General features: G+C 69.4%; 109 protein-coding genes, 1 tRNA gene and 1 pseudogene. 63 read left to right on the forward strand and 48 right to left on the reverse strand.

Translation table 11 applies throughout. The features are described 5' to 3' along the window. A pseudogene (locus MFF58_RS17495) lies at nt 1-117 on the forward strand (sugar transferase); the annotation flags it as partial. A gap of 989 nt (nt 118-1106) precedes the next feature. Here the strand turns inward: MFF58_RS17495 and MFF58_RS17500 are convergent. The 7 genes from MFF58_RS17500 to MFF58_RS17530 all read right to left on the reverse strand — a co-directional run bounded on the left by MFF58_RS17500 (nt 1107) and on the right by MFF58_RS17530 (nt 4032). After that, nucleotides 1107-1352, reverse strand: coding sequence for a hypothetical protein (locus MFF58_RS17500; protein ID WP_238290059.1), 246 nt, complete (start codon nt 1350-1352; stop codon nt 1107-1109). A gap of 5 nt (nt 1353-1357) precedes the next feature. After that, nucleotides 1358-1561, reverse strand: a complete 204-nt coding sequence (locus MFF58_RS17505; protein WP_238290061.1) for a hypothetical protein — start codon at nt 1559-1561, stop codon at nt 1358-1360. 4 nt (nt 1562-1565) lie between these two features. Further along, entirely contained in the window at nt 1566-1769 is a 204-nt protein-coding gene (locus MFF58_RS17510) for a hypothetical protein (protein WP_238290062.1), read from the reverse strand. After that, a complete protein-coding gene (locus MFF58_RS17515; protein WP_238290063.1) occupies nt 1766-1942 on the reverse strand; it encodes a hypothetical protein in 177 nt (58 codons plus the stop codon). Before MFF58_RS17515 ends, MFF58_RS17510 begins: the two co-directional genes overlap by 4 nt. 140 nt (nt 1943-2082) lie before the next feature. Further along, nucleotides 2083-2158: transfer RNA gene (locus MFF58_RS17520), tRNA-Thr, on the reverse strand. 109 nt (nt 2159-2267) lie between these two features. Beyond that, nucleotides 2268-3413 (reverse strand): 3-dehydroquinate synthase, encoded by a 1146-nt coding sequence (gene aroB / locus MFF58_RS17525; RefSeq protein WP_238290064.1) that lies wholly within the window; start codon nt 3411-3413, stop codon nt 2268-2270. 19 nt (nt 3414-3432) lie between these two features. Continuing rightward, a complete protein-coding gene (locus MFF58_RS17530; protein ID WP_238290065.1) occupies nt 3433-4032 on the reverse strand; it encodes a shikimate kinase in 600 nt (199 codons plus the stop codon). Nucleotides 4033-4281: 249 nt separating this feature from the next. Here MFF58_RS17530 and MFF58_RS17535 point away from each other — a divergent pair, with 249 nt between their 5' ends. The 3 genes from MFF58_RS17535 to MFF58_RS17545 all read left to right on the forward strand — a co-directional run bounded on the left by MFF58_RS17535 (nt 4282) and on the right by MFF58_RS17545 (nt 6034). Continuing rightward, nucleotides 4282-4434 carry a histidine kinase gene (locus tag MFF58_RS17535; RefSeq protein WP_238290066.1) on the forward strand — a complete coding sequence of 51 codons (153 nt, stop codon included), beginning with the start codon at nt 4282-4284 and terminating at the stop codon, nt 4432-4434. Then, nucleotides 4431-5375 carry a site-specific tyrosine recombinase XerD gene (locus tag MFF58_RS17540; RefSeq protein WP_279602884.1) on the forward strand — a complete coding sequence of 315 codons (945 nt, stop codon included), beginning with the start codon at nt 4431-4433 and terminating at the stop codon, nt 5373-5375. The genes MFF58_RS17535 and MFF58_RS17540 overlap by 4 nt, the downstream gene beginning before the upstream one ends. A gap of 131 nt (nt 5376-5506) precedes the next feature. Then, nucleotides 5507-6034, forward strand: a complete 528-nt coding sequence (locus tag MFF58_RS17545) for a MarR family winged helix-turn-helix transcriptional regulator (protein WP_238290174.1) — start codon at nt 5507-5509, stop codon at nt 6032-6034. 49 nt (nt 6035-6083) lie between these two features. Here the strand turns inward: MFF58_RS17545 and MFF58_RS17550 are convergent, their stop codons facing one another. Then, complete coding sequence (locus MFF58_RS17550) at nt 6084-6449, reverse strand: c-type cytochrome (protein ID WP_210028234.1); 366 nt, start codon at nt 6447-6449, stop codon at nt 6084-6086. 327 nt (nt 6450-6776) lie between these two features. On the opposite strand from MFF58_RS17550, the gene MFF58_RS17555 reads away from it, so the two are divergent. From MFF58_RS17555 to xseA, 7 genes are all read left to right on the forward strand, one after another. Then, the gene (locus MFF58_RS17555; RefSeq protein ID WP_238290067.1) at nt 6777-7004 is read left to right on the forward strand and encodes a hypothetical protein; all 228 of its coding nucleotides are present in this window, start codon (nt 6777-6779) and stop codon (nt 7002-7004) included. A gap of 126 nt (nt 7005-7130) precedes the next feature. Beyond that, on the forward strand, nt 7131-7436 hold the full coding sequence (locus MFF58_RS17560) for a hypothetical protein (protein WP_238290175.1): 306 nt from the start codon (nt 7131-7133) through the stop codon (nt 7434-7436). A 125-nt stretch (nt 7437-7561) separates the two neighbouring features. Beyond that, a complete protein-coding gene (locus tag MFF58_RS17565; protein WP_238290069.1) occupies nt 7562-7819 on the forward strand; it encodes a DUF6894 family protein in 258 nt (85 codons plus the stop codon). A 65-nt stretch (nt 7820-7884) separates the two neighbouring features. After that, entirely contained in the window at nt 7885-8088 is a 204-nt protein-coding gene (locus MFF58_RS17570) for an Rmf/CrpP family protein (RefSeq protein ID WP_238290070.1), read from the forward strand. Then, nucleotides 8088-9407, forward strand: coding sequence for an MFS transporter (locus MFF58_RS17575; protein ID WP_308445453.1), 1320 nt, complete (start codon nt 8088-8090; stop codon nt 9405-9407). The genes MFF58_RS17570 and MFF58_RS17575 overlap by 1 nt, the downstream gene beginning before the upstream one ends. Before the next feature lie 170 nt (nt 9408-9577). After that, the gene (locus tag MFF58_RS17580) at nt 9578-11050 is read left to right on the forward strand and encodes an MDR family MFS transporter (RefSeq protein ID WP_238290072.1); all 1473 of its coding nucleotides are present in this window, start codon (nt 9578-9580) and stop codon (nt 11048-11050) included. Between the two features lie 56 nt (nt 11051-11106). After that, nucleotides 11107-12783, forward strand: coding sequence for an exodeoxyribonuclease VII large subunit (xseA, locus tag MFF58_RS17585; RefSeq protein ID WP_238290073.1), 1677 nt, complete (start codon nt 11107-11109; stop codon nt 12781-12783). 172 nt (nt 12784-12955) lie between these two features. Here the strand turns inward: xseA and MFF58_RS17590 are convergent, their stop codons facing one another. After that, nucleotides 12956-13708 (reverse strand): GNAT family N-acetyltransferase, encoded by a 753-nt coding sequence (locus MFF58_RS17590; RefSeq protein WP_238290074.1) that lies wholly within the window; start codon nt 13706-13708, stop codon nt 12956-12958. Nucleotides 13709-13833: 125 nt separating this feature from the next. Between MFF58_RS17590 and MFF58_RS17595 the strand changes: the two genes are divergently transcribed. Then, nucleotides 13834-15258 (forward strand): alpha/beta hydrolase, encoded by a 1425-nt coding sequence (locus tag MFF58_RS17595; protein WP_238290075.1) that lies wholly within the window; start codon nt 13834-13836, stop codon nt 15256-15258. Further along, nucleotides 15255-16802, forward strand: coding sequence for a GMC family oxidoreductase (locus MFF58_RS17600; protein ID WP_238290077.1), 1548 nt, complete (start codon nt 15255-15257; stop codon nt 16800-16802). Before MFF58_RS17595 ends, MFF58_RS17600 begins: the two co-directional genes overlap by 4 nt. A gap of 5 nt (nt 16803-16807) precedes the next feature. Here the strand turns inward: MFF58_RS17600 and MFF58_RS17605 are convergent, their stop codons facing one another. Next, a complete protein-coding gene (locus MFF58_RS17605) occupies nt 16808-17524 on the reverse strand; it encodes a GNAT family N-acetyltransferase (protein ID WP_238290078.1) in 717 nt (238 codons plus the stop codon). Beyond that, complete coding sequence (locus MFF58_RS17610) at nt 17521-18147, reverse strand: FMN-binding negative transcriptional regulator (RefSeq protein ID WP_238290079.1); 627 nt, start codon at nt 18145-18147, stop codon at nt 17521-17523. The genes MFF58_RS17605 and MFF58_RS17610 overlap by 4 nt, the downstream gene beginning before the upstream one ends. Nucleotides 18148-18247: 100 nt before the next feature. On the opposite strand from MFF58_RS17610, the gene pdxR reads away from it, so the two are divergent. Then, nucleotides 18248-19729 carry a MocR-like pyridoxine biosynthesis transcription factor PdxR gene (gene pdxR, locus MFF58_RS17615; RefSeq protein WP_238290080.1) on the forward strand — a complete coding sequence of 494 codons (1482 nt, stop codon included), beginning with the start codon at nt 18248-18250 and terminating at the stop codon, nt 19727-19729. 23 nt (nt 19730-19752) lie between these two features. On the opposite strand, the gene MFF58_RS17620 is transcribed toward pdxR, so the two are convergent. The 10 genes from MFF58_RS17620 to MFF58_RS17665 form a co-directional block, all read right to left on the reverse strand. Then, nucleotides 19753-20115 (reverse strand): hypothetical protein, encoded by a 363-nt coding sequence (locus MFF58_RS17620; RefSeq protein ID WP_238290081.1) that lies wholly within the window; start codon nt 20113-20115, stop codon nt 19753-19755. A 283-nt stretch (nt 20116-20398) separates the two neighbouring features. Then, nucleotides 20399-21643, reverse strand: a complete 1245-nt coding sequence (locus MFF58_RS17625; RefSeq protein WP_238290082.1) for a hypothetical protein — start codon at nt 21641-21643, stop codon at nt 20399-20401. A gap of 87 nt (nt 21644-21730) precedes the next feature. Beyond that, nucleotides 21731-22756, reverse strand: coding sequence for an ABC transporter ATP-binding protein (locus MFF58_RS17630; protein ID WP_238290083.1), 1026 nt, complete (start codon nt 22754-22756; stop codon nt 21731-21733). A gap of 8 nt (nt 22757-22764) precedes the next feature. Beyond that, entirely contained in the window at nt 22765-23820 is a 1056-nt protein-coding gene (locus MFF58_RS17635) for an ABC transporter ATP-binding protein (protein ID WP_238290084.1), read from the reverse strand. A gap of 13 nt (nt 23821-23833) precedes the next feature. Further along, the gene (locus tag MFF58_RS17640; RefSeq protein ID WP_238290085.1) at nt 23834-24763 is read right to left on the reverse strand and encodes an ABC transporter permease; all 930 of its coding nucleotides are present in this window, start codon (nt 24761-24763) and stop codon (nt 23834-23836) included. 14 nt (nt 24764-24777) lie between these two features. Continuing rightward, nucleotides 24778-25731 (reverse strand): ABC transporter permease, encoded by a 954-nt coding sequence (locus MFF58_RS17645; protein WP_238290087.1) that lies wholly within the window; start codon nt 25729-25731, stop codon nt 24778-24780. Between the two features lie 78 nt (nt 25732-25809). After that, nucleotides 25810-27432 (reverse strand): ABC transporter substrate-binding protein, encoded by a 1623-nt coding sequence (locus MFF58_RS17650; RefSeq protein ID WP_238290088.1) that lies wholly within the window; start codon nt 27430-27432, stop codon nt 25810-25812. Nucleotides 27433-27555: 123 nt separating this feature from the next. Further along, a complete protein-coding gene (hpxZ, locus tag MFF58_RS17655; RefSeq protein ID WP_238290089.1) occupies nt 27556-27939 on the reverse strand; it encodes an oxalurate catabolism protein HpxZ in 384 nt (127 codons plus the stop codon). Then, entirely contained in the window at nt 27936-29336 is a 1401-nt protein-coding gene (locus MFF58_RS17660; protein WP_238290090.1) for an AtzE family amidohydrolase, read from the reverse strand. Before MFF58_RS17660 ends, hpxZ begins: the two co-directional genes overlap by 4 nt. Beyond that, nucleotides 29333-29527, reverse strand: a complete 195-nt coding sequence (locus MFF58_RS17665; protein WP_238290091.1) for an AtzG-like protein — start codon at nt 29525-29527, stop codon at nt 29333-29335. Before MFF58_RS17665 ends, MFF58_RS17660 begins: the two co-directional genes overlap by 4 nt. 849 nt (nt 29528-30376) lie before the next feature. On the opposite strand from MFF58_RS17665, the gene MFF58_RS17670 reads away from it, so the two are divergent. Both MFF58_RS17670 and MFF58_RS17675 read left to right on the forward strand, forming a co-directional pair. Continuing rightward, entirely contained in the window at nt 30377-30754 is a 378-nt protein-coding gene (locus MFF58_RS17670) for a DUF6481 family protein (RefSeq protein ID WP_238290092.1), read from the forward strand. A gap of 539 nt (nt 30755-31293) precedes the next feature. Continuing rightward, nucleotides 31294-31593 (forward strand): hypothetical protein, encoded by a 300-nt coding sequence (locus MFF58_RS17675; RefSeq protein ID WP_238290093.1) that lies wholly within the window; start codon nt 31294-31296, stop codon nt 31591-31593. 16 nt (nt 31594-31609) lie between these two features. Here the strand turns inward: MFF58_RS17675 and MFF58_RS17680 are convergent, their stop codons facing one another. The 4 genes from MFF58_RS17680 to MFF58_RS17695 all read right to left on the reverse strand — a co-directional run bounded on the left by MFF58_RS17680 (nt 31610) and on the right by MFF58_RS17695 (nt 34018). After that, the gene (locus tag MFF58_RS17680; protein WP_238290094.1) at nt 31610-31816 is read right to left on the reverse strand and encodes a hypothetical protein; all 207 of its coding nucleotides are present in this window, start codon (nt 31814-31816) and stop codon (nt 31610-31612) included. A gap of 190 nt (nt 31817-32006) precedes the next feature. Next, complete coding sequence (locus MFF58_RS17685; RefSeq protein ID WP_238290095.1) at nt 32007-32672, reverse strand: HAD family hydrolase; 666 nt, start codon at nt 32670-32672, stop codon at nt 32007-32009. 156 nt (nt 32673-32828) lie between these two features. Continuing rightward, complete coding sequence (locus MFF58_RS17690) at nt 32829-33230, reverse strand: DUF2934 domain-containing protein (RefSeq protein ID WP_238290097.1); 402 nt, start codon at nt 33228-33230, stop codon at nt 32829-32831. Nucleotides 33231-33451: 221 nt separating this feature from the next. Then, a complete protein-coding gene (locus tag MFF58_RS17695; protein ID WP_238290098.1) occupies nt 33452-34018 on the reverse strand; it encodes an atp-dependent helicase in 567 nt (188 codons plus the stop codon). A 68-nt stretch (nt 34019-34086) separates the two neighbouring features. On the opposite strand from MFF58_RS17695, the gene MFF58_RS17700 reads away from it, so the two are divergent. From MFF58_RS17700 to MFF58_RS17755, 12 genes are all read left to right on the forward strand, one after another. Beyond that, nucleotides 34087-34653, forward strand: coding sequence for a NifU family protein (locus tag MFF58_RS17700; RefSeq protein ID WP_238290099.1), 567 nt, complete (start codon nt 34087-34089; stop codon nt 34651-34653). Between the two features lie 431 nt (nt 34654-35084). Next, on the forward strand, nt 35085-36776 hold the full coding sequence (locus tag MFF58_RS17705; RefSeq protein ID WP_238290176.1) for a methyl-accepting chemotaxis protein: 1692 nt from the start codon (nt 35085-35087) through the stop codon (nt 36774-36776). A gap of 182 nt (nt 36777-36958) precedes the next feature. After that, nucleotides 36959-37633: a tRNA (adenosine(37)-N6)-threonylcarbamoyltransferase complex dimerization subunit type 1 TsaB gene (gene tsaB, locus MFF58_RS17710; protein ID WP_238290100.1), complete on the forward strand. Its 675-nt coding sequence runs from the start codon at nt 36959-36961 to the stop codon at nt 37631-37633. Continuing rightward, complete coding sequence (locus MFF58_RS17715) at nt 37630-38145, forward strand: GNAT family N-acetyltransferase (RefSeq protein WP_238290101.1); 516 nt, start codon at nt 37630-37632, stop codon at nt 38143-38145. Before tsaB ends, MFF58_RS17715 begins: the two co-directional genes overlap by 4 nt. A gap of 4 nt (nt 38146-38149) precedes the next feature. Next, on the forward strand, nt 38150-39019 hold the full coding sequence (locus tag MFF58_RS17720) for a lysophospholipid acyltransferase family protein (protein ID WP_238290102.1): 870 nt from the start codon (nt 38150-38152) through the stop codon (nt 39017-39019). A gap of 328 nt (nt 39020-39347) precedes the next feature. Continuing rightward, entirely contained in the window at nt 39348-41084 is a 1737-nt protein-coding gene (locus MFF58_RS17725) for an L-lactate permease (protein WP_238290103.1), read from the forward strand. Between the two features lie 168 nt (nt 41085-41252). Continuing rightward, nucleotides 41253-42590 carry a tRNA (N6-isopentenyl adenosine(37)-C2)-methylthiotransferase MiaB gene (gene miaB / locus MFF58_RS17730; RefSeq protein ID WP_238290104.1) on the forward strand — a complete coding sequence of 446 codons (1338 nt, stop codon included), beginning with the start codon at nt 41253-41255 and terminating at the stop codon, nt 42588-42590. A 3-nt stretch (nt 42591-42593) separates the two neighbouring features. After that, nucleotides 42594-43718, forward strand: coding sequence for a PhoH family protein (locus tag MFF58_RS17735; protein ID WP_373323353.1), 1125 nt, complete (start codon nt 42594-42596; stop codon nt 43716-43718). Continuing rightward, complete coding sequence (gene ybeY, locus MFF58_RS17740; RefSeq protein ID WP_238290107.1) at nt 43715-44200, forward strand: rRNA maturation RNase YbeY; 486 nt, start codon at nt 43715-43717, stop codon at nt 44198-44200. The genes MFF58_RS17735 and ybeY overlap by 4 nt, the downstream gene beginning before the upstream one ends. A 36-nt stretch (nt 44201-44236) precedes the next feature. Then, nucleotides 44237-45370 (forward strand): hemolysin family protein, encoded by a 1134-nt coding sequence (locus tag MFF58_RS17745; RefSeq protein WP_238290108.1) that lies wholly within the window; start codon nt 44237-44239, stop codon nt 45368-45370. 64 nt (nt 45371-45434) lie between these two features. Further along, nucleotides 45435-47072 (forward strand): apolipoprotein N-acyltransferase, encoded by a 1638-nt coding sequence (gene lnt / locus MFF58_RS17750; protein ID WP_373323355.1) that lies wholly within the window; start codon nt 45435-45437, stop codon nt 47070-47072. Beyond that, a complete protein-coding gene (locus MFF58_RS17755) occupies nt 47069-48289 on the forward strand; it encodes an MFS transporter (RefSeq protein ID WP_238290110.1) in 1221 nt (406 codons plus the stop codon). Before lnt ends, MFF58_RS17755 begins: the two co-directional genes overlap by 4 nt. Before the next feature lie 879 nt (nt 48290-49168). Here MFF58_RS17755 and MFF58_RS17760 read toward each other — a convergent pair. Further along, entirely contained in the window at nt 49169-50758 is a 1590-nt protein-coding gene (locus tag MFF58_RS17760; RefSeq protein WP_238290111.1) for a catalase, read from the reverse strand. 131 nt (nt 50759-50889) lie between these two features. On the opposite strand from MFF58_RS17760, the gene MFF58_RS17765 reads away from it, so the two are divergent. The 4 genes from MFF58_RS17765 (at nt 50890) to ilvA (ending at nt 55049) form a co-directional block, all read left to right on the forward strand. Beyond that, a complete protein-coding gene (locus MFF58_RS17765) occupies nt 50890-51828 on the forward strand; it encodes a LysR substrate-binding domain-containing protein (protein WP_238290112.1) in 939 nt (312 codons plus the stop codon). Nucleotides 51829-52028: 200 nt separating this feature from the next. Then, nucleotides 52029-53087: an AbrB family transcriptional regulator gene (locus tag MFF58_RS17770; protein WP_238290113.1), complete on the forward strand. Its 1059-nt coding sequence runs from the start codon at nt 52029-52031 to the stop codon at nt 53085-53087. After that, the gene (locus MFF58_RS17775) at nt 53084-53431 is read left to right on the forward strand and encodes a diacylglycerol kinase (RefSeq protein ID WP_238290115.1); all 348 of its coding nucleotides are present in this window, start codon (nt 53084-53086) and stop codon (nt 53429-53431) included. The genes MFF58_RS17770 and MFF58_RS17775 overlap by 4 nt, the downstream gene beginning before the upstream one ends. Before the next feature lies 1 nt (nt 53432). Beyond that, a complete protein-coding gene (ilvA, locus tag MFF58_RS17780; RefSeq protein ID WP_279602793.1) occupies nt 53433-55049 on the forward strand; it encodes a threonine ammonia-lyase, biosynthetic in 1617 nt (538 codons plus the stop codon). Nucleotides 55050-55179: 130 nt separating this feature from the next. Here the strand turns inward: ilvA and MFF58_RS17785 are convergent, their stop codons facing one another. From MFF58_RS17785 to MFF58_RS17795, 3 genes are all read right to left on the reverse strand, one after another. Further along, nucleotides 55180-55833, reverse strand: coding sequence for an MgtC/SapB family protein (locus MFF58_RS17785; protein ID WP_238290117.1), 654 nt, complete (start codon nt 55831-55833; stop codon nt 55180-55182). A gap of 77 nt (nt 55834-55910) precedes the next feature. Next, nucleotides 55911-56849 (reverse strand): EcsC family protein, encoded by a 939-nt coding sequence (locus tag MFF58_RS17790; RefSeq protein ID WP_238290118.1) that lies wholly within the window; start codon nt 56847-56849, stop codon nt 55911-55913. A gap of 43 nt (nt 56850-56892) precedes the next feature. Next, a complete protein-coding gene (locus MFF58_RS17795; protein WP_238290119.1) occupies nt 56893-58272 on the reverse strand; it encodes an AmpG family muropeptide MFS transporter in 1380 nt (459 codons plus the stop codon). A 238-nt stretch (nt 58273-58510) separates the two neighbouring features. Here MFF58_RS17795 and MFF58_RS17800 point away from each other — a divergent pair, with 238 nt between their 5' ends. Next, nucleotides 58511-59554 (forward strand): PAS domain-containing protein, encoded by a 1044-nt coding sequence (locus MFF58_RS17800; protein ID WP_238290178.1) that lies wholly within the window; start codon nt 58511-58513, stop codon nt 59552-59554. A gap of 68 nt (nt 59555-59622) precedes the next feature. Further along, nucleotides 59623-60060, forward strand: a complete 438-nt coding sequence (locus tag MFF58_RS17805; RefSeq protein WP_238290120.1) for a response regulator — start codon at nt 59623-59625, stop codon at nt 60058-60060. A 28-nt stretch (nt 60061-60088) separates the two neighbouring features. Here the strand turns inward: MFF58_RS17805 and mutS are convergent, their stop codons facing one another. The 5 genes from mutS to MFF58_RS17830 all read right to left on the reverse strand — a co-directional run bounded on the left by mutS (nt 60089) and on the right by MFF58_RS17830 (nt 66470). Further along, nucleotides 60089-62800: a DNA mismatch repair protein MutS gene (gene mutS / locus MFF58_RS17810; protein ID WP_238290121.1), complete on the reverse strand. Its 2712-nt coding sequence runs from the start codon at nt 62798-62800 to the stop codon at nt 60089-60091. Between the two features lie 116 nt (nt 62801-62916). Beyond that, a complete protein-coding gene (locus MFF58_RS17815) occupies nt 62917-63213 on the reverse strand; it encodes a hypothetical protein (protein ID WP_238290122.1) in 297 nt (98 codons plus the stop codon). 346 nt (nt 63214-63559) lie between these two features. Further along, nucleotides 63560-64417 (reverse strand): alpha/beta fold hydrolase, encoded by an 858-nt coding sequence (locus MFF58_RS17820; RefSeq protein ID WP_238290123.1) that lies wholly within the window; start codon nt 64415-64417, stop codon nt 63560-63562. A gap of 35 nt (nt 64418-64452) precedes the next feature. Next, nucleotides 64453-64638, reverse strand: coding sequence for a hypothetical protein (locus MFF58_RS17825; protein WP_238290125.1), 186 nt, complete (start codon nt 64636-64638; stop codon nt 64453-64455). Between the two features lie 98 nt (nt 64639-64736). Next, entirely contained in the window at nt 64737-66470 is a 1734-nt protein-coding gene (locus MFF58_RS17830) for a patatin-like phospholipase family protein (protein ID WP_238290127.1), read from the reverse strand. A gap of 208 nt (nt 66471-66678) precedes the next feature. Here MFF58_RS17830 and MFF58_RS17835 point away from each other — a divergent pair, with 208 nt between their 5' ends. From MFF58_RS17835 to mmsB, 4 genes are all read left to right on the forward strand, one after another. Continuing rightward, a complete protein-coding gene (locus MFF58_RS17835) occupies nt 66679-67428 on the forward strand; it encodes an SDR family oxidoreductase (RefSeq protein ID WP_238290129.1) in 750 nt (249 codons plus the stop codon). A gap of 716 nt (nt 67429-68144) precedes the next feature. After that, on the forward strand, nt 68145-69218 hold the full coding sequence (gene chvE, locus MFF58_RS17840; protein ID WP_238290130.1) for a multiple monosaccharide ABC transporter substrate-binding protein: 1074 nt from the start codon (nt 68145-68147) through the stop codon (nt 69216-69218). A 91-nt stretch (nt 69219-69309) separates the two neighbouring features. Further along, a complete protein-coding gene (mmsA, locus tag MFF58_RS17845; RefSeq protein ID WP_238290131.1) occupies nt 69310-70845 on the forward strand; it encodes a multiple monosaccharide ABC transporter ATP-binding protein in 1536 nt (511 codons plus the stop codon). After that, on the forward strand, nt 70842-72071 hold the full coding sequence (mmsB, locus tag MFF58_RS17850; RefSeq protein WP_238290132.1) for a multiple monosaccharide ABC transporter permease: 1230 nt from the start codon (nt 70842-70844) through the stop codon (nt 72069-72071). Before mmsA ends, mmsB begins: the two co-directional genes overlap by 4 nt. A 264-nt stretch (nt 72072-72335) precedes the next feature. Here mmsB and MFF58_RS17855 read toward each other — a convergent pair whose 3' ends face one another. Then, on the reverse strand, nt 72336-73307 hold the full coding sequence (locus MFF58_RS17855; protein ID WP_238290133.1) for a polyprenyl synthetase family protein: 972 nt from the start codon (nt 73305-73307) through the stop codon (nt 72336-72338). 68 nt (nt 73308-73375) lie between these two features. Between MFF58_RS17855 and mtgA the strand changes: the two genes are divergently transcribed. Beyond that, nucleotides 73376-74113, forward strand: coding sequence for a monofunctional biosynthetic peptidoglycan transglycosylase (gene mtgA / locus MFF58_RS17860; RefSeq protein WP_373323354.1), 738 nt, complete (start codon nt 73376-73378; stop codon nt 74111-74113). A 292-nt stretch (nt 74114-74405) separates the two neighbouring features. Further along, a complete protein-coding gene (locus MFF58_RS17865; RefSeq protein WP_238290134.1) occupies nt 74406-75050 on the forward strand; it encodes a hypothetical protein in 645 nt (214 codons plus the stop codon). Nucleotides 75051-75233: 183 nt separating this feature from the next. On the opposite strand, the gene MFF58_RS17870 is transcribed toward MFF58_RS17865, so the two are convergent. After that, nucleotides 75234-76472 carry an argininosuccinate synthase gene (locus MFF58_RS17870; RefSeq protein ID WP_238290135.1) on the reverse strand — a complete coding sequence of 413 codons (1239 nt, stop codon included), beginning with the start codon at nt 76470-76472 and terminating at the stop codon, nt 75234-75236. A gap of 201 nt (nt 76473-76673) precedes the next feature. Here MFF58_RS17870 and MFF58_RS17875 point away from each other — a divergent pair, with 201 nt between their 5' ends. From MFF58_RS17875 to MFF58_RS17905, 7 genes are all read left to right on the forward strand, one after another. Beyond that, a complete protein-coding gene (locus MFF58_RS17875; RefSeq protein WP_238290136.1) occupies nt 76674-77300 on the forward strand; it encodes a 2-hydroxychromene-2-carboxylate isomerase in 627 nt (208 codons plus the stop codon). Nucleotides 77301-77419: 119 nt separating this feature from the next. Further along, on the forward strand, nt 77420-78109 hold the full coding sequence (locus tag MFF58_RS17880) for a DsbA family protein (RefSeq protein WP_238290137.1): 690 nt from the start codon (nt 77420-77422) through the stop codon (nt 78107-78109). Nucleotides 78110-78325: 216 nt separating this feature from the next. Then, nucleotides 78326-78898 (forward strand): F0F1 ATP synthase subunit delta, encoded by a 573-nt coding sequence (locus tag MFF58_RS17885; protein ID WP_238290138.1) that lies wholly within the window; start codon nt 78326-78328, stop codon nt 78896-78898. A gap of 54 nt (nt 78899-78952) precedes the next feature. Then, the gene (gene atpA, locus MFF58_RS17890; protein WP_238290139.1) at nt 78953-80485 is read left to right on the forward strand and encodes a F0F1 ATP synthase subunit alpha; all 1533 of its coding nucleotides are present in this window, start codon (nt 78953-78955) and stop codon (nt 80483-80485) included. Between the two features lie 168 nt (nt 80486-80653). Then, on the forward strand, nt 80654-81544 hold the full coding sequence (locus MFF58_RS17895) for a F0F1 ATP synthase subunit gamma (RefSeq protein WP_238290140.1): 891 nt from the start codon (nt 80654-80656) through the stop codon (nt 81542-81544). 42 nt (nt 81545-81586) lie between these two features. Next, nucleotides 81587-83044, forward strand: coding sequence for a F0F1 ATP synthase subunit beta (atpD, locus tag MFF58_RS17900; RefSeq protein WP_238290141.1), 1458 nt, complete (start codon nt 81587-81589; stop codon nt 83042-83044). A 140-nt stretch (nt 83045-83184) separates the two neighbouring features. After that, complete coding sequence (locus MFF58_RS17905) at nt 83185-83586, forward strand: F0F1 ATP synthase subunit epsilon (RefSeq protein WP_238290142.1); 402 nt, start codon at nt 83185-83187, stop codon at nt 83584-83586. A 1-nt stretch (nt 83587) separates the two neighbouring features. On the opposite strand, the gene MFF58_RS17910 is transcribed toward MFF58_RS17905, so the two are convergent. The 7 genes from MFF58_RS17910 to hrpB form a co-directional block, all read right to left on the reverse strand. Further along, entirely contained in the window at nt 83588-84796 is a 1209-nt protein-coding gene (locus MFF58_RS17910; protein WP_238290143.1) for a CCA tRNA nucleotidyltransferase, read from the reverse strand. 23 nt (nt 84797-84819) lie between these two features. Beyond that, entirely contained in the window at nt 84820-85077 is a 258-nt protein-coding gene (locus MFF58_RS17915) for a DUF6111 family protein (protein ID WP_238290145.1), read from the reverse strand. A 13-nt stretch (nt 85078-85090) separates the two neighbouring features. Beyond that, a complete protein-coding gene (locus MFF58_RS17920) occupies nt 85091-85762 on the reverse strand; it encodes a CoA pyrophosphatase (protein ID WP_238290146.1) in 672 nt (223 codons plus the stop codon). Continuing rightward, nucleotides 85755-86342 carry a DUF1285 domain-containing protein gene (locus tag MFF58_RS17925; protein ID WP_238290147.1) on the reverse strand — a complete coding sequence of 196 codons (588 nt, stop codon included), beginning with the start codon at nt 86340-86342 and terminating at the stop codon, nt 85755-85757. Before MFF58_RS17925 ends, MFF58_RS17920 begins: the two co-directional genes overlap by 8 nt. A 76-nt stretch (nt 86343-86418) precedes the next feature. Continuing rightward, complete coding sequence (locus MFF58_RS17930; protein ID WP_238290148.1) at nt 86419-87612, reverse strand: SMP-30/gluconolactonase/LRE family protein; 1194 nt, start codon at nt 87610-87612, stop codon at nt 86419-86421. Between the two features lie 105 nt (nt 87613-87717). Further along, complete coding sequence (locus tag MFF58_RS17935; RefSeq protein ID WP_238290149.1) at nt 87718-88143, reverse strand: PaaI family thioesterase; 426 nt, start codon at nt 88141-88143, stop codon at nt 87718-87720. A 46-nt stretch (nt 88144-88189) separates the two neighbouring features. Beyond that, on the reverse strand, nt 88190-90643 hold the full coding sequence (hrpB, locus tag MFF58_RS17940; RefSeq protein WP_238290150.1) for an ATP-dependent helicase HrpB: 2454 nt from the start codon (nt 90641-90643) through the stop codon (nt 88190-88192). A gap of 163 nt (nt 90644-90806) precedes the next feature. Here hrpB and MFF58_RS17945 point away from each other — a divergent pair, with 163 nt between their 5' ends. The 3 genes from MFF58_RS17945 to MFF58_RS17955 all read left to right on the forward strand — a co-directional run bounded on the left by MFF58_RS17945 (nt 90807) and on the right by MFF58_RS17955 (nt 92300). Continuing rightward, on the forward strand, nt 90807-91436 hold the full coding sequence (locus MFF58_RS17945; RefSeq protein ID WP_238290151.1) for a carboxymuconolactone decarboxylase family protein: 630 nt from the start codon (nt 90807-90809) through the stop codon (nt 91434-91436). Between the two features lie 150 nt (nt 91437-91586). Further along, a complete protein-coding gene (locus tag MFF58_RS17950) occupies nt 91587-91820 on the forward strand; it encodes a hypothetical protein (RefSeq protein ID WP_238290152.1) in 234 nt (77 codons plus the stop codon). Between the two features lie 108 nt (nt 91821-91928). Then, nucleotides 91929-92300 carry a hypothetical protein gene (locus MFF58_RS17955; protein ID WP_238290154.1) on the forward strand — a complete coding sequence of 124 codons (372 nt, stop codon included), beginning with the start codon at nt 91929-91931 and terminating at the stop codon, nt 92298-92300. Nucleotides 92301-92602: 302 nt separating this feature from the next. Here MFF58_RS17955 and MFF58_RS17960 read toward each other — a convergent pair whose 3' ends face one another. Beyond that, nucleotides 92603-92851, reverse strand: coding sequence for a flagellar protein (locus tag MFF58_RS17960; RefSeq protein ID WP_238290155.1), 249 nt, complete (start codon nt 92849-92851; stop codon nt 92603-92605). Between the two features lie 348 nt (nt 92852-93199). Between MFF58_RS17960 and MFF58_RS17965 the strand changes: the two genes are divergently transcribed. The 6 genes from MFF58_RS17965 (at nt 93200) to MFF58_RS17990 (ending at nt 97535) form a co-directional block, all read left to right on the forward strand. Continuing rightward, nucleotides 93200-94438, forward strand: coding sequence for a tyrosine-type recombinase/integrase (locus tag MFF58_RS17965; RefSeq protein WP_238290156.1), 1239 nt, complete (start codon nt 93200-93202; stop codon nt 94436-94438). Continuing rightward, nucleotides 94435-95055 (forward strand): hypothetical protein, encoded by a 621-nt coding sequence (locus MFF58_RS17970; protein WP_238290157.1) that lies wholly within the window; start codon nt 94435-94437, stop codon nt 95053-95055. The genes MFF58_RS17965 and MFF58_RS17970 overlap by 4 nt, the downstream gene beginning before the upstream one ends. Before the next feature lie 86 nt (nt 95056-95141). Next, nucleotides 95142-95357, forward strand: coding sequence for a helix-turn-helix transcriptional regulator (locus MFF58_RS17975; RefSeq protein ID WP_238290158.1), 216 nt, complete (start codon nt 95142-95144; stop codon nt 95355-95357). A gap of 210 nt (nt 95358-95567) precedes the next feature. Continuing rightward, nucleotides 95568-95945 carry a hypothetical protein gene (locus MFF58_RS17980; RefSeq protein WP_238290159.1) on the forward strand — a complete coding sequence of 126 codons (378 nt, stop codon included), beginning with the start codon at nt 95568-95570 and terminating at the stop codon, nt 95943-95945. Next, the gene (locus tag MFF58_RS17985; RefSeq protein WP_238287095.1) at nt 95942-96220 is read left to right on the forward strand and encodes a hypothetical protein; all 279 of its coding nucleotides are present in this window, start codon (nt 95942-95944) and stop codon (nt 96218-96220) included. The genes MFF58_RS17980 and MFF58_RS17985 overlap by 4 nt, the downstream gene beginning before the upstream one ends. Nucleotides 96221-96275: 55 nt before the next feature. Then, complete coding sequence (locus MFF58_RS17990) at nt 96276-97535, forward strand: ATP-binding protein (RefSeq protein ID WP_238290160.1); 1260 nt, start codon at nt 96276-96278, stop codon at nt 97533-97535. Nucleotides 97536-97701: 166 nt separating this feature from the next. Here the strand turns inward: MFF58_RS17990 and MFF58_RS17995 are convergent, their stop codons facing one another. Beyond that, nucleotides 97702-98070, reverse strand: a complete 369-nt coding sequence (locus MFF58_RS17995; protein WP_238290161.1) for a hypothetical protein — start codon at nt 98068-98070, stop codon at nt 97702-97704. An 86-nt stretch (nt 98071-98156) separates the two neighbouring features. On the opposite strand from MFF58_RS17995, the gene MFF58_RS18000 reads away from it, so the two are divergent. Further along, nucleotides 98157-98480, forward strand: coding sequence for a hypothetical protein (locus MFF58_RS18000; protein ID WP_238290162.1), 324 nt, complete (start codon nt 98157-98159; stop codon nt 98478-98480). Between the two features lie 244 nt (nt 98481-98724). On the opposite strand, the gene MFF58_RS18005 is transcribed toward MFF58_RS18000, so the two are convergent. Further along, nucleotides 98725-98967 (reverse strand): DUF6522 family protein, encoded by a 243-nt coding sequence (locus MFF58_RS18005; protein WP_238290163.1) that lies wholly within the window; start codon nt 98965-98967, stop codon nt 98725-98727. Between MFF58_RS18005 and MFF58_RS18010 the strand changes: the two genes are divergently transcribed. Beyond that, entirely contained in the window at nt 98966-99337 is a 372-nt protein-coding gene (locus MFF58_RS18010; RefSeq protein ID WP_238290164.1) for a hypothetical protein, read from the forward strand. The genes MFF58_RS18005 and MFF58_RS18010 overlap by 2 nt on opposite strands. 5 nt (nt 99338-99342) lie before the next feature. Here MFF58_RS18010 and MFF58_RS18015 read toward each other — a convergent pair whose 3' ends face one another. Beyond that, nucleotides 99343-99594, reverse strand: a complete 252-nt coding sequence (locus MFF58_RS18015; protein WP_238290165.1) for a PilZ domain-containing protein — start codon at nt 99592-99594, stop codon at nt 99343-99345. A 115-nt stretch (nt 99595-99709) separates the two neighbouring features. Beyond that, a complete protein-coding gene (locus MFF58_RS32780; RefSeq protein ID WP_238290166.1) occupies nt 99710-100366 on the reverse strand; it encodes a hypothetical protein in 657 nt (218 codons plus the stop codon). Here MFF58_RS32780 and MFF58_RS18025 point away from each other — a divergent pair. The 5 genes from MFF58_RS18025 to MFF58_RS32595 form a co-directional block, all read left to right on the forward strand. After that, nucleotides 100347-101069 carry a hypothetical protein gene (locus MFF58_RS18025; protein WP_238290168.1) on the forward strand — a complete coding sequence of 241 codons (723 nt, stop codon included), beginning with the start codon at nt 100347-100349 and terminating at the stop codon, nt 101067-101069. The genes MFF58_RS32780 and MFF58_RS18025 overlap by 20 nt on opposite strands. 10 nt (nt 101070-101079) lie before the next feature. After that, entirely contained in the window at nt 101080-101352 is a 273-nt protein-coding gene (locus MFF58_RS18030) for a hypothetical protein (RefSeq protein WP_238290169.1), read from the forward strand. A gap of 129 nt (nt 101353-101481) precedes the next feature. After that, complete coding sequence (locus MFF58_RS18035; protein WP_238290170.1) at nt 101482-101673, forward strand: hypothetical protein; 192 nt, start codon at nt 101482-101484, stop codon at nt 101671-101673. Between the two features lie 332 nt (nt 101674-102005). Next, nucleotides 102006-102584, forward strand: a complete 579-nt coding sequence (locus tag MFF58_RS18040; RefSeq protein WP_238290171.1) for a hypothetical protein — start codon at nt 102006-102008, stop codon at nt 102582-102584. Between the two features lie 651 nt (nt 102585-103235). Next, a partial coding sequence (locus tag MFF58_RS32595) for a DUF6894 family protein (protein WP_444543585.1) occupies nt 103236-103409 on the forward strand: 174 nt, incomplete at its 3' end.

A 103409-nucleotide genomic window follows, 5' to 3' on the forward strand; every position in this document is an offset into this window, starting at 1 on the left:
TACGCCGAGCGCGTCGCCCTCGACCTCGACTACGCCACCCGCTGGAGCCTGCGCCGGGATCTCGCCATCCTCCTGCGCACAATCCCCGCCGTCCTCGCCCAGCGCGGAAGCAAGTAGCTGTGTCAGCGCCCATGATGGATCGAGCCATGCAGGACGACATCCCGCTCTGGTACGACTACGTAGAGCCTGACGAAGCGCCAAGCCGGAGCATGCTGGCCTTGGCCTACCTCTTTAGCGCGACAGTCAGCAGCGTCCGGGGGGCAAGTCAGATGTACTGGCTACCTGATCAGCTCTGGTGCCGAGTGGTTGACGCCTTGGCGAGATATCGGGCCACTGGAACTCGGCGATCCTGAACCCCGCAGATGCGCATTAGACAGCGGTGTTGCCGCCTCCATCCCGCACGGTAGGCGCAGCATCGCAAAGCCGCCAGAACTCGACAAAGCCGGCAGCGTAGGCAGCGAGAAGAACGGCGGTCCAGTGCATCATCAAGCTCCTTAACACAGGTTGTTAGCCGTTCTGGCGCCGACATCTTGATATTCGCTGACAGATGAAGACGGCATTAGCGTATCGACACGCGCCCGGGCGCTGGCCAGCTCGAGCGCATGCCCGCGCAGCACGGCCAGACCTACGACCCGTAAAAGGAGCCGGCGCCCGAGGCGGCCGGTTTCGCCCGGAGGAGCGACCTTACCCCGAGCGGTTGGACCGAGCCTTCGACGGACTGTCGGCGGCAATCAGGAGTCCTGCGCCGATCCTCGCGGCGTGACTCCTCGCGATCTACGCGACCCGACCACCGATCGATGCCGCCACATGGGCGATCGCCACAGCACTCCTCGCCGTTGCCGCTGCTCCTGTATACGGCTTCGCCCGTACAGTCGGCGCGATCCTGGGCGGCATCTACGGCACGATGCGCGACGGGTCCGAGTTCGTCTTGAACTAACGCGCGCTCCGGCACGACCAGCCCCTGCGAGGAACCTGGGTCGCGCTGTTGAACGCCAGCAGTCTCGCCCCTGGTTGTGGAAATCTGAGGCTTGGTACTTATCCCTGAACGTCTGCGAAGGGTCGAAAGTCGAGCCTTGCAATGAATATCTGGCGACAGATTTCGACCGTTAGTCCGCCCGCACCTCGTTCGCCCCGACCTCAGCCAGAAGTTCGCGCCCGGCCCGCGTCAGGAACCACGCCGATCGGGTCCGACCCGGCCCGCGCGCCTGGCGCGACTCGACCAGCCCCATCTCGACCAGCATCGGCATGGCTGATGGGTGGGCCTGCATTCGGAGCCCACCGGGGTTCGCCGCGACGGCGCGCAGGGCCTTCACCGCGCGGCCGCGAATCGGTGCGTGCGGTTCGGTAGGCATGACAGCTAGAGCCCGCCGACCAGCATCAGCAGGGCCGTCGTGATCGCCAGCAGGGTGCCGAACAGGCCGACCGTCCTAGCGGCACGCCGGTCGACCGCCTTGTGCTCCCATGCGGCAGCGATCAGGCTGCACGCCGTGAATCCCGTGATCGGCCCGGCCACCCACATGGCAGCGAACAGGATCCAGCCGGCGGGCGTCAGCGGCGTCATGGCGCTACACCGTCGCCATGATCATTCGGTGGCGCGCCTCGATCAAATGCTCGTCGCTGTCATGGCCCGGCATGTCGGCAAGGACTTGCTCGACAACCTGCCGCGTTGCTGTTTCGCTCAGGCCCAACCCGCGTGCGAACCCATCGAGGCGGCGCATCATGAGTTGGATTGAGGCGCGCCGATGCGTAATTTCCGGCTCGGTGCTCATCCCCTCACCGGATGCGCCAGCAGGATCGCGGTGCGAACCATGTTCCGCTTCCAGGCGGCCTTGTCGGTCTTCAGCGCCTCGGCCGCGCGCTCGTTCGTGCGGATCGTCTCGACGAGGTCGAGGGTCCACCCCTTCGCGAGCGGATAAGCCTCGGTCGTGAGGTTGGCCAGCACCGCGTCGACCGCGGCATCGATCTCCTGATCGGAGATCGCGGCGACCTTGCGCAGCTCGGAGACAGTGGGGTTGGTGGCCGTGCTGCTTACTATGTGCTTACCGGTCCTGTATTCCGGTAAGCAAGAGTAGAGCTAAGTGGTGGTGCCGCAAGAGGGATTCGAACCCCCGACCCCCTCATTACGAATGAGGTGCTCTACCAGCTGAGCTATTGCGGCCCGAACCCTGACACGGGCCCTGAACGGTGCGGGACTGGCCGCGCCGGACATGGCAGGCTCTTAGCGGCCCGACCCGCTTTAGGCAAGGCCGGGGCGCGACCCGGCGGTGTCAGGCGTCCCGGTCCGATGCCAGCTCGTCGCGCAGGAACGCCGCGACCTCCGCCCGGTCGACGCCCGGCGCGATGAAGCTCTGGCCGATGCCGCGGGCGAGGATGAAGGTCAGCGCCCCGTCGCGGACCTTCTTGTCCTGCGCCATGGCGTCGAGGATCGCATCGGCGTCGCCGCAGCCGCCCGGCACCGCCTGCAGGCGGGTGGGCAGGCCGGCCAGCGCGAGGTGGTTCGCGACGCGACCCGCGTCCTGCCCGGCGCAGAGGCCGAGCCGTGCCGAGAACCGGAAGGCGAGTGCCATGCCGATCGCCACTCCCTCGCCGTGCACCAGCCGGGCCGCATCGTAGCCCGTCAGGCGTTCTAGGGCGTGGCCGAACGTGTGGCCGAGGTTCAGGAGGGCCCGCTCGCCGTCCTCCCGCTCGTCCCGCGTCACGACCGCAGCCTTCGCCCGGCAGCACGCGGCCACCGCCGCGTCCCGCTCCGGGCCGCCGGAGAAGATCCCCCGCCAATGCGCCTCGCACCAGTCGAAGAAGCCGGGATCGGCGATCAGACCGTACTTGGCGACCTCGGCGTAGCCGGCGCGCATCTCGCGCTCTGAGAGGGTGTCGACGGCCGCGGTGTCCGCCAGGACCAGACGTGGCTGGTGGAAGGCGCCGATCAGGTTCTTGCCGAGCGGCGCATTAATGCCGGTCTTGCCGCCCACCGACGAATCGACCTGCGCGAGGAGGCTGGTCGGCACCTGGACGAAGCGCACGCCCCGCCGGAGCGTCGCGGCCGCGAAGCCGGCCAGATCCCCCACGACGCCGCCGCCGAGGGCCACGACGAGGTCGCCCCGCTCGACCTTCAGGGCCAGCAGGCCGTCGCAGACCTGGGCGTAGCCCGCGTAGGATTTCGAACCTTCCCCCGGGGCGACCGTCACGATGCCCGAGTTCAGGCCGGAGCGTCCGAGGCTGTCCTGCAGGCGCCCGGCATAGAGGGCGCCGACGTTCTCGTCGGTGACGATGGCGGCCCGGCGCGCACCGAGCGCCGCCATGTGCGGACCGGCGGCGTCGATCAGGCCGCGGCCGATCATGATGTCGTAGGCGCGGCCGCCGTCGAGGGGCACGTGGACCGTCAGGGGATCCGGGTGTGTCAGGGGCTCGGTCACGATCAGGCTCGCTGCGATCTTACTGGGCGGCCACGGGGACGGGCGGTTGGCCGTTGAGATGGGCGTCCAGCGCCTCCAGCACGTCCTGGACGACGCGGTCGTGGGAGACCTCCCGGGAGATCACCATCACGTCCGCCGCCGCGTAGACCGGATGGCGAACCGCCATCAGGTCGCGCATCGTCGCCTCGGGATCGTCGGTCTGGAGAAGCGGCCGGTTCCCGCGCTTGCGCACCCGCCGCATCAGCACGTCGAGATCGGCCTTCAGCCAGACCGATACTGCTGATTCCGCGATGCGAACCCGCGTGGACTCGCGCAGGTAGGCGCCGCCGCCGGTCGCCAGCACCAGGGGACCTGCGCGGAGAAGGCGCGAGATCACGCGTGCCTCGCCATCCCGGAAGCTCGGTTCGCCGTAGATCGCGAAGATGTCGGGGATGGTCAGGCCGGCCGCCGCCTCGATCTCGAGGTCGGCGTCCTTGAAGATCAGTCCGAGCCGGCTCGCGAGGCGGCGTCCGACGGTGCTCTTGCCGGCACCCATGAGGCCGACGAGCACGATCGAGCGCAAGCCAAGCGCCCGGCGCAACCGCGCCTCGATCGGTTCACCCGCCTCCTCCTCGCTCATCGACCGCTGCACCGCATCCCTGTGGCGTCCCCGCCGCCTCGCCATTCCCGCGCAGTTCGGGGCCGGCTCTCATCCTGCGGCAGGCTCTTAGCGCGATTCAAGCGGTCAGCGAAACGCATCGCTGTGTCGTTGTGGGCCTTGTCAGCGCCTCGATCACATGATGGAACCCGGGCACCCGCGGCATCCCGGAGCGAGCGCTGCGCGCTCCGACCGTCGCGCCTGCGCCCGTCCGCCAGAGGTTCGACCGACGTGCCGACCCTGTTCCGTTTCTTCGCTACCCTCGCGATCCTGGCGGGCCTCGTCTTCGCCGCGATGTTCGCGCTGGCCAACTTCGTCCAGCCCACACCACGGGAGATGAGCGTGACCATCCCAGCCTCGAAGCTTCAGCCGGGCGCTCGTTGAACGCGCCCGTGGGCGGCGGCGGCGACCTCCGATCACCGCGACCCGAGGTCGCCGATTATCTCGACATGCTGGCCGCCGAGCGCGGCGCCGGAATCAACACGGTGGCCGCCTACCGGCGCGACCTCGACGACTACCTCGGCTTCCTCGCCCGGGCGGGGATCGACCTCGCGGAGGTGGATGCCGGGACGCTCCGGGCTTTCCTGGTCGACCTCGAAACGCGCGGGCTGAAGGCGTCGTCGGCGGCACGGCGGCTGTCCTGCGTGCGCGGTTTCCACAAGTTCCTGTACGCCGAGGGCGCCGCCGAGGCTGATCCCAGCGTCGCCGTCTCGGGTCCCCGGAAGGGGCGGTCCCTGCCCAAGGTCCTGTCCATCGCGGAGGTCGACCGTCTCCTGACGGTCGTGCAGGCGGCGGCGTCCGCCAGCGAGAGTCCCAGTGCGGGCCGCCGGGCGCGGCGGATGGTGTGCCTGCTCGAGCTGCTCTACGCGACCGGCCTGCGCGTCTCCGAACTGGTCGCCCTGCCGCGGGCCGCGGGCGCGACCCGCGAGCGCTACCTGTTCATCAAGGGAAAAGGGGGACGCGAGCGCCTCGTGCCCCTGACGGAGGCGGCCCGCACGGCGATGGCGGCCCATCTCGCGGCAGTCCCGGAGGACACCGCGTGGCTGTTCCCCGCCGACAGCGACAGCGGCCATCTCACCCGGCAGGCCTTCGCCCGCGATCTCAAGCCGGTCGCGCTGCAGGCGGGCTTGCGCCAGGACCGCGTCAGCCCGCACGTGCTGCGGCACGCCTTCGCCAGCCACCTCCTGCAGAACGGGGCCGATCTCCGCATCGTCCAGGAACTGCTCGGACACGCCGACATCTCGACGACCCAGATCTACACCCACGTTCTGGATGAGCGCCTGAAGGCGATGGTCCGCGATCTGCATCCGCTCATGGACGGTTGAGCGCGGATGCGCGACGATCTCGCCCGTATGCACACGAGCGCGCCAATTGTGCAGGTCCCGCGAACTGCCTAAGAGTGGCCTTCCGCCATACCGGTATACGAGACCGCGTTTACCAGAGAGAGACCGTTCCTATGTCGAGCCCGACTGCTTCGCAGCGCGGCGCTGAGCCGAACACGGCGGGGCAGGCCACCGTCGAACGGCCGTCGCGGGAGGAAATCCGAGAGGGGCAACGCCTCGACAATCAGCTCTGTTTCGCGGTCTATGCCGCGGCTCACGCGTTCGGCCGCGCTTATCGCAATCTACTCGGCCAGTACGAGCTGACATATCCACAGTATCTTGTCCTGCTCGTGCTGTGGGAGCAGGACGGCCTGTCGGTCAAGGAGATCGGAAACCGGCTGTTCCTCGATTCCGGGACGCTGACGCCGCTACTCAAACGCCTCGAAGCGTCGGGCCGGGTACGGCGCGCGCGCGACAGGGTCGACGAGCGACAGGTCAGCATCTTCCTGACGGCGGCCGGCGAGACGCTGCGCGACGTCCTCGCCTGTATCCCGAACGATGCCGGCGGCCTGACCGGGCTGGACCTCGAAGGCCGCAAGCATCTTCTCGACGATCTCGTCAATCTCAGGCGCGGCCTCCAGGCCGGCCTCGTCGCCGAGTAAAGAAGGGGCGGCCCGAAGGCCGCCCCGGAAACCGTCGACGTCGCCGCCCTTACGACTGCGTCTTCAGGTAGGCGATGACGTCGTTGATCTTCTTGTCGTCGGGATAGCCCTGGAAGATCATCTTGGTGCCCGGCACCTTCGCCTTCGGGTTCTTCAGCCACTCGTGGAGATTGGCCTCGTCCCAGGTGATCCCGGAATTCTTGAGCGCGGCGGAGTAGCTGTAGCCCTCATAGGTGCCGGCCTTGCGGCCGACGACACCCTTCAGGTCCGGGCCGACGCCGTTCTTCTGGAAGTTGTGGCAGGCCTTGCAGGGGGCGAAGGCCTTCTCGCCTGCGGCCGCATCCCCGGCCTCCTGGGCCTGAACCGAGAGCGGGATCAGGGCGGCGAGGACGGCACCGAGAACGAGTGAACGCATGGATTTCCTCCTTTTGGCCGCTGGCGCGGCAGCGTCGAGGGCAGAGCTTGCCTGCCTGGAACAGCTCTAAAGAATCCGCATACTGGGTGCAACGGCCACGTTTACGGACGTCGATCACTAGTCTGCGGTTGCAGCAGCCATGGCGGGCAACCGCTACCCTCAACACGAAGCGTTCGATTTGGCTCCCTGCGGCACGTGAAGTCTCGGCCAACGACAGACATCCGCCCGGGCCGCCACGCCCCACCTGCCCGGTCGGCGGGTCGAGCGATTTGCCCATGCGGCCTGCCGTCCTTAGGCTCGTCCGTCGTCCTTAGGCTCGATTGCGCCGTGCGCCCGAAGGCATCCAACCTCCCCGACAGCCTGACGCGCCTGCTGGCGACGCCCCAGCGGCGCGCGCCCGGGCGCGCGCGCGGGGAACACCCGCTGCCGGGGACCGGACGGGACTCTCCGCATGCCGCCCTGGAAGCCGCCTTGCTGCGCGGCTTCGTGTACGGCGTGTCGGGCCTCGTCTGGCTCGTCGTGGCGGCGCTGTTCGTCCGTCATCTCGCGCGCTGAGGACCAGCCTCTCCAAGCCGGGTGTGGCGCTGTGGATATCGGCGACCCCGCCGGCGTTCGACACGATCAGCCACTACTTCCAGGATCAAGTCGGGTATCGCTCCCTCCGATTACGAGCATGTTCGGCTGGACCGACCACGCCCGTCCGCATGCAGGGAGGATCGGACAACGAGTCTGACCGGACGCTTCTGGTTTCGAAAATCCTGGACCGGCCGGCTGGTCCTCCTCGTCGAGGAAGAGCGCCCGCGCTGGTTCGGCCGCGGTGTCGCCAAGCCGCGCTGGCGGAACGCCAGGCTGATGGACTTCGCGGAGCCGGAACTGCGGCCGCTGATGATCATGGAGAAGCACCACCGCACCGGGGCCGCGACCGCGCAGGTCCGGACCCTGCGCCCGGTTCCCGCCGCGCCCGAAGCCCGCGCCGCGAACGGCTGAGGCCGGCCATCGGCGCCCGTCGCGTCGGGCGGTCCAGCGCCGGTGGCTGCGGCGGCCCTTCGCGATCACCACCTTGAGGCGGGGGGCGCCGGTTCGTGGGCGCCTCGATTCTGGTGAGGATCGCCATGCCGCACTATTTCTTCCACACCCAGATCGGTGACGACCTTATCACCGATCCCACGGGGTTCGACCTCCGCGATCCCGACGAGGCCTGGGAGCGGGCCCGCGCGACGATCCGCGCCGCCCTGCAGACGCCCCGCGATCAGGCCCGGCTGATGACCGCCTGCCTGATCGTCGTCGATGCCGCGGGCGACGTGGTTCTAGAGTTTCCCTTCAGCGAGGCCGTCACGCTGCCGTCCCCGGACGATCCCACGCGTCATTGAGGGCGGCGCTCCGCCGATCTGTGCCCTACATCGCGGCGGACGCGTCGGATGAGGATGGCTGCAGGATGGATTCACCCCCGAACGATCTGGATGCGCGGGCGCTCGGCGCCGCCGCGCCCGGCAAGGGTCTGGCCCGCGAGGCCTGTCCGTACGCCGAGGGGACGGAGGCACGCAGCCTCTGGCTTTCCGGCTATGACGAGGCGGTCGCGGGTGGGGCCGCACCCGTGACCGGTGGCATCGCCAAGCACCCGGTCGGTCCGGGGCACTGATGGACGCGCTGACCGGAGCCCGCCTCCCCCCGACATCGCACCCGCCCCTGAACCGGAGGGCCGTGGGCGCCGTCGTCCTGGGCAACGCCCTCGAATTCTACGACTTCACGGTCTACGCCTTCTTCGCCAAGCCCATCGGCGAGGCGTTCTTCCCCGCCAACGACCCGACCCACAGCCTGCTGGCCTCGCTGGCCCTGTTCGGCATCGGCTACGTCATGCGGCCCATCGGCGGCGTGCTGATCGGCGCCTTCGCGGACCGGGCCGGCCGCAAGCCCGCGATGCTGATCACCATCGCGCTGATGGCGCTCGGCATGCTGATGCTGGCCGCCTGCCCCTCCTACGCGGTGATCGGCGGCTGGGCGCAGGTGATCGTCATCGCCGGACGTCTCGTGCAGGGTCTGGCGTTGGGCGGAGAGGTCGGCCCGTCCACGGCCTATCTCCTGGAGGCGGCGCCTCCGGAGCGGCGCGGCTTCGTGACGAGCTGGCAGATCGCCAGCCAGGGATGTGCCGCCCTGTTCGCCGGCATCATCGCGACCGTCCTGGCGCTGGCGGTGGGCGACCAAGCGATGGCGCAATGGGGCTGGCGGCTGATGTTCGCCCTCGGCCTGTGCGTCGTCCCGGTCGGCCTGATCATCCGCAGCCACCTGCCGGAGACGGCCGGCCCCGAGGAAGACCCGCACGCGGCCGCGTCGACGTTCGGGGTCGTCCGGCGGCTCCTGCGCGATCACGGCCGATTGCTGGGCCTGACCTTCCTGGTCATCGCGGCGTCCACCGTCTCGAATGCGGTGGGCACGAACATGCCGGTCTTCGCCGGCGCGACGCTCGGCCTCTCCGAGACCGCCGCCACGGCGGTGCCGATCGCCCTCGGGCTCGCCTCCGTGATCTTCCCGCTCCTCGGCGGCTGGTCGGCGGACCGGGTGGGCCGCCGCCCGGTGATGATCTGGCCGCGCGCGCTGATCCTGATCCTGGCCGTGCCCGCCTTCGCCTGGGTGGTGCAGGCGCCGAGCGCCGCGAGCGTCTACGCGGTCACCTTCCTGCTGTCGGCGCTGTCGTCCATCAACGCCGCCGCCGTGATCGTCGGCATCCCGGAGGCGCTGCCGCGGGCGGTACGCAGTGCTGGCCTGTCGATCGTCTACGCGGTGTCGGTCTCCGTGTTCGGCGGCAGCACCAACTACGTGGTGAACTGGCTGATCGCGACGACGGGCGACCGCCTCGCACCGGCCTACTATCTCGCCGCCTTCAGCCTCGTCGGCACGGTCGCCGCCATGCTGCTGCCCGAGACGCGCGGCCGCGATCTCGACGCCGACGCCGCGGCCTGACGCGTCCGGCACGGAGCCACGCGCGTGGCGCCTCCCGGCTCCGGGCGTGTGCACCGGCCTCGGGTCGGGGCCCGGGCGTATGTGCGCTCGCGCACGACGCCCGCGGGAATCCTCGTCGGTCGTCCGTTTCGCCCCTAGGTCGGCGCGCGGCCCGAGCCTAGACGGGTGGCATGCCAACGCCCTCAGAGACGCGCCGTCCGCTGGTCCTCGCCGCGGTGATGGCGGTGATGTTCATGATCGCCATCGAGGCGACGATCGTCTCGACGGCGATGCCGCAGATCGCCGGTCAGCTCGGTGATCTGCATCTGTACGCCTGGGTGTTCGCCTCCTTCCTGCTGACCCAGACGGCCACCACGGTGGTGTTCGGCAAGCTCTCCGACCTGTACGGACGCCGTCCGGTCCTGCTGTTCGGCATCGCGGTCTTCCTGATGGGCTCGCTGCTGTGCGGGCTCGCTTGGTCGATGCCCTCGCTGATCCTGTTCCGCCTCGTCCAGGGCATCGGGGCGGGGGCGATCCAGCCGGTGAGCCTGACCGTGGTCGGAGACCTATACGCGGCCCGGGAGCGCGGCCGCATCCAGGGCTACCTCGCCAGCGTGTGGGGGATCTCCTCGGTGGCCGGCCCCCTGGTAGGCGGTCTGATCATCGGCCATCTGAGCTGGCCCTGGATCTTCTGGCTCAACCTGCCCATCGGCGTGATCGCGGCCGGCCTGTTCCTCCGCTACCTCCACGAGGGCGTCGAGCGCCGCAGCCGCCAGATCGACGCGATCGGCGCGGCCCTGTTCACCGCTGCCATCGCGGCCCTGATGCTGGCGCTGACCGCGGCAGGAGAGTCGGCCGCCGCGGCCGCGTGGCCGGCCGCCGGCTTCGTGGTGGCCGCGATCCTGTTCGTGCTCCAGGAGCGCCGCGCCGCCGATCCGATGCTCGACATCCGCCTGTGGATGCAGCGGCCGATCGCCACCGCCAACACGGCGACGCTGCTCTCCGGCATGACGGTGATCGGGCTCACGGCGTTCCTGCCGATGTACGTCCAGGGCGTCCTGCGGCAATCGGCGCTCATCGCCGGCCTGACGCTCACCCTGATGGTGCTCGGCTGGCCGATCGGCGCGACGACGGCGGCCCGAAGCTTCGTGCGCTTCGGCCTCCGCCCGGTCCTGCTGGTCGGCGCGACCCTCCTGCCGCTCGGCGCGATCGCTTTCGTGGCGCTCGGATCGGACACGTCGCCCCTCGTGGCCGCCTGCGGCTCCGTCGTCATGGGGCTCGGCATGGGCTTCCTGTCGACTGCCGCCATCGTGATCATCCAGGACAGCGTCTCCTGGGCGCAGCGCGGTGCCGCCACGGCCTCGAACATCTTCGCGCGCAACCTCGGCTCGACGCTCGGCGCCACCGCGCTGGGCGCCGTGCTGAATTACCGACTCGCTCATCCGGCGAGCGGGCCGACGGTCAGCTCGGACGAGTTGCGACGCCTGCTCGACGATCCGGCGAGCCTTGGTGCGGGGGGCCACGCGATCCGGGACGGGCTGCAGCACGCGCTGCACGGGACGTTCTGGACCGTCTTCGCCGTGGCGGTGCTGACCCTGCTCCTGTCGCTCCTGGTTCCGCGGGTCGCGATCTCGGACGGTCCGCGCGAACTCGCTGTGGAGTAGACGGCGTGGCGGCCGCGCAGCTTCCGTGCGGCCGCATCATGTTCTAGCGTCCCCCCATGCCCCTCGTGCCGCCCCCGCGCCCCGCAGCCCAGCCCGCGGCCGATATCCCGCCGACCAGCGTGCTCAACGCCAACCAGCCCGAATGGTCGGTGGGCGAGCTGGCGGGCGCCCTGAAGCGTACGCTGGAGGACGCCTTCGGGCACGTGCGGCTGCGCGGCGAGATCTCGGGCTATCGCGGACAGCACGGCTCGGGCCATGCCTATTTCTCGTTGAAAGACGGGCAGGCGCGCATCGACGCGGTGGTCTGGAAGGGCGTGTTCGGCCGCCTGCGCCAGCGGCCCCAGGAGGGGCTGGAGGTCGTCGCCACAGGGCGCATCACCACCTTCGCGGGCAAATCCTCCTACCAGATCGTGGTCGAGAGCCTGGAGCCTGCGGGCCTCGGTGCCTGGATGGCTCTGCTGGAGGAGCGGAAGAAGCAGCTGGCCGCCGAGGGGCTGTTCGCCCCCGAGCACAAGCGGGCGATCCCCTACCTGCCGCGTGTCGTCGGCGTGGTCACATCGCCGACCGGCGCGGTGATCCGCGACATCCTTCACCGGCTGGAGGACCGCTTCCCGCGGCCCGTCCTGGTCTGGCCGGTGCGGGTCCAGGGCGACGGGGCGGCCGAGGAGGTCGCGGCCGCGATCCGGGGCTTCAACGCGCTCCCGGCCGGGGGCCGGATCCCGCGTCCCGACGTGCTGATCGTCGCCCGCGGCGGCGGCTCCATCGAGGATCTCTGGGCCTTCAACGAGGAATGCGTCGTCCGCGCCGCCTTCGAGAGCGCGATCCCGCTGATCTCGGCGGTCGGGCACGAGACCGACACCACGCTGATCGACCACGTCTCCGACCGCCGCGCGCCGACCCCGACAGGCGCCGCCGAGATGGCGGTGCCGGTCCGCGCCGACCTGATCGCCACCGTGGCGGATCTGGCCGCCCGCGGCAGGGGGGCGGTCGGGCGCCGGATCGACCGCGACCGGTCGGACCTGCGCGCCCTCGCCCGCGCCCTGCCGGGTGCCGACGCCCTGCTGGCGGCCAAGCGCCAGCGGCTCGACCTCGCCGAGGCGCGCCTCGCTCCGGCCCTGGCGGCGGGCGCCAGCCGCCACCGCGCCCGGCTCCAGCTCCTCCTCGACCGGATGGCCCGGCGCTCGCCTGACGTCGCCCTCGCCAATGCCCGGGCGCGGCTGGCGCGGATCGACCACCGGCCGCTCCACGCGGTGAGCAACGACCTCCAGCGCAAGGGCGAGGCCCTGGTGCAGCTCGGGCGGCGCCTCGTCGTCGCCCGGGATGCGAGCCTGGAGCGGGCGCGGGCCCTGCAGGCGCGCCGCACCGATCGCCTGCTCGCCCTCTCGGACCGCCTCGTCCAGGCCGGGGCGCGCACCGTCGAGCGGCGGCGCGACCGGCTGCAGGGGCTCGCGGGGTTGCTGGGGTCACTCAGCTATCGGGCGGTACTGGAGCGCGGCTACGTGCTCGTGCGCGATGCGGCCGGGCTGCCGGTCCGCCGCGCCGCCGATGCGGCGGCCGCCTCCCGCCTCGGCCTGCAATTCGCCGACGGGATCGTCGCGGCGGTGCCGGACGGGACGCCCGCACCCCCGCAGGCGGCGAAGCCCGCGCGGCGCGGAGGCTCGCCTGCGTCAGCGCCGCAGGGCAAGCGCGCCGGCGCCGCGGCGACGCGGCAGGGATCGCTGTTCGACGCCTGAGGGCTGTGTCCCGCGGTGGCGCGGAGCCGGCGCGATCGTGGGTGCACGCACGGCGCGGTGCGTCAGCCGCCGGCCTGGATTGCGAGGCCACGTCGCTCCGTTCCACCGCCCCGCGCGGACGGACGGCGCCCGCCGGACCGGTTGAGGACGCCGGATCGCGGCGTGGGGTGAGTCACCCCGGCTCCGCCCCGACGCGGTAGTGATAGCGGTACAGCTCACGTTCGAAGCCGAGCGCGCGGTAGAGTGCGCGCGCGGGCGCGTTCGCCGCGACGACCTGCAGGCAGGCCGCTCGGGCGCCCTGCCCGCGTCCCCAGCCGAGCAGCGCCTCGACCGCCCGCTTGCCATGGCCGCGACCGCGCAGGGGTTCGGGCGTCGCCACCGCCTCGATGACCAGCAACTCGCGGTCGAGCACCCCGAAGGCGATGGCGCCGATCCCGCCCTCCGCCGCCGCCGCCGCGAAGGCCCGGGGCAGGACCAGCGCGGCGACCGTGTCGCGGAACACCCGTCCGGCCGCGGCGTCCGCGTGGTTCATCGTGTCGCGAAGCGCCAGCCAGTCGGCGCCGGGGGCTGCCGCGACCGCCACGGACGGATCGGGCGCCCCCGCTGGAGCGTCAAGGTCGCGGAACAGGGTGCAGGTCTCATCCACGACGGCGTAATCCCCCCCAGCCAGCCACGACTCCAGTCCCGGCGCGATGGCCGGTATCCGGAAGATCGCACGCTGCCCGAGGCGACCGAAGATTGCCTGTGCCGCATCGACGGCCGGCCCGGGCGCTCCGCTTCCACGCATCGGGTTCAGGGAGTTCTGCCGCTTCGAGGGGCCGCCCGCGGCGCGCAGCAGGTACCCGTGGACGAGGAGCTGGCGCGGGCTCGGCCAAGCGTTGAGGCAAGCCTCCTCCACGCGCCACGCCCGTTCGAGATCCGACATCGCCGCTTTCTCCCGACGGCCTGATCGCACGCCGCGGGGACTTGGCCAATCGCTGCGGGGCAAGACTTCGCCCATGCGGCGTCACGTACGCTTGAAGCATTGTGGAGCCGCGCGATGTCTCGGCGATGTCTGAACCTGACGTCCTGTTCTGCCTCCACTTCCTCGGCGGCAGTGCCCGAAGCTGGGAGCGTCTCGCGCGCGCTCTCGACGGTGTGCCGTTCTGCGTCCCGGTGGATCTGCCGGGCTTCGGCGATGCTGCCGGAACGACGGGATACTCCGTCGCCGCGATGGCCGATCACGTCGCTGCCCGGATCCGAACCCGCGCGCCCGCGCGGTTCGGCCTCGTCGGCCACAGTATGGGAGCCAAGGTGGCGCTGGCCTTGGCGCGCCGCTCCGAGGACGGCGAGCCGGGTCTGACCGGCCTCACCGACCTGATCCTGATCTCCGGTTCGCCGCCCAGCCCGGAGCCGATCCCGGACGAGCGCCGTGCCAAGATGCTCGCCTGGATCGATGCGGATCCCGAGACGCGTCGGCGCGAGGCGCGCGCCTTCGTGACCGCGAATGTCGGGCAGCCGCTGGACGCGGCGGACGAGGACAGAGCCGTGGACGACGTCCTGCGGGCCGCGCCGGCGGCCTGGACGGCGTGGCTCAAATCGGGGGGCCGCGAGGATTGGGGCCGGTGGATCGGGGTCCTGCGCACGCCGGCGCTGATCCTGGCGGGGTCCGCGGATGCCGATCTGGGCGAGGATGCCCAGGCGGCGCTGATGGCCCCGCATCTCGCGCATCATCGCCGCGTGACCGTCGCCGGCGTCGGCCATCTCCTGCCGCTGGAGCGACCGGCAATCCTGGCCGAGCGGCTGCGCGCGCATTTCGGTGACCGACCGGGTCAGGCGGATCCCGACGCTCCGGCGGTGCCGCCGGCCTACGCGGCGCTGATCGACTCCGAACGGGTGAACAGCCGGCTGCGCGAGGCCCTCGGCGCGCGCGCGGCTCCGGACGATCCGGCCTACCGTCCGACCGCCCTGGATCCGGTGGAACTCGCGATCCTCCGCGCCGCCATGGGCCGTGTCGTGCCGGTGCCGAATCTGGATCTCGCGGCGCGCCTCGACCGGAGGCTCGCCTCGGGCGAGGGCGACGGCTGGCGCTTCTCGGCGCTGCCGCCGGACGCGGACGCGTATCGGGCCGCCCTCCGCACCCTGGATGCCGCCGCCCGCGCCGCGCACGGCCGGCCGTTCGTCATCCTCGGCGGAAACGATCAGGATACGCTGCTCACCCTCTGCGAGCGGGCCGAGCTGACGGTGCCGGATATGCTCGGCGGCCGGCTCGACGCCGACCGGATGCGATTCTGGTTCGAGGATCTGCGTGCCGACGCGGTCCGGCTCTGGCTGGGGCATCCGGCTGCGCTGGCGCGGATCGGCTTCTCGGGCATCGGCGCCGGCGGCGACCGGGACGGTGAGATCGCCGACGGCCTGCCGGGCTTCCGCGCCGTGGGGTTGGATTCGCCGGAAGCTTGGGAGCCCCGGGCGGCGTACGAGGGGACGGCACGATGAATCTCGAGGGCATGCGGGCCTACCGCGAGGACGAGAGCGTCGATGCGGTCGTTGTCGGCACCGGTGCGGGGGGCGCCCCGCTCATCGCGCGCCTCGCCGCGGCGGGCCTCAAGGTCGTCGCGCTGGAGGCGGGGCCCAACTTCACGCCGGAACGCTTCGCCTTCGACGAGACGCTCGCCGACGAGATCTACTGGACCATGGAACGCCTCAGCGGCGGCTCGACTCCGGAAGCGTTCGGGGCGAACAACAGCGGCACCGGCGTCGGCGGATCGACGCTGCACTGGGGCGCGTTCGTCCCGCGGGCTGATGCCCGGGACCTGCGGCTCCACACCGAGAGCGGGATGGGGGTGGACTGGCCCCTCGCCTACGAGGACCTGCGTCCGTTCTACGAGCGGGTGGAGCGGTTCCTCGGCGTCTCGGGGGCGCAGGCCTATCCCTGGGATGCCGCGAGGCGCTATCCCCTCCCCCCGGTGCCGCGCAACGGCCCGGCGCAGATCATGGCGCAGGCCTGCGAGGCGCGCGGCATCCGATGGGCGGACGCCCCCGCCGCGGTGGTGTCGCAGGACTTCCAGTCCGAGGACGGACCGAGGCGCAACGCCTGCATCAATTGCGGTTTCTGCCACCAGGGCTGCCGCAACGGCGCCAAGGCGAGCATGGACGTGACCTATCTCCCCTTCGCCGTCTCCCGGGGCGCGGAGATCCGAGCCGAGGCCTTCGTGCACGGCCTCGAGCGCGGCGCGGACGGGCGCATCACCGGGGTGGTCTATCGGCAGGACGGGCAGGACCGGCGCCAGCGTTGCGGCACGGTCTTCCTCTGCGCGGGCGCCGTCGAGACGCCGCGCCTGCTGCTGCATCTCGGGCTCGCCAATTCGAGCGGTCAGGTCGGGCGCAACTACATGGGGCACGTGGCCACCCAGGTCTGGGGCACCTTCCCGAACGCGGTGCGGATGAACCGAGGCTATCCCTCGTCGCTGATCACCGAGGATTTCATCCGGCCGGGCGCCGACTTCGCGGGCGGCTACCTGATCCAGAGCCTCGGCGTCGTGCCGCTGACCTTCGGCAACGCGGCCGCGCGGGGTCGCGGCCTGTGGGGCAAGCCGCTCCTCGACTACCTCGACCGCTACAATCACATCGCCGGGATCGGCATCAACGGCGAGACCCTGCCCTGTGACGCGAACGTGCTCACGCTCTCCGACGAGCTGGATGCGCGCGGGATGCGCAAGGCCCATGTCAGCTTCGGCTACAGCACCAATGAGAACCGGCTCAACGCCCACGCGACCGCGGTGATGCGCGGTCTGTGGGAGGAGGCCGGCGCCGAGGACATCTGGGTGCTGGAGCGCGTCGCGCACACGATCGGCACCTGCCGGATGGGACGCGACGGATCCAGCGCCGTGGTCGATCCGCAGGGCCGCAGCTTCGACATCGACAATCTCTGGATCTGCGACGGCTCGACCTTCCCGAGTTCGCTCGCGGCCAACCCGGCGCTCACCATCATGGCGCTGAGCCTGCGCAGCGCGGAGGCGTTCCTGGCCGAGGGGCACTGACGACCTCACCCCGCCGCGGCACGCAGCTCCGCCAGACCGCGCCGCTGCCGTCCCTCCGCGTCGAAGTTCGCCGGATCGAGCCAGGCCGAAAAGCCGGCGCGGACGCGGGGCCATTCCGCGTCGGTGATGGAGAACCAAGCCGTGTCGCGGGAGCGGCCCTTCACGACCACCGCGTTGCGGAAGATGCCCTCGAAGGTGAAGCCCAGGCGCAGCGCCGCCGCCCGGGACGGCGCGTTGAGGCTGTCGCACTTCCACTCGTAGCGCCGATAGCCCAGCTCGTCGAAGGCGCGCGCCATCATCAACGCCATGGCCTCCGTGGCGGCGGCACTGCGCTGGAGCCGGGGTCCGAAATGCAGGTGCCCGACCTCGATCACGCCGTTGCCGGGGTCGATCCGGAGGTACGAGGCGATGCCGAGCGCTTCGCCGGTGGCGCTGTCCAGCACCACGTGGAACAGCGGATCCTCGCTCGCCTGCTGGGTCTCGAGGCGCGCCCGATAGGCCGCCGCGCTATCCGGCAGCTCGTCGCCGAGATAGGTCCAGCCGCGCCCGTCGGGCGCGGCGCTGTAGGTCGCGAACAGGTCGGACGCGTGGGTCCCGGCATCCAGCGGCGCGAGGCGGCAGGTGCGGCCGGTCATGGGTGTCCGCGGCGGCCGCGGACGGGCGCTCCAATCCGGAAGGGCCGGCCCGACGGGCTGGCCGAAGGCATTGACGCGCGCGCTCATGATCCGCTCCGCTCCGAGACCAGTGCTGCCAGTGCCTCCTCACCATCCGCTCGGAACCCGGCGACGACGCCGATCCTGTCGGCTTCCGGTCTGTTCTGGCTCATCTTCCACTTCCCCTCGATCCGGCTGATCGGAATCTCGACGCCCACGAGGGCGCGGACCTGCGCGGTCACGAACGGCGCGGGTGCGTCCGCGACCGCCCAGGGATCGGCGCGGGGCGTCTCGCGCAGGGCGGTGAGGTCCGCGATCTGCCGCCCGAGCCACGCCGCATCCTCGATTAGCCGCGGCCGGCCCCAGGCGTGGACCGTCGCATAGTTCCAGGTCGGCACGACCCGCCCGTGCTCACGCTTGCTCGCGTACCAGCCCGGCGAGACGTAGCCCTGCGGACCCTGGAACACGATCAGGCACTCCTCGACCGCGGCAAGCTCCTGTCCCTGAGGATTCGCCCGTGCCAGATGCGCCCGCAGGGTGCCGTATGAGCCGACATCATCGAGCAGGAATGGGATCGGGTTGGCAAGGAGGCCGGCCGGACCGGCCGTGATCAGGAGGCCCAGAGGATGGGTCCGGATCAGCGCGTGCTGCGCGTCCCGCGCGTCCTCGCGGAAATGCGGCGGCTGGTACATGGCACCTGACTCGAAGCGGATATCGACACCATTCGATTGACCCAGGGGCGGACCAGGAGAAAGGTCCAGTTCTCGAAACAGCACTGGACCACTTGCGCCGATGGCCCGGGCAGCCCCACCCCTGTCGGTCAGCCTCGACTGGAACGCGCCGTCGCCGCTGCACGCGCAGCTCCGCGAGGCCCTGCGCGCCGCGATCCTGGACCGGCGCCTGCCGCGCGGGACTCGGCTGCCCGCCTCCCGGGTGCTGGCATCGGACCTCGGCTGCGCCCGCGGGACGGTGGTTCTCGCCCTGGAACAGCTCACGGCCGAAGGCTACCTGATCGCCCGGCCCGGTTCGTCGACAAGCGTGGCCGCGTCGCTTCCCGACGATGCGACGTCGCTCTCCGCGAGACCCGATCGGCCGGTCCCGACGCTGGTGCCGACCCTGTCGCGGCGCGGCGCCCGGCTCATCGGCGGCCCGCGGCGACGCTTCATGGCCGAGCCCGACGTGCCCGACGCCTTCGCCCTCGGCCGGCCGGCCCTGGACGCTTTCCCGTACGCCGTCTGGGCACGCCTGCTTCAGGCCGAGTGGCGCCACGGTCCCGCCGAACGGCAGGACCTGCGGGGTTCGCCCGCGCTCCGGGGGGCGATCGCCGCCTATCTCGGACAGGCGCGCGGAGTCGCGTGCACGGCGGACGACGTGATCGTCACGGCGGGCATCCGCCAGAGCCTGAGGCTGATCGCGGAGTTGCTGCTCGATCCCGGAGAGGCCGCCATGGTCGAGGAGCCGGGTTTCCCCGGGATCGCACAGGCGCTCGCGAGCGCCGGTTTGCGACCGATCCCGGTCCCGGTCGGAGCCGGCGGTCTCTCGGCGGCGCGGGTCGCAGCGCTGGCGCCCGGCGCGCGCCTCGCCGTGGTCACGCCGGCCCATCACTACCCCCTCGGCTACGCCATGAGCCTGGAGCACCGGCTCGATCTTCTCGCCTGGGCCGAAGCCGCCGCGGGCTGGATCGTGGAGGACGATTACGATGGCGCCTACCGGTACGCCGGACGACCGCTCGCGCCGCTGCGCGCCCTCGATCGCGGCGGGCGCGTCATCTACGTCGGAAGCTTCTCGAAGCTTCTCCTGCCGGCGCTGGGCCTGAGCTACCTCGTCCTGCCGCCGGGGCTCCTCGCGCCGGTCAGCCACGCGCTCGCCGGGACCGGGCCGACGCCGCCCGTGGTCGGCCAGTGGGCGCTCGCCCGCTTCATCGAGGACGGGCACCTCGCCGGCCATCTGCGGCGGACCCGCCGCCTCTACGCCCTGCGGCAGGCCGCCCTCGTCGAGGCCGCCGCCCGTCATGCGGCAGACGTCGTGTCTATCGCCCCCATGGAAGGTGGAATGCATCTCATCGCCCGGCCGGGACCGGCCTGGACGCCGTCGCTCACCGACGTGGCCGCCACGGCGGCGCTCGGCCGGGCGGGGATCGCCACGGTTTCCCTCTCGGCCTACTATGCCGGGCCCGCGGAAACGGGATTGCTGCTCGGCTACGCGGCAGTGCAGGAGCGCGCCATGGATACGTCGGTGCGGCGCATGGCGGAGACCCTGCGTCTGGCCCCCTGAGTCGGGCGCTCCGAGGGTGCGGATCAATCCCGCTGCGGCGTCAGCGTGACGAGGGTCGGGTGCGCGGCGCGCACTTCGAGGCTCCGCAGCAGCGCCGTGCCGATCGTGATGCCGTCGCCCGGCACCACTCGCACCACACGATCCCCATCGACCCGCAGGTGGAAGGTGCCGCCACCGCGCACGCTCATCCGCGGCGCCGCGCGGAACGGCGCCAGGGTCACGAGGGTCCAAGCCGGCCCGATCGCAAGCTGCGTCGGTGTCATCGTCGTCGGGCCGATGCCGTCCGGCAGCCCCGGAGCCAGACAGGTCAGGCCGGCGACGAACAGAACCGTCAGACCGACGTGGCGAAGCCGCGGCCGGTGGTGTGGCGGCGCGTCCGCGCGCACCTTCGGTGCGGGCGAATGGAATGCGCGCCGCGCGGGGAGCGGCCGGTGTGACGAGCGGTCCGCGGCCGCCGAAGGCCGCGGGACGGGACCGAATGCAAGGGTCGCTTGGTCCGGGCCGGCGATCTCGTTCGTCTCACCCGGTGCGCGGTTCCTCGTGTCGGCTCGTGCCCGTTGCGCGGCTCCGCAGAAGGGGCAGTACGGCACCGCGACGGAGTGGCCGAGGCCGCAAACGTCGCAGTGCCTGCCTGGGGGGGACGGATCCGCGGCCACGGCGGTAACGTGGTCAGTGCACGATCGCGCCGGTTTCGGCGAACCGGGCGAGGCGGGCGATCAGGGGCGCCACCATCACCCGATCGAGCTGCGCGAGAAGCCCGCTGCGCGCGTGCGCGACATTGGCCTCGGCCTGCGCCCGGGCGCGGCGATGCCATCCGGCGGGGTCGCTGCTGCAGGTGAACCACGCGGCCTCGATCGCGCGGAACACCGCCGGCAGGCGCTCGATCGGGTCGGCGATCGGATCGTAATGGTGGTCGATCAGGCTGCCGAAGGTGTGGAAGCCCAGTTCGGAGAGGCGAGCGACGGCGCGCGGGGCGCCGACCATCACGAAGGGCAGCCCGGTCGCGGCGGCCTTCAGCGCCTTCTCGGTCACGCGCTCGACGCCGGGTTCGAAGAAGTCCGTCTCGGAGATCACCGTGAGGTCGCAGCCCGCATAGGCCTGCGTGTCGAGGGTCATGACCATGTCGGTTCCCCGGTCGGCATCGATCCGCCGCGCCTGTCGTGGGATCCAGGCACCGACATCGGCGAGCAGGGGCCCGAACGCCGCCGCGATCTCGGGCGGAGCGTGGAACACGTCGATTCCACCCGCCTTGGGATTGTCCGCGCCGATGCCGTGGAAGGAGATCAGTCCGTCACGGTCCAGGCCGTTGAGTTGGAACCAGCGGTAGAGCAGCACCCGGTGCCAGCGGAGCGCCGCGTTCTGGCAGAGGAACCGGGCCGGACCGGCGGCGCGGGCGAAGGGCGCGTAGCCGGATCGGTCGAGGGGATGCTGGGGGAAGAGACGCGGGCCGGCCTCCGCGTCCAGCCAGAGGGCGACCTGGAGCGGGAAGAACTCGAAGGTCCAGAAGCGCAGACCCTCGCCGTAGAGGCGTTCGTAGTCCAGGCGCAGCAGGCTGTTCTGCGAGGCCAGGATGACCCGATCGCGCGGGATGCCGAGGCCGTGGAGATTCCGGTGGAGCGCCTCGAAGGTCGGCGCGTGCAGGCCCGGCCCCTCGTTCGACAGGTCGAGGAGCAGCGCAGCCCGGCCGGAACGCAGGTTCTCGGCATCCCCCGGCTGCAGCAGGTCGAGCCGCCCGTTGGCTTCCGTAAAGCCGAGCCGCACGAAATCGAGGACCGGGAGGCAGAGCACGTGGTTGGCTGCGCCCGGGTCCGCCGTGACGGTGACCGGGCTGCCCATCCAGCCGAGGGCTGCCGGCAGGAAGTGGCCTGCCTCGCCCCTGGGGACGAGCAGGATCTCGGAGGAGGAGTGGCTCATCGTGACGCCCGCGCGGCCCGTTCGGTCGCGGCCCTCCGCCGCGGACCGCGCGAAGCCGGATAAAGGCTCCGCGCGGACGCGTCGAGGTCAGGCCAAGACCGGTTCCGCCGCGCGGACCGGGGTCGGTCCGGCGCGATAGGCGCTCGCGGCCTCCTCGGTTCGCCAGCAGGCGACACGATGGCCGGGGGCGATCTCGGCCACGGGGGGCATCTCCCGGCGGCAGCGCTCCTCGGCGAGGAAGCAGCGCGGCGCGAAGGGGCATCCCGGGGGTCGATTGGCGAGGTCCGGAGGGCTGCCCGGGATGGTCTGGAGCCGGGATCCCTTGGCGAGCGCCCCTTCCGCGCGGCTGCGCAGCAGGCCGATCGTGTAGGGGTGGTGCGGGTCGAGGACCACCTGATGGGCCGTCCCGGTCTCGACGATCCTGCCCGCATACATGACGGCGATTCGGTCGGCCACCTCGACGGCCGCGCCGAGATCGTGCGTGACGATGACGATCGACAGGCCGAGATCCCGCTGAAGCTCGCGCAGGAGCAGCAGCACCTGGATCTGCACGGTAGCGTCGAGCGCCGTCGTCGGCTCGTCGGCCAGCAGCACCTGCGGCCGGCAGGAGAGCGCCAGGGCGATCATGGCCCGCTGGCGCATGCCGCCCGACATCTCGTGCGGGTAATTGTCGAGCCGCCGCTCCGGGCTGGGGATCCGCACCCGCTCGAACAGCGCGAGGGCACGCTCACGGGCCTCCCCCTTCGAGATCGTCTCGTGGCGCAGGATCGCCTCGGTGATCTGGCGCCCGACCGTGTAGACCGGGTCGAAGGCGAGCAGCGGCTCCTGGAAGATCATCGAGACGTCGCCGCCGCGGAAGTCGGCGAGCTGGCGCTTGGTCAGCGCCTGCACGTCCCGGCCGGCCGCCAGGATCTGGCCCTCGATCCGGCTGCGCCCCTCCGGAAACAGGCGCAGGATCGCCCGGAGCGTCACGCTCTTGCCGGAGCCCGATTCGCCGATGAGCGCGATGGCCTGCCCGCGCTCCAGGGTCAGGTCGACGCCGTCGACGACCTGCACCTTGCCGAAGGCGACGCGCAGGTCTCGCAACACGACCGCGGGTTCGGAGGACGACATCGATTCCCTCATGCCGCGAGCGCCGGGTTCGGGGCCCGCGCGTGGCCGGAGCCGGGCTGCCGGGCGAGGCAGGCGACGCGGTGCAGCGGCCGGATCCCGTCGAGCGGCGGCTCGGTCACGCCGCAGACCTCCTCCGCCAGCGGGCAGCGCGGGTGGAAGCGGCAGCCGGAGGGCGGGTCGATCGGGTTCGGCGGGTCGCCGGCCAGCAACGCCACCGCGGTGCGGTTGTCCGGATCGAGGGACGGCATGGAGGCCATCAGCGCCTCCGTGTAGGGGTGAGCGGGCGCGTCGAGCACCGCGTCCGACAGCCCGATCTCCGACACACGGCCGAGATACATCACCATCACCCGGTCGGAGATGAAGCGCACGACGTTCAGGTCGTGGCTGATGAAGATGTAGGTCAAGCCGAACTCGGCCTTGAGATCGAGAAGCAGGTTCAACACCTGCGCCTCCACCGACTTGTCCAGGGCCGAGACCGCCTCGTCGAGGAGCACCAGCCGCGGCTCCAGGGCCAGCGCCCGGGCGATGTTGACCCGCTGGCGCTGGCCCCCGGAGATCTCGTGCGGGTAGCGACCGGCGAACCGCCTCGGCTCCAGGCCGACGCGCGCGAGCAGAGCGCGGGCGCGCTCCACCGCTTCCCGGCCGGGCACGCCGTTCACCTTCGGGCCGAAGGCGATCGACTGCTCGACGGTCATGCGCGGATTGAGCGACGCGTAGCTGTCCTGGAAGACCATCTGGACTTCCCGGCGGTAGGACCGCCAGGGCATGGCGCGCTCGCCGACCGCCTGCCCGTCGTAGAGCAGGCCGCCGGCATCGCGCTCGATCAGGCCCATCAGCAGCTTGGCGGTGGTGGACTTGCCGCAGCCGGATTCGCCGACGATGCCGAGCGTCTCGCCCTTGAGCACATCGAAATCGACGCCGTCGACGGCGCGGACCACCTGCTTCTTCCCTCCGGCCTTGCGCACGGGGAAGTGCTTGTACAGGCCCGAGACCGACAGGAGCGGTTGGGCGGGGCCGCCGCGGTCGCGGGCGAACGGATCGTGTCCGTCCGGAATGACGCTCACTGGCGAATCTCCGTCATTGGCGGATTTCCATGGCGGCGCGCAGGCCGTCCGAGAACAGGTTGAAGGCGATCGAGACGACGAAGATGCACACGCCCGGCAGCGCGGCGACGACCGGATTGACGTAGATCGCGGTGCGCAGGGTGTTGAGCATCAAGCCCCATTCGGGCTCCGGCGGGCGCACCCCGAGGCCCAGGAACGAGAGGCCGGAAGCCAGGATCATCGAGACCGAGATCAGGCTGGTGGAATAGACGAAGATCGGTCCGACGACGTTGCCCAGGACCTGCACGCGCATGATCGTCAGGGCCGAAGCCCCCGACAGCTTGGCGGCGTCGATGTAGTCGCGGCGGCGGATGCCGGTGGTGACGCTCTCGGCCACCCGGGCGATCTGAGGGACGAACACGAAAGTCAGCGAGACGATCGAGTTGAAGATTCCGGCGCCGAGCGCCCCCGACAGCGCGATGGCCAGCAGGACGGAGGGGAAGGCGAAGAACACGTCGATGGTGCGCATCAGGATCGTGTTGGTCCAGCCGCCGACGTAGCCGGCCAGGACTCCGATCCCCGACCCGATCACGAAGGCGATCAGCACCGGCGTGACGCCGATGAACAGCGACAGCCGCGCGCCCAGCATCAGGCGGCTGATCATGTCGCGGCCGAGTTCGTCGGAGCCGAGCCAGTAGGTGGCGTCGCCCACGTGCTTCAGGCGGCGCAGCATCGAGCCCTTGTAGGGATCCATCGGGGTGATCCACGGCGCCAGGATCGCCACGATCACGACGAGCAGGATCACGGCGCCGGCGCCCATGGCCACGGGGTCACGGACCAGCCGGTGCCCGACGTGACCCCAGAATCCGCGCGACGAGACGAAGGCGCCTTCCGGTGCCGCGTCGTCGGCGGTGAGCAGGCCGCCGTCGAGGGCCATTGAGGCGGCGGTGACGGGAGCGGTCATCATCGTCCTCCGGTTCAGGCGCGCTCGATGCGCGGATCGAGGGCGGTCTGCATCACGTCAACCAGGAGGTTCAGGACCACGAAGAACATCGCCAGCACGAGGATCGAGCCCTGGAGCAGGGGCAGATCGCGCTGGAAGATCGCGGCGTTGAGGAGGAAGCCGGTGCCGGGCCACGCGAACACGGTCTCGACCAGGATCGAGCCGCCGAGGAGGTAGCCGAGTTGCAGGCCCATGATGGCGAGCGCGGTCGGGGCGGCGTTGCGCACCACGTGCCGAAACACGCCGCGCTCATCCAGGCCCTTGGCGCGCAGGGCCTCGACGAAGTCCTGGGACAGGATGTCGGCCACCAGCGCCCGGACCGTGCGGGCGATGATGCCCATCGGAATCACCGACATCGTGACCGCCGGCAGGATCAGGTAGCGCAGGTGGTCGAAGTCTGGCCGCCAGTTCCCGGAGCCGTCAGGCCCGGCGCCGGTGGGCGGCAGCCAGCCCAGCGTCGCCGAGAACACGATCACCAGCACCATGCCGAGCCAGTAATGCGGCACGCTCACGCCGAAGACCGAGAGCGCGGACGCCGCCCGGTCGGCCAGCGAGTTGCGATGGTAGCCCGCCACGAAGCCGAACAGCGTGCCGAAGGTGAAGCCGATCACCGTCGCCACGGAGGCGAGGATCAGGGAATTGACAACGGCGCGGCTGACCTCACCCAGCACCGGGCGTCCGGTGGCGATCGAGATGCCGAGATCGCCGTGCAGCACGTGCCAGAGCCAGATCGCGTACTGGACCGGCAGCGGCTTATCGAACCCGTAGGCGGCGCGCATCTCGTCGATGGTGGCCTGGGTCGCGTCCGCCGGCAGCACCGCGCTCAGCGGGTCGCCCGGCGCGAGGTGGACGAGGAGGAAGCAGACCACGCTGACCCCGAACGCCACGGGCGTCACGTAGACCAGTCGTTTGAGGATGTAGAGCAGCATCGCTTGCCTTGAGCTCGAAGAATACGACGTGGCCTCAGACCTCCCCTCCCCGCCGGGAAGGGGAGAGACATGGCGGCGCTATCGTCCCGCCGTCGCGATGGTAATCTTCGAAAAATCCTGGAACCAGTTCTGCGCCTGGACGAAGCCCTTCACCTTGGGGCTCATGGCGCGCGGATTCACGTCGTGGGTGATCATGACGAACAACGCATCGTCAACGTACTTCTCGTGGATCTTCTCCAGAACGCTGGTCTGCTCAGCCTTGTCAAAGGCGTTGCGCGCCTGGTCGAACAGCTTGTCCATCGCGGGATCGCAGTAATAGCCCCAGTTCGTGCCGTTCGGCGGAGCGAAGTTGCACTGCAGATGCCGGATGAAGCCGGTGAAGGGATCCTGGATGAAGTACGAGTAGTTGATCGCCGAGACACCGCGGGAGATGTCGGCCTTGGCGCCGGCCCGCCAGATGTTGATCAGCGTATTCCATTCCACGACTTCGTAATCGACCTGGATGCCGACCTCGGCGAGGTTCTGCTGGACGAACTCGTTCATCGGCAACGGCTGCATCTGGCCGGATCCCGAAGCCGAGATCGCGACCTTCAGCTTCAGCGGCTTCGCCGGACTGTAACCCGCTTCGGCGAGCAGCTTCCTGGCGGAATCCGGATCGTACTTCACGTCGAAGGTCGGATGGCCGAACCACTGGTGACCGGGAGGCATGAAGCCCTTGGCGGGGATCGCGAGACCGCCGAGCAGCTCCTTCAGGCCGTCGCGGTCGATGGCGAGATTGGCGGCCTTGCGCACGCGGACGTCGTTCCAGGGCGAGCCCTCGACCCGCGACAGGTGCCATGTCCAGTTATGCGGATAGGCATTCGTCACGATGGTGAAGCCCGCGCCCTTGAGAGAGGCGACCGAGTCCGGCGCGGGCGCCTCGATCCAGTCCACTTGGCCGGAGCGGAGCGCAGCGGTGCGGGCATTCGCTTCCGGCAACGGGATGAGCACGAGCTTGTCGAGCTTCGGCACGCGGTTCGCGTCCCAGTACTCCTTGAACGGCACCATCTCGGCGCGCTCGCGCGGTGCGAACAGGGTGAGTTTCCACGGACCTGTGCCCGAGGGCTGCTTGGCGAAGGCGTCCCAGGATTTGCCGAGCTTCTCCCACTGCGCCGGCGACGACATCATGATCCAGGCGATCTGGTAGGGCAGCGTCGCGTCGGGGGCCTTGGTGATGATCTCCACGGTGAGCGGATCGACGACGCGGTAGCTCGCGACCGCCGGGATCCGGGTCTTCCCCTGAGCGGATTGGCGCGGATCGTATTGTGGCGCGTCGGCCTTCAGGAGCTTGTCGAGGTTCCAGACCACGGCGTCGGCGCTGAAGTCGGAGCCGTCGTGGAATTTCACCCCCGGCCGCAACTTGAAGGTCCATTTGGTCTTGTCGGCGGCGTCGACGCCCCAGCTGGTGGCGAGCCCGGGCACGAGATCGGAGGCGAGCTCGGCGCTCGACAGGTCCCAATTGATGAGTCCGTCATAGACCGTGTAGCCCAGGAACCGCATGCCTTCGCCGCCATTGTCGGTCTGGCCGGTGGTCAGTGGGATGTCGGAGGCGGTCATGCCGATCCGCAGCGTCCCCTGCGCGAGCGCAGCGGTGCTGGCGGAGACAACCAGGGCACCGGCGAGCGCGAGACGAGCGCCGAATTTGGTCAGGCTGAATAACATCTTGGATCGGGTGTCCGCGTTCGTCCGGCCCAGCTGGCCCGGAATACACGCGACCCTATGCAAGGCCGCGGCCAAACCGTTTGCCGGGCCCGCGCCGGGCTGCCCGTGCTCCGCGTCGCGCGCCTAAGCGATGTCGATGAGGCTCACGTGGGCGGCGACGACGCGCCAGCCCTCCGGGCAGCGCACCCAGGTCTGGCTCTGACGGCCGATCTTGCCCGGAGTGGAGGGCCGGGTGAACAGGGTCATGGCGGTGGCGAAGTCGCGCCCGTAGGTCGTGATCCGGGTCTGCGCCAAGGTGCGCTCCAGACCGACCGGCGCGCGCGCGCGGCGGAAGGCGCGGATCGCGTCCATACCGTAGAGATTTTCGCCGATCCCGTACCGGATCGTCAGCGGCGTATCCCGAAACAGGGCTTCCAGAGTCGGAACGTCGTTGGTGGTGAGAGCAACCTCGTATGCCTGGAACGCCGCCTCGACTTCGGCTCTCACGGCGGGATCGTCGACGATCATCGGGCAAGCTCCGCCACGGGCGCCGCGCAGGACCCGCTCGTTTCGAGGTAGCGCGCAACGCGCAGGGCCAGATCCTCGCGCCAGGGGGCGACGATAACCTGGACTCCGAGCGGCAGGCCGGCGTCGAGCCAGACCGGCACGGCGACGACGGGCAGGCCGATGAACGAGATCGGCTGCGTGAACAGACCGATGTTGGGCCGTAGCGGCAACGTTGTGCCGTCCAGGACGAAGTGGGTCTGGCCGCCCTTCGGAGCCCGGCAAGGCGTGGTCGGTGCCAGGATCACGTCCACGCTCCCGAACAGGTCGAGCACCGCGTCGCGGTACCAGCGACGGAAGCGCTGCGCCTGCTCCACATGGGGTGCCGGGATCATCGCCCCGGCGATCAGGCGGTCGCGAACCGCGGGGTCGAAATCCTGCGGACGGGTGCGCAGGCGTTCGAGATGGAGCGTCGCGCCCTCCGCCGCGGTGATCAGGTAAGCGGCGGCCCGGGCTCGGTGCGCCTCGGGCAACTCGACGGTCCGGCGCGCACCGAGGGTGTCGGCGATTTGCGCCACCGCCGCGAACGCGTCGGGATCGCCGCCGCGGGCGAAGTAGCCACCCGCCACGGCGATCCGCAGGCCGCCGGGGCCACCGTCCAGCCCCGGCAGGACCGGATCGGGCGGGCGCGCGGTCGCCACCGGATCGTCCGTGTCCGGTCCCTGCATCGCGTCGTAGGCGAGGGCCAGATCGGTGACGCTCCGCGCCATCGGGCCGAGATGGTCGAGGCTGCCGACGAAGGGAAAGCTTCCGGCGCGGGTCAGCCGGCCGTAGGTGGGCTTGAGGCCAAAGCATCCGCAGAAGGCCGCCGGAACCCGAATCGACCCGTTGGTGTCCGAGCCGAGGGTCAGCGGCACCAGTCCGGCGGCCAGCGCTGCCCCCGAGCCCCCGGAGGAACCGCCGGTCATGTGGTCGAGGGCGTGCGGGTTGTGGGCGTCGCCGTCATGGACGTTCTCGCCGGTGAAGTCGTAGGCATACTCGCCCATGTTGAGGGCGCCCAGCAGGATGGCTCCGGCCGCCTCCAGGCGTCGCACCAGGGCGCCGTCGCGCGCGGCCGGTGTACGGTCGCGGTTGATCTTCGAGCCCGCCCGGGTCGGCAGGCCCGCGATGTCGATCAGGTTCTTCACCGCGAACGGCACGCCGGCGAGCGGCCCGGCAGGCACGCCTCCGCGGATGGCGGCGTCGAGCCGGTCGGCGCGCGCCAAGGCCCGGTCGGCCAGAATATCGGTGAAGGCGTTCACGCGGCCGTCGAGGCGTCGGATCCGGTCGAGGGCTTCCGCGACCACGGTCCGAGCGCTGCTGCGCGCAGCACCGACATCGGCCGCGATGGTGGCTGCGTCCGCAGGGGCCGTCGCGCTCATACTTCAAATCTCGGTGCGGCATCCAGGCCGTCGCAGGGTGGGCCCCCGTTCACCAGTTCGGCCGCTGCGGCCAGAACCCGAAGGTTCGCGGTGATCGCCGGCATCCACGTCGGATCGAGCTTCAGCGCGAGGAGTGCGGACATGGCCGCCGCGTAGGCTTCGGGATCGAAGGGGGACGTAGCCTCGGACATCGCGATCCTCAGAAGCGTCCGCGGGGGCGGACGGGTGGGTTTTCCGAAGCAGGCCTCATGCCGGACCCGACAACCCCCGGCGCGAACCGGTGTGCCTGTCCAACAGGCAAACGTCACGGTGAGCCAGCCGTCGCCGGTCCGGCCCATCTTGCCTACTTATTAGGCCGACGGAGAGCGGAAAATCGGTTGTGCGGATGCCCTGGCGGGGACCCGCGGCGGCACGAGCCTTTCGCGCGTCATAACGGGGATGCCGTGAACAGCGTGAGGCCCGGCCCGGTGAAGGCGGTGTCGCGCTCCGATGCCGCGCTTGCAGGTCAGCCTTGTCTTTCGTGAAGATGTGGGAAGATCACTCGTCCCCAGTCGACCATGACCCAGCTTCGGCGGTGCCGGTCTATTGCTCGAACCTGCCTCGGCCGCGCACATTGGGAGATGTTGATCGTTGCGTCGACCTTGTCGCTTCCCGGTGCGAACCCTATTTTCAACCTCCAGGCAGATGCGGTTCACGCGCCTGCGGGATCGCCACCGGTCGGCCATCATGATCGACCAGCTGAGGTTTTTCGGCATCGTTCGGTGAAACTCTCACAGAGATGAGCCGGTTTGTCGCTCTGCCAGCGGTCCACGTGCGCTGCAACGATTGCATATGGGTCGAAGCTGCGGTTATGGGCTTCGCATAATCAAGACGTGGTCCGACCCGAGCGCTTTGGCGTGGGCCGAGCGCTGGGGTCGGATCACCGGCTTGGCCGGTGGATCGGTGCGGTTTCGGGGTCCGGGGACGGCGTCGAAGCCACAAGACGACTGATAGAAACTGTCCTCGCAACACATTCAACGCTTGCAACTGAGAAAGGTCAGATGAGCGCATTCGACTACAGGAATTTCGACGATCGTCGTCAGAACTCCCAGAATGCCAAGGCCGCCCTGCTGGCCAAGTTCAAGGCCAGGCCGCCGTCCGACGATCCCGAGGTGATCGCCAAGGCCAAGGCCCGCGCCGAGGTCACCAAGGCGCGCGAGGAGCGCACCCGCGAGCGGGAAGCCGCCCGCATCGCCGCCGAGCGCCAGGCCGCGGAAGAGAAGCGTCAGCGCGAGGAGGCGGAACTCGCCGCGCAGATCGCGCGCGAAGCCGCCGAACTCGCGGCCGCGCAGGAGCGCAAGTCCGCCGAGCTGGTCGCCAAGAAGGCGCAGCGCGACGCCCGCTACGCCGCGCGCAAGGCCAAGGCCAGCAAGCGCTGAGCGCTGCCGGAGCCGACGCAACTGCGAAGACCGGAAGACGCCCGCCCCTCAGGCGGGCGTTTTCGCGTCCGGCGCGTCGGCTCCCGGGCAACCAGCGTGCCCGGCGCGGCGTTGGGAGCGACGGCGAAACCGGTTCCGTCCGTCGCTTTCAGGAGGACGAGATGCTGTCTCGAACACGTCTGGCGCTCGCCGTAACGGCTTTGGCCTGGGCCAATGCCGCATCGGCGCAGGATGCTGCGGCCGTGACCGCGTGCGATACCCTGATTGCCGCCCGCCGCGTCGATGCCGCCGCCGGCTCGGGCCAAGCGCCTCCCGTGGAGGCCGATTGCCGTCGCGTCCCGCGAAGCCGAATCGGGCCTGTCGAGCAACGGGCGCTGATCGGCGGCGCGCCCTACGAGTGTATGTCCGTCGTCGGGGGCGGTCGGTGTCTCTGGGTCGTACCCTGAGGGGACTCGGCGCAACCAGCAGTTTGACCAAGCTTCACGGCTGACCGGGATGCACTATGTCTGCGGTTCGATCAGCGAGGACCGCGCTTCAGCATGCCGAGTATCCGGGCGCGGACGCGCCTTTGCGTATCGATCGTGTCGGGAACGTTGATCGGGCTCGTGCTCTCCGGCAGTCCCGCGCGCGCGGAGCCGCCGATCCGCAGTCCTGAAGACGCGGCCTGCCGTCTGGAAGCCCGCGCCAAGGTGTTCTCGGCGCCCAATCCGCACGGCCTGGAACTCGAGCAGATCGGGCGCCAGATCTATTTTGCCTGCATGAGCAGGCTCGGCCAGCGCGAGGCACGGCCCGCGAAGCGCTCCAGCCGGCGGCGCGGTCATCGGCATCGGCGGCGCTGAAGCGCCGCCGGCCCGCTCAGGCGTCGAGTGGCGCGCCGATCCGGGCGCGGAGCTGTAGGCGGAGGCGATCGTCCCCGCCCTCGGCTTCGAGGGCTGCCATCAGGCGCAGGAGCTGACTGAGCGGGGTCGACCGGCTTCCGATGGCGTCCGCGATCTGCTCCGGTAGGGACTTCGAGCCGGGGATGAAGCGCCGTGCCGGGCCGGCGAGATGAGTCTGGGGCATACGAGGCGCGCGTCCTTCGAGAAGATCCAGATTGGCGGGCGGGTCGCTACGCCTTTCGATCGCCCTGCACCAGCCCCTTTCTCATATTTGCGTAGCCGGCATCAATCTCCGTCACCGCGCTGCAACAGCCGGGACGGAAACTGTGGATGATGAGCGCTGTGCGGTGGAAAGTGCTTTCCCGTCGCGCTTCTCACGCCGCCTCCAGCGGGGACCTCTCGAACCCGTCGAGGAGGTCCTGCGGGTCCCTGAAGATCGCCACGCAGCCCGACGCCGACAGGTCCGCCTCGGGGAATCCGCCGCAGAGCAGTCCGATCGTCGGCAGGCCGGCCTTTCCGGCGGCCTCGGCATCGTAGGGCGTATCACCGATCACGTGGATCGTGTCGCGGGTGCCGCTGTTGAGCTTCTTCAGGGCCGCCTCGAAGATGTCGGGATGCGGCTTCGAACGATCCGCGTCATCCGAGCTGGTCGCGACGTTCACCAAGTCGCCGATCTTGAGGATCTCGGTGTAGCGCTCGACCTCGGTGCGCTTGCCCGAGGAGGCGAGCGCGATCGTGAGACCGGCCGCCCGGATGCGCTCGAACAGGGGGCGGACGCCCGGAAACGGTCGCACCTCCGGCAGGTATTTTTGCTTGAACAGGTCGGAGCGGTAGGCCTCGATCGTTTCGCCCTCACGCTCGATCCGTGACTTCGGCAGGAACACCGGCATCAGCTCGTCACCGCCCTTGCCGATCTGACGGCGGACCTCGGTGAAATCGGTCTCGACGCCGAAATGTGCGAAGGCCTCGACCCAGGCCCGTGCATGTAGGTCGACGCTGTCGAGCAGCGTTCCATCGATGTCGAAAATCGCCGCGCGCATCCCAGCCTCCTCGCGGTGCAGGGCGCCCGCATCAGGGCATTCAACCGGGCGGCGGCGTGCCTGTTCCCATCGCTCCCCTGCCCCGGAACGACGGAAGCCCGCCCCCGGTCGGGGGCGGGCTTCCGGAGATCGCGGGGGCGCCGGAGCGCCGGCGCGTCAGTGCATCGCGGCGGGCGTGCGGGTGGGCTTTGCCTTGGCGGCAAGGCCGGCCGTAACCGCAGCCTTGGAGGCCCGGGCGGCCTTCGGCGCGGTCGGCTTGGCAGTCTTGACGGCTGCAGCAGGCTTGGTGGCCTCGGCCGCCGGAGCGGCAATCTTGGCCGTGACGGCCTTGGTCGTGGCAACCTTGGTCTTCGCAATCTTGGTCGCAGAAGCCTTCGCGGCCGGCTTGGCGGCCTTGGCGACGTTCTTCGGCGCAGCCTCACCGGCTGCCAGCGCGACGTTGGCGCGCAGCACGGCCTCGGCGCGGATCCAATGGGCCGCGGCCTGCCCGTGAGTCCGGCCCTCGGCTTCCCAGATGTAATAGGCGCACTCGCGCACGTTCTGCTCGCTGATCTGCATGCGGTCGATCTCCTGTCCGTCCCGCCGGCGACGATCGGAGCACGGAGTTAAAGAGGGGTTAACCGTGACGGGGGTGCCGTCCTCCCTCGCCCGCAATCGGGACGCGGCGCTGGGCCTTGTCCAGACGAGCCCGGTCGCCGGAGCCACCGGCTGGGCCGCTGGATCCGGTGCCGCGCCGAGAATCCGTGCACTGGCTCGCGGGCGTGCCGGCAAGAATACCGTCAGGCCGAAATCCCGAGCACGCGGCGTGCCTCCGTCAACAGCACCGCGTGCCGTGCCGCCCCGGGACCCTGGTCGGGCGCTTCCCGGCCGGCCCGGGCGATGATGTCTTGGAAGTTGCGGCGATCAAGGGCGCGCTGGCTGATGCTCGCCAGGACCGCGTTCAGCACGATCCGGACCGCCTCGGTGCGCTCGTCGGCGGTTGCCACGGCCTCCGCACCTGCCGCACTCGCGCCCGCTGCGTCGTGGTCGGCCGCCGCATCTGCACGGCTTCGCGCGTCTTCGAGGTCCGCCGCGAGGCGGCGTGCCTCCTGCCACGTAGTGTCGTGCTGATGCGTGCGCAGGGCCAGCAGGACCTTGAGCGATGCGGCCTCCGCTTGGGCCGCGTCGAGCTTGGCCTGGGTCTCGCGGAGGTCCTCGCTTAATCTTTGCGCGAGCGTCTGGTCCCCAGTCACGTCCACGTCCAGCTCCTGTGCCACCTCGACCCCGCCCGTCCTGTCGCGCTCCTCGGCGAATGTCCACTCCGTGGTCGCGGGCGCCAGGTTGAGAAAATCCGGGTGGCGGTCCACATGGAAGGTGGCGCCGCGGGGCGCCTGTCCCGGCCGGCCTTGAACCGGCGCAGTGGAGTTTGCCCAGCATGTTTATCCAGACCGAAGCCACGCCGAACCCGGCGACCCTGAAGTTTCTGCCCGGACGCGTGGTCCTGTCCGAATCGACCTTCGAAGCCCGCGATGCCGAGGCTGCCGGCCGGTCACCCCTCGCCTCGGCGCTGTTCGCCGTTCCCGGCGTGTCCGGCGTCTATTTCGGGCACGACTTCATCTCCGTCACCAAGGCGGAGGACGGGTCCGAATGGGCCCAGGTGAAGCCGGCCGTGCTCGGCGCGATCATGGAGCATTTCCAGTCCGGTGCACCCGTGATGGCGGAAGGCGGTGCCGGCGCTATCGAGCCGGGTGACGAGTTCTACGACGAGGCCGACCACGACACCGTGGTGACGATCAAGGACCTGCTGGAGACGCGTGTGCGCCCCGCCGTCGCCGGCGATGGCGGCGACATCACTTTCCGCGGATACAAGGAAGGTGTCGTCTATCTGGAGATGAAGGGTGCCTGCTCGGGTTGCCCGTCGTCGACCGCCACGCTTCGGCACGGCGTACAGAACCTGTTCCGCCACTTCCTGCCGGAGATCCGCGAGGTCCAGGCGATCTGAGCCGCCGCCGGGACGAGGCTCGCCAAGGCCTCGTCCCCGAACCAAGCGCGCGGCGGGTCCCGGTGCGCTGGCGTTCGGCTTCTTTCGTCGCGGCGCACCGGGCGGCGCAGGCTTCTGAGAGGGCACGCGGCCGGCAGTCTCACCCACCCCTCGCGCCGTCCCGAGGAACGGTAAGCCGGCGCACCCGCAAGACGCGAAACGCGCATCGTATTCGTGGAGCTGCCGGCTCGATTGAGAAGTAAAAATCCTCAACTATGCGTCGATTGTTGCTTTGTTGATCAGTATTTAAAATTTAATTCTGAATAGTTGCGGTAAAGTCGATGGTCGTCTGCGAATGCCATCGGCAAACAACTTGGCGTGAACTTCGGACGGTGGGCTTGACGGGCGAGGACGCTGCGACCTTCGATGGCGCATCGATCCCGGAGATCCGCATGGGCTTGCTGGCGCGCACGAGCATCCTCACGAAGCTGCTGTTGATCAACCTGACCATCACGGTGATCGTCGGCAGCTGCATCTGGTTCGCACAGGATCGGATGCTGGCCGTCGACGCGACCTACACGGTGCTGCTGTCGCGTGACGCCAAGGCGGTGTCGAACGTGCGCCGTAGCAATCGGCTGAACAACACGCTGACCTATCTGGTCTACCGGATGATCGCCGAGCCGGAACGCGAAACGGTCCGCGAGGTCGCCGCCACGTTCGATGTCGCGGTCTCCGAGATCCGGGAAACGCTGGCCGAGATCGCCCGCCAAGTCCCGGTCCTCGCCGATCAGGTCCAGGCCCAGCGCGCCCGGATCGAACGCTTCATCACGCATGCCACCGAGGTGCGCAGCCTCGCCATCGACGGCGAGAAGGCGGCGGCCTTGAGCTGGGCGCATGCCGAAATCGATCCGCTCTTCAAGAAGCTCGGCGTCGAAGGAGCACGGCTCGGGGATGCCATCGGAGCCAGTATGGACAACCTGTCCGACACTCTGACGATGCGGACCAACGCGACGCGCTACACTCTGATCGGGTTCGGCGCCCTCGGAACGGTGATCGGCCTCGTCTGCGCCCTCGCGGTCTCCACGATCGGGATCACGCGTCCGCTGGGTCGGCTCGTTTCCGTGCTGCAGCGCATGGCGCGGGGCGAGATCGCGGCCGAGATCGCGGAGGCGCGCCGCGGCGACGAGATCGGCGCGGTCGGCCGGGCCGTGGAGGGCATCAGGGCCATGGTGGCGCAGAAGGCTGCCGAGGACATCCAGCTCCGGCATCGTGCCGATGAGGCAGCGATCCTGGAGCGGCGGCGCACGACGGTCGAGCTCGCCGACCGGTTCGAGCAGGCGGTCGGCGGCATCGTCGCCCAGGTCTCCGGTTCGGCTGCGGATCTGCAGGCGACGGCCGAAGCCATGACGCACGCCGCCGTCGAGGCGAGCAGCCGATCGGGCGCGGTGGTGACCGCCGCCGAGGAAGCGGCCTCCAACGTCGGCGCGGTGGCGGCGGCCACCGAGGAACTCGGCGTGTCGATCCGTGAGATCGGACGCCAGGTCGTGGGCTCGTCCAGCCTCGCCCGGCAGGCGGTCGGCGAGGCGGAGGCCGTCGCCCGGCGGATGGAAGCGCTCAACGGTGTGATGACGAAGATCGGCGACGTGGTCGGCCTGATCGCGTCCATCTCCGGGCAGACCAACCTGCTGGCCCTCAACGCCACCATCGAGGCCGCCCGGGCCGGCGAGGCGGGCCGCGGTTTCGCGGTGGTGGCCGGGGAGGTCAAGGAACTCGCCGGCCAGACCGCGCGGGCGACCGACGAGATCGCCGCGCAGATCGGCGCGGTCCAGGATGCGACCGGCGCGTGCGTGAGTGCGATCGGGTCGGTCACGGGTCGCATTCGCGAGATCAACGGCTTGGCGGCGAGCATCGCGGCGGCTGTGAAGCAGCAAGGCGCGGCGACCCAGGAGATCGTCCGCAACACCGCCCAAGCGGCGGGCGGAACGGACGAGGTGACCCGCCACATCGCCGGGGTCGCGGAGGCGTCCGGGGGGGCCGGGGCGGCGGCCACGCAGGTGCTGGCATCGGCCTCCGCGCTGGCGCGCCAGTTCGATGAACTGAACGGTGAGGTCCGGCGCTTCCTCGACGCGGTCCGCGCCGCTTGAGCGCAACCGCCATGGCCGCGCCGGACCGGCGCAAGCGGGCAACACTCCACTGGCGATGAACCCATCGCCGGCGCCCTGCCGCTGACGCGACGGCCGATTTGCTTTATCGATCGAGGCTCTTCGCGTCCTTCGGGGGCGTCAAGGAGGTAACGGCCGGTTCGAACCGGCGGGTGGGAGTGGACGTGCGTATCCTTGCCATCGACACAGCGCTGGATACCTGCGCCGCCTGCGTCACGACGGAGGATTCCGAGGCGCCGCTCTCTGCCGAGGCGCTGCCGATGGCGCGAGGCCACGCCGAATCGCTGCTCCCGTTGATCGAGCGGGTCATCGCACGGGTCGAAGGCGGCTTCGAGGCGATCGACCGCGTGGCCGTCACGGTGGGTCCCGGCAGCTACACGGGCCTGCGCGTCGGGCTGTCGGCCGCCCGCGCCATCGGGCTCTCTACGGGAAAGCCGGTCGTCGGCGTCGGCACGCTGTCGGCCCTCCTGGCGCCGCTCCTGACCGAGACGGCGGAAGGTATGATCGCCGCGGTGATCGATGCCCGGCACGGTGCGGTCTACGTCCAGGCCCTGGGGGCCGGCGACGGGCTCGCCCCCGCCCATCTCGCCGTCGAGGCGGCGGCCGAGCGCCTCGGCACCGGACCCATTCTCCTGACCGGCTCGGGGGCGCCGCTCCTGGCGGCCGCACTGGCCGAGCGCGGCATCGATGCCAAAATCGCCGGCATCGCGGGTCCCGACATCGCGTCGGTCGCCTCCCTGGGCCTCCTGGCCGATCCGGCTCAGGCCTTGCCGCGCCCCCTCTATCTGCGCGGCCCCGATGCCCGGCCCCAGGGCCATGCGCGGATCGCCCGGCAATGACGCGCCCCGCCCCCTTCTGGCCTTTCGACTGGTGGTTCGCGTGGTGGGACGCGCTGACGCCCGAGCCCTACGTCGCCCCGCTGACCGATGCGTCGCAGGCCCCGGCGCTGGCCCGCCTCCACGCCACCGCCTTCGCGCGCCCCTGGGACGCGCACGAGTTCGAGCGCATGCTCTGCGAGCGCTCGACCCAGGCCCACGGCCTGTGGCGCGCCGGAACGCTCCAGGGTTTCGTGCTCTCGCGCCGGGCGGCCGACGAGGCCGAGATCCTCACCGTGGTGCTCTCTCCGGCGCTCCGCGGTGGCGGTCACAGCCGCAAGCTCCTGCGCGAGCACCTGTCCAGCCTTGCGCGGGCCGGCATCACCCGGGTGCATCTGGAGGTCGACGAGGGCAACGCGCCCGCCCTGAAGCTCTACGCCCGCCACGGGTTCCGACAGGTCGGGGCGCGCACCGGCTATTACCTCAAGGCCGACGGCAGCCGGGCGACCGCGCTGACGATGAGCGCCGACCTGTAGCGCCGTGAGCCGCTTCGGCATCGCTTGGCGCGGCGCGGCGCTTGCCCTCGCACTCGCGATCCTGGCGCCGCCGCACTGGATCGCCCTGCGGGTCCTCGGCCGCCGCGCCGGTCTGGCGCCGCTGCTGTTTCACCGGGTGTTCCTGCGCCTGTTCTCGGTGCGGGTGACGCAGAGCGGGACCCCACCGGCTCCCGGCGAAGCCGCCCTCGTGCTGGCCAATCACGTCTCCTGGCTCGACATCATCGCGATCGGATCGCTGCGCCCGCTCTCCTTCGTGGCCAAGTCTGAGATCGCCGGGTGGCCGGTGATCAGCTCCCTCGCGGGTCTGCAGCGCACGATCTACATCGACCGGCGACGGCGCGCGGCCACCGGTGCGGTCAGCTCCGCGATCGGTCACCGCCTGGCCGGGGGCGAGCTAGTGGTGCTGTTCGCCGAGGGAACGACGAGCGACGGCACCCGCCTCCTCCCGTTCCGATCCTCCCTGGTCGGCGCGGCGCGGGCCGCCCTGCAGGCCGAGGCCGGGTCCGGGCGGGTCCGCCTCCAGCCGCTCGCAATCAGCTATCCACATCGCAACGGCCTGCCGGTGACACGCTCCGAGCGCGTCGAGATCGCGTGGTATGGCGACATGGAACTCGCCCCGCATCTCTCCGACTTCCTGCGCGGCGGCCCCGTGGACGTGCACGTCGTCTGGGGCAGCCCGATCGCCTTCGAAGCGAGTACCGACCGGAAGGTCGCCACGGCGGCCGCCGAAGCCGAGGTCCGTGCCGCCCTGCGGGGCGTCGGCGCGGGACGGGGTCCGAGCGCGCCCGCGACGGCTGTGCGGCCGACCTCGCCCGGCGTCGGCCTGCGTGAGCCCGAGATGGCCGAGGTCTGACGCCTCAGGTCCGTCTTCGCGCGGACGGAACAGCCGTTCGGCGGCCCGGCACCGTTCGGTCGCGCAGCGCGCCGCCTGCGGGCGGGGACTTCCGGACTCGGATCGCGGCAGAAGTTGGCGACGCGCCCGCCGACGCGGGCGTCACCCGGGACATCGTCTCCGCCGCGCGGCGGCTTCGGACATGACCGGGATGTGGTTCTGGCTTTTCGCCGAAGATCTATCCGTAGAAATGACCTCAGAATACATGATGCGACAGATTGAGCGGGCTGAATCTCTCTGCTAGCTAGGCCGCAATCCGTATCAGCCGGAATTTTTTGGGAGACGCCCGTTGCAAACCTGGAATCAGGTTTACGATCCGTTCGGGAGCGCTTGGCTCTCGACGCTCGCCGCCTCAGTGCCGGTCATCGCACTGCTCGTCATGATCGCCAGCGGGCGCGTGCAGGCCCATATCGCGGCCATCATCGCCCTCGGCCTCGCCATGCTGGTCGCCATCGTGGGCTTCGGCATGCCCACCGATCTCGCCACCCGCGCGGCGCTCCTCGGGGTGGTCACGGGCTTCTTCCCGATCGGCTGGATCATCCTCAACGTGATCTTCCTCTACCGGCTGACGGTTGAGAAAGGCTGGTTCGCGATCCTGCAGCAATCGGTCGCCGGGATCACGGCCGACCGGCGCCTGCAGCTCCTGCTGGTGGCTTTCGCGTTCGGCGCCTTCTTCGAGGGCGCGGGCGGGTTCGGCACGCCGGTCGCCGTCACCGGCGCGATCCTGATCGGGCTGGGCTTCTCGCCGCTCGCCGCCTCGGGCCTGTCACTGATCGCCAACACCGCCCCCGTCGCCTTCGGCGCGCTGGGCGCCCCGATTCAGGGTCTCGCCTCCGTCACCGGATATCCGCCGGAGATCCTCGGCGCGATGATCGGCCGGCAGCTGCCGCTCTTCTCGCTGATCGTGCCGTTCTGGCTGATCTGGGTCTTCGCCGGCTTCCGCGGCATGATCCGGGTGTGGCCGCCGATCCTGGTCTGCGGCGCCTCCTTCGCGGTCGCGCAGTTCCTGATCTCGAACTACGTGAACCCCTGGATCGTCGATATCGGCGCCTCGCTCGCCTCGATGCTCGCCCTCGTGCTGTTCCTGAAGGTGTGGCAGCCCAAGGAGATCTGGACGTCGCCGGCTCTGCGCGGCCACGATCCGTCGCTCGCCGTGGCCGGTCCCCGTCCGGTGGCGCTCGGCGCCGGCGTCCCCGGCTCACCCCCGGTCCATACCGGCGCGCGCACCGCCACGCAGGGCGAGATCCTGATGGCCTGGGTGCCGTGGATCATTCTCTCGATCATCGTGGCGATCTGGGGAACCGGCTGGTTCAAGGGCATCGTGAACCCGCTCTTCACCTGGAAGTACGAGGTGCCGGGCCTTCACAACGTGATCATGAAGGTGCCGCCGGTGGTGGCGAAGCCCATCCCGGAAGGCGCGGTCTTCCTGTTCACCTACATGTCGTACACCGGCACGGGGGTGCTGATCGCCGCGATCATCTCCGGCCTGATCATGCGCTTCTCGCCGCTGCGCCTCGTCTCGGCCTATTTCGAGACGATCTGGGCCCTGCGCTACTCGCTGATCACCATCGCGGCGATGCTCGCGCTCGGCGTCCTCACCCGCTACGCGGGCGTCGACGCCACGCTCGGCCTCGCCTTCGCGGGCACCGGCATCCTCTACCCGTTCTTCGGGACGCTGCTCGGCTGGCTCGGCGTGGCGCTTACGGGATCGGACACGGCCTCGAACGTCCTGTTCGGCGGCCTGCAGCGGATCACCTCCGAGCAGCTCGGCCTGCCGGGCGTGCTGATGGCGGCTGCGAACTCGTCGGGTGGCGTGATGGGCAAGATGGTCGACGCGCAGTCGATCGTCGTCGCCTCGACGGCCACCGGCTATTTCGGCCAGGAAGGCAAGATCCTGCGCTTCGTGTTCTGGCACTCGATCGCGCTCGCCTGCCTCGTCGGCCTGTTCGTGATGCTGCAGGCCTACGTGCCGTTCTTCCAGCAGATGGTGGTGGACGTGCCCGCCGCGGTGCCGGCCGCGCACTGAGACGGCCGGCGCTTTGCGCCGCCTCGATCGTTCACCGGCCGCCTACGGGCGGCCGGTTGCGTTTCGGCGCCGCGACGGCCCGCGCGATCCGTGCTACAGGCCTCGCGCCGGCCGGCCCGCACGGGGCGGGCGCGAGGATTTGAGCGGATTGGTTCGGGACGGCGCACGTTGAAGAAGGCTTTCGTCAAATCCTACGGCTGCCAGATGAACGCCTACGACGCGGCCCGCATGGCCGACGTGCTCGGCGCTGAAGGCTACGCGGCGACCGACACGGTCGAGGACGCGGACATCGTCGTCCTCAACACCTGCCACATCCGCGAGAAGGCCGCCGAGAAGGTCTATTCCGAACTCGGGCGCCTGCGCGTCCTCAAGGGCGAGAGGAAAGCACAAGGCCTCGACACGCGTATCGTCGTGGCCGGCTGCGTCGCGCAGGCCGAGGGCGCCGAGATCCAGGCGCGCCAGCCCGCCGTCGACGTGGTGGTCGGACCCCAGAACTATCACCGCCTGCCGGATCTCCTGGCCCGGTCCCGCGAGCGCCGCGTGGTCGACACTGAGTTTCCCGTCGAGGACAAATTCGACCACCTGCCCCGGCGGCGGACGCTCGGCGCCTCGGCCTTCCTCACCGTGCAGGAGGGCTGCGATAAGTTCTGCGCGTTCTGCGTGGTGCCGTATACCCGCGGCGCCGAGGTGTCGCGGCCCGTGGCGGCGGTGCTCGCCGAGGCCGAGAAACTCGCCGAGGGCGGCGTCCGCGAGATCACGCTCATCGGCCAGAACGTCAATGCCTACCACGGCACCGGCACCGACGGTCCAGTGGCCGGCCTCGCCGAGCTGGTCCGCGCGGTGGCGCGCATCCCCGGCATCGCCCGGATCCGCTACACGACCAGCCACCCGAACGACTTCGACGACGCGCTGATCCGGGCCCATGCCGAGATCCCGGCCCTGATGCCGTACCTGCATCTGCCGGTGCAGGCGGGTTCGGACCGGATCCTCGCCGCCATGAACCGCAAGCACACCGGCGACCAGTACCGGCGCCTGATCGACCGCGTGCGCGCAGCCCGACCCGATATCGCCCTCTCATCCGATTTTATCGTCGGCTTTCCGGGAGAGACCGACGCGGATTTCGGCGAGACCCTGCGCCTGGTGCGCGATGTCGGCTTCGAGAGCGCGTTCTCATTCAAGTACAGCCCCCGCCCCGGTACGCCGGCCGCGGACCGCACCGACCAAGTGCCGGAGTCCGTGATGGCGGCGCGGCTCGCCGAACTCCAGGCGCTCCTCGATAGCCAGCGCTACGCCTATCAGCGGGCGGCCGAGGGGCGGACCTTCGACGTGCTGGTGGAGAAGCCCGGGCGGCGTCCGGGCCAGGTCGCGGGCAAGACGCCGCACCTCCTCGCCGTGCAGTTCGACGCGGCGGCTCACCATATCGGCTCCGTGGTCAGGGTACGCATCACCGAGGCGGGAACGAACAGCCTGTTCGGGCAGCTGGTCTCGGAGGCTGCGGCGGCATGAGGCATGTGCGAGGATGACGGCTTGAGCGCATCGGACGGGGCGGGCGCGCGCGGCGCCCTGCGGGGTCGTGGACCGGCGGCGCGGCCTGCCGGATCGGACGAGGCGGTCGAGGTGCCGCTGACCTTCGACGACAACCGGCTCGCGAGCCTCGTCTTCGGCCAGTACGACCAGAACGTCGCCCATATCGAGCGGCGCCTGGAGGTCACCGCCACGGCGCTCGGCAATCATCTCGTCATCAAGGGGCCGCCCGACGCCGTCGAGACGGCGCGGCGGGTCTTCGAGAAGCTCTACGCGCGGGTGCGGACCGGCGGCAGCACCCTCACGCTCGGTGATGTCGACGGCGCGATACGCGAGGCAACCGCCCAGGCGACGCTGTTTCCGGCCGAGGCGATCGCGGCCGAGGCCGACAAGCCGCATTTCGAACAGATCGCGACCCGCAAGCGTGGGGCCGTGCGGGCGCGCAATCCCGCGCAGGACGCCTACATCAAGCTGCTGCGCTCCAACGAGCTGGTCTTCGCCGAGGGGCCCGCCGGAACCGGCAAGACCTGGCTCGCGGTCGGGCACGCGGTGTCGCTGCTCGAGCAGGGCCACGCGGAGCGGCTCATCCTGTCGCGGCCCGCCGTCGAGGCCGGCGAGCGCCTGGGCTTCCTGCCGGGCGACATGCGCGAGAAGGTCGATCCGTATCTCCGGCCGATCTACGACGCCCTCTACGACTTCATGGAAGCGCGGCACGTCGACCGCGGCCTCCAGACCGGCATGATCGAGATCGCGCCGCTGGCGTTCATGCGCGGTCGCACCCTCACCAACGCGGTGGTGCTGCTCGACGAGGCGCAGAATACCACCTCCATGCAGATGAAGATGTTCCTCACCCGGCTGGGCGAGGGCTCGCGCATGATCATCACCGGCGATCCCAGCCAGATCGATCTGCCCCCGGGCCAGAAGTCCGGGCTGGTCGAGGCGGTCAACGTGCTGGACGGGGTCGAGGGCATCGGGCGCGTGCGGTTCAAGGACGTCGACGTGGTGCGCCACGACCTCGTCCGCCGGATCGTCACCGCCTACGAGCGCGCGGCCCACGGCGACGGCGAGGCCGACCGCAATCCAAACCCCCGGCGGCGGCCTCCGGCGTGAGTGGGGTCCACGAGATCGACGTCGCCGTCGAGGACGAGCGCTGGGAATCCGCGATCCCCGGCCTCGACGCGCATGTCAGGCGCGCTGTCGAGGCCGGTCTCGCGGTCGCCCCCGGGAAGCCCGCCGACCCGGTCGAGGTCAGCATCCTGCTGACGGACGATGCCGCCGTGCAGGAACTCAATCGGACGTGGCGCGGCAAGGACAAGCCCACCAACGTCCTGTCCTTCCCGGCGCCTCCGCAACCGCCGCGGGCCGGCGCGGCCGTTCCGCTCGGCGACGTGGTCCTTGCTTACGAGACCCTGGTGCGCGAGAGTGCCGAGCAGTCGAAGCCGCTCCAGAATCACCTCGCGCACCTCCTCGTCCATGGCACCCTGCATTGTCTCGGTCAGGACCACGAGATCGGCGAGGCCGAGGCTGACGTCATGGAAGCCCTCGAGGTCGCGGCTCTCGCGACCCTGGGCATCCCGGATCCTTATGCCTGAGCGCGCGACGTCCGACCGACCCCAGACCCGAGAGACATGAGCAACGATCGAAGTCGCGGCGCGGCCCTGGCCGCGCCCAGTTCCACCGAGGGCGAATCCCAGAACCGGGAGCCCTGGTACGACCGCCTTCTCCAGGCGCTTCACCTCAAGCCGCGCGACTCGCTGCGCGAGGGACTTGAGGAAGCGCTGGCGGAGCCGGATGCCGGCGAGAGCGGCCTGACCCCGCTCGAGCGCATCATGCTCAAGAACGTCCTCGGCCTGCACAAGGTGCGCGTCGACGACGTCATGATCCCCCGGGCCGACATCGTCGCCGTCTCGAACGACACGAGCCTCGGCGACCTGCTCAAGCTGTTCCGCACCGCCGGTCATTCCCGGTTGCCGGTCTACGGCGAGACGCTCGACGATCCCCGCGGCATGGTCCACATCCGCGACCTCGTCGACCACATCGCCGCCAAGGCCGAACCGGCCCGGCGCTCCGCTCCGGCCGTGGCGAAGCCCGTCGACCCGACCGTCGACGGCGTGGCGGAGGCCCCGGTCGCGCCGCGCGTGCGCCGGCCGGCGGCCCGCCTGCCGCGAGGTCTGGACCTCGGCAAGGTCGACCTGACCCCGACCCTGGCGGCCGCGCGCATCCAGCGTCCGGTCCTGTTCGTGCCACCGTCCATGCCGGCGATCGACCTGCTGGTCCGGATGCAGGCGACGCGGACCCACATGGCGCTCGTCATCGACGAGTACGGCGGGACCGACGGCCTGATCTCCATCGAGGACCTGATCGAGGTGGTGGTCGGCGATATCGAGGACGAGCACGACGTCGCGGAGGATAAGCACGTCCAGCGCGTCGACGGCGAGGACGAGGTCTTCGTGGCCGACGCGCGCACGCCCCTGGCCGAAATATCGGAGGCGACCGGTGTCGACCTCGCCGCGGCGGTCGGCGAGATGGCCGAGGAGATCGACACGCTGGGCGGCATGATCGTCACGCTGGCCGGGCGCGTCCCCTCGCGGGGCGAACTGATCGCCGGCCCCGGAAACCTCGAATTCGAGGTGCTCGACGCCGACCCCCGACGCCTGAAGCGCCTGCGCTTCCACAAGGGTGCGGCGCGAATCGGCACCGTGGTTCCGCTCGCCCTGCCTCCGCCCTCAAGCAGCCCGACCAGCGAGACGCCGCACCCGTGACGGTCCCGGCGTGATTCGTCTGGTGGACGGCTTCGCCCGGGCCTCCTCGGCGGCCGGCGCGCCCATGCGCGGCCCCGTGGGCGGTCCCATAGACGATCCGGCCCGCGCCGCAGGGCCGGGCGCCGTCTCGGCGATCCAGCGCCTGACGGGATGGCGCCGCCTCGGGCTGGCGTGGCTCGCGGGCGCGCTGGGTGCGCTGGCCATGCCGCCTTACGGCATCCTGCCGGCCCTGGCCGTATCCCTCGCGATCGCTGTCTGGCTCCAGGATGGCGCCGTCTCCGGACGGACCACGCTCGGGCGCTTCCGACCCTGCTTCCTGCTCGGCTGGGCCTGGGGCTTCGGCTATCTCACGGCCGGCCTGTGGTGGCTCGGCCAAGCCTTCCTGGTGGAGGCCGACGAATTCCTCTGGGCCCTGCCGCTGGGGGTGATCGGCCTGCCCTTCGCGCTCGGCCTGTTCTACGGCGCAGGGTTCGGCGCCGCGGGCCTGCTGTGGGGACGAGGTCCCGCGCGCATCGCCGCCCTGGCCTTCGGTCTGGGCGCCGCCGAGTGGCTGCGCGGCCACGTGTTCACGGGCTTTCCCTGGAACAGCCTCGGCATGGCGCTGGCCCAGAACCTCTGGCTGATGCAGGGGGCCGCGGTGATCGGCCTCTACGGCCTCACGATCCTCGCGGTGCTGATCTGCGCCGCACCCGCGACGCTCGCCACCGGCTCGCATCCGCGCAGCCGATTCGGTCCGAGTGCCGCCGCCGCCATCGTGCTCGTCGGCATGGCCCTCTACGGCGCCGGGCGCCTCGGGCCGCCGGATCCGGTGGTGACGGGGGTGCGCCTGCGCCTCGTGCAGCCGAACCTGCCGCAGGACGCGAAGTTCAGGCCGGAGAACCGGGCCGACATCGTCGACCGCTACATCGAGCTGAGCCAGCGCCCGGTGGAGGCCGGGGAGCCCCCGCCGACCCATATCGTCTGGCCGGAATCGGCCTTCCCGTTCCTGATCCAGCGCGACCCCGACGCCCTCGCCCGGGTCGCGGCCGGGCTGAAGGCGGGGCAGCACCTCATCACCGGGGCGGCCCGTGCCGAGGAGCCCCTGCCGGGCGAACGCCTGCGCTACTTCAACGCCGTCATGGTGATCGGGTCCGACGGCGTGATCTCCGACAGCTACGACAAGGTCCACCTCGTCCCGTTCGGCGAGTACCTGCCCGCGCCCCTCGACGCGGCCCTGCGGGCGCTGGGCCTGCGGCAGTTCGTGGCGATACCCGGCGGCTTCTCCGCGGGCGCTCTGGCGGCGAAGCGGATACTGACGGTACCCGGTCTGCCGCCGACCGCGGCGACCATCTGCTACGAGGCGATCTTTCCGGGGGCAATCCTGCCCGCCGGACCGCAGTCCGCCGGGCTGATCCTGAACGTCACCAACGACGCCTGGTTCGGCGACACCCCTGGCCCCCGCCAGCACCTGGCGCAGGCACGTCTGCGTGCCGTCGAGGAGGGCTTGCCGCTCGTGCGCGACGCCAACACCGGCATCTCCGCGGTGATCGACCCGCACGGCCGGATCGTCGCACGCACGCCCCTCGATCAGGAGACCTGGCTCGACGCCGACCTGCCGGCTCGGATCATCGGCGGTACGCTCTACGGCCAATTCGGCGACGCGGCCTTCGCGCTGATGCTCGCCGCCTGCCTCGGAGGCGCTGTGATGGCGCGACGGCCGTGAGCGCGGGTCGTGCAACCCCGAGCCGCCTGCTCCTCGGGCTCGCGCTGATGCTCGTGGCGTTCAACCTGCGCCCGGCCCTCAGCACGGTCGGCCCCCTGCTGGCGACCATCCGCGACGGCACCGGCCTGGGCGCCGGCGGAGCCGCGATCCTCACCACGCTGCCGGTCCTGTGCCTCGGCATGGCCTGCGCGTTGGCCGCGCCGCTGATCCGGCGGATCGGACCCGATCTCGCGGTGCTGGCCGGCTCGACGATCCTGGCGGCAGGCCTGACGCTCCGCGGCTTGGGCGGCCTCGTGCCGCTCTTCGCCGGGACCGCCCTCGCCGCCATCGGCATCGGCCTCGACAACGTCCTGCTGCCGGCCCTGGTCAAGCGCGACTTCTCCGGCAGCGGCGGCCTGATGACCGGCCTCTACACCATGACCCTCTGCCTCGGCGCCGCCGCCGGGGCGGGCGCGGCGGTGCCCGTCGAGCACGCCCTCGACGGCGGGTGGCCCTCGGCCCTCGCGATCTGGGCATTGCCGGCTTTGGCCGCGGCCTTCCTGTGGGTCCCCTTCGCCCGCCGGAAAACGTCGACGGCGGCGCCCTCCGCCGGACGTCTGCTCCGCAGCCCGCTGGCCTGGTGGGTGACGGGCTTCATGGGCCTGCAATCGTCGCTCGCCTACATCCTCTTCGGCTGGCTGCCCCTGCTCCTGCAGGGCCGCGGGCTCTCGCCCCTGGATGCCGGGCTGTATGCCTCCCTGACGACGCTGGTGCAGGCGCCGGGCGCCCTCCTGACTGCCATGCTGGCCGCCCGCAGGCCGGATCAGCGGGCGTGGATCGTCGCCATCCCGGGTTTTACCGCGGCGGCCTTCCTCGTCCTCGCCTTCGGGGCTGATGCGCTGCGCATCCCAGCCGCCTGCGCCCTCGGGTTCGGCGTCGGCGGGTGCTTCGGGCTGGGTCTCACCCTGATCGTGCTGCGTGCCGCCGATGCGGCGAGCGCCGCCGGCCTGTCCGCCATGGCGCAGGGAATCGGCTATACGGGGGCCTGCCTGGGCCCGCTGATCTTCGGCCTCGCCCATGAGGCGACGGGCGGATGGGGTGTGCCGGGGGCGATGTTCGTCGGCATCGCCACCTCCGCGATCCTGATCGGCCTCGCCGCCGGCCGGGACCGCAAGGTCAGCGTCGCAGAACCGGAGGCGCGGGGCGAGGTTGCCCGGCCTGTCGCATCGACCCCCTGACCGGGCGCCGGTGCGTCCTCCGATACTCGGCGGGACAACCGTGGAAAATCGCTCCGGCGAGGGCGGAGCGCCGCTTCATGTGCTTCATCCGTGTCATCCCGCGGCTTAGGCCGGAACGCGGATACGTCCTCGACGGGTGCCGACCCGCGCGCACCCTTACTCAGAGCAATCGCGCGCGACGGCGGATCGACTCGGCCGCACCGTGCCGGGGTGACACGCATCGCAGAGATCGAAAGGCCGAGAATCCGCCTGGCCGCGGCCACGCTGCTCGCGGTGACGCTGATTGCGACGGGCGTCGAGGCCCGGGGGGCGGCGTCTACAGCGGTATGCGGGGCGGGGCGTGGGGCAGACCGATGGTACTCCTGAGGCCCGCAGGGCCTTTCATCGGGCGCGGCTTCCGGCGCGGCTTCGCGTAGCGGCCCCCCTATCATCGGCATTCTCGAGCCGGGCGCCAGTGGGGCTGCGGGTTCGGGCTCGGCGGCTTGGGGTTGGGCCTCGGCGGGGTGTTCGGCGACTGCGCCGACCCCTACGTCTCCGACGACGAGGCGTTCGCCGAAATGCCCGTTCCGGCGCCGGATCGAATCGGTTGGAGCGGCACATCCGCTTTCGGTCGCGGTCTGCGCCCGCCGGTTCAGGACCTACGATCCGGTCACGCGGACCCATGTCGGCAGGGGCTTCATTCGACGCCCCTGTCCCTGTCCGGGTGGAGCGTTCCCCGCCGACATGAACGCCGGTTCGGCGCTGGAGCGCGGCCGTCTCGGTCTTGAGCCATGACCCGCGCGCCACGCGAGCCGACACGACGCGGGGTGCCCAGCGTCGAAGAAAAGGCCCCGCGGGCGAGAGCCCGCGAGGCCTTTCATCGATCCGTTCAGCGGATGCTTACTCGGCCGCGACCCGGTGCGCCTGCGACCCGTCCGTGAAGGTCTCGGCCTGCAGGCGCTTGCCCGGCGCGGCGCGACCCGGCAGCGGCGGCAGGGCCTTGGCCTTCTCCAGGTCGATGCCCGCACCCTCGGCGACGCGGCGGCCGTAATCCTCGTCGGCATGCCAGAAGTGCCAGACCATCCGCAGCTGGATCGGCTCCGGGCACTGCTTCATGTCGCCCACGAGGTTGGCGATCAGGTCGTCGCGCTCCCAGGTCTCGAAGGAGCGGTAGCGGACGCCCGCCTGGGTGTAGTCGTCCTCCGTGCGCGAGGTCTGGTAGCGGCCGAGATTGCCCTGGACCGGCTGATGATAGTCCTTCGCGGGCTTCGGTGCCTCGCGGAGCCCCTCGGCCAGCGTCGAGGGCTCGTAGTTGATGTGCTTGTTCGGACCGGTGCCGTCGACCCCGTAGGTCATCTGCCCGTCCCGCTGGTTCGAGTAGACCTTCACGCCGGGCTGCGGCGCGTTGATCGGCAGCTGCAGGTAGTTGGCACCGACGCGGTAGCGCTGCGTATCCGAGTAGGACAGCGTCCGGCCCTGGAGCATCTTGTCGTCCGAGAAGTCGATGCCGTCGACCAGGACGCCGGTGCCGAACGCCGATTGCTCGACCTCGGCGAAGAAGTTGTCGGGCACCCGGTCGAGCACCATGCGGCCCACCGGCAGCAGCGGGAACTGATCGACCGGCCACAGCTTCGTGTCGTCCAGAGGATCGAACGACAGGTGGTCGTTCGGGCCGTCCGGCATGATCTGCACGCAGAACTCCCACTCGGGGAAATTGCCGGCCTTGATGTTGTCGTAGAGGTCGCGAGTGGCGTGACCCACGTCCTTGGCCTGGATCTCGGAAGCTTGGCTCGAAGTCAGGTTGCGCACGCCCTGCTTCGGCTCCCAGTGGAACTTGCAGAGCACCGCCTCGCCCTGGTCGTTGACCAGCTTGTAGGTGTTGACGCCCGAGCCTTCCATCTCGCGGTAATTGGCCGGGATGCCCCAGGGCGACTTCAGGTGCGTCACCATGTGGATCGCTTCGGGGTGCTGGGCCACGAAGTCGAAGAAGCGCCAGGCCTCCTGCCGGTTCGTCACCGGATCCGGCTTGAACGCGTGGATCATGTCGGGGAACTTGATCGCGTCGCGGATGAAGAAGACCTTGAGGTTGTTGCCCACGAGGTCCCAGTTGCCGTCGACGGTCTTGAACTTCACCGCGAAGCCGCGCGGGTCACGCTCCGTCTCCGGGCTCTCCTTGGCGCCGGCGACGGTCGAGAAGCGCACGAACATCGGCGTCTTCACGCCGGTCTCGTTCAGCACGCGGGCGCGGGTGTACTTGGAGGCCGGCTCGTCGCCGATCTTGCCGTAAGCCTCGAACCAGCCATGGGCGCCGGCGCCGCGGGCGTGGACCACGCGCTCCGGAATACGCTCGCGATCGAAATGGGTGATCTTCTCGATGAACTGGTAGTTCTCGAGCGTCGCCGGCCCGCGCTCACCGACCGTGCGGGTGCTCTGGTTGTCGCGGACCGGATGGCCCTGGCGGGTGGTCAGGATCGGGCGTTGATCGCTCATGCGTTCCGTTTCTCCGTGGTGCAACGGTTCCGGGGGACAGGCCAGCCTGGAACTGTTCTGTGGAAGGGTTATGGCCCCGGGACGACCCCGAGGCAAATGCATCGTCACAAAGGTTCTGATAGACGCAGCCTATGAATCTGGCTGGTCTGTCCCTGCGCGGTCTCGAATACGTCGCCGCCGTCGCGGATGAAGGGCATTTCGGCCGCGCCGCCGAGCGCTGCAACGTCAGTCAGCCAACGCTCAGCGTGCAGGTGCGCAAACTGGAAACTGCGCTCGGCCTGACATTGTTCGAGCGCTCCAATCGGCGGGTCCTGCTCACCGAGGCCGGTCAGGTCATCGTGCGGCAGTCGCGCGTGGTGCTGGCGGAGGCGCAGCGGCTGCTCGCCCTCGCCAGCGAGGGGCGCGGCGCGCCATTGACGGGACGTCTCGTCCTCGCGGCGATCCAGACTCTCGGGCCGTATCTCTTCCCCCTCGTGCTGCGCCCGCTGCGCGAGCAATACCCGCTGCTGATGCTGTCGCTGTCGGAATCGCGCACGACCGAGATCATCGAGGGTCTGCGCGACGGCCGCATCGATGCGGCCCTCGTCTCGCTGCCGGTGCCGCAGCACGGGCTCTCGGTGGCACCGCTCTTCGTCGAGCCGTTCTGGCTCGCCTGTCCGGCCGAGCACGCCCTCGCCCGCGGCGGTGCCCTGTCGGCGACCGAGATCGCCGGACCGGATCTGCTGCTCCTCGATGAGGGCAATTGCCTGCGCGACCAGACGATCGCGGCCTGCGGCGCCGGCTCGTCGGTCGGGCGACACGCCACGAGCCTGGAGACCCTCCGCTCGATGGTGGCGGCGGGCGCCGGGTACACGCTGCTTCCGGCGCTCGCCGTACCGGCGCATCCCGACCCGAGCGGCCTGATGGTGACCCGGTCGTTCGACGTCGACGGACCCGGACGCACCATCGCGCTGGTCTGGCGGGCCAGCGACCCGCGGGCGGCCGGGTTGGCGAGTTTGGCGGCATTCTTCCGGGCCCATGCGCCGCCGGGTACGGCCGCCTGCCGCGACGAGGACGTGACGGAGGCGTAGCCCAGGGCCGTTGGGCCGGCCACGGCACCAGGGCTGACGGCGTCGCCGGTAACCGCGAACCCTCAACCCTGCCCAATCGGGCGCGCAGCGTCGATCCCGGAATCCGCTGTGTCGAAACTCTGCCGTGACAGCGACAATATTGCGCTATAGCGCGCGCCTCACGCCCGATGGTCCCAGCGGGCCCCTCTTGATCGGTCGCCTTGCCCTCTCTCCGCACCATCGGCCTCTGGGCCGCCCTCATCGCTGCGTCCGCGGCCGTCTCGTACGGCCTGGTGCGCGCGCAGTTTCCGGCCGCGCTGCTGCTCGGGCCGATGATCGGCGCCATCGCGTTCGGGGTCGGCGGATCGCGCCTTCACGTGCCCCGCGCGGCCTTCCAGGCCTCGCAGGCTGCGATCGGTTGCCTCGTGGCACACGCCGTCACCGGGCAGATCGCCCAGACCCTCCTGGAGGACGGACCGCTCATCGTCGCCGTCGTGCTGGTGACGGTCGCGGTCAGCGGCCTCGTCGGCTGGATCCTGACCCGGCTGCGCGTGCTGCCCGGGACGACGGCGGCCTGGGGATCCTCGCCGGGCGGCGCGTCCGCGATGGTGGCGATGGCCGAGGATTTCGGCGCCGACCCGCGTCTGGTCGCCTTCATGCAGTACGTGCGCGTCGCCGCGGTGGTGTTCTCGGCCTCCCTCGCCGCGCGATTCCTGATGGATACCCCCGTCCCGGGGGCCGCCGTCGCGGGATCCGGAGAGGTGACCGGTCCGCTCTCGCTCCTCGCGACCCTGGCGGTCGCCGTGGTCGGTGCCGGCGCAGCCCTGGCGCTGCGGGTCCCGGCCGGCGCGCAGGTCGGCCCGATGGTGCTCGGCAGCCTGCTCCACGCCACCGGCCTCGTCCGCATGGCGCTGCCGGTGCCGCTCCTCGAACTGGCCTATGCCTGCATCGGCATCTACGTGGGCCTGCGGTTCACCCGGGAGACCCTGCGCCTGACCTTCACGGCACTCCCCGGCATCCTGGCGGCGACGTTCTCCGTGATCGCCCTCTGCGCCGCCTGGGGCTGGGGCCTGACCCTGCTGCTGCCGATCGACCTTCTCACCGCCGTCCTCGCCACCAGCCCCGGCGGTCTCGATTCGGTCGCGATCATCGCGGTCGGCTCGAAGGCCGACGTCTCCTTCGTGCTGGCGGTACAGACGCTGCGCCTGTTCGTGGTGCTGCTCACCGGCCCGTTGCTCGCCAAGTGGATCAGCCGCTCCGTTCCGGGGGCGGCCCGATGAACGCCCTCGTTGTCGCCTTCCTCAATTCCTGGCGCGGGCTGCGCCACGGCGCGCGCACCGAGCGGGCGGTGCGGCAGGAACTCGTCCTGCTGGCGCTCGGCGTGCCGGTCGCGCTGCTCCTCGGCCCGACGCTGTGGGTGCGCGTCGCCCTCGTGGTGAGCCTGCTGCTGATGCTGGCGGCCGAATTTCTGAACACCGCTGTCGAGAAGCTCTGCGACCACGTCCATCCGGGTCATCATCCGATGATCGGCACCGTGAAGGACCTCGCCTCCGCCGGCACCTTCATGGCGCAGATGGCGGCCCTGTTGGTGTGGGTGGCGGCGCTGGTGGAGCGGCTGGGCTGATCTGCCTCGCGCCGGCTGCGCTCGCATCCGCGGGCCGGAGGGTCTATCTGGCCGGCATAGCCCTGCACATCCGCCGAGACTCCACACCGTGACGGACTACATCCGCAAGATCCTCACCGCCCGCGTCTACGACGTGGCGATCGAGAGCCCCCTCGATCCGATGCCGCGCCTGACGCAGCGGCTCGGCCGGCCGGTTCTCCTGAAGCGCGAGGATCTGCAGCCGGTCTTCTCGTTCAAGCTGCGCGGCGCCTACAACAAGATGTCGGGCCTGAGCCCCGACCAGATCGCCCGCGGCGTCGTCTGCGCGTCCGCCGGCAATCACGCGCAGGGTGTGGCGCTGGCGGCCGCCAAGCTCGGCGCGCGCGCCGTCATCGTGATGCCGCGCACCACCCCGTCGATCAAGGTCGATGCCTGCCGGGCTCGCGGCGCCGAGGTCGTGCTGCACGGCGACGCCTTCGACGAGGCGCTCGCGCAGGCGAAGATCCTCGAGACCGAGCAGGGCCTGACCTTCCTGCACCCGTTCGACGATCCCGACGTGATCGCCGGCCAGGGGACCATCGGCAAGGAGATCCTGGAGCAGCATACCGGGCCGATCGAGGCGATCTTCGTGCCGGTGGGCGGCGGCGGACTGGCCGCCGGGATCGCCACCTTCGTGAAGTACCTGCGGCCGGGCACCAAGGTGATCGGCGTCGAGCCCGAGGACGCCGCCTGCATGGCCGCTGCGCTCGCCGCCGGCACGCGGGTCAGCCTGCCCTCCGTCGGCCTGTTCGCCGACGGCGTGGCCGTCCGTCAGGCGGGCGAGGAGACGTTCCGGCTCTGCCGCGAGCACCTCGACGAGGTGATTACCGTCGACACCGACGCCATGTGCGCCGCGATCAAGGACATTTTCGACGACACCCGCGCGGTGTCGGAGCCCTCCGGGGCGCTGAGCCTCGCCGGCGCCAAGCTCTACGCCGAACGCGAGGGCGGCGCGGGTACGCTGATCGCGATCTCGTCGGGGGCGAACCTCAACTTCGACCGCCTGCGCCACATCGCCGAGCGCGCCGAGATCGGCGAGCAGCGCGAGGTCCTGCTCGGCGTCACGATCCCCGAGCGGCCCGGTGCCTATCGGGCCTTCATCCAGGCACTCGGGCCGCGCGCCGTCACCGAGTTCAACTACCGGCACGCCCCGGGCTCCGAGGCGCAGATCTTCGTCGGCATCAACGTCGGCGGCGGCAAGCGCGAGAAGCAGGCGCTGATCGGTACGCTGCGCGAGGCCGGCTACCGCGTCCTCGACATGAGCGACAACGAGATGGCCAAGGTCCATGTCCGCTACATGGTCGGCGGCCGGGCCGTGGGCGTGGCGCACGAGCGCCTGTTCCGCTTCCAGTTCCCCGAGCGGCCGGGCGCGCTGATGAAGTTCCTCGAGGCGCTGGGACCGGACTTCGACATCACGCTGTTCCACTACCGCAACCACGGCGCGGATTACGGCCGCGTGCTCGCCGGCATCGCCGTCCCCCCGGGCGAGCGGGCGCGGTTCGACACCGTCATCGAGGCGCTCGGCTACCCGGCCACCGACGAGACCGAGAATCCGAGCTACCGGCTGTTCCTCGACGGCGAGGGTCGCGGAGCGGCGTGAGGTGCCGGCGCGCCCGGGCGTGATGCGGCCAGGGGCCAGGACTCCCGTCGATGCGCCGACCCGCGGCGCTGCGCTCAGGGCGCGATGACGGACCCGCGCTTGCGCCTCGACAATGCGCCCGGGTGCCGGCTCACTCCTCCGCCACCGCGACGACGTCGGGCATCGCCCGGAGCTTCGCCGCGATGGTTGCGACGCTCGTGCGCGACAGGCGCACGAAGGTGACGGTGACCGCGTCGAGTGCCGGATCGTCGCTCGGGTGGACCGTGAAGGTCCGCACCCGCGAGGCGCGCTCGCCGGTGGCGGCCTGCAGGGTGTCGATGGACATCATGCCCCGGCGCACCGTCAGCCGAAGCGTGTGCGCCCGCATCCGCTCGCGCCACCGCTCCTCGAAGGGTTTCACGCCGGCCAGGATGCCGACGATCAGCGCGGTCGTGGCGAGGGCCGGCACGTAGAGGCCGCTGCCGATCGCAAGCCCGATCGCCGCCACGCCCCAGAGGCTCGCCGCCGTGGTCAGGCCCTTCACCACCTCGCCGCGCAGCAGGATCGTGCCGGCTCCGAGGAAGCCGATGCCGGAGACCACCTGCGCGGCGATCCGGGACGGGTCGAGCACCACGTGTTCGGTGCCGAGCACGTCGGCGAAGCCGAAGGCCGAGACCAGCATGATCAGGCAGGAGCCGACGCAGACCAGCATGTGGGTCCGCAGGCCCGCGGCCCAGAGCAGGCGCTCGCGCTCCAGCCCGACCACGCTGCCGAACAGGGCTGCCAGCGCGAGCCGCGCCACCATCTCGCCGTTGCCGATCAGGACCGCCTCCCCGTTCCCGCGCCGCGCGGCCGGGACACTCGCGGATTATGAGCCGGCTATCAAGCAACCCCGAGGGCGGCCTTCTCGACCTCGTAGGCGGCCCGGACGGCGGCGGCGCCGTAGGCGCGCTCCAGGCGCCGGACGGTGAAATGGGCCCGTGCGGTCCCCTGGAAGTGGTTCATGAAGGCCGTGTTGACCGCGGCACCCCCGAAAGCGCCGAGGATCGGCACGGCCTGCGCGGCGACCTTCTGCGAGACCACGAGGCCGAAACGCGCCGCGATCTGTGCCGTGAAGCGGATCAGCGCCGGGGCGGACTGGTCGAGGAGCGTCTTGCTGCCGGCGTACCGGGCCGCCTCCGCCAGGGTCTTGGCCAGGGCGGCGCGGACCGCGAAGTAGCCGCTCTCCGTGAGCGCGGAGCCCGCCTCCGGGGCGGCCGCCGCCCGGCCGCCCAGAGCGAAGACCTGCACGCAGGCGAGCACGCCCTCGGGCGTCTCCAGATTCTCGCCCTCCTCTCGGGCGATCTCCGCGATCGATCGCAGCATCAGCGTGGTGGAGACCGGGAGTTCGACCGCGAGCGTGGCAAGTCCGAAGGCGCCGCCGAGGGCGCCCGAGAGGGCCGCCATCGCCTTGTGCTTGGTGTCCCCGGAACCGAGCAGCCGCGAGACCCGGCTCTCGACCTTCGCGGCCGCCGCCCCGAGCCCGTCGTCCTCGGCCGGGGCGAGATCCGTGCGCGGCAGCGTCGCCAGGGCGACGCGCATCGCGCCCCGCATGGCGGCCTCGGTGCTTCGTCCGACCGCCTCCGTCACCGGTGCGGGCAGCGAGCGTCCGATGATGTCGAGGGGCGCGCCGGCGGCCGCCGAGAGGCGGGCCGCGAGGCTCGGCCGCTCCAGCACCTGGACCGCCCGTCGCAGGGCGGCCAGATCGGCCTCGCTCAGCATCGCCTCCGGGGTCGCCGCCGGAAGCGTCGTCTCGACGCGGGTGAGGTCGCTCGTGCTCATCCGAGGATTCCTGGTTCTGTCGCGCTCACGCCGCCCGCGGGGCTCACGCCGCCCCCGGGGCTCGCGCCGTGGAAGGAAGTTCGGGCCCCGGGATGCGGTTCCCCGCCTCGCCCGCCGCCGGCGCCTCGGCCGGGGGCTGGCCGTTCCGGCGCCCGACGGCCAGGCAGAGGACGAGGACCGGTATCCCCACCAGCGAGGTCATGACGAAGAAGGCGGGATAGCCGATGGCGGCGACCACGAAGCCGGAGGAGCCCGCCACGAGTTTGCCCGGGAGGGCGTAGAGCGAGGAGAACAGCGCGTACTGCGTGGCCGCGTAGGCCATGCTGGTCAGGCTCGACATGTAGGCGATCAGCACGATCCCCGCGAAGGAGCCGCAGAAATTCTCTATGGAGATGGCCACGGTCAGGCGCCAGATGTCGGCGGGCCCGGCCGAGAGCCACGCGAAGGCGAGGTGCGAGGACGCGGCCAGGAAGGCGCCGAGGAGCAGCGTCGGGAACAATCCGACGCGGGCGAGCGCCCAGCCTCCCGCGAAGCCACCCGCGATGCCGACCCAGATGCCGTACAGCTTCGTGACGGTGGCGATCTCCTTCAGGTCGAAGCCGAGTGTCCGGTAGAGGGGACTCGCCATCACGCCCGACAGGAAGTCGGGCAGCCGGTACAGGGCGACGAGCAGCAGGATGCCCCAGAGGGCGTTGCCGAAGCGGCCATGCAATTCGGTCAGCGGTTCGAGCACGGCGCGGCGCATCGACCAGAACCGCGACCGGCCGGGCGTCTCGGCCCGGACCCGGCGCGGCGCATCGAAGGACGGAGCCAGCAGGGCCGCGATCATCCCGACCAGCATGAGCGCCGCCATGATCAGGTAGGCCAGCGTCCAGCCGCCGGACGACGCCATGAACAGCGCGCCGGCGCCCGCGCTGATCAGGCCGAGGCGGTAGCCGAGGTTCGACGTCGCCGCCAGGATGCCCTGGAAATCGCTTCCGGCCGCGTCGATGCGCCAGCCGTCGATCACGACGTCCTGGCTCGCCGCGCAGAACGCCACCAGGAAGGCGCCGAGACCGAGGAGCGCGAGGTTGGTCTTCGGATCGGAGAAGGCCATCAGCACGAGGCACAGGGCGACGGCGGCCTGCGTAGTCACCATCCAGGCCCGGCGACGCCCCAGCCGGGCGGTCAGTACCGGGACGTTCAGGCGGTCGATGGCGGGCGCCCAGAGGAATTTCAGGGAGTAGGGCAGCGCCACGTAGCTGAACAGCCCGATGGCGCGCACGTCGATGTCGGAGAAAGCCAGCCGGAGCGTGAAGGTCCCGAGCACCAGCAGAAGCGGAAGGCCCGAGGAGAATCCGAGGGCCAGCATCAGCACGATTCGCCGATCCTCGACGATGTCGCGGAGACGGAAGCGGTGCACAGCCTGTGGCGGGTTGGCCATGGCATGGAACTCCTGAGCCTGCGTGGCCTTGATCCCGCGAAATCGTGGCAGCCTTACGCCGCAGGGCTTTTCGCTGGATTGTGATGTTTTTCGCCCCAATCTTGATTGAAGCTTGCTTAACGCGGTGTTCACCACCCGCGGATCGCGGCGTGAGGGAGGCGCCGCCGGACGAACGGTTGACATCGCCCGTGCATGGAAGAGTGCGTTGAGTATTCGAATCGAAGCCAGTCCACCGCCGATGGCGCTGGTCGACGCCTTCGCGAGCAGTCCGTCACCGATGGTCATCACGGACGCGCGCGCGCCCGACAACCCGGTCGCCTGGGCGAACGACGCCTTCCTGCAGGCCACGGGCTACGATGTCGAGGAAGTCATTGGGCGCAACTGCCGCATGCTCCAGGGACCGGCCACGGACCCGGCGACCGTCGCGCGGATCCGCAATGCCGTTCGCTCGGCCGAGCCGATCTCGGTGGAACTTCTCAACTACCGCAAGGACGGCACCACCTTCTGGAACGCGATGACCATCACGCCGGTGCGCGATGCCGAGGGCGTGGCGTTCTACTACGCCGCTCAGGCGGACATGACGCACACCCACCAGCTCGAAGTGTCCATGCGCGGCACCAACGACGAACTGGAGCGTCTGGTCGACGCGCGGACGCGTGATCTGAGCGCGGCGCTGGAGCAGAAGACGGCCCTGCTCCACGAGGTCGATCATCGGGTGAAGAACAACCTCCAGGTGATCTCCTCGCTGATGCTGCTCAAGGCGCGACGCACTCCCGAGGGTGAGGCACGCGACGCGCTCCAGAGCATGGCGGAGCGCATCGGAGCGCTGTCGACCGCCCATCGGATGCTCTACTCGGAGGGCGACTGCACGCATTTCAACCTCGGCGACTTCGCGACCGAGTTTCTCGCCGACATGAACGCCGGCCTCGATCCGGGGCGGCGTCGGGTGGAGGCCGATGTCGAGCCGATCGCCGTGGCCGCCGCGATGGCCGCGCCGCTGGCGCTTCTTCTCCACGAGTTGACCGCGAATGCCCTTCAGCACGCCTTCCCGGAAGAGCGTGAGGGCGTGGTGTCGATCGCCGCCCGGCGGACCTCATCGGGCATGCACCTGACGATCCGGGACGACGGCGTCGGCCTCGCGGCGGTGCCCCCGAACCCGGCGGGCTTCGGACGCAATCTGGTGGAGATGGTGGTCCGCCAGATGCGCGGGACGATCGCGTGGGCGGATGCCGGACCCGGCACCACCGTGGAGATCGACATTCCGATCCAGGGATCGTCTTGAGGATTCCGTGCTGACGCTACAAGGTCGCGGCAAACTCGGCGGTGCTCACGTCGGAGAACGGAGTGGACATGGGGTCGGGGAACGCAGCCGCGGAAGCCGCCCTTCGCATCCTCGTCGTTGAGGACGAGGCGCTCATCGCCCTCGAGCTGGAATGCCTCCTCGATGACCTCGGCCACGTCACCGTGGGTGTCGCCGGCAACGCGGCCGAGGCCATCGCCATGGCCAAAACCACGGCGCCGGACGTCGCCCTGGTGGACATCCATCTGGTCGACGGTCCGACCGGCATCGAGGTTGCGCGGGTGCTTTCGGCCGACCGGCGCACCACCGTCGTCTTCATGACCGCCAACGCCAAGCGCATCCCGCCCGATTTCGCCGGGGCCATCGGGGTAATCGCGAAACCCTATTCCGAGCGGGTCGTCGCCAGCACCCTCGATTACGTGGCGGACCGGCGCGCCGGCCGCAGCGACTCCGATCTGCCGGACGGCTTCTCGCCCGCGCCGCGTTGAGGCTCCAGCCGATCCAGCGCAGAGCGGCTCAGCTCTTTGCCAATCGCTCGCGCTTCAGCCTGTAGAGCGCATCCAGTGCCTCCCGCGGGGTCAGCGTGTCGGGATCGATCGCGTCGAGGAGCGTGCCGAGGCGATCCTCGGGCGGCGGCTCCGGCGGCGGGGGCGGCGCCAGGGCGGCGAACAGCGGAAGGTCGTCGATCCGAGCCCGCGCCGGTCGGCCGCGCTCCGCCTTCTCCAGGCTCTTGAGAATGGCCCCGGCCCGCGTCACCACGCTGCCCGGGAGGCCCGCCAGCCGCGCGACCTGCAGGCCGTAACTCCGCTCCGCGACTCCGGCCACCACCTCGTGCAGGAACACGACGCCGTCCCGATGCTCGGCCACCTTGAGCGTGGCGTTCTCCAGCCGCGCCAGCCGATCGCCGAGGGCGGTCAGCTCGTGGAAATGCGTGGCGAAGAGCGCCCGGCAGGCGTTCACCTCGTGCAGGTGCTCCAGGCAGGCCCAGGCGATGGAGAGGCCGTCGAAGGTGGCGGTGCCACGGCCGATCTCGTCGAGGATCACCAGGGAGCGGCGCGTCGCCTGATTGAGGATCGATGCGGTCTCGACCATCTCGACCATGAAGGTCGATTGCCCGCGGGCGAGGTCGTCGGCGGCGCCGACCCGGGAGAACAGGCGATCGATGCGGCCGATGCGCGCCTCGGACGCCGGAACGAAGGCGCCCATCTGGGCCAGCACCGCGATCAGCGCGTTCTGGCGCAGGAACGTCGACTTGCCGCCCATGTTCGGGCCGGTGATCAGCCGGATGCGGCCGCGGGTATCGCCTGACAGGTCGCAATCGTTGGCGATGAACGGCTCGCCCGCCCGGCGCAGGGCCGCCTCGACGACGGGATGCCGTCCCCCCGTGATGACAAAGCTCAACGAGTCGTCGACCACCGGCCGCCGCCAATCGAGTTCGACGGCGAGCTCGGCCTGACTTGCGGCCACATCGAGCCCGGCCAGGGCCTCGGCCACCTCGGCGATCTGCTCGGCGCGCGCGAGGACGCGGGCGGCGCAGTCGTCGAAGACGGTGGCTTCCAGGGCGAGCGCCCGGTCGGACGCTCCAGAGATCTTGGATTCCAGCCCGCCCAGTTCGACGCTGGTGAAGCGCATGGCGTCCACCATGGTCTGGCGATGGACGAACTCGCTCTGAAGTCCCTTGAGGCAGGCTTCACCCACCGATTGCGGGACCTCGATGAAATAGCCCAGCAGGTTGTTGTGCTTGATCCGAAGGGTTCGGCAGCCGGTCTGCTCGGCGTAGCGCGCCTGGAGAGCGGCGATGACCTTGCGCGAATCCTGGCCCAGGGCCCGCGCCTCGTCGATCTCGGGATGGTACCCCCCGCGCACGAAGCCGCCGTCGCGGCGGCTCAGCGGAAGCTCGTCGGCCAGGGCCGCCGCCAGGGTTGCGATCAGGTCCGGATCGGCTTCGGACAGGTGCCCGGCCAACCGGGCGAGGTCCGCCGGCAGGTCCGGAATTGCGGCGAGACGCGCCCCGAGATCCGCGGCCACCGCCATTCCGTCGCGAATGGCAGCCAGGTCTCGGGGCCCGGCCCGGCCGAGCCCGGTGCGCGCCAGCGCCCGGGCGAGGTCGGGGGCCCGGGCCAGGGCCTCCCGCAGGACGCCGCGCAGGGAGCCATCGTCCGCCAGATGCGCCACGGACGCGTGGCGCCGGGCGATCGCGCCGAGATCGGTCAGCGGGCCGGCAAGGTGCTCCGCCAGGAGCCGCGCACCGTTCGCCGTCACGGTCCGGTCGATCGTGGCGAGCAGGCTCCCCGCCCGCTCCCCCGACAGGGTGCGCGTCAATTCGAGATTGGCGCGGGTGGCCGCGTCGATCGCCAGGGTGGCGCCGCCGTCCTCCCGGCTCGGAACCGCCAACGTGGGTCGGGCCGCGAGCTGTGTGCGCGCGATGTAGAGCAGCGCTGCCCCAGCCGCGGCGATCTCGGCCCGGGTGAACTGCCCGAAGCCGTCAAGCGTGGAGACGCCGTACTGCTCGCGCAGGCGCCGCTCGGCTGCCGCGGGTTCCAGCTCCGCCTGTGCCAACGGCACGACCGCGGCCCGACTCTCCTGCCAGATCCGCGCGAGGGCGGGATCCGCGTGGATCGCCTCGGACAGGACGATCTCACGCGGGTCGTGCCGGGCGATGGCGCCGGCGAGATCGCCGCCCGCGACCTCGCTCAACGCGAAGCGTCCAGTGGAGATGTCGACGGCCGCCAGACCGTAAGCGACGGCCCCCTCTCCGGCCTTGCGGCGCCCGATGGCGAGGAGGAGGTTCGCCCGGGCCGGATCGAGGAGCCGGTCCTCGGTGATGGTCCCCGGCGTGACGAGGCGGACGACCTCCCGGCGCACCACCGATTTCGGGCCGCGCTTCTTCGCCTCGGCGGGATCCTCGGTCTGTTCGCAGACCGCAACGCGGTGGCCGAGGGCGATCAGGCGGTTGAGGTAGTCGTCGGAGCGCTCCACCGGCACGCCGCACATCGGGATCTCGCCGCCGGCGTGCTTGCCGCGCTTGGTCAGCACGATGCCGAGCGCCCGGGAGGCGATCTCCGCGTCCTCGAAGAACAATTCGTAGAAGTCGCCCATCCGGTAGAACAGCAGGCAGTCCGGATTGGCGGCCTTGATCTCGATGTACTGCGCCATCATGGGCGTGGCGCCGGTCGGGTCGAGGCCGGGGGTCTTGTCGGCGGCGGGGCGGACGGCGGGAATGGCCATGGCGCCTCTTAGCAGAGCGCCGCGCGCGAATCAGGACGCGGGCACCGACGCGGCTGGGGAGAAGCCGCCGCGGCAGTGGATGGCGGCCGGCCCCAGCATCCGGGGCCGGCCGGACCTCAGTAGCGCGGGCCGTTCGTGGTGTTGCCGAGATTCTGCTGATACCCGCGCATGGCCGGGTTCTTCGCGTTCGGGCTGCCGTGACGCATCGTGTTCATGCGACGCATGCGGCGCTGGTGCCGGGTGGTGTGGTGCCGGTGCATCCGGTGGTGGCGGTGTTGCATCGCGACGTTCTCCAGCAAACCGCCCCCGGCCAGACCGGATTGCGGCATCGCGGGCGCTGCCTGCGCCGACGCAGTCCCGGCCAGGACGCCCACCGCGAGCAGGCCGGCGGTCAACAAATTGCGAAACGACATTATGCAGAACCTCGGTTTGACCTCATAAGTCACAGACTAAGGGGGAAGCGATTGAAATGTTCCGCGCGCCAACCGGAAAAGAAGCCCCTGCCTTTGTCGAGTTCAGGGATTAACTGATCTCCCGGCGCGTGCTTGCAATCAGCCATCGAGCGTCAGATATAACTTAAAGGCGAATTCCTATCTTTACTGCAATCCGGTGGCGCAAGGCCTCGGCGCTCGAGGCCGCCGACTTGCGCGTTCACATCCCGATCCCCGCTTCGCACCGCGGGGGGGACTTCAAGAACCGCTGACACCGGCAGGCTCGACAGGGTGGCCGGGGCCCGTCGACCCGGATCGGACCGGTCCTTCAGGCCAGGAAGCGTGCCAGATCCGCGTTGACCGCGGCCGGCTCCTCATGCGCGATCCAGTGGGTGGCCTGGTCGTACCAGCGGATGCTGCCGTGGTCGCAGAACGCGAGGCTCGCCTCGGCCAAGCCGGACTGCAGGGCGGTGTCCCGCTTGCCCCAGAGGATCAGCGTCGGCACCCGAACCCGGGGCGGGCTCGTCCGCGGAAGGCGCACCAGCGCGCGATACCAGTTCAGCATCGCCGTCATTGCGCCGGGCTGCCGCCATGCCGCGACGTAGCGCTCGAAATCGGCCCGCGTGAAGGCGCCCGGCCGGCTCGTGCGGGTCAGCGCCTGCCGCAGCGCGCGAAACCGGTCGGCCGTGAGCAGGCGCTCGGGCAGCCGGGGGAGCTGGAACAGGCCGACATAGACGCTGCGCAGCCACTGGCCGGGATGGTGCCGCATGTAGTCGCCGACGACGGCAGGGTGCGGCGCGTTCAGGATGGCGAGGCGGTCGATCCGCTCGGGGTGGAGGCTCGCGGTCCACCACGCGACCAGACCGCCCCAGTCGTGGCCCACCAGCCGCACAGTCGGAGCGCCGCAGGCGTCGGCCAGGGCGACGACGTCGCCCGCCAGCCGGTCCAGATGGTAGGCGGCGATTCCGGACGGCTTGTCGCTGAGGCCGTAGCCCCGCTGATCCGGGACGATCACCCTGAAGCCGGCCGTCGCGAGGGGGCCGATCTGATGGCGCCAGCCGAACCAGAACTCCGGGAAGCCGTGCAGCAGGATCACCGGCGGTCCGTCATCCGGCCCCGCCTCCGCGACGTGCAGGGTCACCTGCGGCAGCGCGATCCGGCGAAAGCTTACGTCTGCCACTTCCATCCGCCCGAGCTCCCCGTAGCCGCCCCGTCGGGCCCTCAGTAACCGAGCGCCGCGGAGGCGCCCGTCTCCGGAGAGAGCTGGTCCCGAAGACGGACCGGCGAGGTCCGGGTCCAGAGGCACAGCAGGACGAAGGCGGCACCCTGCAGCAGGCCCCCGCCAGCGGTTGCGCGATCCGCCCCGGCGGCATGAGGGTGGATCGGGTTCGAAGGTGTGTCGGTCATGATCGGAGGCTCCCCGTGTCTCTCAGGACAGATCGGCGCCCGGCGCGTTCAGTTACAGGGCCGGCGAGCGTGCGCGTGCGGCGCCGCACGTGGACACGTCAGCGCACCGGCTCGAGCCAGCGCGCGAGTGTCCCGCCCGCGATGCCCGCCTGCGTCTCGCGATATCCGAGGTCTGCGGATTCGCGGAAGCGCGACCAAGCCCTGAGGTCGATTCCGGACAATTGCGGCTTCAGCACCGCCGTGGCGTGGGTGGCCGCCATCAGGCTCTGGGCGTCGCTCGACACGGTGGCGGCCCGCAGCAGCAGCGGCGCAAGCCCCGGCATCGCCAGCGGCGAGCCGATCAGCCTTCGCACGAGCCGGCCTCTCCAGCCGCGCGACGGCATGTCCTGGAAGGCGCGGTCGCTGCCCACGTCGACGGCCAGAACGGGTCCCCGTTCCATGCCGGCGGCGACGTCGGCCGGGAGGTTGTTCATCATGCCGCCGTCGACCAGCACGCCCTCGTCGCACAGCACCGGCGGCAGGAGCCCGGGGATCGCGATGCTGGCACGCAGCGCCTTCGGCAGGTCGCCCGACCGATGGACCATGGTGCTGCCGGTCGTCAGGTTCGACGAGACGCAGAAGAACGGCAGCCACAGATCCTCGATGCGCACGCCGCCGAAGCGCGCGGCGAGACCGGCATCGACCTTGGCGCCACGGGTCAGGGCGTGAAGTGGCAGCGTGTAATCGTTGATCGGGTTGCTGGTTGCGAAGAACGCCTCGGTCTGCGCGTGGATCTCGGCGGTGCTCCAGCCCATCGCGAGGCTCGCCGCGATGATGGCGCCCATGCTGGTGCCGCCGACGAAATCCGGTGAGCAGCCGGCCTCGTCCAGGGCCTTCAGGACTCCGAGATGGGCGAGCCCCCGCGCGCCTCCCCCGCCGAGGACCAGGCCCCGGGCCGCGCCGCTGACGAGACGGGCGAGGCGCTGGAGATCCGCCGGACAGTCGTCGCGCAGCTGGATCCGCAGCGCCGATGGCAGGGCGGCGACCGCGGGATGCAGGGATCTCGGGCGCCGCGCGCCCGCCTCCTGCCGGATCACGAGGTCCATGCGGATCCAGTCCGAGCGCACGCGCTCGAGGTAGGCGGCCGCGCCCGGGCGCGGCGGGGCGCCGGGTTCGGCGAGCAGAAGCACGTGGTCGCCGCGGCGCTGGCTCTGACGGCACCAGGGGCAGTCGATCTCCCGGGCGGCGAGGATCGTGCGCGCGCACCGGCCCTCGAAATCCTGGAACCAGGTCTCGTCGGCGCCCGCCGGCCAGTCCGTGAGGCAGCCGGTCTCACCGGGCAGGATCGCGTCGAAGCTAGTGGCGAGCCGCCGCGCGAGATCCGCCGGATCCGGGCCTTCCGTCACCGCGAGGATCGTGAAGATGCGCGGGGCGTGATGAAGCGAGTAGCCGTCGTAGACCGCGCGTAACCGGTCCGCCAGCATGCGGGCGAAGTACAGGAGCGTGTGGGGATGCTCGGTGATCACCGCTTCGAAGGCGTCCCGGGTGAGCTGCAGGAGATGCGAGTCCCGCAGCGCCATCACGGTGGCCGCCCGGGGCGTGTCGGACAACAGGGCCATCTCGCCGAACGTCTCGGGCGGGCGGAGGCGCGCGATCCGCGTCGGCGTCCCGTTGTGGTCGCGAGCCGAGACTCCGACGACCCCCGAGACGAGGGTGTAGAGCGCGTCCCCGGGCGCGCCCTGTTCGAAGAGCGTTCGGCCGCCGGGCACCGCCACCGGCACCATCCGGGCGCGCACCGCATTGATCGCCGGCGCGTCGAGCCCGGCCAGGAACGGAATCAGGGGCGTGCTCACGCGTCCCTCACGGGACCGGCGGGATGGCGCAGGCTCTTCCCAGGACACCGCCGCATCGCCCCCACCCTCCCCGGTCCACAAACGCGGTACAGCCTAAGCGTAAAGGCCGAACTTCGTGACCGCGTGCCGCATCTGAAACGCGGGTGTCTTCGCGTCGCGGCCGCCATCCGCTACAGGCGGACAACACCAGCAGGGCCGGGAGAAACGCATGTCGATGGCGGGTCGGATCGCGATCGTGACCGGGGCGGGCACGGGGGTCGGCAAGGCGGCGGCCCTGGCGCTCTCCGGGGGCGGATGGACCGTCGTGCTGTCCGGCCGGCGGCCGGCGCCCCTCGAAGAGGTGGCGGCTCAGATCGGCGATCGGGCCTTGGTGGTTCCCACCGATGTCACCGATCCCGGCTCCATCGCGAGCCTCTTCGAGCAGACCCGTGCGAAGTTCGGCCGCCTCGACCTGCTGTTCAACAATGCCGGGATCGGCGCTCCCGCGGTGCCTCTGGAGGATCTGCCGCTGGAGACGTGGCGCCAAGTGGTCGATACCAACCTCACGGCCCTGTTCCTGTGCACCCAGCACGCCTTCCGCATCATGCGCGATCAAAACCCCCAGGGTGGGCGAATCATCAACAACGGCTCGATCTCGGCGCATGCCCCTCGGCCGAACTCGATCGCCTACACGGCGACCAAGCACGCCGTGACCGGGCTCACGAAGGCGACCTCGCTGGATGGCCGCGCTTACGACATCGCCTGCGGACAGATCGACATCGGCAATGCCGATACGCCGATGGGCGGGAAGATGAAGGCGGGTGTGCCCCAGGCGGACGGATCGCTGCGCCCCGAGGCGGTGATGGATCCGGACCATGTCGGCCAGGCGGTCCTCACGATGGCGAACCTGCCGTTGGAGACCAACGTGCAGTTCATGACCATCATGGCCACCAAGATGCCGTTCGTCGGGCGTGGCTGAGCGCCCGGTGAGGGACATGGCTGCTGAGCGCACATCGACCTGCGCTCCGCGGCGCGGCCTCGAATAGCCCTGGAGCGCCCCGCGATCCCTGAAGGACACGTCGGGGCGGCTTTCCGGTCGGACCGACGCCGCGCCGCCGACGCGGCGGTGAGTCGTTGAGCGGGCGGCGGGCGGGCATGGACTGCCGTTCTGGTTGGCGTGGGCGCGGATGCGCCACAGGTCCGCGGCGTTTCGCCGGCGCGATACGCTGGTCCGGCGGGTGCTGTTGCCCACTCGGTGAGTGTGCGGGCGTGGCCTGAGCCGGGATCGCGGCCCGACGGCCTCGGCCGATTCCGCCTTGGCAGACAGGCTCATCCAGTGCAGCGCCACCCGGATGCTGACGGCCCGATTGACGACCTGTCCATTAACTCATACAAATCAGGGAACGAAACGTCCGGGACCGAAACGCGGCCGCCAGAGGAAACAGCAAGGACGTCTCCGCTCAGACATTCATCAAATTTTTCAGTCCTTTTGACAGATGCTCAGAGTCGTCGTTGTGATGTATTGAATATTTCATTATAAAAAATTTATCGCCTACATATCTAGGATTTGATTGCTGAGCCTCCTATTGATAAAATCTATTTGAACTAAAATTACAAAATATGCGAGTAAAACTCAGTATTTTCGAGCAATAAGTTCCGTCTATTCCTAACTTCATAAAAAATGGGGGGAATGTCATGTTTGGCACGTGGTCGTTTCTCAGATTCACCTTCGGAGCAGCGCTCCTGGGATGTCTGGCCGCGCCGAGTGCGCAGGCCGCCGGCGGCGATCCGATCGGGGTCGCGATGCCGACCAAGTCATCCCAGCGCTGGATCGATGACGGCAACAACATCGTGAAGCTGCTGTGGGCCAAAGGCTACAAGCCCGACCTGCAATACGCCGACGACGACATACCGACCCAGCTCGCCCAGATCGAGAACATGCTGACCAAGGGCGTGAAGATCCTGGTGATCGCCTCGATCGATGGGACCACGCTCAGCGACGTGCTTGCGAAGGCGGGCGAGCGCGGCGTGAAGGTTATCGCCTACGATCGCCTCATCAAGGGGACACCCAACGTCGATTACTATGCCACGTTCGACAACTACATCGTCGGCGTGCAGCAGGCGACATCGATCGTCGATGCCCTCGGCCTGAAGGAGGGCAAGGGGCCCTTCAACATCGAGTTGTTCGGCGGTTCTCCGGACGACAACAACGCATACTTTTTCTACGACGGCGCGCTGTCTGTGCTGAAGCCCTACATCGACTCGAGGAAGCTCGTGGTGCGCTCGGGCCAGTTCGGCATGGACAAGGTCTCGACCCTGCGCTGGGACCCGGCCACCGCCCAGGCTCGGATGGATAATCTGCTGTCGGCCTTCTACGGCAACGCGCATCTCGATGCGGTGCTCTCGCCGTACGATGGCATCTCCACCGCCATCATCTCGTCGGTGAAGGGCGTCGGCTACGGCTCCGGTACCGTAAAGCTGCCGGTGGTGAGCGGTCAGGACGCCGAGTTACAAGCAGTCAAGTCGATCATCGCCGGCGAGCAGACGGCGACGATCTTCAAGGACACCCGCGAATTGGCCAAGGTCACGGTGGCGATGATCGACGCCATCGAGGGCGGGCATCGCCCCGAGATCAATGACGACAAGACCTACGACAACGGCAAGAAAGTCGTTCCGTCCTATCTGCTGACGCCGGTGATCGTCACCAAGGCCAACTGGAAGCCGGCGCTCGTCGATTCCGGATACTACACGCTCGACCAGCTCAGGTAAGCGCCGCCGGGCCCCGCCCGGACCGATCCGTCCCCGCGCCGGACCCGGCGGCGCTGGGTGCACCACTCGAGACCTACCGGAAAGAGGTGGCATGCCGCCCATCCTCGAAATGCGGGGCATCTCCAAGGCGTTTCCCGGCGTCAAAGCCCTCGACGACGTCAATCTGACGGTCGAGCCCGGCGAAATCCACGCGCTGGTCGGCGAGAACGGTGCCGGCAAGTCCACGCTGATGAAGGTCCTCAGCGGCGTCTACCCGCACGGCACCTACGAAGGCGAGATCACCTACGAAGGGCGCCCCGGGCACTTCCGCGCCATATCGGACAGCGAGCGGCTCGGGATCGTCATCATCCACCAGGAACTGGCCCTGGTGCCCGACCTGTCGATCGCCGAGAACATCTTCCTCGGCAACGAGCAGGCGCGCTTCGGGATCATCGACCGGGAACGGACCTGTGCCCGCTGCCGCGAGCTCATGGCGCTGGTGGGGCTCGACGAGAGCCCCGACACCCTCGTCACCCATCTGGGTGTCGGCAAGCAGCAACTCGTGGAGATCGCCAAGGCTCTCTCCAAGGCGGTCAGGTTGCTCATCCTCGACGAGCCGACCGCGAGCCTCAGCGAGCCGGACAGCGAGGCGCTGCTGCGCCTGCTGCTGCGCTTCAAGGATCAGGGCATCGCGTCGATCCTGATCTCGCACAAGCTCAACGAGATCTCCCGGGTGGCCGACCGGATCACCGTCCTGCGCGACGGCACCTCGGTGGAGACCCTCGATTGCCGGACCACCGCCATCGACGAGGACCGCATCATCCGCGGCATGGTCGGCCGCGCGATGGCCAGCCGCTATCCCACCCGCGAACCGCGGATCGGGGACGTGCTCATGGAGGTGAGCGACTGGACGGCGCACCACCCCGTCCATGCCGACCGGCCGGTGGTGCGCAACGTCAGCCTGAACCTGCGCAGGGGCGAGATCGTCGGGATCGCCGGCCTGATGGGGTCGGGCCGGACGGAACTCGCCATGAGCCTGTTCGGACGATCCTACGGGCAGGGCATCAGCGGCCGCGTCACCATCGACGGCGCGGAGGTCGACGTGTCCACCATCGACCGGGCGATCGCGGCCGGCCTTGCCTACGTCACCGAGGACCGCAAGCAGCTCGGCCTCATCCTCGGGGAGGACATCGCCAAGAACACGACGCTCGCGAACCTGCCGGGCGTCTCCACCGCCACGGTGATCGATCGGGATGCCGAGCACCGCATTGCGGGCGCGTACCGCACCAAGATGCGCATCCGCTCCTTCGGTGTGGCGCAGCAGGCCGTGAACCTGTCGGGCGGCAACCAGCAGAAGGTCGTGCTCAGCAAGTGGCTCTTCACAGAGCCCAAGGTGCTGATCCTCGACGAGCCGACCCGCGGCATCGACGTGGGGGCCAAGTACGAGATTTACACCATCATCAACGAACTCGCCGGAGACGGACGAGGCGTGCTGATGATCTCATCGGAGATGCCCGAGCTGCTGGGCCTCTGCGACCGCATCTACGTCATGAACGAGGGACGCTTCGTCGGCGAGTTCCGGCGCGCCGACGCGAGTCAGGAGGCGATCATGCGCGCCATCATGCGCTCCAAGGACCTGAACGGATGACCGATATCCCTTCGAGCAAGGCCCTGATGTCTCCGGTCGCCGCCGCACCGGACGTGGCGACCGGGGACCGATCTCGGAGGCCGCGCGCCGCCATCCGGACGGCGCAGCTGCGCGAGTACGGGCTCGTCTTCGCGCTGGCGGTCATCACCCTGTTCTTCGAGTACACGACCGGCGGCGTGCTGTTCCAACCGCTGAACCTCTCCAACCTGATCATGCAGAACAGCTACGTCGTCGTGATGGCGCTGGGCATGCTTCTGGTCATCGTGGCCGGCCATATCGACCTGTCGGTGGGCTCCCTGGTTGCTTTCGTGGGCGCCCTGGCAGCCCTGCTGATGGTGCGCTTCGGCTTCGACCCGATCTCGGCCTCCCTGGTGTGCCTGATGGTGGGGGCGGGGATCGGCGGTCTCCAGGGCTACTTCGTGGCCTACCTCGCCATCCCGAGCTTCATTGTCACCCTGGCGGGCATGCTGGTCCTCCGCGGACTGACACAGGCGCTCCTGCAGGGAACCTCCATCGGACCCTTTCCGGAGGCATTCCAACTCCTCTCCAAGGGCTATCTCGCCAACGTCGCCGGATCCTCGACCTCCCTCCTGATCGCCCTCGTCCTCGTCACGGCGCTGGTCGGCCTGAACTGGCGGCGGCGGACGGCGCAGATCCGGTACGGCAGCCCGGCCGATTCTCCGGCGGCCTTCATCGTCCGCAACGGCGTGGCCGCCATCCTGATCCTGGCCTTCGCGTATCAGATGAGCGTCTATCGCGGCTTGCCGAACGTCCTGCTCGTTCTCTTCGTGCTGGTGATGCTCTACGGCTTCGTCACCACCCGGACGACGATCGGGCGCCGGATCTACGCGCTGGGCGGCAACATCAAGGCGGCCCGCCTCTCCGGCATCAAGACCGAGCGGCTCACCTTCCTGACCTTCGCCAACATGGGCGCCCTCGCCGGGCTCGGCGGGCTGATCTTCGTCGCGCGGCTCAACACGGCCAATCCGAAGGCCGGCGTCGGCTTCGAACTCGACGTGATCGCGGCCTGCTTCATCGGTGGCGCCTCGGCGGCCGGCGGCATCGGCAAGGTGTCGGGCGTCGTGATCGGCGCGTTCATCATCGGCATCATGAACAACGGCATGTCGATGATGGGGATCGGCGTCGACTGGCAGCAGGTCATCAAGGGCATCGTCCTGCTCGCCGCCGTATGTCTCGACGTGCACAACAAGAACAACCGGCTCTGACGTTCGCGCCGCTTTGCGCATGCGGGACAGACGAAAACCGTCCAAGCGCTTCGCCAGCTCGGCCTCCGGTGGAAGCGGGACGACGCGGCAGCGCCGCGCCCGTCGGCGGCACGCTCCCGCGGATCGCTGCGTCGCGGTCACTCTGGCCCGGCGGCCGAAGCGTCGGTCCGCACGACGGAAACCGAATCCCGAGGCGACAGGTTACGGCCTCCCGCCCTCACCGCGCGGTCGGACGCATCCGCGCTGGACCCTGCCGCCGCTGGTTCAGGTCTTGCGCGCGACCGTGAACCGGGCGGCGTCGCGCAGGACACGGGCGCCCTCACCCCAACCCGCCACCGCATCCTCGCAGACGCCCACGAGCCGGTCGCACTCGGCCCTGGCACCGTCGACGCCGAGGCGATCGACCAAGGTGGCCTTGCCGGCCTCCTTGTCCTTACCGGTCGCCTTGCCCATGGCTTCGGGCGAGGCCTCCCGATCGAGGATGTCGTCGGCGATCTGGAAAGCCTGACCTAGAGCGAGGCCGTAGCGCAACAGGGCCGACCGCTGCCCCTCGTCGGCGCCGCCGACGATCGCGCCGGCCTCCACCGAGAAGGCCAGGATCGCGCCGGTCTTCATCGCCTGCATCCGCAGGGTGTCGTCCACGTCCATGGTGGCCACGCCGAACCGGCCTTCGGCCGTGAGGTCGAGCAACTGCCCGCCGACCATCCCGCCGAGGCCGGAAGCCCGGGCGAGGCCCAGGACGAGGTCGGCGCGGATCCGGGCATCCGGCTGCCATACCGGGTCGGCGACGATCTCGAAGGCCAGCGTCTGGAGCGCGTCGCCCACCAGGATCGCGGTGGCCTCATCGTAGGCCTTGTGGACGGTCGGCTTGCCGCGACGCATGTCGTCGTCGTCCATGGCGGGCAGGTCGTCGTGGACGAGGCTGTAGCAATGGACGAGCTCGACGCCAGCCCCGGCCGCCAGGGCCGCCGCTTCGGAGCCGCCGAGCATCCGGGCCGTCTCGATGGCCAGGAACGGTCGAAGGCGCTTGCCGCCGCCCAGCACCGCGTGGCGCATCGCCTCCATGAGGCGCGGCGGACGGGCGATCTCGCCGACGCCGACCGTGGGGCCGAGGCGCTCGACCAGGAAGGATTCCACGATGCCGGCGACTTCCGTCAACCTGTGGGTAAAATCGATGGCCGGCGAGCCTGCCTTGACCGAACCGGTCGGTGCCTGCGTTGAGGGGGTCGGGGTCATCGGGCTTACGTCCGGTCCTGGCCTTGCAAAAAAGAATCGCACGTCAGTTGAGCGGGAACGGGATCACGGTGGGCGGGGCAAGACGCAGGCGAGACGCGGGAGATCGCGACCTTCCGCTCGCGCGCCCGCGGCGCTCCCGCCCTGTCCGCCAGATCCTCGGGGTGCTGCTCCTGCTCCCCGCCCTCGCGTTCGTTTCCGCGCTGACGCTGGGGCTCGTCTATAGCGCGGTGATGCCGCCGTCGACCCTGATGCTCGGCCGGTGGTTGACGCTTCAGCCGGTCAGTCGGGATCCGGTGCCGCTGAGCGCCATCGCCCCGGTCCTGATCCAGGCCGTGATCGCGTCGGAGGATCAGCGCTTCTGCCTGGATCATGGCGTCGATTTCGATGCGATTCGCGTCGTGGTCGAGGATGAAGATTCGCCGAGCCGCGGTGCCTCGACCATCGCCATGCAGACGGTGAAGAACGTCTTCCTGTGGCCCGGCCGTTCCTACATCCGGAAGGCCATCGAGATCCCTCTGGCCCTGGCGTTCGACACCCTGTGGGGCAAGCGCCGCATGATGGAGATCTACCTGAACGTCGCCGAGTGGGGCGACGGGGTCTACGGGGCGCAGGCGGCGAGCCGCCATTGGTTCGGCAAGGACGCGAGCCGGCTGACATCGGGCGAGGCGGCGCTCCTCGCCGCGGTCCTACCCAACCCGATCAGCCGCAGCGCAGGCCGTCCGTCCCCCGGCGTGCGCCGCCGCGCCGCGCGAATCCAGGCCATGATGGGCCGGATCGACGGTCTGACGGGGTGTCTCCGGCGATGACGCTTCCTAGGGTCGACGGCCGCGCGCGGTGCCGCGCGATCGAGGCGACGCGTTTCCATGCCGTCACGGCGAACCGGGGGCAGCGACGGCCATCGCGGACGTCCGGATCCGGAGGCCGCGCCGTGGCTGCGCGACCACGCGCGGCGGGAACGTCGACAGGCCGGTCGCGTGCGTTCCCGATGAACTAGGTCGATCGGCCGGATCGCGACGAAAACGGCAGCCACCGGCGGTAGTAGCCGCCGAACGCGGTCTGATAAGAGGTGCGCCAGATCCGAAGCCGGGACCGATATCAATGAGCGACGCCGTCTACGACCTGACCTTGGAGCGCATCGCCCTGATCCGCCGGATGGTCGTCGCCTGGGGCGGTGCCGATCCGGGGGCCCCGACCGTCCATCCCGAGGCACCCTACGGCAGCCTCGACCGCGACGGCGACATCGCCAACGTTACGGGAGACGACGAGGGGGCAGAGGACGAACACCGCGCGCTGAAGGATGGCCTCGCCGTGTTCGCCCAAAACGCGCAGCTGAAGCCCGGTCGCTACCAGTACCACAACGCCCTCGCCAAGCTCGACCACGGCGCGGTCGGCGACGTCTTCCGGGATTCGGAGACAGGTGAGACGCCCGAGCTCATTACCTTCGCGGTAACGCCGGAGCACATCGCGCTGATACCGAGGCTCACCTACGGCTGGGACATCGCGCACGACGTGCCACACGTGGATCCGCAGCATCCTTACGGCGACGGGGGTTCGTACACCGCCGCGATGGCTCGCCATCTCGCCGCCGTCCCGGGAGCGGCCGCGAACGACGACGAGGATTCGGAGAATCGGCTCGTGCGCCTGCATCGCGAATTGCAGCCGGCGCTGCAGATCTTCCTGCGCTACGCCGACCTCGGACCCGGGGACTTCCGGCGCTCGGCCGAGGGCTGGGAGCCCGCCTGACGCGACACAGCGTCCGAAGCGACGCAGCCTCCGCGGGCGGGGCAGCCAAAGCCGGTTCCGGTTCGAGCCTTCGCTCGACGTGGCGCTGCCGTTGCACTTTGGCCTGGGGCAGCGACACGTGGGGGGCGGCCCTTCCCGCTCGGCACCGCTCTCGAGGGGAGCGGCGCCATCGACGGGTAAAACTCAGCCCTCGCGCTTCTTGCGCTGCGCCAGGGTTCGAAGCCGCAGGGCGTTGAGCTTGATGAAGCCCGCCGCGTCACGGTGATCGTAGGCGACGGCGCCTTCCTCGAAGGTCACGAGGTCCTGATCATACAGGGAGTGCGGGCTCTCGCGGCCGATCACGTGGATGCCGCCCTTGTAGAGCTTGAGCCGCACCGTGCCGGTGACGTGCTCCTGGCTCCTGTCGATCAGCGCCTGGATCATCTCGCGCTCGGGCGAGAACCAGAAGCCGTTGTAGATCAGCTCCGCGTATTGCGGCATCAGCTGATCCTTGAGGTGCGCGGCACCCCGGTCCAGCGTGATCGATTCGATCGCCCGGTGTGCCGGCAGGAGGATCGTGCCGCCCGGCGTCTCGTACATGCCGCGGCTCTTCATGCCGACGAAGCGGTTCTCCACGAGGTCCAGGCGTCCGATGCCGTTCGCCCGGCCGAGCTCGTTGAGCTTGGCCAGCAGACTGGCGGGCGACAGCGTCTCGCCGTCGATCGAGACCGCGTCGCCGCGCTCGAAGCCGATGGTGATGAGTGTCGGCTGGTCTGGCGCCTCCTCGGGGGACAGGGTGCGCGAGTAGACGTAGTCCGGTACCTCGACGGCCGGATCCTCCAGCACCTTGCCCTCGGATGAGGCATGCAGGAGATTGGCGTCCACCGAGAACGGGCTCTCGCCGCGCTTGTCCTTGGCGATCGGGATCTGGTGCTGCTCGGCGAAGGCGATGAGCTGCTCGCGGGACCGCAGATCCCACTCGCGCCAGGGGGCGATCACGGTGACGTCCGGCTTGAGCGCGTAGTAGCCGAGTTCGAACCGGACCTGATCGTTCCCCTTGCCGGTCGCACCGTGACAGACCGCGTCGGCCCCGACGCGTTCCGCGATCTCGATCTGCTTCTTGGCGATCAGCGGCCGGGCGATCGACGTGCCCAGGAGATAGACGCCTTCGTAGACGGCGTTCGCCCGGAACATCGGGAAGACGTAATCCCGGACGAACTCCTCGCGCAGGTCCTCGATGTAGATGTTCTCGGGCTTGATCCCGAGCAGCTCGGCCTTGCGCCGGGCCGGCTCCAGCTCCTCGCCCTGGCCGAGATCGGCCGTGAAGGTCACGACCTCGCAGCCGTAGGTGGTCTGCAGCCACTTCAGGATGATCGATGTGTCGAGGCCTCCGGAATAGGCCAGCACGACCTTTTTCACGGGACTTTTCGCGGGATCGGACATGCGGCTTCCGGAACTGGGACGGGGCCTTTGCCGCTTATCGCGGGTGGCATTGGCCTGCAACCGGCGTGTCGCCTCGCGCGTAGCCCTGTCGCTGGACGATGGAGCGTGTTTCGCCTCACGGCGGCCTTGCAGCTGTGCCAGACATGGCGCGGGCGTTGCCAGTCGTCACCGCCACGAGATTGCATCGGAGAAGCGAAGTCTATGGCGCGCCAGCCGATTCTGGAGTTTTGGTACGAATTCGCCTCCACGTATTCGTACCTTGCGGCGATGCGCGTCGAGGCGGCAGCCGCGGAGGCCGGCGTCGCGGTGCGGTGGCGGCCCTTCCTCGTCGGTCCGCTCTTCGCCTCTCAGGGCTGGACCACGTCGCCCTTCAATCTCTACCCGGCCAAGGGCAAGAACATGTGGCGCGACGTGGAGCGCGAGGCCGCGCGCCTCGGCCTGCCGCCGCTGACCCGCCCGGCCCAGTTCCCGCAGAACAGCCTCAGCGCCGTGCGGGTCGCCGTCTACGGACAGGATCAGGACTGGCTCGTGCCGTTCTCGAAGGCTGTCTTCACCGCGAGTTTCGCCGAGGGGCGGTCCATCGCGGAGCCCGCAGCCGTGGTCGAGATCCTGGATTCGCTCGGCCTCGACGGGACGCAGACCGTCCGCGCTGCCGCCGCCGAGGCCAACAAGACCAAGCTGCGGGTCAGCGTCGAGGAGGCGCGCTCCCGCGGGATCTACGGGGCGCCGACGTTCCTGGCGGACGACGGCGAGCTGTTCTGGGGCAACGACCGCCTGGACCTCGCTCTGGCCTGGGCGACCGGCGACCGGCCGAAGGGGCTCAGGTAGGGCTGGTTTAGGATCCCGTTCACGCGCTTCGGCCATCACAACGACCCGACCCCGTGTTCCTCGTCCGGCCCCGCTTCGGTGCGGCCGGCGCGGGGCGCACGATGCCCCGGACGAATCCCATGCCTGTTTCCCGACGTCTTTTCCTCGCTGCAGCCGGTGCCACCCTGGGCACCGGTATCGGCCGCGCCGCCGCCCAATCCTACGGGCAGCGCGTGGCGGTCACCGGCGACGACGGCAAGGCGGTGGCCAACTCGATCCTGCCGGGCGAGATCACCGGACAGATCCCGGCCCTGCGGGGGGTGACCTATGTCGGGCCGCGCGACGCCGGGACCACCCTCTACGAATTTTTCGACTTCAACTGCCCGTTCTGCCGGAAGGCCGCGGCCGACGTGGCTGCACTGCATGACAGCGATGCTGAACTGCGCGTCGGCCTTGTCCACAATCCGATCCTGTCGCCGCAATCCGCCCAGGCCGCCAAGGTGATGCTCGCCGTGCAGCGCCGGCTGGGTGCGCAGGCGGCCTGGGGCTTCTACCTGACACTCCTCGGGAAGCCGGGGCGCATCGACGGCCCCGGGGCGCTGGGCGCGTCAGCGGCCCTCGGGATCCCGCAGGCCGAGATCGAGGCCATCGCCGACAGCGAGGAGGTGCGCGCGGCGCTCAAGAGCCAGATGCGCATGGCGGCCGATCTCGGTCTCTACGCCACGCCGTCCTACGTGGTCGGTAACAGCGGCATCCTCGGTCATCCCGGCGCCCGCGCCATGGCCAAGATGATTGCCAGCGTCCGGCGCTGCGATCGGCTCGCCTGCTGACACCGCACGGCGTCACACTTCCGCCGTCCTATCGCGCTGCGGCGCTCGCGTCCGTGTTGCGTGCGGCCATGCTGGCATGCTAGGCGGTCGCCGCGCGACAAGGTCCGGTCCTCGACCCTGCCTGCTGTCGGCGCGATCCCACGTCCCGAACGGTCTCGCACCGCGCTCCCGCCGGAGCGCGCGGAGCGGGCGGGCAACCAGAGAAGAGAGCGACGGGTGGCGCAGAACGGTTCCGAGGCTGGTCCCCTGGTCGCAGGCGTGGCGGGCCGGTACGCTTCCGCCCTGTTCGAACTCGCGCGCGACGAGCGCCAGGTCGATGCAGTCGCCGAGGCGCTCAACCAATTCAACACGTTATTGAACGAGAGCGCGGACCTGCGCCGCCTCGTCCGCAGCCCGGTCTTCAGTGCCGAGGAGCAGAAGGCCGCGATCGGCGCCGTGCTCGACAGGGCCGGCATCGGCGGTCTCGCGGCCAACTTCATCCGCCTGACGGCCGCGAACCGCCGGCTCTTCGCGCTCCCCGACATGATCGCGGCGTTCCGGTCCCTGGTCCAGGATTCGAAGGGCATCGTGCGCGCGCAGGTCCGCGTCGCCGAGAAGCCGTCCGACGCCGTGATCGAGGAGATCAAGGCGTCGCTCCGCGACATCGCCAAGGCCGAGGTCGATGTCGACCTCGTCGTCGACCCGAGCCTGATCGGCGGTCTCGTCGTGAAGATGGGCTCGCGTATGGTCGACGCGTCCCTCAAGACCAAGCTCAACGGTATCCGCCTCGCGATGCGGGCCGCGCGCTAAGCGCCCCCATCCGATCCGAACACACATAGACGCATCAGCGACAGAGGCCCGAGTATGGACATCCGCGCCGCCGAGATTTCCGCGATCCTGAAGGACCAGATCAAGAACTTCGGCGAGGAGGCCGAGGTCTCCGAGGTCGGACAGGTCCTGTCCGTGGGTGACGGCATCGCCCGCGCCTACGGCCTCGACAACGTCCAGGCCGGCGAGATGGTCGAGTTCGAGTCGGGCGTGCGCGGCATGGCCCTCAACCTCGAGCAGGACAACGTCGGCATTGTGATCTTCGGCTCCGACCGCGAGATCAAGGAAGGCCAGACCGTCAAGCGCACCGGCGCCATCGTGGACGTGCCGGTCGGCAAGGGCCTCCTCGGCCGCGTGGTCGACGGCCTCGGCAATCCGATCGACGGCAAGGGCCCGATCCAGTCCACCGAGCGTCGCCGCGTCGACGTGAAGGCTCCGGGCATCATCCCGCGCAAGTCCGTGCACGAGCCGATGGCGACCGGCCTTAAGGCGATCGACGCCCTGATCCCGGTCGGTCGTGGCCAGCGCGAGCTGATCATCGGCGACCGCCAGACCGGCAAGACCGCCATCGCCCTCGACACGATCCTGAACCAGAAGCCCGGCCACACCGCCGGCGGTGACGAGAAGGCCAAGCTCTACTGCATCTACGTCGCGATCGGCCAGAAGCGCTCGACCGTCGCCCAGTTCGTGAAGGTCCTCGAGGACCAGGGCGCCCTGGAATACTCCATCGTCATCGCCGCCACGGCGTCGGACGCGGCCCCGATGCAGTTCATCGCGCCCTTCGCCGGCTGCGCCATGGGTGAGTATTTCCGCGACAACGGCATGCACGCCGTGATCGTGTACGACGATCTGTCCAAGCAAGCCGTAGCCTACCGTCAGATGTCGCTGCTGCTGCGCCGCCCGCCGGGCCGCGAGGCGTATCCGGGCGACGTGTTCTACCTCCACAGCCGCCTGCTCGAGCGCGCCGCCAAGATGGGTGACGCCGCCGGCAACGGCTCGCTGACCGCCCTGCCGGTCATCGAGACCCAGGCCAACGACGTCTCGGCCTACATTCCGACCAACGTGATCTCGATCACCGACGGCCAGATCTTCCTCGAGACCGACCTGTTCTACCAGGGCATCCGTCCGGCGGTGAACGTGGGCCTCTCGGTGTCGCGGGTGGGCTCCTCGGCCCAGACCAAGGCGATGAAGAAGGTCGCCGGCAAGATCAAGGGCGAGCTCGCGCAGTACCGCGAGATGGCTGCCTTCGCGCAGTTCGGCTCGGATCTCGACGCCTCGACCCAGCAGCTCCTGAACCGGGGCTCGCGTCTCACCGAACTCCTTAAGCAGCCGCAATTCTCGCCGCTGAAGATGGAGGAGCAGGTCGCGGTGATCTATGCGGGCGTCAACGGCTACCTGGACAAGCTCCCGGTCGCCAAGATCCGCGCCTTCGAGGACAGCCTGCTCGGCACGCTGCGCTCGAAGCACAAGGACCTGCTCGACGCGATCGCCGCCTCCAAGGACCTGTCGGACGAGAACGCCGGCAAGCTGAAGAGCGTGGTCGAGGGCGTGGTCAAGACCATCGGCTGAGGCATCAGCCCCCTCCCCCGCGTGGGGAGGCTCCTCCCTTCAGGGGAGGCGTAGGGGTGGGGGCGACGCAGGACCGGACGGTTCGGCACCCTCGAAGCCACCTTCACCTCCGGCTCCTCCTCGCGACGGGGAGGAGAGGCCCTTAGGAACGGACCTGGACCTCACCCGATGGCGAGTTTGAAGGACCTGCGCAACCGCATCACCTCGGTGAAGGCGACGCAGAAGATCACCAAGGCCATGCAGATGGTCGCCGCCGCCAAGCTGCGCCGGGCGCAGCTGGCCGCCGAGGCCGGCCGTCCCTACGCCGAGAAGATGTCGGCCGTGCTGGGCAACCTCGCCGGCAATCTCGTCGGGGGCGTCGGCGCGCCGAAACTTCTGTCGGGGACGGGCTCCGAGCAGACGCACCTCCTGGTAGTCTGCACCGGCGATCGTGGCCTTGCCGGCGCGTTCAACTCCTCGATCGCCCGCCTCGCGATCCGCGAGTACGCCCAGAAGCTCACGGCCGAGGGCAAGACCGTCAAGATCATGACGGTCGGCAAGAAGGGTCTCGACATGCTGCGCCGGCAGTATCGCGACCAGATCATCGAGAGCATGGACATCCGCGGCAACCGCCCGGTGGACTACGCCTTCGCGGCCGAGATCGCCGACAAGATCCTGACCCGCTTCGAGGCCGACGAGTTCGACGTCGCGACGCTGTTCTTCTCCGAGTTCCGCTCGGTCATCTCGCAGATCCCGACGGCCCAGCGCCTGATCCCGGCCGAGCTGCCGGCGACCGACGCGCGCCCGACCTCCACGGCGGGCAACGCCGCCCTGGAATTCGAGCCGTCCGAGGAGGCGATCCTGGAGACGCTCCTCCCGAAGAACCTCACGGTTCAGATCTACCGGGCGCTCCTGGAGAACGCCGCGTCCGAGCAGGGCGCGCGCATGAGCGCCATGGATTCGGCCACCCGCAACGCGGGCGAGATGATCAAGAAGCAGACGCTGATCTACAACCGCACGCGTCAGGCCATGATCACCAAGGAACTCATCGAGATCATCTCGGGTGCGGAAGCCCTCTGAGGCGCCGCGACCTGAACGCACAGCTTGAAGGGTAGGTTTACGATGGCGAACACCGCAATCCCCGGCACCGGCTCCAACAAGGCGGGCAAGATCACCCAGGTCATCGGCCCCGTGGTCGACGTGCAGTTTGAGGGCCACCTGCCCGAGATTCTGAACGCCCTTGAGACTAAGAACAACGGCGCCCGCCTCGTCCTTGAGGTGGCCCAGCAGCTCGGCGAGAACACCGTCCGCTGCATCGCCATGGACACGTCCGAGGGCCTGACCCGCGGTCAGGAATGCTTCGACACCGGTGAGCCGATCAAGGTTCCGGTGGGCATGAACACGCTCGGCCGCATCATGAACGTCATCGGCGAGCCGATCGACGAGGCCGGCCCGGTCCAGGCCGATACCTACCGCGCCATCCACCAGCCGGCCCCGTCCTACGCCGACCAGTCGACCGAGGCCCAGATCCTCGTCACCGGCATCAAGGTCGTGGACCTGCTCGCCCCCTACGCGAAGGGCGGCAAGATCGGCCTGTTCGGCGGCGCCGGCGTCGGCAAGACCGTGCTGATCATGGAGCTGATCAACAACATCGCGAAGGTGCACTCCGGTTACTCGGTCTTCGCCGGCGTGGGCGAGCGCACCCGCGAGGGCAACGATCTCTACCACGAGATGATCGAGTCCAAGGTCAACATGGACCCGAAGGAGCATAACGGCTCCGCCGAGGGCTCGAAGTGCGCCCTGGTCTACGGCCAGATGAACGAGTCGCCCGGCGCCCGCTCGCGCGTCGCGCTGACCGGCCTGACCATCGCGGAGCAGTTCCGCGACGACGGTCAGGACGTGCTGTTCTTCGTCGACAACATCTTCCGCTTCACGCAGGCGGGCTCCGAGGTGTCGGCGCTGCTCGGCCGCATCCCGTCGGCGGTCGGCTACCAGCCGACCCTGGCCACCGACATGGGCGCCCTGCAGGAGCGCATCACCACCACCAACAAGGGTTCGATCACCTCGGTGCAGGCCATCTACGTGCCGGCCGACGATCTCACCGATCCGGCCCCCGCCGCGTCGTTCGCCCACCTCGACGCCACGACCGTGCTGTCGCGCTCGATCGCCGAGAAGGGCATCTACCCGGCGGTGGATCCGCTGGACTCCACCTCGCGCATGCTGTCCCCCGCCATCCTCGGCGAGGAGCACTACGATGTCGCCCGCCGCGTCCAGCAGACCCTGCAGCGCTACAAGGCGCTCCAGGACATCATCGCGATCCTGGGCATGGACGAGCTGTCCGAGGAGGATAAGCTGACGGTGGCCCGCGCCCGGAAGATCGAGCGCTTCTTCTCGCAGCCCTTCTCGGTGGCCGAGGTGTTCACCGGCTCGCCGGGCGTGCAGGTGCCGCTGGAGGATACCATCAAGGGCTTCAAGGGCCTCGTGAACGGCGATTACGACGATCTGCCTGAGGCGGCCTTCTACATGGTCGGCACCATCGAGCAGGCTCAGGAGAAGGCCAAGAAGATGAAGGCTGCGTAAGTCAGCGCGTCCCTCCCCCCAGCGGGGAGGGCCAGGGGTCGGGGGGTGCCGGTCGCGGCGCCATCCCGACCCGTTCCACCTCCGGTCCTTCCGGTATTCCGGCAGGAGCACGTGACGCGGGTTCGGGAAAACGTCAGGCTATGGCCACCTTCCACTTCGATTTCGTCGGCCCTGAGCGGACGCTGTATTCCGGCGAGGTGACGGCCGTTCAGCTGCCCGGCATCGAGGGCGAGATGACCGTGATGCCGGGACATGCCCCGGTGCTGACCTCCCTTCGCGTGGGCGTCATCGTGATCACCGAGAGCCAGGGCAGCGGCAAGCGGATCTACGTCCGCGGCGGCTTCGCCGATATCGGGCCGACCACCGTGACCGTTCTCGCCGAGCGGGCGGCTCCGATCGAGGAACTGACCAACGAGTCGCTCGACCGCGACATCGAGGCGGTTGAGATGCAGCGGGACGCCACCGAGGATCTCCAGAAGCGCGAGGAGCTGAACGGCCAGATCGTCCAGCTCCAGGAGACGAAGGCGCTCCTGAAGCTCTGAGCTAGGACCCGCGGGCGCTCTCCAGCGCCTGCGCCAGCAGATCGGCACGCGCCTGCTCTCCTGAGAGACAGCCGCGGGCCAGCCAGGTTTCGCGCGCCGTCGCCAAGCCACGGCCGATGGCCGGACCGGGTTTCACCCCGGCGGCCACGAGATCCGCCCCGGTGATCGGGAAGACCGGGACGTCGCTCAGACGCTGCAGCGCCCGGCGCGCGTCGTCTGCGATGGCGGGGCGTGGCTCGCCCGATACGATCTCCAGAGTGTCGCGGAGCATCATGAGGCCGTGCTCCGCCGCGAGCGCCGGCACTGCGTCCCTCGCGATCGTCGCGCGACCGTGCAGGCCCGCCAGGATTTCCGCATAATCGGTCAGCTGCGCGTGCTCGTGGTTCGCGAGGCGCAGCCGCTCGCGCAGGCGGTCGGCGTCGTGCCGTGCGCCGACCGCGAGGGCCGCGAGCCGCATCACGGGCGACAGCGCGGCGACAGCGGCGCGCTCCAGCCGGCCGAGCTCGGCCACGCCGCCGGTGATCCGCTGGAGCAGGCCCGTGCCGCTCAGGATCGCCACCATCGCGGGACCGCCCGCGGCGGCCAGCAGCTTCAGGAATTCGGATCGGACCCGCTCGCGGGAGAGGCGGTCCAAGCCGTTCCGCGCGGCCACGCAGGCGGCGAGGGCCGCTGCGTCGGGCTCCCCGATCCCGAAGCGGGCGTGGAAGCGGAAGAAGCGCAGGATCCGCAGGGCATCCTCCCGGATCCGCGTCGCCGGATCGCCGATGAACCGGACGCGCCCTGCCTCAAGGTCCGGTATCCCGCCGACCCTGTCGTGCAGACAGCCGTCGCGATCCAACGACAATGCGTTGACGGTGAAGTCCCGTCGCTCGGCGTCCCGTGCGAAGTCGCTGCCGAACCGGACGACTGCGTGGCGGCCGTCGGTTTCGACATCCTCGCGCAGGGTCGTGACCTCGATCGGGCCGTCCGCGGTAACCAGGGTGACCGTGCCGTGCTCGATCCCGGTCGGAATCGCCTTCAGGCCGGGCGTCCGGCTGGCGCAGGCCATGACCGCGTCCGGCCGCAACGTCGTCGCGAGGTCGATATCCGCGGAGGGCGTTCCGAGGAGCGCGTCGCGCACGCAGCCTCCGACCAAGCGAGTCTCGGCGCCGGGCTGATCGAGGGATGCGAGCACGTGGCGTATACCGGGGCGCTCGAGCAGCGCCGACACGGCCGCGCGATCGAGGTCGCGCCTCAACGGAAGCCGCCCGGGACCAGGCGGCCGTTCTCCATATGGGTGGGCACGTAGCCGCCGGGCCGACGTTCCGAGAACAAGCCTTCGTAGACCAGCGTGCCGATCACCACGGCCAGTCCGGCCAGGACGAGCCGGAGGAGATGCGGATCCCAGTGCCCGCGTCGCAGCGGGTTGCGGCCGGCCAGCACGAGGTAGACCAGGAACAGGACGAAGGGGATGAGGAAGAGGCCGAACTCTTCGAGGACGCGACGCAGCATGGTTTCCCGTGGCCTATCCCGCCGAGCGGCGGACTTCACCGGTCTCGGTTTCCGGGTAGAGGCGCTCCCGGAGGTTGTTGAGGATCCCGGCGGTGACGCCCCAGATCAGGCGATCGCCGAAGGTCAAAGCGTAGAACCAGCGCGTGCGGCCCTGCCAGGCCCTGGAGCGGAGCCGGTAGCGCTCCCGATCCATCAGCACCGCCAGCGGCACCTCGAAAACGTCCGCAACCTCGTTGGGGTTCGGCCGAAACGTCGCGTCGGGTGCGACGAGACCGATCACCGGCGTGACCAGGAAGCCGGTGCCCGACAGGTAGGGATCGAGATAGCCGAGGAGACGGACCGACGCGGGGGGCAGGCCGATCTCCTCGTGGGCCTCCCGCAAGGCCGCGTCCGCAGGTCCCGGATCGGCGGGATCGATCTTGCCGCCAGGCAACGCGACCTGCCCGGAATGGTCGCGCAGGTTCGCGGCGCGCTCGGTCAGCACCAAGCTCGGGCCGCCCGCACGGAGAATCACCGGCGCCAGCACGGCCGCGCGCCGGTGGGGCGGCGGCGGGATCACGGCCGAGCCGTCCGGATCGAGACTGTGATCGCCGCGGGGATTCGAGGTGGGATCGTCCGGTCCCGGCGGGTCCGCCGACAGGCCGGACTCGGCGCGGGCCAGGAAGTCGATCAGTTGCTCACTCACCGATGACGGCCGGCGCGATGGGGTGGAAGATGCCGCCGGCCCAGAGGCCCAGCCACGCTTCACCGTCCACGCTCCGCTCCTCAGCGAGATCCACGAGATCGTAGGTGAGCGAACGGGTCAGGAGGGCCCAGAGGCCGCGGCGGACGTGAATGTAGGGCTTGAGTGACCCGTCCGGCGCCTCCTCGAAGCGCAGGCCGTGCTCGGCATCGACGCTGACCAGATCGTCGACGTTGGTCCTGAAGGAGATGCGTCGAGCCTCCCCGGCGCCGTCGACCGCCATCTCGACCGCCACGAAGGCCGCGTCCTCGACCGTGATTCCGACGCTCTCTACGGGGGTCACCAGGACCGTCCGTCCATCCGGTTCGCGCCGCAGGATGGACGCGAAGAGTCGGACGAGCTTCTCCCGGCGGATGGGCGAGCCGTTGTGGTGCCACGTCCCGTCCGCCGCGATGCGGATGTCGATCGTGCCGCAGTAGGGCGGATCCCAGCGCTCCACGGGCGGCAGCCCGCGCTTCGGCACGCCGTCCAAGGCAGCGCTGAGGCGGCTCAATGTGGGATCGGGGGCAATGTCCTCGCTCATAGTCGAACAGATAGCGCCCCGTCGGTCGGCAGCCATGGTCGCCGCACCGGTTCGACCGACGCGTCTGCGACGGCGGTCAGGCCGGTCCGGCGCCCTGGGTGTTGACCGTGAGCACGTAGAGCGACTGGCTGGCGGCCATGAACAGGCGGTTCCGCTTCGGCCCCCCGAAGGTGATGTTGCCGCACACCTCGGGCAACCGGATCCGCCCGATCAGCGTGCCCTGCGGCGTCCACACGGTGACACCGTTGTAACCCACCGCCCGGCCCGCGTTGCTCGACACCCAGAGATTGCCGTCCACATCGGCGCGCAGGCCGTCGGGCCCGCATTTCACTCCGTCCACGACGCAATCCGCGAAGAGCCGCTGGTTCGAGAGCGCCGAGTCGATCCCGACATCGAAGGCGTAGATCTCGCCCTTGCCGCCGGGACCCGTATCGCCCGGCCCCGTCCCGGTGGAGCAGACGTAGAGGATACGGTGATCCGGCGAGAAGCAGAGGCCGTTCGGATCGGGCACCTGATCGTCGGTCAGAACCCGGTCGATCCGGCCAGAGGGGTCGACGCGGTAGACCGCGTTGGGCAGTACACGCCGCTTCGTGACGGTGCCGGCCGGTTGCCCGAGCCGCGGATTGATGCGTCCCGTCGGGTTGGATGGGCCGCCGGCCTCGTCCGGCAAGCCCTCGTAGAGCAGGCCGCCATAGGGCGGATCGGTGAACCAGTACGATCCGTCGGCGTGCTGGACCACGTCGTTGGGGGCGTTGAGAGGCCTGCCCTCGAAGGCGTCGGCCAGCACCGTCGCAGAACCATCGAGCTCGTAGCGCACCACCTGCCGGCTGGCATGCTCGCAGGAGAGCTGGCGGCCCTGCCGGTCGAAGCTGTTGCCGTTGGAATTGTTGCTCGGCGCGCGGAACACCGAGACGTGTCCATCCTCCTCCAGCCAGCGCAACTGGCGATTGTTGGGGATGTCGCTCCAGACGAGGAAGCGGCCGACGGCGTTCCAGGCGGGCCCCTCCGCCCAGAGGGCACCTGTCCAGAGGCGGCGGATGGCGCTGTTCGGGACCACGTACGGCGCGAAGGCCGGATCGACCGTGATCACGTCAGGATCGGTGAAGTAGGTGGTCGGGGGCCCGGCGGGCCGGAAATCCCGCGGCGGATCGGTGATGGTGCTGGGCGGTTGCGGCTGGGCCAGAACGCCGCTCGTGCTTGCCAGAACGGCCCCAGCCCCGGCCCCGGCCAACAGGGCGCGTCGCGACGGTGCGGCTTGTCCGCCCTCCATCCCCGGATTCCATTTCCCCCACGGCTTCATCGTTGCTCCTCCGATGACGGCGGTCGTCATCTACCGCGTGAGCCTTGCGCCGGAATGACGCGACCGACGGCTCGATCAGCCGGGCCGACGCCGCAGGATCTTCCAGACGCCATCCGCCGAGGCGAGCAGGCGCGTGCCCTCACGGACATCGCCGCGCATGAAGACGAGGGAGCCGGTGCGCTTCACCACCTGCGGCCGGATCTCGACCCAGTCGCCGAGGCGGCCGACATCGATGAACTTCATCTCGAGCTGGATGGTCACGCAGTTGGCGCCGTCCGCCGCGCGCATCGCGGTCTCGCCGAGCGCCCGGTCGGCGAAGCTCATGAGCATGCCGCCGTGGACGACGCCGATGAGGTTGGCGTGCTTCTGCTCCGCCCGGAACGCGTAGGATCCGTCCGTTCCGCGCAGGTGCAGCGGGCCGACATGGGCGATGAAGCCGCTGTCCTCGATCGGCGCAAAGCCTTCGGGAACGGGATCGCGGGGATTCGTGTCGGTGGTCATCGCATCCTGTCCGTGCCTGTCGCGGCCGTGAGATAGGGCGGCGGCTTCAAGTGCCCCGCGGCTTCGCCCGGCGGGTCGGAGCTTCGCTGAGCGGATCCTCCGGCCAGGAGTGGCGGGGATAGCGCCCGCGCATCTCCGCCCGCACCGCCGACCACGAGCCCCGCCAGAACCCCGGCAGGTCGCGGGTGATCTGGATCGGGCGCTGCGCCGGCGACAGGAGGTGCAGCACCAGCGGCCGACCACCGGCGGTCGGGTGCCGATCGAGGCCGAAGAGCTCCTGCACGCGCACGGCGAGGGCCGGCTCCGCGGCGGCGTAATCCACGGGGATGCGCGAGCCGGTCGGCACCTCGACATGGGTCGGTGCCTCCGCGTCGAGCCGGGTGCGGAGCTGCCATGGCAGGAGATCCTGCAGGGCGCCGGCGAGGTCGTCCGCCGTGACGGCCGACAGGGCGGTGCGACCGACGAGGGCCGGGGCGAGCCAAGCCGGGGCGGTCGCGACGAGAGCGTCGTCCGAAAGGTCCGGCCAAGCGTCGCCCTCGGCACCGTGCAGGAACCGGATCCGGGCGCGCCACTGCGACAGGGCGGTCGTCCAGGGCAGGCGATCGAGTCCGAGATTCGCGATGCCCACCGCCAGGATTTCCGCACTCTCCGCCGTCGCCGGCGCCGGCAGCGGTCGCGAACCGAGGTTGACTGCGCCCAGACGGCGGACGGCCCGTGCCCGGAGGGCGGCGGCCTGCGGGTCGAAGTTGATCTCCGTGCGCGTCTCGATCCGGTCGGCGAAGGTCCGCTCGATCGCCTCGGCAGCGATCGCCGCCGCCGCCAGTATGCGCGCATTGCCGGCCGCCCCGGCGAGGTCGGCGACCACCAGATGCGTCTCCCGCGCGAGGGGGCTCGCCGGGTCGAGCCGGCCGGCCCGGCCACTCGCCATCACGAACTCACCCTCGCGTCCGCGGGCGCGGGCGACGCGATCCGGATAGGCGAGCGCCAGGAGCGGACCCGCGGAGGCCGGCGCGTCCGGCTGGCTCCCGCCTGCGATCCGCGCCCAACCTTCCGCGAGCCGGCGCATGTTGGCCGCCCGGTCGCCCCTGTCGCGGCGGAACCGCTCGACCCGCTCGTCGAGATCGACGCTGTCGCCGCCCAGGCCACGCTCCGACAGGACCGCCGCGAGATCCGCTGCCGCGCGGGCTTGCCCCTCCCCGGCGGCTGCCGTCACCATCCGGGCGAGACGCGGCGGCAGCGGCAGCGCCCGAAGGCGCGCCCCGACCTCCGTCAGGCGCCCGGCTGCGTCGAGAGCCCCGAGTTCAGCTAGCGAGGCGCGGGCCTCCGCCAGGGCCGGAGCCGGCGGCGGATCGAGGAAGGCCAGGCGCCGCGGATCGGCCACCCCCCAGGCGGCGCAGTCGAGGAGCAGCCCGGCGAGGTCGGCCGACAGGATCTCGGGCCGCGTGAACGGCTCCAGGGCGCTGGTGCCCGCCTCCGTCCAGAGGCGCCAGCACAGGCCCGGCTCCGTGCGGCCGGCCCGGCCGCGGCGCTGGTCCACGGACGCGCGGGACGCCCGCGCGGTCACGAGCCGCGTCAGGCCGAGGCCCGGCTCGTAGACCGGCACCCGCGCCAGCCCGGAATCGACCACGATCCGCACGCCCTCGATGGTCAGCGAGGTTTCGGCGATGCTGGTGGCGAGCACCACCTTGCGGGTGCCGGCGGGCGTCGACGCGACGGCGCGATCCTGCTCGGCCGGGCTGAGGGCACCGTAGAGCGGCGCGAGCCGCACGTCGGGATCCACCCGCACGGCGAGGATGTCCGCCGTACGACGGATCTCCGCCTGTCCGGGCAGGAAGACCAGCACCGAGCCGGGATCCGCTCGCAGGGCGCGGAGCGTCACGTCGGCCACGACCTCTTCGATGCGCCGGTTCGGGTCGCGCTCGACGTAGCGCGTCTCCACCGGGAAGGCCCGGCCCTCGGAGGCGACCACTGGGGCGTCGCTCATGAGCGCGGCCACCCGGGCGCCGTCGAGCGTCGCCGACATGACCAGGATCCGCAGGTCCTCGCGCAATCCCCCTTGGGCGTCGAGGGCCAGGGCGAGGCCGAGGTCGGCATCGAGGGAGCGTTCGTGGAATTCGTCGAACAGGACCGCGCCGATGCCGGACAGTTCCGGATCGTCGAGGACCATCCGCGTGAACACGCCTTCGGTCACGACCTCGATCCGGGTCCGGGCCGAGATCTTCGAGCCGAGCCGGACGCGCAGGCCGATCGTGCCGCCGACCGGCTCCCCCAGCGTCTGGGCCATGCGGGATGCGGCCGCCCGGGCCGCGAGCCGCCGCGGCTCCAGCAGGATGATCTTGCGTCCTTCGAGCCAGGGAGCCTCCAGCAGGTCGAGGGGAACGCGCGTGGTCTTGCCGGCACCCGGGGGCGCCACCAGGACGGCGGCGTTCCGTCCGGCGAGTGCGCGACGCAGATCGGGGAGCGCCGCCTCGATCGGCAACGCGGTCGTGAGGCCAGCCATCGCGGCCGCTGATGGCGCGGCGCGGCCCCGAGCGCAACCGTCCTGACCGCCGCGTGACGGTGGGCGGGAAACGATACCGGCGGTTCCGCCCGAGCCCTGGCCGAAGTCGCGTCATGCCGCGATGGTGTTGCGTCAAGGCAAGAAAATTTTCGGGAGTGACCCCATGAGAAGCCCTCGCCGCGCCCTCGCTGTGGCGCTGGCCGCCCTGCCCCTGGCGCTCACCGTCGCCCGGGCGCAGGATCGGCTGCCGACCATTCCCCCGCAGCAATACACGCCCGATCAGAAGCAGGCAGCTGAGGCGTTCGAGCAGGCGCGCGGGAAGCCGCCCTTCGGTCCGTTCGAGCCGCTGATGCACTCCCCCGAGGTAATGACCCTCGCGCGCTCGATGGGAGACTACCTTCGCTACAAGCCGAAGATCGGCACGACGCTGTCGGAGCTCGTGATCCTGATGACCGCCCGCCGCTGGACGCAGGATTACGAGTGGTATGTCCACGCGCCGATCGCCGAGAAGGCCGGCATCGCGCCTGAGATCATCGCGGCGATCCGAGACGGCCGCCGGCCCGCGCGATTGAGCGACGACGAGACGATCGTCTACGACTTTACGTCCGAGCTTCAGGACACCCACCGCGTCTCGGACGCAACCTTCGCCCGGGCGGAGTCCCGGTTCGGGAAAGCGGGCGTCGTCGATCTCGCGGCGATCTCGGGCTACTACACGTTCCTGGCGATGGAGCTGAACGCCGCTCGCTACGTGATCCCTGCAGACGGGAAGCCCCTGCCGCGCCATCCGGAGTAAGGGAGCTTATCCTCAGGCGCGGACCGGCTTCATCCCCGTAGTCCACAGGCTGGCGGCATGTCGGAACGGGGCGCCGCGGAGCCGTTGCCCAAACGTTAACCCTCGTGGCCTGTTCTTCTTTCGTTCCGGTTCGCAACGAAGGAGGCCACAATGCTCAGCGAGGCCACGGCCAAGCGAGACGATCACGCCTGCCCGGTTGAGGCGATCACCGCGGCCTATTTGGGCTCTTCCGGCGGCGACGCCGGGATCGCCCTGCGCTGCGCCATCGCGGACGCCCTGTCGGACCTGATGGAGGCCGAGCGGCGCACCCGGGAACGGAGCCGACTGATCTCCCGCGGCTACGTCCGCGGCGGCCCCGGGGCGTCGTTCGAGCGGGCAAGCTGAACGGCGACTGCAACAGACCGTCAGGCACGGTGCAGCGTGGCCGTGCGAAGGTCGATCTCGTGATCCGGGACGCCCCACGGCGTACCGCACTTCCCTCGGAGACAGGTCATGACACGCATCGCTCTGCTCTCGGCCGCCACGCTGATCGGCGCGGGCGCCCTGGCCTCGTCGGCGGCCGAGGCTCGCGGCGGCGGCGCCCTCGCTGCGGGTCTCATCGGTGGTCTCGCGGCCGGCGCGCTGATCGGTGCCGCGACCCAGGCGCGTTCCGCTCCCGGATACGGATACGGGTACCCCGACGACGGCTACGCACCCGCGCCCGTGGTGGTACGGCCCGCGCCCACGTACCGGGTCTACGAGGAGGACGGTCCAGTCTACGCCGCCCGCCGGGCCGTCACGTACGAGCGGGTACCGGTCTGGTATGGCCCCGCGCGCCACTGGCGCCGCGATTGGGACGACGGCTACGGCTATCGCGGCTGGTGAGCAGGTCCCGGCGTCGCCGGAGACCGGGATGACCGGTGTGCCGGCGCCGACGATCGAGGCTCCGGGCAGGATCACCGATATCGGCATCGAACGGGCGAACGTTCGATCAGCGTGAAGCCGTTTCCGACTTGCCGACCCGGGACGATCACCCGGGAACACAACCGCATCGGGCGATGGCCTGCGCATCGTTCATCAGCGAAGGCGTCGGCGTTCGGACCGCCGTGGACTCCGCACGGACGCCGGTCCCGTGTCCCCGGCGGCCGGCATCCCGGCCTGCCTGACGATTCGGGCGGTCCGCGCCGTCAGGTGCGGATGTCGAGCATCCGGCCGATCATCCGATCGGACGTCCGGGCCACGGCTGCGTTGAGGGCGAAAGCGGATTTCGCGCCGATCAATTCCGCGGCGGCACCCGAGAGGTCGACCCGGTCGGATGGCGCCAGGGCCGGGCCGCCGACGGGCACGCCGCTCGACGCGATGGTCTGCGCGGCCGTTCCGACGCGCTCCGTGGCGCGGGTCATAGCCGTGGTGGCAGTCTGAAGAGAGTCGATCATGTCAAAGCCTCCCGACGGGCATCGTGACATGGGACGTGCTGAGCATCGGTTTCGCGCATCGCTCAAATGCGATGCTTCAAACTTCGGGACCGCCTGCGATCGGCGCCTCGGCGTGGTGCGGACGGCGGGACTCGAACCCGCACGGCCTTGCGGCCGCAAGATTTTAAGAACTGCGCAGCGGCCTAACCGGGCCTAACAGTTCTCACAATTTTCGGACCGCAAGCTGTTCCAGTGCTTGGCCTTTTTGCCGAAGACGCATAACACCGACAAACATTGCAAAACGGCGCTTAACAGGCCAAGCTGCATTCCCCGGTGTTACCCCGAAAGGCGCGTCTTGTGGCAGCAAAGGTGCTGACCGTGCAAAGCGTCGAACGCCACAAGCCACGTCCCGCGCAGCGTCTGGAGATCCCGGACGCGGCGTTGCCGGGCTTCTATCTGATCGTCCAAACCTCGGGCTTTAAATCCTGGGCCGTACGCTATCGGGTCGCCGGGAAACCCCGGAAGTACACGATCGGCCCCTACCCTCTGTTCGACCTCGTGACGGCCCGGGCCCGGGCCCGTGAGGCGCTGCAGCTCGTGGCCCTTGGTCAGGATCCGGCGCTGGTAAAACGTGCCACCGCTGAGGCTGCAAAGGTAGCCGCAGAGGATCGAGTCGAGCGCGTCGTGACGCTCTATGTCGACCGGCACCTGAAGCCGAACGGCAAGGCCGGCTATGCGGAAACCCAGGAGGCGCTGCTCCGCAATCACGTCGTGCCACGCTGGGGCCAGCGCCGGATCGGCGACGTGACCAAGCGGGAGGTCGTCGCCCTGATCGACGGGCTGACCGACGCCGGTATGACGACGGGTGCCAACCGGGTGTTCGCGGTGACGCGGGCGCTGTTCAACTTCGCCCTGCGGCGCGAGATCATCACCACGACGCCGTTCCTCGGACTCAAGCCGCCGTTGGCCGAGACGAGCCGGGACCGCGTGCTGACTGACTCTGAGGTCCGGTTGGTCTGGCGCGCGGCTGATGCGGTAGGCTTTCCATTCGGGCCAGCCGCGCAGCTGCTTCTGCTCACCGCCCAGCGCCGGGACGAGGTAGTCCGCATGGTTCGCGCAGAGGTCGAGGGCGACCTCTGGACCCTACCGGCAGAGCGCACGAAGAACTCGCTAGAGCACCTCGTGCCGCTGGCGCCCCCTGCCCTCTCGATCCTCGGCGCAGCGCCGCGGATCGCGGGCTCGGCCGGCTACGTCTTCACCCGGACCGGCATCGCGCCGATGTCTGATTACACCAGCACCAAGGCGCGCCTGGACAGAGCCATGCTGGCAATCGCCCGCGCGGATGCTGTGGCGGCCGGTCGCGACCCTGATGCGGTCGAGCTGAAGCCATGGCGGCTACACGATCTGCGGCGGACGGCCAGCACCGGCATGGCTCGGCTGGGCTTTCCGATCCAGGTGACCGAGGCGGTATTGAACCATCGGTCTGGGTCACTCGGTGGTCTCGCCGGTATCTACAACCGGCACGCTTATCTCTCCGAAAAGCGGGCGGCGCTGGAAGCCTGGGCGGCGCACGTCGAAGCTCTAGTTCAACAACGGGCAGTGCAATGAGCCAAGGGGATTGGATCAGCCTGTCCGCAGCCTACAAATTGGCTGTCAAATATTTTGAGAGCTCCAGTACGGCAGAACTCAAAATAATTGATGCCATGCGCCGTCAATCGATAAGAATGAACGGCGAGTACTACATCGGTGATAAGTATCATCCGGAGACAAAGCTTGCGCCAGATTACGCTTTTACTAAGGGCAGCATGATTTGGCATGAAAATAGAATTGAGCATAAAATATCGAGTTGGAATGAGGCTTTAGGCGCGCCGAATTATCTTCATCTTGGTAATTTTCATCGCGTTCAGCTCAGCGCCGCCGATATCGAGAGTATCTGGCCGGGACTGTTTGTAGAGAGCCCGGTTGAAAATAAGGAAATGGTGGATCAACCGCCCAAACCCCCGGTCAAAGGTAAAGGGGGTGTGTTGCCTACCTATGACTGGGAGAAATATTTAATTGAAGCAGCTGCTTTTATATACGAGAACTCCACGAAAAAGGGAGAAGCAGCTGTCTTTCGACATCTATGGAATAAGTTCGGTGGCAAGGACGCCGGACCGAGCCGAAGCCAGATGCAGACGCACATCACGCCTCTGATCCGGCGGCTCAAAGAGATCGACGACGGCTGAGTTTCCGGCTGTTTCCGGCCATTCCCGGCTGACACTGTCCAACATCTGGCATCAATAGACAGCGTGTTCCTCAAAGGAGCGGCGCGATGAACTCACGTACCCAACGATCCCCTGAAGACATGCTGCCGGCGGCTCAGGTTCTGGCGCGGTATCAGGTCAGCGACATGACGATCTTCCGCTGGTTGAAAGACACCGGACTCAGCTTCCCGCAACCAATTCGGATCAACGGGCGCCGCTATTGGCGGCTAGCCGACCTGCAGGCTTTTGAGGTCCGGCAGGCTTCGAAGCAGGAGGCCGCGTAGCACCATGGCCCTGAAAACAGTTGAGGGACGGAGCGCGGTCAGGCGCTCACGTCCCTCGGATAGTGTCGCTCGGCAGACCGACGCCTCCGATATAGCACCCCACCGGCACCTCGCCAACGTCAGGCCCTTTCTTTTCGATAGCCGCGGTTGCTTCCTCGGCTTCGTGACCGGCCGCGCTGAAGCGCGCGCTCTCGTTCGGGAGGGCGTGTGATGGGCGCACCCTGCACCCCGTCGGCCCAGCCCGACATCTTCGCGGTCATCGGCGCGGATCTGCGCTTCTTTGCACGCCGACCGAACCAGGATTACCGGCTCCGTCTTGCCGCCCCCTGTGAGATCGAGGAGGCGCGAGCAAAGCTCAACATGGTGTCGCCTCCACCGGGTGCTCGCGCCTTCGTGGGCGTTCACCGCGTCGGGCGCGGCGGCCTGCAACGCGTCGTCGGTTTCGCCATCGACGCAGGCGAGGTCGACTTCGACAAGGTTTCGTCGCGCTTCGCCTACCTGCGGCTGCAGCGTCAGGACGTGACCCGCCACCCAGACCCCGGCTCGCTCTGGCGAGCTGACCCCCACGCGCTTGGAGGGCGGCGATGACCGAGCAGACCCACTACTACGGCACCGCCGAGCCGCTGCGCGACTTCGTGGCCGAATGCCTCGCGCAGGTGCAGTTCTACGCCAGCATGGGCGTGGACTACGCCGGGGCCAGGGACGACGCCGGCCTGACCTACTCGACCCGGTGCGCCATCGCGGCGCTCAAGCAAGGCGTGACGATCCTCAAGATGCTGGAGGACAAGAACGCTGCCGATCTGAAGGCCCGGCAAGCTTCCAAGGCCGAACGAGAGGGCGCCGATGCGGCGCTCGGATTGTGAGGCCGTGATGGATAAGCGCGATCCATTCGACGATCTAAAGGAAATGGAGGATGCGATGGGCCCGGAGAGCCCGCGCTACTCCTCCGAGGACGAACGTTGGGAGACGGACTACAGTCCGCCGCCGAGAGCAGAGGCTGCCGAGCGCAAGCGGATCCGGGCGACACCCTACGTCTACCGCGACCCGTCCCTGATCCCGCCGCGCGACTGGGTCTATGGCCGGCACCTGATCCGTCGGTTCTTGAGCACCACCGTGGCACCCGGCGCGTCTGGTAAATCCAGCCTCGTGCTGGTCGAAGCCATCGCTATGGCGACCGGCCGGGCGCTGCTTGGGGTCAAGCCGCCCCAGGCGATGAAGGTCTGGTACGTGAACCTTGAAGACCCTCTGGAGGAGACCGAGCGCCGCGTCGCTGCAATCTGCCTGCACTACGGCATCGACGCTCACGAACTCGAAGGGCGCTTGTTCCTCGACAGCGGGCGTACGGCCGAGATCATCATCGCGACCCGGCAGCGGGACGGTGTGAAGATCGCAGAGCCGGTGATCGAGGATCTGACCGCCAGCATGGCCGAGAACGAGATCGACCACCTGACGGTCGACCCATTCGTATCGAGCCACCGAGTGACTGAGAACGCCAACGACGAGATCGACATCGTCGCCAAAGCCTGGAACCGGGTGGCCGAGGTCGGGAATGCTTCTGTCGAGTTGGTGCACCACGTCCGCAAGGGCCAGGGCGGCCAGAGCGAGTACACGGTGGAAGACGGCCGCGGAGCGGGCGCGCTCCTGGCGGCCGCACGCTCGGCCCGCGTGCTCAACCTCATGACCAAGGATCAGGCTGAGAAGGCCGGGATCCCAACCAATAGGGGCTTCTTCCGGGTCGATAACGGCAAGGCCAATCTCGCCCCGCCGCCGGACAAGAGCGACTGGTTTCAGCTCGTCTCTGTGTCGCTCGGCAACGGCCCGGCCGGCATCCTCGACTATGGCGACCAAGTCGCGGTGGTCGAGCCGTGGGAGTGGCCCGACCCGTTCGAGGGCGTGGGCGCGGACGACCTGCGAGCGGCTCAGTCCGAGGTAGCCGGCACGGTAGCTGCCGGCGCACGCTGGCGGCTCAACGTGCAGTCTCCAGACTGGGTCGGCATCCCGATCGCCCGGGCCCTGAAGCTCAACCACGACGACAAGGCGCACCGGACCCGGATCAGCCGCATGCTTCGGGTGTGGCTTGAGACCGGCATGTTCGCGGTGGTCGAGGGGAAGGACGCCAACCACAAAAAGCGGGAGTACGTGGAGGTCGGCAAGCATGCCTCAGATGCTGGCGAATGACCTTCCCGCCACTTTGCAGGGTGGAGTGGCGGAAGGTGGCGGAAGTGGCGGAAAAAGTCCGCCACCACCACCCCTTTATAGGGTGGGTGGGAGTGGTGGTGGGTGGAACCTCAAAGGTGGAGGTGGAGGGCCCTTGCGCTCGGTAGCCGAGGTGCTGCCTCGCCGCTCAGATCCCGACGCTGGCAGCGCCGGCATTTGCTGCCTGCTTGACGGTAGCGCCGTTGCGCAACGCTGCAGCTATCGCGGCCGAAGCCGTGTCAATCGCCTCGGCTCGCTCATCGCCAAAGTCACGTGCGCTATTTGCGCCGTCGCTGAGCCGTGCGTGATAGTTATCCGGGAATGCCTTATCCATTCGCGCCTTCAGGAGCATCGTGGCGGCACGATAATCGGCGTCGAAGTTCCGAGGGCTAGTTGCAGTCGCGTTGTCGTAAACTTCAGCTTCCTTATATTCAGCTATAAAGCGGCTTCTTCGCTGAGCTCCGCCGCCAACGAAAAACTGTACTACCCGTGAGATCAGCCAAAAAAGCGTATGCATCGAGGTCTCCTGATGGAGCATCGGCGAGCGCGCCTTCTTGAACAGGATAACGCATTCTTGCTGTCCTCGGTCTCCGAGGTGCTGCCATGACGCCCACTCAGCAGAGAGCCGAGCAGCTCGACGCACTCGCAAAGCTCCGAGACATCCGGACCATGGCCGACGAGGTGATCGGCACGCTGGAGTGCGTGCTGACCTCCACCGCCACTACTACACCCGTCCTGCGCGAGCCCGAGAGGCCGGAGTGGCTTCCGATCTGCCGGGCCGCCCAAGTGCTTGGCGTCGAGAAGAACACACTAGCGCAGCGGTGTCGTAGGGGCGGTATCAGGGCCGGCATCGCCAGGAAGGTCGGCGGCGGCTGGCAGATACGGCTCGACCTAATGGCACCGAGCAGCAGGAGGCCGGCGCGATGAAGGCAGTCGCTGCCTACACACCTATTGAGGGCGCGGCTTGCTGGATCGAGACTGCGCTCAGGCGCAACTCACTCCATCTGCTCGCGGTCTTGGTGGTCGTCGCCCGCTTGCTGATCCATCGCACGTCTCCGTCGCTGATGACCTGCAACATTCGCGCCGACGCCGATCCGCCGAACCGAAGCGCCCATCTACAGGAGACTGGCGTGGTTAACGAAAGCCTACACGTGAGGAGTCGTGGATGATCTCACCACGCGTCTTCACTGAGGAGCGCGCCGCCCTGGTCGAAGGTGCCGCACCAGCCTCGATCGGGCAGGCGGATGGTCACGCGCGACAGGCCCGTGTCGTCACCGTCGCCCGTCGCGAGCTTCGCGTCTACCTGCCCACGCTTCTCCATCCGCTTCAGGTCCCTGACGCGCACATCGAGGCGCGCAGCCAGTTCGCGAGGGTCAACGATCCAATCGCCTTTGTGACCGAGGATGAGCTTCATGAAGCAGGTCCTCATCAGCTCGGCAGCAGATGCTGAGCTGAGACAGACGGTAGCACGGTTCGCCGTCCTTCCCGCAACGCGGCAGGATGCGATCAGGCAGCGGGCCATCGCCGCGGTGACGCGAGCGTCGTTCGCGCTTAGCCTGACACTGAGTTCATGGCCTGCGTACCGATGGGTGCCGATGTTCGTCCCACCCGATCAGCGATCCGTCCCACCGCCTTGGGAGCCGCCGCGGCGTCCGTCGCGAGACTCCAAGCGGGGCGAGAACGCCGCCATCACGCTCATCATCCTGGTGTCGATCTTGGCGCTGTTCGCGCCCATCGCTGGCGGCACGCTTGTCGGTGTGGCCGTAGCTCTGTTCGGGCGCTGACTACGTCACTCCATCAAATCGGTAAGCGCTCCGATCTCGTCGGCGTTCTTCCACACCGTCTCGCAGCCGATCACCTTCTCGGTCGCATTGATTGTGAGGGTGAATTTAGGTGGGACGCGTTCAGCACCAACCAGCCTCAGGCGCACGCCCCATTGCGATATGTCATGTACGACGCACGGAAGAGCCGGATGTCCAGCTACCGAAATATGCCCGGACAGGTTAATGGACACCCGTCGCGCGGCTCGCTGTTTCTTCATAGAGTGCTCGGCTCCTAAAGCTGAGCATCTTGGCGGCTAAATACCTAAAAGCCGTTCACGAATTAAACCGCATTGAGCGGAATGCTTCATCTGCGACAAGCTGTCCTCGAAGCTCCTAGCTTTGGCTGCTTGGCATCCAGCGCGACATGAACCGCAACGGCCGAACGACATTGGCGCTATCTTGGCCTGCTTGCTCTTCATCCGGCAGCAGCAAGGCTATCAGGTGCAGCAGGTCGTCCCGTTCCTGACCCCGGAACAGCACTAGGAATGATCCGAGGTCTAGCTGAACCTCTGGATCGCTCTCGCAGGGACGGTGAAGCACATAAGGCTGTCCAGTCTTCAAATCCCGCGTCAGTGCATAGCGGTCGCCACGAGGACCGACGTGGAATTCTCTAGCGACCCGGGGCGCCTGCTCAATCATGGTCGTTCCAACGCAAAACACACTGTCGACATGCGACATATTGGCATGAATTGGCGGGACGGAATATAACATAGGGTAACAGTGGATAACTGAGGACGGCAGCATACGACTCGCGTCGGCTCCTCCTTCTGCCTCGGAGACTTGCTGGATTGGCATAGACAAACCAAAGTTCTGGCTACGCAGTGATCGAGGCGTAGCCACACCATGACCAATCCTCTTCGTCGAGATGCTTTGCTCCGGTTGAAGGTCGAAACCGACCTCGCCCGCGCCGTGGAGACCACCGCCCGCCAGCGCGGCCAGACCATGAGCGAGTACGTCAGGCAGAGCCTGCGTGCGCACCTCGCTCGCCATGGTGTTCGGCTCAGCCCCGACGATGGCCCTGGCACCCCGCCGGCCGCTCCCACCCTCGCTCGTGCAGCTTGAGGAGATCTGCGTGCATCAGCTCCCGACCGCCAACGTCCGCCACGACCGCCACCTCGCTCCAGTCGCTAGCCTCGGCCGCAGCCGTCCTGACTTGCAGCCGGTGGCGCCGTCTGCGCCCCGGACCTCGGCGCAGATCTTCGCTGACGGCGAGCGCGCCCGGCTTGAGTGCGATGCCCTTCTTGCGCGCCGGCCGGACATGCTGCTGATCGGTTCGCCCGAGGAGGTCGCCGCCCTCGACGCCAGCATTGATCTGGCTCGGATCCGGATGCTGCAGGCCAACACGCAGCATGGCGCCGCACTGGCTGCCGAGGCTGAAGCCCAGGCTGCGCACGAAGCCGAGCAGAAGCGCCGCAAGGATCTCCACCGCAAGGCCATGAAGGCCAGCGCCGAGACCGAAAAGCTGGCGGCCGAGTACGTCATCGAGGCGCAGCGTCTGGTGCCGTTACTGGAGAAGATCCGTGAGCGGGCCGCGCTGATTGAGGCGGCCAACTATGCCTTGCCCGACGGCGCCGAGCCGGTCTTGCCCGGTGAGCCGCGCTGCAGCTGGGAAGATCGCCCCGACCAACCGCACAGCTCGATTGCCAGCCGGGTACGGCTGCCCGGCTTGGATCGCTCCACCCCCATCTGGTGAGGACGTCATCATGACCATCAGCCGACAAGAAACTGCCGAGAACGTCGCCTTCTGGCGCCGCGTCCTCAACAAGCCCGAGCCGACCGCCCCCAAGAGTAAGCCTACCCAGGCCGAGCGCATGGCTACGTGGTCAGCCCGCAACCGCGAGGACGAAGCCAAGGCCATTCAGACCCGTTCGGCGGTCGAGCGGACCCGGCGCGATCTAGGCACGCCCGGCGGGGCCTTCGAGGTCGGCGCTCAGAGATATGCGGCGGATGGCTCGCTCTGGCGTCGTACCGCCTAGCGCAGCCCCGCCTTCCAAGCTCCCCAGGTTGCATGCGGTTTCCTGGGTCGAGGGACGGTCGCGCCAGTGAGTCTCAGCACTGGCGCGGCCAACCCCTTCAGTCCGACGATCAGCACACGGACACAGACAATGGCGAGCACCAAGCCGGACATCACCACGCAGCCCGACGTGCCGGTCATCGAGACCACGCCCGTCGATCACGGTGACGCTCAGGGCATCGGCAACGTGGAGCAGGCGCCGATCAGAGCCGACCTGCTGCACGAGAGGGCTGAGGAGGTCGCGGCTCGTGATGCGGCATTGCGATCGGCAGGGATGCGGTGAGGGGCCACTGCTACCGACGGTCCTCATCCCGCGGCGGTGGGCCTTTCCCCACCTTGATGAACCTGCCGATGAACAGACCGAGCGGGATCGAGATCAGGAACCAGCCTCGGAGAAAGCGAAGCACCTTCAGCATGGACTGTCCCCTGATCACCGAGGGATCAACAGAGCACGCCGCAGGGAGTGCCATCGGGACCATCTCAGGGGAGGGTGACCGGTTTGCATGAGTCCCGGGGTCCCTGTTCGGGAGGGGGGAAGCCGAGGGTCCGCGCGAGCGCACGGTCTGTCTAGGTGCAGAATTTTTTTAGAGTTCCACCACAACGGGGAGAAAAACCTTGAGCATGACCCGCAAACTCTGGTCGCTGAACGCGCTGTCGACCGAGATGAGCTACGATCGCCGGACGGTTGCGCTCGCACTCAAGAACATTCGGCCCGACGGGCAGCTTGCAGGTCACCCGGCGTGGTTTCTCGACACCGCGCTGAACGTTCTGAAGGTGAAGCCGAAGCCCGTCGAGGAAAGCTTCGATCCGAAGTGGCCGGATGCCTACAAGGTCAACGCGGAAAAGTGCGACAACTTCCCGGCCGGATGTGTCGTGATGGGCGTCATGGACATGGTTTATCGCGCGCCCGCACTGGCTGGTGTCTTTGCAGTCGAGGCCGGAGCTTATCCAGCGACCGCCTACCGCATGAAGCAATATCTGTCCGTCGCCTTGATGATGGCAGCCCAAGACGCGCTGAAGCGATTGGGTGTGGAGCCCTTCTCAAAGGGCGAGCAGATGCGCTGGTCCGAAAAAGAGTTCGACGAATGCAACTGGCCTCATCTCGCCAGCAAGGCCGGCGTGCCCTGTGATGTCGAGGGCTGGCGCGCTGCAATGCTGGAGAAGAACAAGGCTGAAGCACAGGCTGCTGCATGACCGACTAGCCGCCCCCTCCTCCCGTACCCTCGGACGACCCGCCCCGCAGCGGCGAGATCCGAACCCTGCTCGGCGTGCCCCTGCGCGGGGACGGCAGAAAGCGGCAGAAGGTGACCGCGAATGGCTGAAGAGACTCTTCAACTATCTGCGGAGGTTAGCGACGAATTTTCCGGCCCCTCAAAGCTCTACGCACCAGACTGCTCGAAGCTGGCTGGGAATGCGGATCGATTGCTCGGCGCTACAGATGCAGCAGGTCGCCTAGTCGTCTGAATCTGACGCTTGCTACCCGCAGCGACGGGCCGCATGCGACCCTTCTCTGAAGTTCGGAAGGTCCACTTGTGGTCGCCTGATCGAGATCTGTGACCAATCCCGACCAGACGCGGCTCGGCTGCTTCGATCACGGGCTGGCGGAAGCGGATACGCCGTACAGCTGCGTTCTCCACAGATCATGAGCCCCCTGATGGGCGGGCCTGCGGGCTTATCTGCCTTCCGCACTGAGTAAGGCCCGCGTCAGCTGGAAATCAGATCTTCGCGCGAGAACCTCCGAACGACGGCTCACGCCTCGACGCGGTTCATCCGTGTGCTTTCAGACAGCAACACATCGCGCCTTCAGCCGCTTTACCTCTTCGACTTGGTGTGTGTGAGACGGCTGTGGCTCGGTACTACTTCGACATCCACGATGGGGAGGCACTTCGCCGGGACCCGGAGGGTAGCGAGTGCGACAGCCCTGAAGCCGTCCGGGATGAGGCCATGCACGCCCTGCCGTTCGTCGCCAAGGAAGCGATCCCCCGGGCCGTGAGTGACACGCAGGCCTTCACCGTGCTG

It is taken from the genome of Methylobacterium longum, assembly GCF_022179385.1.
Lineage (GTDB): Bacteria > Pseudomonadota > Alphaproteobacteria > Rhizobiales > Beijerinckiaceae > Methylobacterium > Methylobacterium longum.

What these genes read in the sequence shown, in the direction of transcription:
- pdxR (WP_238290080.1), top strand. Translation starts at nt 18,248, where the DNA reads ATGGCCCGGGCAGCCCCACCCCTGTCGGTCAGCCTCGACTGGAACGCG.
- MFF58_RS17795 (WP_238290119.1), bottom strand. Translation starts at nt 58,272, where the DNA reads ATGGCCAACCCGCCACAGGCTGTGCACCGCTTCCGTCTCCGCGACATC.
- MFF58_RS18000 (WP_238290162.1), top strand. Translation starts at nt 98,157, where the DNA reads ATGACGCCCACTCAGCAGAGAGCCGAGCAGCTCGACGCACTCGCAAAG.
- MFF58_RS17785 (WP_238290117.1), bottom strand. Translation starts at nt 55,833, where the DNA reads ATGGTGGCGCGGCTCGCGCTGGCAGCCCTGTTCGGCAGCGTGGTCGGG.
- MFF58_RS17930 (WP_238290148.1), bottom strand. Translation starts at nt 87,612, where the DNA reads ATGGAGGGCGGACAAGCCGCACCGTCGCGACGCGCCCTGTTGGCCGGG.
- MFF58_RS18010 (WP_238290164.1), top strand. Translation starts at nt 98,966, where the DNA reads ATGAAGCAGGTCCTCATCAGCTCGGCAGCAGATGCTGAGCTGAGACAG.
- MFF58_RS17875 (WP_238290136.1), top strand. Translation starts at nt 76,674, where the DNA reads ATGGCGCGCCAGCCGATTCTGGAGTTTTGGTACGAATTCGCCTCCACG.
- MFF58_RS17835 (WP_238290129.1), top strand. Translation starts at nt 66,679, where the DNA reads ATGTCGATGGCGGGTCGGATCGCGATCGTGACCGGGGCGGGCACGGGG.
- MFF58_RS17500 (WP_238290059.1), bottom strand. Translation starts at nt 1,352, where the DNA reads ATGCCTACCGAACCGCACGCACCGATTCGCGGCCGCGCGGTGAAGGCC.
- MFF58_RS17700 (WP_238290099.1), top strand. Translation starts at nt 34,087, where the DNA reads ATGTTTATCCAGACCGAAGCCACGCCGAACCCGGCGACCCTGAAGTTT.
- MFF58_RS17855 (WP_238290133.1), bottom strand. Translation starts at nt 73,307, where the DNA reads ATGACCCCGACCCCCTCAACGCAGGCACCGACCGGTTCGGTCAAGGCA.
- MFF58_RS17510 (WP_238290062.1), bottom strand. Translation starts at nt 1,769, where the DNA reads ATGAGCACCGAGCCGGAAATTACGCATCGGCGCGCCTCAATCCAACTC.
- MFF58_RS17945 (WP_238290151.1), top strand. Translation starts at nt 90,807, where the DNA reads ATGAGAAGCCCTCGCCGCGCCCTCGCTGTGGCGCTGGCCGCCCTGCCC.
- MFF58_RS17610 (WP_238290079.1), bottom strand. Translation starts at nt 18,147, where the DNA reads ATGTACCAGCCGCCGCATTTCCGCGAGGACGCGCGGGACGCGCAGCAC.
- MFF58_RS17625 (WP_238290082.1), bottom strand. Translation starts at nt 21,643, where the DNA reads ATGAGCCACTCCTCCTCCGAGATCCTGCTCGTCCCCAGGGGCGAGGCA.
- MFF58_RS32780 (WP_238290166.1), bottom strand. Translation starts at nt 100,366, where the DNA reads ATGGCGAGCGAGGTGCGCACGCAGGCTCTGCCTGACGTACTCGCTCAT.
- MFF58_RS17595 (WP_238290075.1), top strand. Translation starts at nt 13,834, where the DNA reads ATGTCTGAACCTGACGTCCTGTTCTGCCTCCACTTCCTCGGCGGCAGT.
- MFF58_RS17650 (WP_238290088.1), bottom strand. Translation starts at nt 27,432, where the DNA reads ATGTTATTCAGCCTGACCAAATTCGGCGCTCGTCTCGCGCTCGCCGGT.
- mutS (WP_238290121.1), bottom strand. Translation starts at nt 62,800, where the DNA reads ATGGCCATTCCCGCCGTCCGCCCCGCCGCCGACAAGACCCCCGGCCTC.
- MFF58_RS17975 (WP_238290158.1), top strand. Translation starts at nt 95,142, where the DNA reads ATGAACTCACGTACCCAACGATCCCCTGAAGACATGCTGCCGGCGGCT.
- MFF58_RS17985 (WP_238287095.1), top strand. Translation starts at nt 95,942, where the DNA reads ATGACCGAGCAGACCCACTACTACGGCACCGCCGAGCCGCTGCGCGAC.
- MFF58_RS17605 (WP_238290078.1), bottom strand. Translation starts at nt 17,524, where the DNA reads ATGAGCGCGCGCGTCAATGCCTTCGGCCAGCCCGTCGGGCCGGCCCTT.
- MFF58_RS17640 (WP_238290085.1), bottom strand. Translation starts at nt 24,763, where the DNA reads ATGACCGCTCCCGTCACCGCCGCCTCAATGGCCCTCGACGGCGGCCTG.
- MFF58_RS17570 (WP_238290070.1), top strand. Translation starts at nt 7,885, where the DNA reads ATGGATTCACCCCCGAACGATCTGGATGCGCGGGCGCTCGGCGCCGCC.
- MFF58_RS17825 (WP_238290125.1), bottom strand. Translation starts at nt 64,638, where the DNA reads ATGACCGACACACCTTCGAACCCGATCCACCCTCATGCCGCCGGGGCG.
- MFF58_RS17935 (WP_238290149.1), bottom strand. Translation starts at nt 88,143, where the DNA reads ATGACCACCGACACGAATCCCCGCGATCCCGTTCCCGAAGGCTTTGCG.
- atpD (WP_238290141.1), top strand. Translation starts at nt 81,587, where the DNA reads ATGGCGAACACCGCAATCCCCGGCACCGGCTCCAACAAGGCGGGCAAG.
- MFF58_RS17735 (WP_373323353.1), top strand. Translation starts at nt 42,594, where the DNA reads ATGTGCGAGGATGACGGCTTGAGCGCATCGGACGGGGCGGGCGCGCGC.
- MFF58_RS17715 (WP_238290101.1), top strand. Translation starts at nt 37,630, where the DNA reads ATGACGCGCCCCGCCCCCTTCTGGCCTTTCGACTGGTGGTTCGCGTGG.
- MFF58_RS17530 (WP_238290065.1), bottom strand. Translation starts at nt 4,032, where the DNA reads ATGAGCGAGGAGGAGGCGGGTGAACCGATCGAGGCGCGGTTGCGCCGG.
- MFF58_RS17665 (WP_238290091.1), bottom strand. Translation starts at nt 29,527, where the DNA reads ATGTCCGAGGCTACGTCCCCCTTCGATCCCGAAGCCTACGCGGCGGCC.
- MFF58_RS17895 (WP_238290140.1), top strand. Translation starts at nt 80,654, where the DNA reads ATGGCGAGTTTGAAGGACCTGCGCAACCGCATCACCTCGGTGAAGGCG.
- MFF58_RS17995 (WP_238290161.1), bottom strand. Translation starts at nt 98,070, where the DNA reads ATGCATACGCTTTTTTGGCTGATCTCACGGGTAGTACAGTTTTTCGTT.
- MFF58_RS17670 (WP_238290092.1), top strand. Translation starts at nt 30,377, where the DNA reads ATGAGCGCATTCGACTACAGGAATTTCGACGATCGTCGTCAGAACTCC.
- MFF58_RS17575 (WP_308445453.1), top strand. Translation starts at nt 8,088, where the DNA reads ATGGACGCGCTGACCGGAGCCCGCCTCCCCCCGACATCGCACCCGCCC.
- mmsB (WP_238290132.1), top strand. Translation starts at nt 70,842, where the DNA reads ATGACCGATATCCCTTCGAGCAAGGCCCTGATGTCTCCGGTCGCCGCC.
- MFF58_RS17865 (WP_238290134.1), top strand. Translation starts at nt 74,406, where the DNA reads ATGAGCGACGCCGTCTACGACCTGACCTTGGAGCGCATCGCCCTGATC.
- hrpB (WP_238290150.1), bottom strand. Translation starts at nt 90,643, where the DNA reads ATGGCTGGCCTCACGACCGCGTTGCCGATCGAGGCGGCGCTCCCCGAT.
- MFF58_RS18035 (WP_238290170.1), top strand. Translation starts at nt 101,482, where the DNA reads ATGGCGAGCACCAAGCCGGACATCACCACGCAGCCCGACGTGCCGGTC.
- MFF58_RS17820 (WP_238290123.1), bottom strand. Translation starts at nt 64,417, where the DNA reads ATGGAAGTGGCAGACGTAAGCTTTCGCCGGATCGCGCTGCCGCAGGTG.
- lnt (WP_373323355.1), top strand. Translation starts at nt 45,435, where the DNA reads ATGCGCGGCCCCGTGGGCGGTCCCATAGACGATCCGGCCCGCGCCGCA.
- MFF58_RS17880 (WP_238290137.1), top strand. Translation starts at nt 77,420, where the DNA reads ATGCCTGTTTCCCGACGTCTTTTCCTCGCTGCAGCCGGTGCCACCCTG.
- MFF58_RS17505 (WP_238290061.1), bottom strand. Translation starts at nt 1,561, where the DNA reads ATGACGCCGCTGACGCCCGCCGGCTGGATCCTGTTCGCTGCCATGTGG.
- MFF58_RS17915 (WP_238290145.1), bottom strand. Translation starts at nt 85,077, where the DNA reads ATGCTGCGTCGCGTCCTCGAAGAGTTCGGCCTCTTCCTCATCCCCTTC.
- MFF58_RS17675 (WP_238290093.1), top strand. Translation starts at nt 31,294, where the DNA reads ATGCCGAGTATCCGGGCGCGGACGCGCCTTTGCGTATCGATCGTGTCG.
- MFF58_RS17745 (WP_238290108.1), top strand. Translation starts at nt 44,237, where the DNA reads ATGAGCAACGATCGAAGTCGCGGCGCGGCCCTGGCCGCGCCCAGTTCC.
- MFF58_RS17765 (WP_238290112.1), top strand. Translation starts at nt 50,890, where the DNA reads ATGAATCTGGCTGGTCTGTCCCTGCGCGGTCTCGAATACGTCGCCGCC.
- atpA (WP_238290139.1), top strand. Translation starts at nt 78,953, where the DNA reads ATGGACATCCGCGCCGCCGAGATTTCCGCGATCCTGAAGGACCAGATC.
- xseA (WP_238290073.1), top strand. Translation starts at nt 11,107, where the DNA reads ATGCCCCTCGTGCCGCCCCCGCGCCCCGCAGCCCAGCCCGCGGCCGAT.
- MFF58_RS17990 (WP_238290160.1), top strand. Translation starts at nt 96,276, where the DNA reads ATGGGCCCGGAGAGCCCGCGCTACTCCTCCGAGGACGAACGTTGGGAG.
- MFF58_RS17550 (WP_210028234.1), bottom strand. Translation starts at nt 6,449, where the DNA reads ATGCGTTCACTCGTTCTCGGTGCCGTCCTCGCCGCCCTGATCCCGCTC.
- MFF58_RS17545 (WP_238290174.1), top strand. Translation starts at nt 5,507, where the DNA reads ATGTCGAGCCCGACTGCTTCGCAGCGCGGCGCTGAGCCGAACACGGCG.
- MFF58_RS17690 (WP_238290097.1), bottom strand. Translation starts at nt 33,230, where the DNA reads ATGCAGATCAGCGAGCAGAACGTGCGCGAGTGCGCCTATTACATCTGG.
- MFF58_RS17590 (WP_238290074.1), bottom strand. Translation starts at nt 13,708, where the DNA reads ATGTCGGATCTCGAACGGGCGTGGCGCGTGGAGGAGGCTTGCCTCAAC.
- mmsA (WP_238290131.1), top strand. Translation starts at nt 69,310, where the DNA reads ATGCCGCCCATCCTCGAAATGCGGGGCATCTCCAAGGCGTTTCCCGGC.
- MFF58_RS17950 (WP_238290152.1), top strand. Translation starts at nt 91,587, where the DNA reads ATGCTCAGCGAGGCCACGGCCAAGCGAGACGATCACGCCTGCCCGGTT.
- MFF58_RS17815 (WP_238290122.1), bottom strand. Translation starts at nt 63,213, where the DNA reads ATGTCGTTTCGCAATTTGTTGACCGCCGGCCTGCTCGCGGTGGGCGTC.
- MFF58_RS17645 (WP_238290087.1), bottom strand. Translation starts at nt 25,731, where the DNA reads ATGCTGCTCTACATCCTCAAACGACTGGTCTACGTGACGCCCGTGGCG.
- MFF58_RS17980 (WP_238290159.1), top strand. Translation starts at nt 95,568, where the DNA reads ATGGGCGCACCCTGCACCCCGTCGGCCCAGCCCGACATCTTCGCGGTC.
- MFF58_RS17870 (WP_238290135.1), bottom strand. Translation starts at nt 76,472, where the DNA reads ATGTCCGATCCCGCGAAAAGTCCCGTGAAAAAGGTCGTGCTGGCCTAT.
- chvE (WP_238290130.1), top strand. Translation starts at nt 68,145, where the DNA reads ATGTTTGGCACGTGGTCGTTTCTCAGATTCACCTTCGGAGCAGCGCTC.
- MFF58_RS17790 (WP_238290118.1), bottom strand. Translation starts at nt 56,849, where the DNA reads ATGAGCACGAGCGACCTCACCCGCGTCGAGACGACGCTTCCGGCGGCG.
- MFF58_RS17905 (WP_238290142.1), top strand. Translation starts at nt 83,185, where the DNA reads ATGGCCACCTTCCACTTCGATTTCGTCGGCCCTGAGCGGACGCTGTAT.
- MFF58_RS18005 (WP_238290163.1), bottom strand. Translation starts at nt 98,967, where the DNA reads ATGAAGCTCATCCTCGGTCACAAAGGCGATTGGATCGTTGACCCTCGC.
- MFF58_RS17680 (WP_238290094.1), bottom strand. Translation starts at nt 31,816, where the DNA reads ATGCCCCAGACTCATCTCGCCGGCCCGGCACGGCGCTTCATCCCCGGC.
- MFF58_RS17685 (WP_238290095.1), bottom strand. Translation starts at nt 32,672, where the DNA reads ATGCGCGCGGCGATTTTCGACATCGATGGAACGCTGCTCGACAGCGTC.
- MFF58_RS17925 (WP_238290147.1), bottom strand. Translation starts at nt 86,342, where the DNA reads ATGAGCGAGGACATTGCCCCCGATCCCACATTGAGCCGCCTCAGCGCT.
- MFF58_RS17660 (WP_238290090.1), bottom strand. Translation starts at nt 29,336, where the DNA reads ATGAGCGCGACGGCCCCTGCGGACGCAGCCACCATCGCGGCCGATGTC.
- MFF58_RS17705 (WP_238290176.1), top strand. Translation starts at nt 35,085, where the DNA reads ATGGGCTTGCTGGCGCGCACGAGCATCCTCACGAAGCTGCTGTTGATC.
- MFF58_RS17800 (WP_238290178.1), top strand. Translation starts at nt 58,511, where the DNA reads ATGGCGCTGGTCGACGCCTTCGCGAGCAGTCCGTCACCGATGGTCATC.
- MFF58_RS17955 (WP_238290154.1), top strand. Translation starts at nt 91,929, where the DNA reads ATGACACGCATCGCTCTGCTCTCGGCCGCCACGCTGATCGGCGCGGGC.
- MFF58_RS17775 (WP_238290115.1), top strand. Translation starts at nt 53,084, where the DNA reads ATGAACGCCCTCGTTGTCGCCTTCCTCAATTCCTGGCGCGGGCTGCGC.
- MFF58_RS17630 (WP_238290083.1), bottom strand. Translation starts at nt 22,756, where the DNA reads ATGTCGTCCTCCGAACCCGCGGTCGTGTTGCGAGACCTGCGCGTCGCC.
- MFF58_RS17805 (WP_238290120.1), top strand. Translation starts at nt 59,623, where the DNA reads ATGGGGTCGGGGAACGCAGCCGCGGAAGCCGCCCTTCGCATCCTCGTC.
- MFF58_RS17970 (WP_238290157.1), top strand. Translation starts at nt 94,435, where the DNA reads ATGAGCCAAGGGGATTGGATCAGCCTGTCCGCAGCCTACAAATTGGCT.
- MFF58_RS17600 (WP_238290077.1), top strand. Translation starts at nt 15,255, where the DNA reads ATGAATCTCGAGGGCATGCGGGCCTACCGCGAGGACGAGAGCGTCGAT.
- MFF58_RS17565 (WP_238290069.1), top strand. Translation starts at nt 7,562, where the DNA reads ATGCCGCACTATTTCTTCCACACCCAGATCGGTGACGACCTTATCACC.
- MFF58_RS18015 (WP_238290165.1), bottom strand. Translation starts at nt 99,594, where the DNA reads ATGAAGAAACAGCGAGCCGCGCGACGGGTGTCCATTAACCTGTCCGGG.
- hpxZ (WP_238290089.1), bottom strand. Translation starts at nt 27,939, where the DNA reads ATGATCGTCGACGATCCCGCCGTGAGAGCCGAAGTCGAGGCGGCGTTC.
- MFF58_RS17960 (WP_238290155.1), bottom strand. Translation starts at nt 92,851, where the DNA reads ATGATCGACTCTCTTCAGACTGCCACCACGGCTATGACCCGCGCCACG.
- MFF58_RS17580 (WP_238290072.1), top strand. Translation starts at nt 9,578, where the DNA reads ATGCCAACGCCCTCAGAGACGCGCCGTCCGCTGGTCCTCGCCGCGGTG.
- MFF58_RS18030 (WP_238290169.1), top strand. Translation starts at nt 101,080, where the DNA reads ATGACCATCAGCCGACAAGAAACTGCCGAGAACGTCGCCTTCTGGCGC.
- MFF58_RS17760 (WP_238290111.1), bottom strand. Translation starts at nt 50,758, where the DNA reads ATGAGCGATCAACGCCCGATCCTGACCACCCGCCAGGGCCATCCGGTC.